The 113,866-nt window shown below is 49.9% G+C and carries 105 protein-coding genes, 1 tRNA gene, 1 other RNA gene and 5 pseudogenes (2 of these 112 running past the window's edge); 72 read left to right on the top strand and 40 right to left on the bottom strand.

From position 1 onward, the window contains the following. Both xseA and MPB2EB_RS07695 read left to right on the top strand, forming a co-directional pair. On the top strand, positions 1–1,239 hold the 3' portion of the coding sequence (xseA, locus tag MPB2EB_RS07700) for an exodeoxyribonuclease VII large subunit (protein ID WP_185181741.1). 6 nt of this gene lie to the left of the window's left edge; the window shows 1,239 of its 1,245 coding nt (coding positions 7–1,245); the start codon falls outside the window, past its left edge; the stop codon is at positions 1,237–1,239. Positions 1,240–1,364: 125 nt separating this feature from the next. Then, positions 1,365–1,946, top strand: a complete 582-nt coding sequence (locus tag MPB2EB_RS07695; RefSeq protein ID WP_185181740.1) for a superoxide dismutase — start codon at positions 1,365–1,367, stop codon at positions 1,944–1,946. A 45-nt stretch (positions 1,947–1,991) separates the two neighbouring features. On the opposite strand, the gene MPB2EB_RS07690 is transcribed toward MPB2EB_RS07695, so the two are convergent. Together MPB2EB_RS07690 and MPB2EB_RS07685 are read right to left on the bottom strand one after the other, a co-directional pair. Further along, complete coding sequence (locus MPB2EB_RS07690) at positions 1,992–2,504, bottom strand: DUF192 domain-containing protein (protein ID WP_232534433.1); 513 nt, start codon at positions 2,502–2,504, stop codon at positions 1,992–1,994. Between the two features lie 194 nt (positions 2,505–2,698). Then, on the bottom strand, positions 2,699–2,932 hold the full coding sequence (locus tag MPB2EB_RS07685) for a hypothetical protein (RefSeq protein WP_185181738.1): 234 nt from the start codon (positions 2,930–2,932) through the stop codon (positions 2,699–2,701). A 454-nt stretch (positions 2,933–3,386) separates the two neighbouring features. On the opposite strand from MPB2EB_RS07685, the gene icd reads away from it, so the two are divergent. Further along, the gene (icd, locus tag MPB2EB_RS07680) at positions 3,387–4,646 is read left to right on the top strand and encodes an NADP-dependent isocitrate dehydrogenase (RefSeq protein ID WP_185181737.1); all 1,260 of its coding nucleotides are present in this window, start codon (positions 3,387–3,389) and stop codon (positions 4,644–4,646) included. 72 nt (positions 4,647–4,718) lie between these two features. Here the strand turns inward: icd and MPB2EB_RS07675 are convergent, their stop codons facing one another. The 4 genes from MPB2EB_RS07675 to gpmA form a co-directional block, all read right to left on the bottom strand. Then, positions 4,719–4,946, bottom strand: a complete 228-nt coding sequence (locus tag MPB2EB_RS07675) for a cold-shock protein (RefSeq protein ID WP_185181736.1) — start codon at positions 4,944–4,946, stop codon at positions 4,719–4,721. Positions 4,947–5,133: 187 nt separating this feature from the next. Further along, positions 5,134–5,886: a HesA/MoeB/ThiF family protein gene (locus MPB2EB_RS07670; protein WP_185181735.1), complete on the bottom strand. Its 753-nt coding sequence runs from the start codon at positions 5,884–5,886 to the stop codon at positions 5,134–5,136. Positions 5,887–5,910: 24 nt separating this feature from the next. Continuing rightward, positions 5,911–7,416, bottom strand: coding sequence for a S41 family peptidase (locus MPB2EB_RS07665; RefSeq protein ID WP_185181734.1), 1,506 nt, complete (start codon positions 7,414–7,416; stop codon positions 5,911–5,913). Between the two features lie 80 nt (positions 7,417–7,496). Further along, on the bottom strand, positions 7,497–8,243 hold the full coding sequence (gene gpmA, locus MPB2EB_RS07660) for a 2,3-diphosphoglycerate-dependent phosphoglycerate mutase (protein ID WP_185181733.1): 747 nt from the start codon (positions 8,241–8,243) through the stop codon (positions 7,497–7,499). A gap of 148 nt (positions 8,244–8,391) precedes the next feature. Here gpmA and MPB2EB_RS07655 point away from each other — a divergent pair, with 148 nt between their 5' ends. From MPB2EB_RS07655 to MPB2EB_RS07640, 4 genes are all read left to right on the top strand, one after another. Beyond that, positions 8,392–8,799, top strand: coding sequence for a rhodanese-like domain-containing protein (locus tag MPB2EB_RS07655; RefSeq protein ID WP_185181732.1), 408 nt, complete (start codon positions 8,392–8,394; stop codon positions 8,797–8,799). A gap of 8 nt (positions 8,800–8,807) precedes the next feature. After that, the gene (gene grxC, locus MPB2EB_RS07650) at positions 8,808–9,071 is read left to right on the top strand and encodes a glutaredoxin 3 (RefSeq protein ID WP_185181731.1); all 264 of its coding nucleotides are present in this window, start codon (positions 8,808–8,810) and stop codon (positions 9,069–9,071) included. 44 nt (positions 9,072–9,115) lie between these two features. Next, positions 9,116–9,673 carry a protein-export chaperone SecB gene (gene secB / locus MPB2EB_RS07645; RefSeq protein WP_185182707.1) on the top strand — a complete coding sequence of 186 codons (558 nt, stop codon included), beginning with the start codon at positions 9,116–9,118 and terminating at the stop codon, positions 9,671–9,673. 94 nt (positions 9,674–9,767) lie between these two features. Next, positions 9,768–10,784 carry an NAD(P)H-dependent glycerol-3-phosphate dehydrogenase gene (locus MPB2EB_RS07640; RefSeq protein WP_185181730.1) on the top strand — a complete coding sequence of 339 codons (1,017 nt, stop codon included), beginning with the start codon at positions 9,768–9,770 and terminating at the stop codon, positions 10,782–10,784. A gap of 49 nt (positions 10,785–10,833) precedes the next feature. Here the strand turns inward: MPB2EB_RS07640 and trmL are convergent, their stop codons facing one another. Both trmL and MPB2EB_RS07630 read right to left on the bottom strand, forming a co-directional pair. After that, complete coding sequence (gene trmL / locus MPB2EB_RS07635) at positions 10,834–11,304, bottom strand: tRNA (uridine(34)/cytosine(34)/5-carboxymethylaminomethyluridine(34)-2'-O)-methyltransferase TrmL (RefSeq protein WP_185181729.1); 471 nt, start codon at positions 11,302–11,304, stop codon at positions 10,834–10,836. A gap of 76 nt (positions 11,305–11,380) precedes the next feature. Next, complete coding sequence (locus MPB2EB_RS07630) at positions 11,381–12,163, bottom strand: ComF family protein (protein ID WP_232534432.1); 783 nt, start codon at positions 12,161–12,163, stop codon at positions 11,381–11,383. 493 nt (positions 12,164–12,656) lie between these two features. Between MPB2EB_RS07630 and MPB2EB_RS07625 the strand changes: the two genes are divergently transcribed. The 4 genes and pseudogenes from MPB2EB_RS07625 to MPB2EB_RS07610 all read left to right on the top strand — a co-directional run bounded on the left by MPB2EB_RS07625 (position 12,657) and on the right by MPB2EB_RS07610 (position 17,618). Continuing rightward, positions 12,657–13,658 (top strand): methyltransferase domain-containing protein, encoded by a 1,002-nt coding sequence (locus MPB2EB_RS07625; RefSeq protein ID WP_185182705.1) that lies wholly within the window; start codon positions 12,657–12,659, stop codon positions 13,656–13,658. A gap of 94 nt (positions 13,659–13,752) precedes the next feature. Then, positions 13,753–14,982: pseudogene (gene coxB, locus MPB2EB_RS07620) on the top strand (cytochrome c oxidase subunit II); the annotation flags it as partial. A gap of 91 nt (positions 14,983–15,073) precedes the next feature. Beyond that, positions 15,074–16,669 carry a cytochrome c oxidase subunit I gene (gene ctaD, locus MPB2EB_RS07615; RefSeq protein ID WP_185181727.1) on the top strand — a complete coding sequence of 532 codons (1,596 nt, stop codon included), beginning with the start codon at positions 15,074–15,076 and terminating at the stop codon, positions 16,667–16,669. Positions 16,670–16,760: 91 nt separating this feature from the next. Then, positions 16,761–17,618, top strand: coding sequence for a cytochrome c oxidase subunit 3 (locus MPB2EB_RS07610; RefSeq protein WP_185181726.1), 858 nt, complete (start codon positions 16,761–16,763; stop codon positions 17,616–17,618). A 63-nt stretch (positions 17,619–17,681) separates the two neighbouring features. On the opposite strand, the gene MPB2EB_RS07605 is transcribed toward MPB2EB_RS07610, so the two are convergent. Next, entirely contained in the window at positions 17,682–17,891 is a 210-nt protein-coding gene (locus MPB2EB_RS07605) for a twin transmembrane helix small protein (RefSeq protein WP_185181725.1), read from the bottom strand. A gap of 92 nt (positions 17,892–17,983) precedes the next feature. Here MPB2EB_RS07605 and MPB2EB_RS07600 point away from each other — a divergent pair, with 92 nt between their 5' ends. The 8 genes from MPB2EB_RS07600 (at position 17,984) to clpA (ending at position 25,822) form a co-directional block, all read left to right on the top strand. Beyond that, entirely contained in the window at positions 17,984–18,694 is a 711-nt protein-coding gene (locus MPB2EB_RS07600; RefSeq protein WP_185181724.1) for an SURF1 family protein, read from the top strand. A gap of 65 nt (positions 18,695–18,759) precedes the next feature. Beyond that, positions 18,760–19,350, top strand: a complete 591-nt coding sequence (locus MPB2EB_RS07595) for a cytochrome C oxidase subunit I (RefSeq protein ID WP_185181723.1) — start codon at positions 18,760–18,762, stop codon at positions 19,348–19,350. A 19-nt stretch (positions 19,351–19,369) separates the two neighbouring features. Then, positions 19,370–20,458: a heme A synthase gene (locus tag MPB2EB_RS07590; protein WP_185181722.1), complete on the top strand. Its 1,089-nt coding sequence runs from the start codon at positions 19,370–19,372 to the stop codon at positions 20,456–20,458. 4 nt (positions 20,459–20,462) lie between these two features. Then, positions 20,463–21,371, top strand: coding sequence for a heme o synthase (gene cyoE / locus MPB2EB_RS07585; protein ID WP_185181721.1), 909 nt, complete (start codon positions 20,463–20,465; stop codon positions 21,369–21,371). Next, entirely contained in the window at positions 21,343–21,969 is a 627-nt protein-coding gene (locus MPB2EB_RS07580; RefSeq protein ID WP_185181720.1) for an SCO family protein, read from the top strand. The genes cyoE and MPB2EB_RS07580 overlap by 29 nt, the downstream gene beginning before the upstream one ends. 17 nt (positions 21,970–21,986) lie before the next feature. After that, positions 21,987–23,105 (top strand): N-acetylglucosamine-6-phosphate deacetylase, encoded by a 1,119-nt coding sequence (gene nagA, locus MPB2EB_RS07575; RefSeq protein WP_185181719.1) that lies wholly within the window; start codon positions 21,987–21,989, stop codon positions 23,103–23,105. A 108-nt stretch (positions 23,106–23,213) separates the two neighbouring features. Continuing rightward, entirely contained in the window at positions 23,214–23,528 is a 315-nt protein-coding gene (gene clpS, locus MPB2EB_RS07570) for an ATP-dependent Clp protease adapter ClpS (RefSeq protein WP_185181718.1), read from the top strand. Continuing rightward, entirely contained in the window at positions 23,525–25,822 is a 2,298-nt protein-coding gene (gene clpA / locus MPB2EB_RS07565; protein WP_185181717.1) for an ATP-dependent Clp protease ATP-binding subunit ClpA, read from the top strand. The genes clpS and clpA overlap by 4 nt, the downstream gene beginning before the upstream one ends. A 285-nt stretch (positions 25,823–26,107) precedes the next feature. Here the strand turns inward: clpA and rpoH are convergent, their stop codons facing one another. Then, the gene (rpoH, locus tag MPB2EB_RS07560) at positions 26,108–27,022 is read right to left on the bottom strand and encodes an RNA polymerase sigma factor RpoH (protein ID WP_185181716.1); all 915 of its coding nucleotides are present in this window, start codon (positions 27,020–27,022) and stop codon (positions 26,108–26,110) included. A 291-nt stretch (positions 27,023–27,313) separates the two neighbouring features. Here rpoH and MPB2EB_RS07555 point away from each other — a divergent pair, with 291 nt between their 5' ends. Continuing rightward, complete coding sequence (locus tag MPB2EB_RS07555) at positions 27,314–28,012, top strand: fumarylacetoacetate hydrolase family protein (protein ID WP_185181715.1); 699 nt, start codon at positions 27,314–27,316, stop codon at positions 28,010–28,012. Between the two features lie 421 nt (positions 28,013–28,433). Continuing rightward, positions 28,434–29,255, top strand: a complete 822-nt coding sequence (gene kdsB, locus MPB2EB_RS07550) for a 3-deoxy-manno-octulosonate cytidylyltransferase (RefSeq protein ID WP_185181714.1) — start codon at positions 28,434–28,436, stop codon at positions 29,253–29,255. A gap of 86 nt (positions 29,256–29,341) precedes the next feature. On the opposite strand, the gene ftsY is transcribed toward kdsB, so the two are convergent. Beyond that, entirely contained in the window at positions 29,342–30,367 is a 1,026-nt protein-coding gene (gene ftsY, locus MPB2EB_RS07545; protein WP_185181713.1) for a signal recognition particle-docking protein FtsY, read from the bottom strand. Between the two features lie 268 nt (positions 30,368–30,635). Between ftsY and MPB2EB_RS07540 the strand changes: the two genes are divergently transcribed. From MPB2EB_RS07540 to MPB2EB_RS07495, 10 genes are all read left to right on the top strand, one after another. Further along, positions 30,636–32,048 (top strand): pitrilysin family protein, encoded by a 1,413-nt coding sequence (locus tag MPB2EB_RS07540; RefSeq protein ID WP_185182704.1) that lies wholly within the window; start codon positions 30,636–30,638, stop codon positions 32,046–32,048. Positions 32,049–32,062: 14 nt separating this feature from the next. Then, positions 32,063–33,406 (top strand): pitrilysin family protein, encoded by a 1,344-nt coding sequence (locus tag MPB2EB_RS07535; RefSeq protein WP_185181712.1) that lies wholly within the window; start codon positions 32,063–32,065, stop codon positions 33,404–33,406. Between the two features lie 20 nt (positions 33,407–33,426). Next, positions 33,427–34,119, top strand: coding sequence for a 16S rRNA (guanine(966)-N(2))-methyltransferase RsmD (gene rsmD, locus MPB2EB_RS07530; RefSeq protein ID WP_185181711.1), 693 nt, complete (start codon positions 33,427–33,429; stop codon positions 34,117–34,119). Then, entirely contained in the window at positions 34,116–34,625 is a 510-nt protein-coding gene (coaD, locus tag MPB2EB_RS07525) for a pantetheine-phosphate adenylyltransferase (RefSeq protein ID WP_185181710.1), read from the top strand. The genes rsmD and coaD overlap by 4 nt, the downstream gene beginning before the upstream one ends. Positions 34,626–34,647: 22 nt before the next feature. Then, entirely contained in the window at positions 34,648–34,905 is a 258-nt protein-coding gene (locus tag MPB2EB_RS07520) for a YfhL family 4Fe-4S dicluster ferredoxin (protein ID WP_185181709.1), read from the top strand. A 264-nt stretch (positions 34,906–35,169) separates the two neighbouring features. Then, positions 35,170–36,363, top strand: coding sequence for a fatty acid desaturase (locus MPB2EB_RS07515; RefSeq protein WP_185181708.1), 1,194 nt, complete (start codon positions 35,170–35,172; stop codon positions 36,361–36,363). Positions 36,364–36,365: 2 nt separating this feature from the next. Beyond that, a complete protein-coding gene (gene nadA, locus MPB2EB_RS07510; RefSeq protein ID WP_185181707.1) occupies positions 36,366–37,514 on the top strand; it encodes a quinolinate synthase NadA in 1,149 nt (382 codons plus the stop codon). Between the two features lie 56 nt (positions 37,515–37,570). Beyond that, positions 37,571–38,440, top strand: a complete 870-nt coding sequence (gene nadC / locus MPB2EB_RS07505) for a carboxylating nicotinate-nucleotide diphosphorylase (RefSeq protein WP_185181706.1) — start codon at positions 37,571–37,573, stop codon at positions 38,438–38,440. 196 nt (positions 38,441–38,636) lie between these two features. After that, positions 38,637–39,104, top strand: a complete 468-nt coding sequence (locus tag MPB2EB_RS07500; RefSeq protein WP_185181705.1) for a hypothetical protein — start codon at positions 38,637–38,639, stop codon at positions 39,102–39,104. Between the two features lie 178 nt (positions 39,105–39,282). Beyond that, on the top strand, positions 39,283–39,741 hold the full coding sequence (locus MPB2EB_RS07495) for a hypothetical protein (RefSeq protein ID WP_185181704.1): 459 nt from the start codon (positions 39,283–39,285) through the stop codon (positions 39,739–39,741). A 47-nt stretch (positions 39,742–39,788) separates the two neighbouring features. Here the strand turns inward: MPB2EB_RS07495 and nadB are convergent, their stop codons facing one another. The 4 genes from nadB to radC form a co-directional block, all read right to left on the bottom strand. After that, the gene (nadB, locus tag MPB2EB_RS07490; RefSeq protein WP_185181703.1) at positions 39,789–41,417 is read right to left on the bottom strand and encodes an L-aspartate oxidase; all 1,629 of its coding nucleotides are present in this window, start codon (positions 41,415–41,417) and stop codon (positions 39,789–39,791) included. Between the two features lie 97 nt (positions 41,418–41,514). Further along, positions 41,515–41,682, bottom strand: coding sequence for a 50S ribosomal protein L33 (gene rpmG / locus MPB2EB_RS07485; protein WP_185181702.1), 168 nt, complete (start codon positions 41,680–41,682; stop codon positions 41,515–41,517). Positions 41,683–41,692: 10 nt separating this feature from the next. Then, positions 41,693–41,926 (bottom strand): 50S ribosomal protein L28, encoded by a 234-nt coding sequence (gene rpmB / locus MPB2EB_RS07480; RefSeq protein ID WP_185181701.1) that lies wholly within the window; start codon positions 41,924–41,926, stop codon positions 41,693–41,695. Between the two features lie 194 nt (positions 41,927–42,120). Next, entirely contained in the window at positions 42,121–42,822 is a 702-nt protein-coding gene (gene radC, locus MPB2EB_RS07475) for a DNA repair protein RadC (RefSeq protein ID WP_185181700.1), read from the bottom strand. 89 nt (positions 42,823–42,911) lie between these two features. On the opposite strand from radC, the gene MPB2EB_RS07470 reads away from it, so the two are divergent. From MPB2EB_RS07470 to rnpB, 8 genes and pseudogenes are all read left to right on the top strand, one after another. Next, positions 42,912–43,367, top strand: coding sequence for a peptidylprolyl isomerase (locus MPB2EB_RS07470; protein WP_185181699.1), 456 nt, complete (start codon positions 42,912–42,914; stop codon positions 43,365–43,367). 9 nt (positions 43,368–43,376) lie between these two features. Then, on the top strand, positions 43,377–44,357 hold the full coding sequence (gene ispH / locus MPB2EB_RS07465; protein WP_185181698.1) for a 4-hydroxy-3-methylbut-2-enyl diphosphate reductase: 981 nt from the start codon (positions 43,377–43,379) through the stop codon (positions 44,355–44,357). Between the two features lie 19 nt (positions 44,358–44,376). Beyond that, on the top strand, positions 44,377–45,327 hold the full coding sequence (locus MPB2EB_RS07460; protein ID WP_185181697.1) for a branched-chain amino acid ABC transporter permease: 951 nt from the start codon (positions 44,377–44,379) through the stop codon (positions 45,325–45,327). A gap of 131 nt (positions 45,328–45,458) precedes the next feature. Then, positions 45,459–46,502 (top strand): annotated as a pseudogene (locus tag MPB2EB_RS07455) (ABC transporter ATP-binding protein); the annotation flags it as partial. 116 nt (positions 46,503–46,618) lie between these two features. Beyond that, positions 46,619–47,398: an ABC transporter ATP-binding protein gene (locus MPB2EB_RS07450; RefSeq protein WP_185182703.1), complete on the top strand. Its 780-nt coding sequence runs from the start codon at positions 46,619–46,621 to the stop codon at positions 47,396–47,398. Next, complete coding sequence (locus MPB2EB_RS07445; protein WP_185181695.1) at positions 47,398–48,111, top strand: ABC transporter ATP-binding protein; 714 nt, start codon at positions 47,398–47,400, stop codon at positions 48,109–48,111. The genes MPB2EB_RS07450 and MPB2EB_RS07445 overlap by 1 nt, the downstream gene beginning before the upstream one ends. 472 nt (positions 48,112–48,583) lie before the next feature. Beyond that, a complete protein-coding gene (pyrC, locus tag MPB2EB_RS07440) occupies positions 48,584–49,672 on the top strand; it encodes a dihydroorotase (RefSeq protein WP_185182702.1) in 1,089 nt (362 codons plus the stop codon). Positions 49,673–49,701: 29 nt separating this feature from the next. Further along, an RNA gene (rnpB, locus tag MPB2EB_RS07435) (RNase P RNA component class A) lies at positions 49,702–50,094 on the top strand. 90 nt (positions 50,095–50,184) lie between these two features. On the opposite strand, the gene MPB2EB_RS08580 is transcribed toward rnpB, so the two are convergent. The 17 genes and pseudogenes from MPB2EB_RS08580 to MPB2EB_RS07355 all read right to left on the bottom strand — a co-directional run bounded on the left by MPB2EB_RS08580 (position 50,185) and on the right by MPB2EB_RS07355 (position 68,250). Further along, complete coding sequence (locus MPB2EB_RS08580; RefSeq protein ID WP_255491206.1) at positions 50,185–50,319, bottom strand: hypothetical protein; 135 nt, start codon at positions 50,317–50,319, stop codon at positions 50,185–50,187. A 294-nt stretch (positions 50,320–50,613) separates the two neighbouring features. Next, positions 50,614–51,657, bottom strand: coding sequence for a P-type DNA transfer ATPase VirB11 (virB11, locus tag MPB2EB_RS07430; RefSeq protein WP_185182701.1), 1,044 nt, complete (start codon positions 51,655–51,657; stop codon positions 50,614–50,616). A gap of 49 nt (positions 51,658–51,706) precedes the next feature. After that, positions 51,707–52,855 carry a type IV secretion system protein VirB10 gene (gene virB10, locus MPB2EB_RS07425; protein ID WP_185181694.1) on the bottom strand — a complete coding sequence of 383 codons (1,149 nt, stop codon included), beginning with the start codon at positions 52,853–52,855 and terminating at the stop codon, positions 51,707–51,709. Then, a complete protein-coding gene (virB9, locus tag MPB2EB_RS07420; protein ID WP_185181693.1) occupies positions 52,855–53,688 on the bottom strand; it encodes a P-type conjugative transfer protein VirB9 in 834 nt (277 codons plus the stop codon). The genes virB10 and virB9 overlap by 1 nt, the downstream gene beginning before the upstream one ends. A gap of 6 nt (positions 53,689–53,694) precedes the next feature. Continuing rightward, the gene (locus tag MPB2EB_RS07415) at positions 53,695–54,387 is read right to left on the bottom strand and encodes a virB8 family protein (protein ID WP_185181692.1); all 693 of its coding nucleotides are present in this window, start codon (positions 54,385–54,387) and stop codon (positions 53,695–53,697) included. 148 nt (positions 54,388–54,535) lie between these two features. Continuing rightward, the gene (locus MPB2EB_RS07410) at positions 54,536–55,393 is read right to left on the bottom strand and encodes a type IV secretion system protein (RefSeq protein ID WP_185181691.1); all 858 of its coding nucleotides are present in this window, start codon (positions 55,391–55,393) and stop codon (positions 54,536–54,538) included. 24 nt (positions 55,394–55,417) lie between these two features. Beyond that, the gene (gene virB5, locus MPB2EB_RS07405) at positions 55,418–56,116 is read right to left on the bottom strand and encodes a P-type DNA transfer protein VirB5 (protein ID WP_232534431.1); all 699 of its coding nucleotides are present in this window, start codon (positions 56,114–56,116) and stop codon (positions 55,418–55,420) included. 3 nt (positions 56,117–56,119) lie between these two features. Further along, complete coding sequence (locus MPB2EB_RS07400; protein ID WP_185181690.1) at positions 56,120–58,549, bottom strand: VirB4 family type IV secretion/conjugal transfer ATPase; 2,430 nt, start codon at positions 58,547–58,549, stop codon at positions 56,120–56,122. Next, positions 58,540–58,857, bottom strand: coding sequence for a type IV secretion system protein VirB3 (locus tag MPB2EB_RS07395; protein ID WP_185181689.1), 318 nt, complete (start codon positions 58,855–58,857; stop codon positions 58,540–58,542). The genes MPB2EB_RS07400 and MPB2EB_RS07395 overlap by 10 nt, the downstream gene beginning before the upstream one ends. A gap of 9 nt (positions 58,858–58,866) precedes the next feature. Continuing rightward, a complete protein-coding gene (locus MPB2EB_RS07390) occupies positions 58,867–59,169 on the bottom strand; it encodes a TrbC/VirB2 family protein (RefSeq protein WP_185181688.1) in 303 nt (100 codons plus the stop codon). A gap of 148 nt (positions 59,170–59,317) precedes the next feature. Next, positions 59,318–59,392 (bottom strand) — tRNA-Val (locus MPB2EB_RS07385). Between the two features lie 277 nt (positions 59,393–59,669). Continuing rightward, positions 59,670–59,765 (bottom strand): annotated as a pseudogene (locus tag MPB2EB_RS07380) (PsiF family protein); the annotation flags it as partial. Between the two features lie 219 nt (positions 59,766–59,984). Further along, positions 59,985–60,515 (bottom strand): hypothetical protein, encoded by a 531-nt coding sequence (locus MPB2EB_RS07375; protein ID WP_185181686.1) that lies wholly within the window; start codon positions 60,513–60,515, stop codon positions 59,985–59,987. Positions 60,516–60,608: 93 nt separating this feature from the next. After that, positions 60,609–63,005: a hypothetical protein gene (locus MPB2EB_RS07370; protein ID WP_185181685.1), complete on the bottom strand. Its 2,397-nt coding sequence runs from the start codon at positions 63,003–63,005 to the stop codon at positions 60,609–60,611. Between the two features lie 206 nt (positions 63,006–63,211). Continuing rightward, positions 63,212–65,641: a hypothetical protein gene (locus MPB2EB_RS07365; protein ID WP_185181684.1), complete on the bottom strand. Its 2,430-nt coding sequence runs from the start codon at positions 65,639–65,641 to the stop codon at positions 63,212–63,214. A gap of 230 nt (positions 65,642–65,871) precedes the next feature. Continuing rightward, positions 65,872–66,591: a DNA polymerase III subunit epsilon gene (gene dnaQ, locus MPB2EB_RS07360; RefSeq protein ID WP_185181683.1), complete on the bottom strand. Its 720-nt coding sequence runs from the start codon at positions 66,589–66,591 to the stop codon at positions 65,872–65,874. 72 nt (positions 66,592–66,663) lie between these two features. After that, entirely contained in the window at positions 66,664–68,250 is a 1,587-nt protein-coding gene (locus tag MPB2EB_RS07355) for a transglycosylase SLT domain-containing protein (RefSeq protein ID WP_185181682.1), read from the bottom strand. 516 nt (positions 68,251–68,766) lie between these two features. Here MPB2EB_RS07355 and MPB2EB_RS07350 point away from each other — a divergent pair. The 5 genes from MPB2EB_RS07350 to greA all read left to right on the top strand — a co-directional run bounded on the left by MPB2EB_RS07350 (position 68,767) and on the right by greA (position 75,166). Further along, positions 68,767–69,537: a class I SAM-dependent methyltransferase gene (locus MPB2EB_RS07350; protein ID WP_185181681.1), complete on the top strand. Its 771-nt coding sequence runs from the start codon at positions 68,767–68,769 to the stop codon at positions 69,535–69,537. After that, positions 69,537–69,998: a ribonuclease HI gene (rnhA, locus tag MPB2EB_RS07345; RefSeq protein WP_185181680.1), complete on the top strand. Its 462-nt coding sequence runs from the start codon at positions 69,537–69,539 to the stop codon at positions 69,996–69,998. The genes MPB2EB_RS07350 and rnhA overlap by 1 nt, the downstream gene beginning before the upstream one ends. A 208-nt stretch (positions 69,999–70,206) precedes the next feature. Further along, entirely contained in the window at positions 70,207–71,358 is a 1,152-nt protein-coding gene (carA, locus tag MPB2EB_RS07340; protein WP_185181679.1) for a glutamine-hydrolyzing carbamoyl-phosphate synthase small subunit, read from the top strand. A gap of 20 nt (positions 71,359–71,378) precedes the next feature. Continuing rightward, the gene (carB, locus tag MPB2EB_RS07335; RefSeq protein ID WP_185181678.1) at positions 71,379–74,654 is read left to right on the top strand and encodes a carbamoyl-phosphate synthase large subunit; all 3,276 of its coding nucleotides are present in this window, start codon (positions 71,379–71,381) and stop codon (positions 74,652–74,654) included. 35 nt (positions 74,655–74,689) lie between these two features. Continuing rightward, entirely contained in the window at positions 74,690–75,166 is a 477-nt protein-coding gene (greA, locus tag MPB2EB_RS07330) for a transcription elongation factor GreA (protein ID WP_185181677.1), read from the top strand. Positions 75,167–75,202: 36 nt separating this feature from the next. On the opposite strand, the gene MPB2EB_RS07325 is transcribed toward greA, so the two are convergent. Then, the gene (locus tag MPB2EB_RS07325) at positions 75,203–75,682 is read right to left on the bottom strand and encodes a YhbY family RNA-binding protein (protein WP_185181676.1); all 480 of its coding nucleotides are present in this window, start codon (positions 75,680–75,682) and stop codon (positions 75,203–75,205) included. 113 nt (positions 75,683–75,795) lie between these two features. Here MPB2EB_RS07325 and MPB2EB_RS07320 point away from each other — a divergent pair, with 113 nt between their 5' ends. The 4 genes from MPB2EB_RS07320 to glmM all read left to right on the top strand — a co-directional run bounded on the left by MPB2EB_RS07320 (position 75,796) and on the right by glmM (position 80,781). Continuing rightward, the gene (locus MPB2EB_RS07320) at positions 75,796–76,449 is read left to right on the top strand and encodes an RlmE family RNA methyltransferase (RefSeq protein ID WP_185181675.1); all 654 of its coding nucleotides are present in this window, start codon (positions 75,796–75,798) and stop codon (positions 76,447–76,449) included. A 120-nt stretch (positions 76,450–76,569) separates the two neighbouring features. Beyond that, complete coding sequence (gene ftsH, locus MPB2EB_RS07315; RefSeq protein ID WP_185181674.1) at positions 76,570–78,477, top strand: ATP-dependent zinc metalloprotease FtsH; 1,908 nt, start codon at positions 76,570–76,572, stop codon at positions 78,475–78,477. Positions 78,478–78,557: 80 nt separating this feature from the next. Then, positions 78,558–79,412, top strand: coding sequence for a dihydropteroate synthase (gene folP, locus MPB2EB_RS07310; protein WP_185181673.1), 855 nt, complete (start codon positions 78,558–78,560; stop codon positions 79,410–79,412). Between the two features lie 13 nt (positions 79,413–79,425). After that, positions 79,426–80,781 (top strand): phosphoglucosamine mutase, encoded by a 1,356-nt coding sequence (gene glmM, locus MPB2EB_RS07305; protein WP_185181672.1) that lies wholly within the window; start codon positions 79,426–79,428, stop codon positions 80,779–80,781. 96 nt (positions 80,782–80,877) lie between these two features. Here glmM and MPB2EB_RS08655 read toward each other — a convergent pair. The 3 genes and pseudogenes from MPB2EB_RS08655 to MPB2EB_RS07290 form a co-directional block, all read right to left on the bottom strand. After that, positions 80,878–81,015: pseudogene (locus tag MPB2EB_RS08655) on the bottom strand (integrase core domain-containing protein); the annotation flags it as partial. An 80-nt stretch (positions 81,016–81,095) separates the two neighbouring features. Next, a complete protein-coding gene (locus MPB2EB_RS07295; protein ID WP_370576637.1) occupies positions 81,096–81,257 on the bottom strand; it encodes a transposase in 162 nt (53 codons plus the stop codon). Positions 81,258–81,462: 205 nt separating this feature from the next. After that, the gene (locus MPB2EB_RS07290; RefSeq protein WP_185181669.1) at positions 81,463–82,116 is read right to left on the bottom strand and encodes an Rpn family recombination-promoting nuclease/putative transposase; all 654 of its coding nucleotides are present in this window, start codon (positions 82,114–82,116) and stop codon (positions 81,463–81,465) included. A gap of 103 nt (positions 82,117–82,219) precedes the next feature. Between MPB2EB_RS07290 and MPB2EB_RS07285 the strand changes: the two genes are divergently transcribed. Further along, the gene (locus tag MPB2EB_RS07285) at positions 82,220–83,668 is read left to right on the top strand and encodes an IS4 family transposase (protein ID WP_185181187.1); all 1,449 of its coding nucleotides are present in this window, start codon (positions 82,220–82,222) and stop codon (positions 83,666–83,668) included. On the opposite strand, the gene MPB2EB_RS07280 is transcribed toward MPB2EB_RS07285, so the two are convergent. After that, entirely contained in the window at positions 83,653–83,982 is a 330-nt protein-coding gene (locus MPB2EB_RS07280; RefSeq protein WP_185181668.1) for an Rpn family recombination-promoting nuclease/putative transposase, read from the bottom strand. The genes MPB2EB_RS07285 and MPB2EB_RS07280 overlap by 16 nt on opposite strands. Before the next feature lie 533 nt (positions 83,983–84,515). On the opposite strand from MPB2EB_RS07280, the gene pstS reads away from it, so the two are divergent. Genes pstS through MPB2EB_RS07250 form a run of 6 tightly spaced genes read left to right on the top strand, consistent with a single transcriptional unit; the run spans position 84,516 to position 90,671 of the window. Beyond that, positions 84,516–85,547 carry a phosphate ABC transporter substrate-binding protein PstS gene (gene pstS, locus MPB2EB_RS07275; RefSeq protein WP_185181667.1) on the top strand — a complete coding sequence of 344 codons (1,032 nt, stop codon included), beginning with the start codon at positions 84,516–84,518 and terminating at the stop codon, positions 85,545–85,547. A 19-nt stretch (positions 85,548–85,566) separates the two neighbouring features. Further along, positions 85,567–86,562: a phosphate ABC transporter permease PstC gene (gene pstC, locus MPB2EB_RS07270; RefSeq protein WP_185181666.1), complete on the top strand. Its 996-nt coding sequence runs from the start codon at positions 85,567–85,569 to the stop codon at positions 86,560–86,562. Next, positions 86,559–87,440, top strand: a complete 882-nt coding sequence (gene pstA / locus MPB2EB_RS07265) for a phosphate ABC transporter permease PstA (protein ID WP_185181665.1) — start codon at positions 86,559–86,561, stop codon at positions 87,438–87,440. The genes pstC and pstA overlap by 4 nt, the downstream gene beginning before the upstream one ends. Next, positions 87,441–88,226 carry a phosphate ABC transporter ATP-binding protein PstB gene (gene pstB / locus MPB2EB_RS07260; protein WP_185181664.1) on the top strand — a complete coding sequence of 262 codons (786 nt, stop codon included), beginning with the start codon at positions 87,441–87,443 and terminating at the stop codon, positions 88,224–88,226. A 10-nt stretch (positions 88,227–88,236) separates the two neighbouring features. Further along, positions 88,237–88,938 (top strand): phosphate signaling complex protein PhoU, encoded by a 702-nt coding sequence (gene phoU / locus MPB2EB_RS07255; protein WP_185181663.1) that lies wholly within the window; start codon positions 88,237–88,239, stop codon positions 88,936–88,938. Positions 88,939–88,988: 50 nt separating this feature from the next. Beyond that, positions 88,989–90,671, top strand: a complete 1,683-nt coding sequence (locus tag MPB2EB_RS07250; protein WP_185181662.1) for a long-chain-fatty-acid--CoA ligase — start codon at positions 88,989–88,991, stop codon at positions 90,669–90,671. 78 nt (positions 90,672–90,749) lie between these two features. Here MPB2EB_RS07250 and MPB2EB_RS07245 read toward each other — a convergent pair whose 3' ends face one another. Continuing rightward, complete coding sequence (locus MPB2EB_RS07245) at positions 90,750–91,958, bottom strand: porin (RefSeq protein ID WP_185181661.1); 1,209 nt, start codon at positions 91,956–91,958, stop codon at positions 90,750–90,752. 363 nt (positions 91,959–92,321) lie between these two features. Between MPB2EB_RS07245 and coq7 the strand changes: the two genes are divergently transcribed. The 17 genes and pseudogenes from coq7 to lpxC all read left to right on the top strand — a co-directional run bounded on the left by coq7 (position 92,322) and on the right by lpxC (position 111,576). Continuing rightward, on the top strand, positions 92,322–92,948 hold the full coding sequence (gene coq7, locus MPB2EB_RS07240; protein WP_185181660.1) for a 2-polyprenyl-3-methyl-6-methoxy-1,4-benzoquinone monooxygenase: 627 nt from the start codon (positions 92,322–92,324) through the stop codon (positions 92,946–92,948). Between the two features lie 383 nt (positions 92,949–93,331). After that, on the top strand, positions 93,332–93,760 hold the full coding sequence (gene mraZ, locus MPB2EB_RS07235; protein ID WP_185181659.1) for a division/cell wall cluster transcriptional repressor MraZ: 429 nt from the start codon (positions 93,332–93,334) through the stop codon (positions 93,758–93,760). A gap of 13 nt (positions 93,761–93,773) precedes the next feature. Further along, positions 93,774–94,700: a 16S rRNA (cytosine(1402)-N(4))-methyltransferase RsmH gene (gene rsmH / locus MPB2EB_RS07230; RefSeq protein WP_185181658.1), complete on the top strand. Its 927-nt coding sequence runs from the start codon at positions 93,774–93,776 to the stop codon at positions 94,698–94,700. Continuing rightward, positions 94,700–95,068, top strand: a complete 369-nt coding sequence (gene ftsL, locus MPB2EB_RS07225) for a cell division protein FtsL (protein WP_185181657.1) — start codon at positions 94,700–94,702, stop codon at positions 95,066–95,068. The genes rsmH and ftsL overlap by 1 nt, the downstream gene beginning before the upstream one ends. Continuing rightward, a complete protein-coding gene (locus tag MPB2EB_RS07220; protein ID WP_185181656.1) occupies positions 95,065–96,849 on the top strand; it encodes a penicillin-binding protein 2 in 1,785 nt (594 codons plus the stop codon). The genes ftsL and MPB2EB_RS07220 overlap by 4 nt, the downstream gene beginning before the upstream one ends. After that, positions 96,846–98,429: a UDP-N-acetylmuramoyl-L-alanyl-D-glutamate--2,6-diaminopimelate ligase gene (locus tag MPB2EB_RS07215; protein ID WP_370576595.1), complete on the top strand. Its 1,584-nt coding sequence runs from the start codon at positions 96,846–96,848 to the stop codon at positions 98,427–98,429. Before MPB2EB_RS07220 ends, MPB2EB_RS07215 begins: the two co-directional genes overlap by 4 nt. Further along, on the top strand, positions 98,426–99,820 hold the full coding sequence (gene murF, locus MPB2EB_RS07210; protein WP_185181655.1) for a UDP-N-acetylmuramoyl-tripeptide--D-alanyl-D-alanine ligase: 1,395 nt from the start codon (positions 98,426–98,428) through the stop codon (positions 99,818–99,820). Before MPB2EB_RS07215 ends, murF begins: the two co-directional genes overlap by 4 nt. 15 nt (positions 99,821–99,835) lie before the next feature. Next, a complete protein-coding gene (gene mraY, locus MPB2EB_RS07205; RefSeq protein ID WP_185181654.1) occupies positions 99,836–101,005 on the top strand; it encodes a phospho-N-acetylmuramoyl-pentapeptide-transferase in 1,170 nt (389 codons plus the stop codon). A 13-nt stretch (positions 101,006–101,018) separates the two neighbouring features. Next, complete coding sequence (gene murD / locus MPB2EB_RS07200) at positions 101,019–102,557, top strand: UDP-N-acetylmuramoyl-L-alanine--D-glutamate ligase (protein WP_185181653.1); 1,539 nt, start codon at positions 101,019–101,021, stop codon at positions 102,555–102,557. A gap of 20 nt (positions 102,558–102,577) precedes the next feature. Further along, a pseudogene (ftsW, locus tag MPB2EB_RS07195) lies at positions 102,578–103,693 on the top strand (putative lipid II flippase FtsW); the annotation flags it as partial. Then, entirely contained in the window at positions 103,690–104,787 is a 1,098-nt protein-coding gene (gene murG, locus MPB2EB_RS07190; RefSeq protein ID WP_185181651.1) for an undecaprenyldiphospho-muramoylpentapeptide beta-N-acetylglucosaminyltransferase, read from the top strand. The pseudogene ftsW and the gene murG, both read left to right, overlap by 4 nt. Continuing rightward, positions 104,784–106,190: a UDP-N-acetylmuramate--L-alanine ligase gene (gene murC / locus MPB2EB_RS07185; protein WP_185181650.1), complete on the top strand. Its 1,407-nt coding sequence runs from the start codon at positions 104,784–104,786 to the stop codon at positions 106,188–106,190. Before murG ends, murC begins: the two co-directional genes overlap by 4 nt. Positions 106,191–106,197: 7 nt before the next feature. Beyond that, the gene (locus tag MPB2EB_RS07180; RefSeq protein ID WP_185181649.1) at positions 106,198–107,127 is read left to right on the top strand and encodes a D-alanine--D-alanine ligase; all 930 of its coding nucleotides are present in this window, start codon (positions 106,198–106,200) and stop codon (positions 107,125–107,127) included. Between the two features lie 15 nt (positions 107,128–107,142). After that, positions 107,143–107,892, top strand: coding sequence for a cell division protein FtsQ/DivIB (locus tag MPB2EB_RS07175; protein ID WP_185181648.1), 750 nt, complete (start codon positions 107,143–107,145; stop codon positions 107,890–107,892). Between the two features lie 56 nt (positions 107,893–107,948). Further along, positions 107,949–109,178 carry a cell division protein FtsA gene (gene ftsA / locus MPB2EB_RS07170; protein ID WP_185181647.1) on the top strand — a complete coding sequence of 410 codons (1,230 nt, stop codon included), beginning with the start codon at positions 107,949–107,951 and terminating at the stop codon, positions 109,176–109,178. A gap of 127 nt (positions 109,179–109,305) precedes the next feature. Further along, the gene (gene ftsZ, locus MPB2EB_RS07165; RefSeq protein ID WP_185181646.1) at positions 109,306–110,487 is read left to right on the top strand and encodes a cell division protein FtsZ; all 1,182 of its coding nucleotides are present in this window, start codon (positions 109,306–109,308) and stop codon (positions 110,485–110,487) included. Between the two features lie 171 nt (positions 110,488–110,658). Then, positions 110,659–111,576, top strand: a complete 918-nt coding sequence (lpxC, locus tag MPB2EB_RS07160) for a UDP-3-O-acyl-N-acetylglucosamine deacetylase (RefSeq protein ID WP_185181645.1) — start codon at positions 110,659–110,661, stop codon at positions 111,574–111,576. A gap of 38 nt (positions 111,577–111,614) precedes the next feature. Here the strand turns inward: lpxC and MPB2EB_RS07155 are convergent, their stop codons facing one another. Both MPB2EB_RS07155 and MPB2EB_RS07150 read right to left on the bottom strand, forming a co-directional pair. Continuing rightward, positions 111,615–113,588, bottom strand: coding sequence for an ankyrin repeat domain-containing protein (locus MPB2EB_RS07155; protein ID WP_185181644.1), 1,974 nt, complete (start codon positions 113,586–113,588; stop codon positions 111,615–111,617). A 181-nt stretch (positions 113,589–113,769) separates the two neighbouring features. Then, positions 113,770–113,866, bottom strand: partial view of a DUF167 domain-containing protein gene (locus MPB2EB_RS07150; RefSeq protein ID WP_232534430.1) — the 3' portion only. 260 nt of this gene lie beyond the right edge of the window; only the last 97 of its 357 coding nucleotides appear in the window; its start codon lies beyond the right edge, outside the window — the gene reads right to left on this strand; it ends in the stop codon at positions 113,770–113,772.

Raw genomic sequence — 113,866 nt, 5'->3', positions numbered from 1 at the left:
ATAAAAGCTAATTGGCCCATAGCGAGTAACAGCGAGACGGTTGTTTCAGTGTCAGCTTTAAATTACGCGATCAGTACAACCCTTGAGCGGACTTTCCCGCTCATCTGGGTTGCCGGTGAGGTATCGAACTTTACTTGCGCCGCAAGCGGTCATTGGTATTTCTCTTTGAAAGATAGCACTGCCCAGATACGTTGTGTGATGTTTCGCACGCGCGCGCAGGCCATGCAGTTTGTGCCGGCGAATGGCGATCGAATTGACGTGCGCGCGGTGGTCACAATCTATGAGCCAAGAGGTGAAGTTCAATTAAAGCTTGAATATATTCGCCGTACGGGACAAGGGCAGCTGTATGAAGCTTTTTTGCGGCTTAAGCAAAAGCTCGAAAGCGAAGGGTTATTTGCGCCAGCAAGAAAACGTGCATTGCCGGCTTACCCGCGTGTTGTCGGTATCGTGACCTCGCTGCAAGCGGTGGCGTTGCAAGATGTTTTAACCACGCTCAGGCGCCGCGCACCCCATCTCTCCGTGGTTGTATATCCAGCACCCGTGCAGGGTGTCGAGGCAGCGGGCAAGCTGGCGGAAATGATCGAATGCGCGAATCGGCGCGCTGAGGTTGAGCTTCTGATCATTTGCCGCGGTGGCGGTTCGTTGGAAGATCTGTGGGCCTTTAATGAAGAAAAATTAGCGCGCGCGGTAGCGGCTAGCCACTTGCCGGTGGTCAGCGGAGTGGGGCATGAAACGGATTTCACGATGGTCGATTTTGTAGCGGATTTACGCGCGCCGACGCCAACTGGGGCGGCTGAGTTAGTGAGTCCGGCTTATGAAATGTTGGTGCGCGCGCTTGAGCAATCTCAGCAACAACTTAGACGAGCGTGTACGCGTTTAATGGAGCGTCATGCACAGCAGCTAGACGGGTTGGCACGCGGCTTATTAAGCCCCGCCGAGCGCTTAATGCGACAGAAAATTCAATTACAGCAACACGCTACAAGCCTAACTACGGTATTTACACGGTTATATGAACGCCGCGGTGCAACGCTACGTGAAGCGGCAGCCAAGCTTGATCTGTTAAGCCCGCAGCGCACGCTTGAGCGGGGTTATGCGGCGGTATTGAACCCCGTCAATCAGCAAGCGCTACGCTCACCGGCTGTGTTAGCGGTAACGCCTCGAATTGTGGTTCATTTGGCGCAGGGGAGCGCGGAGGTCGAGCTGGCTCAGGTGCAGGTGCGCTCACAGACGGAGTTCTGATAATCCGCATGGCTCGATGGCGGCCATTGCTAGCGTATGCCAAGTCGCCTAAAATGAATGGCTCAGCCTTCAAATTGACTTAATCCTGCTGAGTCAGTACTTGATACAAAAAAAGGAATTTACACATGGAACACACTCTTCCTGCTCTGCCCTATGCAAGAAATGCCCTGGTACCGCATATGTCAGAAGAAACGCTTGAATTTCACTATGGCAAGCACCATCAAACTTATGTTACGAACCTCAATAACTTGATTAAGGGCACAGAATTTGAAAACCTGTCGCTTGAAGAGATTATCAAAAAGTCTTCTGGCCCGATTTTTAATAATGCTGCGCAAATCTGGAATCATACGTTTTTCTGGCACAGTTTATCGCCACAAGGAGGCGGGCAGCCAGCAGGGGCGCTGGCTGAAGCGATTGATCGCCAATGGGGTAGCTATGCGCAATTTAAAGAAGCTTTCACCAAGGTTGCAATCGGCACTTTTGGTTCTGGTTGGGCCTGGCTGGTTAAAAAGGCGGATGGTGCGCTCGATATCGTCTCCACGAGTAATGCCGTGACACCGTTGACAACAGGCGCAAAGCCGCTGTTGACACTGGATGTTTGGGAGCATGCCTATTACATCGACTATCGCAATGCGCGGCCAAAATTTATAGATGCATTTTGGCAAATCGTGAATTGGAATTTTGCGGCGAACAACTTCGCGGCTTAATTGGGCTCTATCTGACTGGCAAGAAGCGGATGCGGGCGTTAAGCCTTAGCGAGAAGTTTCTTGCCATAATGGCAAGCCACCCATAGCCATGCCAGGCTTGATTCCTTTTGCGGCAAACCATCCCTGATTCATCTCAAGGGCATAGCGGCCAGCGTGTTGCGGGCAGTGGTTTTGTGTGGTTTCTGGCTTCATTTCAGTAATATCCGTGATGATGCCAGACTCATTAATAAAGGCAATCGAGAGAGCGAGCGGGGTATTTTTCATCCAGAAGCAATGCTGCGCGTTTTCATCAAAGATAAAGAGCATCCCATCATTAGGCCCAAGGCTTGTGCGATGCATTAAACCTTGTTGGCGGTCAGCCTCTCGACTCGCAACCTCAGCCTGCACCGAATATAAGCCGATTGTGAGTGTTGTGATGGGGAGTTTACCGTGCTGTTTGAGTGCGCTGAGCTGAGCGTGCGCGAGCCTAGGAAACAGCGCCAGGCCGCTGATACTTACGAGAGCGAGCGCCAGTGTAGTGAGCGCAGCCAGAAATAAAGGGCGTGACAAAAAGTGCACGAGAGAACTCCTTAGACAAAACCATGGTCGCATCAGTATAAAGAAAAAACCGAGCAGCATAAATAAAAGGCAGATCATACAATGATGATCTGCCTTAAAGGCGGTTAATTAGGAGTGGTTTAGCTTTTTGGGAGCCGCCCAAAGGTCCCGCCGGACGAGGCTCTATGGTATGTTTGCCAAATTTGAGCGTTCTCTTACTCGGTCTTGGTGCCGCTAGTGCTTGCCTCGCTTTTTACTTTTTTGCCAGCATGTTTGCCAGCATGGGTTACTTTTTTGCTGGTTGTTGGTGTAGCAGGAGCAACGACAGCAGTTGATGCTGTCGGGGTAGCAGCATCCGCTGCTGGGGCGGTAGCTGAATATTCGCCAGCGGCGAAAGCAGTTGAGCTCATCAAGAAGCCGGCAGCCAAAACAGTGATCAGTTTGCTCATTTTTATCCTCGTAAGGTTGGGTACTCGTCAAAGACTCGATCTTGAGTCATGTATATAAACGAGTGATGAAGTATTCGGTTGACAGCAATTCGTCCCAAATTTAGGGAAAATTAAATATTGGGGTTCCAAGCCCAAACCGGAGCGAGTTGTGCCGGTCAGTGGCAGATAAATATCCCGCCTCGATGTCGTCAGGGCCCCGCTTGATAATTTCGCATAAGTAGTAGGCTTTAGTGCGCCTGCATGCAAAACAGGAAAATTAAGCCGTTTTTCTGTTTCTTGGGTACTTTGAGCTTAGCGCTCTTTTTTTGACAGCAGCAGGAAAATTCCGCATGTTTGAGCTTACAAGCCCATACTGGAAAATAATCGAGTATAATTCTTATGTCTTATATAAGAGTTGACGAAGTTTCTTGGGTCTCTTACGGCTATCCAGCCGAGCCTTCTATTGGAGTCAGTTATGCCATACCAACATATCAACGTTCCATCTGGCGACAAAATTATCGTCAATGCGGATTTCTCAATTCATGTTCCTGATCAACCGATCATTCCTTACATTGAAGGGGATGGGATTGGCGCCGACATTACGCCGGTTATGATCGAAGTGGTTGATGCAGCAGTTCGTAAAGCTTATGGCAGTAAAAGAAAGATTAATTGGATGGAAGTCTTTGCAGGTGAAAAATCAACCAAAATCTATGGGGCGGATGTTTGGCTGCCGACAGAGACATTGGCCGCCATAAAAGAATATAGTGTTTCGATCAAAGGGCCGTTGACGACGCCGATCGGAGGCGGTATCCGTTCTCTGAATGTGGCGCTACGTCAGGAGCTTGATTTGTACGTTTGTTTGCGTCCGGTGCGCTATTTTAACGGAGTGCCTTCACCGTTGCGCGAACCAGAAAAGACCAATATGGTGATTTTTCGAGAAAATTCAGAAGATATTTATGCGGGCATTGAATGGGCTGCGGATTCTGAGCAAGCGAAAAAGGTCATTCGGTTTTTACAAGAGGAAATGGGTGTAACGAAAATTCGCTTTCCACATACCTCCGGAATTGGCATCAAGCCAGTGTCCCGCGAGGGGACTGAGCGGCTGGTGCGTAAAGCGATCCAATATGCAATCGATAACGATCGTCAATCAGTAACATTGGTGCATAAAGGCAATATCATGAAATATACCGAAGGGGCATTTCGTGACTGGGGTTATGCGTTGGCGCAGAAAGAATTTGGCGCGCAGTTGATTGATGGTGGTCCCTGGGCCAGCTTAAAAAATCCTAAAACAGGTCGTGACATCCTTCTTAAAGATGTGATTGCGGATGCATTTTTACAACAAATTTTGTTGCGCCCGGCTGAATATGATGTGATTGCGACGCTGAATCTGAATGGAGATTATGTTTCGGATGCACTGGCTGCCCAAGTGGGCGGAATTGGCATTGCGCCTGGCGCGAACTTATCCGATTCGGTGGCTATGTTTGAGGCTACGCATGGCACCGCACCTAAATATGCGGGTAAAGACTATGTGAATCCAGGCTCAGAGATTCTTTCCGCTGAGATGATGCTGCGCCACCTTGGCTGGTTTGAGGCCGCTGATATTATTATTTCAGCAATGGAAAAGTCGATTCTGCAAAAGCGTGTCACGTATGATTTTGCGCGCTTGCTTGAAGGGGCGACGCAAGTTTCTTGCTCAGGTTTTGGTCGAGTTTTAATTGAGAATATGGGACAGTAGGTCAGGTGCAAAAGAAACGGCCGCATTTAAAATGCGGCCGCTCTTTAATGCAAGGATCTACTTAAACAGGCTTTATACTTTTTGGATATTTGAAGCCTGTTTTCCCTTAGGTCCGTCTACGATGTTAAAGCTAACTCTATCACCTTCAGCTAATGATTTAAAACCATTAGATTGAATTGCTGAAAAATGGGCGAAAAGATCTTCCCCACCTGTGTCAGACGTGATAAAGCCGAAGCCTTTACCGTCGTTAAACCACTTGACGGTGCCTAGGCAGCGATCTGCGTTCTGATCAATTGACATATACAACTTTCCTTCTACTCTTGTTACTTCAACCACGAGCGCGGTTCGAAAAGCTAGACGGCTTACGCCGCTCCCTCCTCACTTAAGCTCACCTCGGCGCTTCTTTTATAAAAAACGCGCCACCCTGATTGTTGGCGCTCTTGCTGCATATGTCAAGCTTTATTTTGAGGGCGGCACAGTTTTAATCCTAAATAACGGTGCCGCATGCGGCGCAATCAGGCTGCCGAGTGATGTGTAATAGACGCCAATTCATGTGTAACGCATCTAGCAATAACAGCCGGCCGCTCAGAGGAGCGCCTGCGTGTGCGATAAGCCGTAGAGCCTCCGCGGCTTGCATAGAGCCAATCATGCCGACCAGCGGTGCAAATACCCCAGCTCTAGAGCAGCCCATTTCTTCTGGCATCGGTTCTGCTGGGAACAAGCATGCATAACAAGGGGAATCTGCTGTACGTAGATTAAAGGTACTAATTTGTCCATCAAAGCGCAATGCGGCACCCGATACGAGCGGTTTACGATGCGTAATGCAGGCTTGATTAATACTATGTCGAGTCGCGAAATCATCCGTGCAATCAAGCACAACGCTGGCGCGGGCAACCCATTCGTCAAGCAGGGCTGCATCGGCGTGTACGGCTAGCGCATTGACGCGGATTTCTGGATTAAGGCGCAATAGTGCGGCGCGCGCAGCAGATACTTTGGCTTGGCCTACGGTTTCCGTGGCGTAAATAATTTGCCGTTGTAAGTTGGTAAGATCAACCGTATCGGCATCAACCAGTGTCAACGTACCAATGCCTGCGGCGGCAAGGTAAAGCGCTGCTGGCGCGCCAAGCCCGCCAGCGCCAATCATTAAGATGTGAGCATCCAGGAAAAGCTGCTGCGCTTCAATCCCCAGCTCATCTAGAAAAATATGCCGGGAGTAGCGTAATAGTTGCTTGTCGTTCATTGCCGCTCCCGGCGGGCTGCTGGATTAGTTGGCTGGCGTCGCTGCTGGGCGAGCAGGCTGGTTGACCGCCATGGTGCGCTCGAGTTTAGATTTAGATCGCTGTACCGGCTCGCCTTTTAGTTGATGCAAAGCTTGTTGCAACATAAAGTCTTCTGCGCTGCCAAAAGTAGGCGGTATGCGCTCTCGATCTTTTTCACGTTGCTCAGGCGTTTTTTTCGCATTGTCTTTTTCAAGCTCTCGTAATTGTTCGATACGTTGCTGCTCGCGGAGCTCTTGCTCTTTTTTCTCGTTCGGGTCCTGTACGTTGGCGAGGTGGTTTGAATAATCCACTTCACGTGTGACGAAGACATCGTTGGGATCGCCTTCGGCGTATTGGTCAAGCGGGATGTCAGGCACAATGCCTTTGTTTTGAATGGACCGGCCGTTTGGCGTGTAATAGTAGGCCGTGGTTAAGCGTAAGGCGGTATCCGTCGTGAGGGGGCGCACGGTTTGCACCGAGCCTTTGCCAAATGTTGCTTGGCCCATAATCAATGCGCGTTGATGGCTTTGTAACGCGCCCGCGACAATTTCAGAGGCTGAGGCCGAATAAGCATTGGTTAAGACGACCATTGGCAGCGTTTTGAAAATGGGCGGCAAATTCTTTAATGGGTCGGAGTTGAATGAAGGCAGACGATAGTTCTCAAACGCGCCGCGGTAAGTTTCTTTGGTATGAACTTCTTGGCCATTGGTTGAAACGATCGTAGCGTTGGGCGGCAAGAAAGCGCTGGAGATGCCTACCGCGCTTTGCAATAAGCCGCCGCCATTATTACGCAAATCCAAAACTAGACCTTTTAGGGGTTGCTTGGAGGGCTGTTTTTTGACAAGTTCTTCAAGTTTGGTTGCAAGATCAGCGACCGTGCGTTCCTGAAAACTGGTGATGCGGACCCACGCATAGCCGGGCTCGACGATCTTTGTCTTGACGCTTTGGACATGGATTTCGGCGCGGGTGATGGTCATCGGATACATCCGATTGGTGCTTTTGCGATAAATCGTCAGCGTCACAGAGGTGCCGGCTTTACCTCGCATCAGCTTAACTGCTTGATCAAGCGTCATGCCGCGCACGGGTTTGTCATCAATGCGCGTGATGAGGTCGCCAGGTTGGATGCCAGCCCGAAATGCGGGGGTATCTTCAATCGGCGAAATAATCTTGATTAGCCCGTCTTCTTGAGAAATCTCGATGCCTAGGCCGGCGAAGCGTCCCCGCGTTTGTTCTTGGAGCTCTTTATATTCTTTTTGATCAAGATAGGATGAATGCGGATCCAAGCTTGAGACCATGCCTTTAATTGCAGCGGTGATTAGCTTTTTGTCCTCAACGGTCTCGACATAGTCATGTTTGACTTGCCCAAACACTTCAGCTAAAAGCCGTAACTGATCTAATGGCAGTGGTCCAATTGGATTATTTTGCGCTGCCGCGGAAAACTGCAGTGTAGCCAGTACTCCCGTGATCAAACCAAGGGCAATGAGACTGATATATTTGAAATGTTTACGCATGAAAAATAGGGCTAAGATCTATCAAAATGGGTTTAATTGTGGCACATTTTTTAATCCAAATGCCAATTGGCCAGGATTAATTAGCTTACACTGCGCGTCCCATGACTGACTGTGGCTTGGCCTGCTGGTTGCAGGTCTGTGCCTAGATAACCACGCGCGATTGGCTTGAGCTGTGCATCCAGTTCATAAATCAGCGGCACGCCATTTGGAATGTTGACGCCAACAATATCTTGATCAGAAATACCTTCAAGATATTTGATAAGGGCTCGCAAAGAGTTGCCATGCGCGGCAAGAATAATGCGTTGCCCGGTTTTGATGGCGGGTGCAATCGATTCGTTCCACAAAGGCAAAACCCGTGCCACCGTGTCTTTCAAGCATTCGGCAAGCGGTAACTCACTCGGCGGGACCTGTGCGTAACGCGGATCATGATGGGGGGCGCGTGGATCCGCAGGGGCCAGCGCCGGTGGCGGTGTCTCATAGCTACGCCGCCATTGCAAGACTTGTTCTGCGCCATATTGCGCGATCGTCTCGGCTTTGTTTAAACCCGTGAGTGCGCCGTAGTGACGCTCATTAAGACGCCATGAGTGAGTCACGGGTAGATAGAGCAGATCCATTTCGTCTTGAATATGCCACAGCGTGCGGATTGCGCGCTTTAAAACTGAAGTGTAAGCAATATCGAAGGTGTAGCCTGCATCTCGTAGCTGCTGTCCAGCTTGACGCGCTTCGTTTATTCCCTGCTCAGTGAGGTCGACATCCATCCAACCTGTGAAACGATTCTCTTTATTCCACGTCGATTCGCCGTGGCGGATGAGGGCAAGTTTATACATGTAAAATAAGGGCCGTAAGAAAGTACAGAAACCAACGCAAACAGACAGCTTACATCAAGGTTTTGAATAATCGAGCCAGATTCAGTAACCGTCAAGCGTTTATTTTATATAATGTGAAGGTCATTTTTTTAAAATTGAAGAAATTCTCGTGAAATTTTTTGCTGATTACACCAATCTTGGGTTCATGTTGGCCGCTCTGATTTCGAGCGGGTTGTTGCTCTGGCCGAATTTGATGCGGCGCGGCCGCGACTTATCCACGCAACAGGCGACACAATTGATTAACCACCGTAATGCTACGGTGATCGACCTCAGAAGCGCCGAGGAGTATGGTCGAGGTCGTTTGCCGCAAGCGCGTCATTTGGCCTTCGATGCGCTGCCCGCAAAAGTCATGCAGGTGGCGAAAAACAAAGCGCATCCCATCCTGTTAATTTGCCAGACGGGTCGGCGCGCGCATAAAGCGCAAGTTATTTTGCGTCAAGCAGGCTATACCGAAGTGTTTGTTTTACAAGGTGGTTTAACCGCGTGGCAACAGGCTGGGATGCCCGTCACACAATAAAGGTCGTCATGAAAAAAGTGCTCATGTATAGTAAACAGATATGTCCGTATTGCGACATGGCTGAGCGTTTGCTAAAGGCGCGCGGCATCGAACATATAGAAAAAATCACGATCGATAGTGACCCAGCTAAGCGGGATGAAATGATTCAGCGTACCGGTTTACGCACGGTGCCGCAGATTTTTATCGGCGAAACCCATATTGGTGGTTATGATAAATTAGCTGCGCTTGATCGTAATGGCGAACTAACGGCTTTACTTGCGGGAAATGTGTAGGTCGAAGAACGCTTGAAGTTAAACTAAAAATTGTAAGGAATATGATGGCAAACGAAACTACTCAGCAAAATGCGCAGCCTGTTTTTAATATTCAGCGCCTCTATCTCAAAGATTTGTCGCTTGAGCAGCCTAATTCGCCCGCTATCCTAGCTGAACTTGAAAAACAAGCACCGACGATTGAGATAGAAGTGAGTCTCAAAGCGGACAAAGTTTCAGGGGAGATCTATGAGAGCGTTGTTTCGACCGTGGTGACGGCTAAACTTAAAGATAAAGTTGTCCTTTTAATCGAAGCGAAACAGGCGGGTCTATTCGAGGTACGCAATATCAAAGAAGAACAGATGGAGCCGTTGCTCAATATTGCCTGTCCTTCAATCGTTTTCCCTTATTTGCGGGCAAATTTGGCCGATGCGGTCACGCGCGCGGGTTTTCCGCCGATTCATCTCGCTGAAATTAATTTTCAGTCGCTCTATGAGCACCGCTTGGCGCAGCAGGCGCAAGCTAAAAAGGAAGCGCCAGTGCAAAACCCCAAAGCCATGGAAGGCAATGGCGCGAGTTCCGCTTTCGTGAATAATCTGAAGCGGCCACCCCTACCTCGCGCATGATCGACTTAGTATTGCATGACGCAAAAATTCTCTTCAGACTGACGCATATTGGCCGTTTTGAAGAGATCAAGGCCCTCTCTCGGCCCTTGATCTGATGAATATTACGGTTCTAGGCGCGGGGGCTTGGGGGACTGCGCTGGCCCATCATCTGGCCAGCCGCCACTCTACTTTGCTCTGGGCGCGTGCTCCGGCACTCGTTGAGCAATTAACGCGTGAACAGCACAATAAGGTTTATTTGCCGGGCGTGCGCCTGGCGAGTGATTTACGTTATGAAGCGGATCTGGCGGCGGGCTTAAAGCATGCGGTTGCGGACGATGCATTATGCATTATTGCGACCCCCGTTGCTGGCCTGCGCGCGGTATGTAAAACCATGCGCGAGCTTAACTGCATTCCTGCTCGCCTCATCTGGTTATGTAAAGGATTTGAGGCGGCTACACGCTGTCTGCCGCATCAAGTGGTGGCAGCTGAGTTAGGCGAGCATCGCAGCTGCGGAGCTTTATCTGGCCCGAGCTTTGCGCGTGAGGTGGCGCAAGGATTGCCGGTGGCATTAACGATTGCTAGCCAATCTGCGGCTTGTCGTGATGCGGCAGTGCGCGCGTTCCACCATGCCGCAATGCGGATCTATACGGCGGATGATGTGACCGGTGTCGAAATTGGCGGAGCAGTTAAAAATGTCTTGGCGATTGCGGCTGGCATTGCTGATGGGCTTGCGTTTGGCTTCAATGCACGGGCTGCATTAATCACGCGTGGTCTGGCTGAAATGACGCGGTTAGGCGTGGCTCTAGGTGCTCGGGCGGAGACCTTTATGGGGCTGACGGGCCTTGGCGATTTAATTCTAACGGCAACCGGTGATTTATCTCGTAACCGCACAGTGGGCTTACAGTTGGCGCAAGGGCGCTCATTGGCTCAAATTCTAGCGTCGCTGGGCCATGTTGCAGAAGGCGTGCGTTGCGCGCCAGAGGTATTGGCATTGGCACAAGCGCAGGCGGTTGAAATGCCGGTAACGCAAGCGGTATGCTCGGTGTTATTTGCCGGCTGCGCGCCGCGCGAGGCGGCTGAGGCGCTGTTACAGAGGGCCGCCAAAGTAGAAGCGAGCTTGGCTAGCGCGTAATTCTCACATCTACCTTTGATTGAACTTTCTTGGCGCGGGTATGGATGCCTTACAAGCCACCTGCGAAGTCTTGTTGCCGCCAGCCTTCGAAGACCGTAATCGCCACTGCATTTGACAAATTAAGGCTTCGATTGCCAGGTCTCATCGGTAGCCGTACGCGTTGCTCCGGTTGGAATTGCGCGAGGAGCTCGGCGCTGAGTCCCCGCGTTTCCGGACCGAAGATAAACCAGTCATCTTGGGCGAAAGCGTGGTGGTGTAAGTGGCTTGCGCCCCGCGTAGTGAAGGCGAACATGCGCGTGGCGGGAGGGGTCTCATGGGCGATAAAATCGTCCCAACTGCGATGCACCCGCAGCGAAACAAATTCATGATAATCAAGCCCAGCGCGGCGCATTTTGGCATCATTGAGCTTAAAGCCAAGCGGCTCAATCAGATGCAGTTGAGCGCCAGCATTCGCGCATAAGCGAATGATATTGCCTGTATTAGATGGGATTTCGGGTTCGACCAGAACAACGTTAAACATAAAAAAGACGGCTCAGCGGTGTATAGCGCGCAGATTATAGCCTGACCGAGCGCATTAACCCCACTCAGTGGCAAATTTATGGCGTGCGGAGTGCAACCCAATTGGTAATGCGTGCTGCGCCAGCGTTTTTTAAGACACGAGCGACGGCTGCAAGCGTTGCGCCAGAAGTCATGACATCATCCACCAATGCAATATGTTGGCCGCGCACGCTGGCTAATTGTGGTGTGGCTATGAATGCGCCACGCATATTGCGTCGTCTTTCCTGGAGTTGGCTGAGCTGGGTTTGTGGTGGCGTATCAAGCACTCGCTTAACCCATCTAGCTTGCGCCGGAATCTGGAGCATCCGAGCCAAGGGGCGGGCAATTTCCCAGGCTTGATTATAGCCACGCGTTGCAAGCCGAGCTGCAGAAAGCGGTACGGGCATAATCAGACTGGGCCAACTCAGTTTGTCATGAGCATAGGTTTGCTCTACTAAGTGCGCGAGACGTTCAGCAAAGGTTGCGGCGACGGTGAGTTGCGCATTAAATTTTAATGCAAGTGCAAGCTGATCAATAGGGGCGGCGTAGTGAGCCAGTGTGAGCGTTGCATCAAAGGCCGGCGGCGTGGCAATACAGTGGTCGCAGAGCCGAGAGGGTGGATGATTGGGGTCCGTGTGGTGAGGGTTTAACGGCAATGCACAACGCGGGCAGCGGTCATCATGGGTTTGCCAATAAGCGCTGTCACAGCCGTTGCAGATAGCGTGCGGCGACAAACTGCCGCAGATTGCGCAACGGCACGGTAGCGCGAGCTGCATCAAGGCCTTGCATCGTTTGAATGTATGCTGGGCAAATGCGGTAACCGTCAAAAATGAATGCGCCATAGGCAAGATGTAAGGAAAATTTACCTTAATTTTTTGAATCTTTAAGCCTTGTTCCTTCAGTAGGCAAGTGTACTCATAATTTCTATATGTTGCTACTCACGTCCTCAATCTTGTAAAAAAAGAGATGTTTGTTTAATTACAGTTGTGAACACATCGCGCCGCTATAATATGTTCAAGGAGATCAGCTTCATTTTTAAATAGGGGGGCCGCAGAATTTGGGCAGAAACACACATTAGCTCCTATATTTCGCTCCTCCCCCCGCTTCAAAAACAGAATTGTAAGTTATCGATAAAGGACTTATTTATTGTGTTCTTTGAGGGTTATACAGCTAGCGAGCCACTTATTCACTCCCAAAAGTTTGATTTTCAGGCTTGTTGTTCCTTGCTATTTTTCAGCGAGAAATCCAACTCATTGATATATAAGGATTATTTTATCCTCTAAAAAATCAGTATAGGGAGCGGAATGTAGGATAATTCCTACTTTACTCACAGTCATATTTGCTGCATCCGTGGACTCTTCTCAGCCTACCGTCAATCTTCAGCGATTACAACAAATTTTCGATCGGCGCGCAGATGCTTTTGCTGCGGTGAATTTCTTGCCACGCGAGGTTGCGCAACGTATGCATGAGCGCCTCAAGTGCGTGAAACTGACGCCGCAGCGCATCTTAGACGCGGGCTGCGGGGGGGGCGATGATTTGCTGGCGCTGCAAGCGCGGTTTGAGTCTGCGCAAATATATGGACTGGACGTTTCTCATCAGATGTTGGTGCGGGCCTTGGCCGCCACTGGCGTGCCACGGCTCGGTTGGCGTGGGTATGTAACGGATGCTTTATATCGGAAACGGCGTTTTAACCTTCCTTTTGTCAGCAAATTAAGAAAGCTTTTTCAGCCCCGCCCGCGGCAGACTGTGCAAGCCGATTTTGCAAGCCTTCCTTTTGCCGCAAGTACTTTTGATTTATTTTGGTCAAATCTGGCATTGCATTGGCATACTCGGCCCGATCAAGTTTTACCGGAATGGCGGCGTGTCTTAAAAACCGGTGGTCTTTTAATGTTTAGTTTGCTCGGGCCTGATTCATTATGTGAGTTGCGCGCCGCTTGGCGCCATGCAGATGCGCAAACGCCGCATGCGCGCGTGCTGGACTTTACGGATATGCATGACTTTGGCGATATGCTGGCGGCGAGCGGTTTTGAGATACCTGTGATGGAGATGGAAAAACTCACGATTACTTATCCTTCGCCGGCAGCTTTATTAAATGATGTGCGGCGCTGGGGGGCTTATCCGTTCACTGAGGGGCGACGTCCGCCAGGACTGACGAGCCGTCGCTTGCAACAAGCGCTGATAAGGGGGCTAGAGGCGCAGCGGCGCGCTGATGGCGCAATTCCCCTCACCTTTGAAATTATTTATGGCCATGCCTGGAAAGCGGCTGAGAGAACCACTGCAGAAGGCTATGCGATTGTGCGTCCTGATGAAATTACTAAAGCGGCAAAGCAAAAGTAGGAAAACGGAATTATAATGCTCCGTTTGATTCGATTTTAAAATGAAAAAGGCGTATTGCGCCTGATTCGTAGATAGCACTCAGATAAAAACGCCGATGAAAACGATTAAGCGAATCCTAATAGGGGCGCTAGCAGGTAGGGGATTATTGCTAGCGGACGTGGCCCATGCGGTGAATGACATGCCTGGCGGCCCAATCGTCAATGGGCATAACTTTCAAACGCCGGTGACCAAGATAGCTGAGGGGCTATATGGGTTGCATACGATGATGCTGATTATCTGTCTAGTGATCCTAGTCGGTGTCTTTGGGGTGATGTTTTATTCGATCTTTGCCCACCGTAAGTCTAAAGGGCATCAGCCGGCGCATTTTCATGAAAGCACCACGGTGGAAGTGATTTGGACCGTCGTGCCATTTTTGATCGTAATCTTAATGGCTTGGCCTGCGACCAAGATGGTGATTGCGATGAAAGACACCAGCAATGCCGATGTCACGGTAAAAGTTACGGGCTATCAATGGAAGTGGGGTTACGACTATATTAATGGCCCAGGCGCGGGAATTGGTTTCTTATCCACGATTACCACGCCGCGCGATCAAATCAATGGGCGCGAGCCGATTTCCGATACGTATTTGCAGGAAGTTGACCACCCGCTGGTGGTGCCGGTGAATAAAAAGATTCGCATTATTACTACTGCAAATGATGTGGTGCACTCATGGTCCGTGCCCGCTTTTGGCGTAAAACAGGATGCGATTCCTGGTTTTGTGCGTGATACTTGGTTCAAAGCCGAAAAAGTAGGGACTTATCGTGGTTTTTGCACTGAGTTATGCGGCAAAGATCATGCCTATATGCCAGTGGTGGTTAAAGTTCTGTCCGAGCCGGATTACGCGCAATGGGTGGCCGAGCGGGTAAAAAACACGCCAATGGGCGCTGCGCTGGATAAAACTTGGACCATGAGCGAACTTAAAGTGCATGGGGAGCAAATTTATGCCGCCCATTGCGCTGTTTGCCATAATACCAACGGCAAAGGCATTGGCCCATTTCCCGCACTGGATGGCGGTCCGGTGACCAATGGTCCATTAGCCAGTCATCTGAATCTTGTGCTGCACGGCAAAGCACAAATGCCGCCGTGGGCGACCACGCTAAATGACATTGATCTTGCCGCGGTTGTGACTTACCAACGTAATGCGTGGGGCAACCGCACGGGGGACTTAGTCCAACCGCGCCAAGTGGCCGTTGCGCGCGCCGATCAAGCGTTACGCAACGCCGCTCACCAAGCGCAAGTCGCGCCTGTTGAAAAATCTCAGGCAGCTCGCAAAGCTGCCGCGGCAGTAGATAAAACGCCAAAATTGAGTCAAATGCTCACCGCAGATTCAGCCGCATAATCTGTCCCGTCAAACCAAACAAATAAGGAAAGTTTTTATGACCACGATCGGACACGGCCAGGTAGCGCAGCACGATCATACGCATGAACGTCCATCTGGATGGCGGCGCTGGTTACTCGCGACAAACCATAAAGATATTGGTACTTTGTATTTGCTGTTTTCGTTCATTATGTTTTTGTCTGGTGGTGTGCTGGCGCTGTTGATCCGGGCGGAGCTATTTGAGCCTGGCTTGCAAATTATGCGCCCTGAATTTTTCAATCAGCTCACTACGATGCACGGCATCGTCATGGTGTTTGGCGCAATCATGCCGGCGTTTGTGGGGTTTGCTAATTGGATGTTGCCTTTGCAAATTGGGGCATCGGATATGGCATTCGCGCGCATGAATAACTTTAGTTTCTGGTTGTTGCCCCCAGCTGCGTTGCTCTTGACCGCATCATTTTTTGTGCCAGGGGGCGCTACGGCCGCAGGCTGGACACTCTATGCACCGCTGTCAGTGCAAATGGGGCCTGGCATGGATTTGGCTATTTTTGCGGTGCATATTATGGGCGCCTCTTCAATTATGGGCGCTATTAATATTGTGGTTACCATTTTGAATATGCGCGCTCCTGGCATGACGCTGATGAAAATGCCAATGTTTGCGTGGACTTGGCTGATCACGGCTTATTTGCTGATTGCCGTCATGCCGGTGTTGGCCGGTGCTGTGACGATGCTGCTTTTCGATCGCCATTTTGGTACCTCGTTTTTTAATGCAGCGGGCGGCGGAGACCCCGTTCTATATCAACATATTTTTTGGTTCTTCGGCCATCCAGAAGTTTACATCATGATTTTGCCGGCTTTTGGCATGATCTCGCAGGTGATTCCGGCTTTCTCGCGCAAGCCCTTGTTTGGTTATCATTCGATGGTTTATGCCACGGCATCCATTGCTATCTTGTCTTTCATGGTATGGGCGCATCATATGTTTGTCACGGGCATGGTGGTGAGCGGCCAGCTTTTTTTCATGTATGCAACGATGCTGATTGCTGTGCCAACCGGGGTTAAAGTATTCAATTGGGTTGCGACGATGTGGCGCGGCGCGCTCACGTTCGAGACGCCAATGTTATTCGCCATAGGCTTTTTGCTGGTCTTTACAATCGGCGGCTTTTCCGGCTTGATCTTGGCGATGGCGCCGCTGAATGTGGCGGCACACGGAACGTATTATGTGGTTGCGCATTTCCATTATGTGTTGGTTGCGGGCTCGCTATTTTCGCTGTATGCAGGTTGGTATTATTGGGCGCCCAAATGGACCGGCTATATGTATAACGAGGCCCGGGGCCGGATTCATTTTTGGGGGTCTTTGATCTCGTTTAATATCACTTTCTTCCCAATGCACTTTCTGGGCTTATCTGGAATGCCGCGGCGCGTGGTGGATTACTCAGCGCAATTTACTGACTATAACCAGCTCGCGACGATTGGTGCATTTGGTTTTGGTTTAATGCAGGTGTACTTTTTGTTTTGGGTTGCTTTGCCGACGTATTTTGGCAAACGCTGCGCACCCGCTCCGGCTAAACCTTGGGAAGGCGCTCAAGGGCTTGAATGGACGATTCCTAGCCCAGCTCCTTTTCATACTTTTGAAACCCCTCCTGTGGTTGAATAATGGCATGACTCATCCATTAAATGGATGCGTTTTGTCCTATAACAAAAACCACGGAAATAGCGAAATAGACGTTTGAAATGGAACTACAACGATGAGTAGTCAAGATCAAAAACCTTATTATTTTGTGCCGAGTCCATCGCAGCACCCCATTTTGGCGGCATTAGGTTTGCTCGGCATAATGCTTTCGCTCACGGCCTGGCTGAATGATCAAAGCTGGGGGCCTTTGGCCTTTGCTGTCAGTTTAGCCTGGTTGTTATTTGTATTGTGGCGTTGGTTTGGCGAGTCAATTGCTGAATCTGAAGGGGGAAAGTACGGTAAGCGCGTCGATACATCGTATCGCTGGAGCATGAGTTGGTTCATTTTTTCCGAAGTCATGTTTTTTGCCGCGTTCTTCGGGGCGCTATTTTATGCTCGCTCATTTGCTAGCCCGCTGCTTGGCGATCTCAATCATAGGGTGTTGTGGCCGGATTTCATGGCGGCTTGGCCGAATGTTGGGCCGGCCGACTTAGTGCCACATTTTAAAGCCATGACGGCGTGGCCAATCCCTACCATCAACACGGCTTTGCTGTTGACTTCAGGCGCTACGTTAACTGTTGCGCACCATGCTTTACGGGATAATCACCGCAAACCAGCGATGATTTGGCTGGCTGCAACCGTGTTGCTTGGCGCAGTGTTTCTATTTATGCAAGGCTATGAGTATATCCACGCTTACCGTGAGCTTAACCTTAAGCTGACTTCCGGCATGTACGGCTCGACCTTTTTCCTGCTCACAGGTTTTCATGGCTTCCATGTGATGATGGGAACACTCATGCTGAGTGTCGTGCTGGCGCGCCTAATGCGTGGGCATTTTAGCGCAGATCATCATTTTGCTTTTGAAGGGGCAGCTTGGTATTGGCATTTTGTGGATGTGGTCTGGCTTGGTTTATACGTTGTGGTGTATTGGCTTTAGTCGTTTGGGTGGTTTCGCAGCGCTTAGAAGACTGAGAGAATTCTAGGCGCTGCGTGATTTTCTTTAATTGCTATAAGGAATGCCGGTACTTTGAATCCATCCCATCCAATAGGCAAATAAGATAAACAAGAAAAGCCCGATTGAAAGCCCAACGCGGGCCATGAGTGAATAGACCATTCGCTTCGTTGTGCCTCGGTCGTGCATCATAAAATACAAGGCACAGACTAGGCTTGCGCCAATTAGGAGAAAAGCAAAGGCAATAAAAACAGACATATGGGTAGAAATAAATCAGCAAAATTTCAAAAAAGCGGCGTAAGCCCGGCTATTATCGCATTAACAATTCTCTCCTGCGCGGTCAAATAGCGATGCTCAAAATTCGTTTCTGGCCGTTATTAGCGATACTCATTGCGGCCGCGTTAGCGGTACGCTTAGGTTTTTGGCAGCGCGACCGCGCACACCAAAAAGAAGCGCTTGCTGCCCAACTGATACGCTATCAGAATAGTACGCCAATCCCGCTCGGTTCGTCATGGTTGCCGCTCAAAGAGGCCGAGTATCATCGAGTACAGGCGCGTGGGCGTTTTATGCCAGAGCGTGTGGTGTATCTTGATAACCGCCCTTACGACGCCCGACCTGGCTTTCATGTGCTCATGCCGTTAGCGCTGGAAGAGGGGACGTATGTCCTAATCAATCGGGGTTGGATACCCTGTAATATGCAAGATCGCACGGTGCTTGCGCCTTATTCCACACCGACGGATAGCGTTGTCATAGAGGGCATTGCCCGCGCTGATCCGGGGCAGGCATTTGAACTGGGTGCAGGCGGTTCAGCCGCGCATTTGCGGGTGCGGCAGAATTTGGATCTGGCGGCGTACCAGTTAGAGACAGGGTTGCCTTTGCAGCCATTCGTTATCTGGCAGACAAACCAGATCAATGACCAACTGGTGCGTGCCTGGCCGAACATTTTAACTGGGGTAGAGCGTAACTATGGTTACATGCTGCAATGGTGGGGGATCGCTGCCGCTATATTACTATCAGGCTTATATGCGGCCCGCCGCGCTGCGCTAAATGCGGTTAAATAGCATTTATTTTAGAGCCGCAATTAAAAGCCATCAAATTAGGAACAAAGGCGCGAGCCGTATTTAATATGCATGCAAGTCACAAAAATTCGAATCGGAAAACGTTGTTGTTAGTGGTGCTGGTGTGTTTGGCGCCCGTCATTGCATCTTACCTCTCCTATTATGTTTTCAAACCGGCTGGTGGGGTGGTGAATTACGGTAAATTAATCGAGCCAGCGCAGCCTATTCCGCCTAGTTTAGGGGTGCAAGCAGAAAATGGGGAGGTAATCCCCTTCCAAACTTTAAAAGGCAAATGGTTATTGCTTGCAGTCGATGCGAGCACATGCTCTGAGAACTGTGTAAAGAAGCTCTATTTTATGAGGCAAGTACGGGTGGCGCAGGGCATTGAGCGGGAGCGTGTGGCAACCGTCTGGCTGCGCACGGATAACGCTCCAGTGTCGCCTGTAGTGCAGCAAGCGTATCCCGAGATGCGTTTCTTAAGTGCCAATGCTACGGCTCTTGCCAAATGGTTGCCGGTTGAGGGTGGGATGCAGCTCGCAGACTATATTTATTTAGTGGATCCAAGCGGTAATCTCATCATGCGTTTCCCCCCTGCTCCGGACCCTGGCAAAATCAAAAAGGACCTCAGCAAATTGTTGAAATGGTCGAGCATTGGCTAAACTCTTTTAGGGCATCTCAGTGTTTATTTTGCAGCTTAGCTTGATTGGCATTTGCATCGCGCTCATCCCGCTGGGTTGGGTGTGGCTGCGCAGTGGTGCGGATCGATTTGGTCAATTGGTCTGGGTCACGACGATACTCACCTTTGATCTAGTGTTATTTGGCAGCTTTACGCGTCTCACAGATTCGGGCCTAGGCTGCCCTGATTGGCCCGGCTGTTATGGTGCCGCCTCGCCCTTTATTGCACATGAAGCGATTCAAGCGGCACAAGCTGCATTACCCAGTGGCCCTGTCACTATGGTCAAGGCTTGGATTGAAATGATGCATCGCTATCTGGCCTTGGCGCTGGGCGTGTTGATGATTGCGCAGGTGGTGGTGGCGTGGCGTAGCCGTAAAGTGTTACCAGTGTCGCCCTGGTGGCCGGTTGCATTACTTATATTAATTTGCGTGCAGGGCGCGTTTGGCGCTTGGACCGTCACTCTAAAATTACAGCCGATCATCGTTACGATCCACTTACTGCTGGGGTTGACGTTACTGGGTGCATTGGCTTGGTTGGCGATGCGTTGCACGCCTTCGGTTGCCCCTGAGCCTGCGGCGACTCGTTGGCGGTGGGCAGTATGGATTGGGCTGGCGCTACTTGTCGTACAAATCGCCCTAGGGGGGTGGGTGAGCGCGAATTACGCGGTGTTAGCCTGTACCGATTTTCCGACATGCCATGGTGCTTGGTTGCCGCCGATGGATTTTGCGCAAGGCTTTCAACTGTGGCGTGCGCTAGGTCAAACTAAAGCCGGAGACTTTATTACCCAAGATGCGCTGGTGGCAATCCATTGGACGCATCGCAATTTTGCCTGGCTTGTTAGTGTCTGGTTGCTTGGGCTGGGCTTACGCTTGCGCCAATTTAACGCGTTGCGCCCTTTAGCGAATGGCTTAATGGCGTTGGTCGCATTGCAGGGTTTAACTGGCATAGCCAATATTCTATTGCAGTGGCCTTTGCTGATTGCGCTAGTGCACAATGGCGGCGCGGCATTACTCTTGTTGTTGCTCATCATGCTAAACTACCGTATCGCAATTAACAGACAAAGTGTGCGGCGCACCGCAACTAAGGTCTGAATTCATGGAAAGCACCGCTTTTTGCCCCTCTATTAGCAGCCGCATCTCCCAATACTGGGCACTGACTAAACCTCGTGTTACGCAGCTCGCAGTGTTTTGCGCGATGATCGGCATGCTCTTGTCAACTCCTGGCAGTGTCCCCTGGTCGATTGTGCTGGGTGGCGCAGCAGGAATCTGGTTATTAGCCAGCGCCGCTTTTGCGATCAATTGTTTGTTTGAGCGCAAAATAGATACATTAATGCGTCGCACGGCATGGCGGCCATCCGCTCGCGGTGATTTAACCTCCCTCCAGATTCTTTTATTTTCAGCGCTACTAGGTGGGCTTGGGATGTGGATGCTCTGCGCCTTCACCAATGCATTAGCAATGTGGCTCACGCTGGCCACTTTCATTGGCTATGCAATTATTTATACGCTGATCTTAAAGCCGCGGACGCCGCAAAATATCGTGATTGGCGGTGCCGCTGGGGCGATGCCGCCGGCGCTTGGGTGGGCCGCGGCAACTGGAGCGGTGCCGGCTGATGCGTGGCTGCTTGTCTTGATTATTTTTGTATGGACGCCGCCGCATTTTTGGGCGCTTGCGCTATACCGTCGACAAGATTATGCGCAAGCGGGTTTGCCGATGTTGCCAATTACACATGGTGAGCAATTTACACGCTTACAGATTTTGCTTTATACCATCGTTCTATTTGGCGTATCGTTGTTGCCATTTGCTTCGCGCATGAGTGGGATAGTCTATCTAGCCGCGGCGATTGTGCTGGGCATCATTTTTCTGGCTTATGCTTGGCGTATCTGGCGCGCTTATTCGGATACGCTAGCGCGCGGGCTGTTTCGATATTCAATTATTTATCTGTCGTTGCTGTTTGCAGCATTACTGGCTGACCATTATGTACAAATTTACCGCAGCAGCGTCTAAATTTACAGCCTGCTTATTGTGCCTACTGATAGGGGTGGCAGGTTGCACGCGCACGCCGGCGTTCAAAAATACCGATTTGACTGGCAATCCAAGTTTTGGCACGGATTTTACACTGCCGGACACCGCGGGTCAGATGCGTACTTTGGCTGACTTTAAAGGCAAAGTGGTGGTGCTGTTGTTCGGCTATACGCATTGTCCTGACATTTGTCCCATGACGCTTGCAACGCTTGCGCAAGCCCTAAAACAATTGGGGAACAAGGCAAAGCGGGTGCAGGTATTATTTGTTACTGTCGATCCAGCGCGGGATACGCTGTCTTCGCTGGCGCGCTATGTCCCGGCTTTTGATCCCAGCTTTATCGGTTTGCGGCCAGCGAATGAAGCGCAGCTTAAAAAGGTGACGCAAGATTTTCGAGTGTTTTTTGCGCGAGAGTCCGCAAGCGTAGACGAAATGGCCAAAACTCCCACCGCCGACGCCTATACTATGGATCATACAGCGGCGGGCTATGTATTTGATGCCAGCGGCACACTGCGCCTTTTTGCGCGTGATGGGCAAGGGCCTGAGCCGTGGGTGCATGATTTAAAGATATTGCTGAATTAAGCGCTCAAGAGTAGCCCATGAAGAGCCTAAAGTTGTGCGGAAATATTTTAACCCCCGAAGGCTGGCGACTGGGTCATATAACGTTTGAGGGGGGGCGGATTGTGGCGCTCAATGGCGCACCCAGCGAACCGGCGACAAACCACGAACCTTACCTCTTGCCCGGTTTTATTGACCTGCATGTGCATGGCGGCGGCGGGGCGGATGTGATGGAAGGCGGTGCTGCGGCTCAAACCATGGCCCGTATGCATGCGCGTTATGGCACCACAAGCCTATTGGCCACCACCATGACGGCGCCGCGTGATGAGCTGGCCGCAGTGCTAATGGCGCTTGCGCCTGAGGTGCGGCAGCGCGCACCGGGTTGCGCCCGCATCCTCGGCGTGCACCTTGAAGGGCCGTATATTAATCCTGGCAAACTGGGTGCGCAACCTTCTGCAACCGCGCTCGTGGCACTGGATGAAGTGCTCTATTATTCGGAGCTTGCTCCGCTGCGGGTGGTGACGCTGGCGCCGGAGCTGGCTGGCCATTTAACGGTCATAGCCGATCTCGCTGCGCGCGGGATACGCGTACAGCTTGGCCATACGTTAGGCAGTTATGAGGAGGGGGTGGACGCGCTTAAGCAGGGGGCCACAGGTTTTACCCATCTATTTAACGCTATGACGGGCTTGCACCATCGTGCGCCAGGCATGGTGGGCGCGGCGCTTGCACATGCTGAGTATGCGGAACTCATCCCAGATTTATTGCACGTGCATCCAGGGGCGATTTATACGGCACTGCGCGCGATTCCTAGGCTCTACTGCGTGACTGATAGCACGGCGGCAGCGGGGATGCCAGATGGCGCTTATCCGTTGGGGAGTCAGACGGTGATTAAATGCGTGAATGGCGTGCGCTTGGCGGATGGCACGTTGGCCGGGAGCACCTTGACGATGGATCAAGCGCTGCGTAATTTAGTTGCGCTAGGTTTGCCGTTAGCTGAAGTTTCCCATCGCTTGTCACGCTATGCGGCGGATTATCTGGGTTTAGTACAACGGGGTCGACTTGTAGTGGGTGCTTGGGCAGATTTAGTGGTGCTGGATCGCCAACTGAGGGTGCAGACAACCTATGTCGAAGGCGAAAAAATTGAGGTTCGATCAAGCTGATGGTCGTTCCATGGCGCTCTCGCCAAGCAAGCTTCACGAGGTGAGGGTCTTGCTTCTAATCCGCCCAACCGCAATGCAAGTGCAGGCAACTTGTTTAAAATAAAGAGTATGGCTATTTCCTTGAGTCTCGAAGATAACGTTGTGGTTGAGCGGCAAAAGCAAACAATAAAACCGCCACCCATGTATCAAGTCGTGTTGCTCAATGATGACTTTACGCCGATGGGGTTTGTCGTCATGATTCTTCAAAAATACTTTAGAAAAGACCAAAAGGCCTCAATTGAGATTATGCTGAAGGTACATTGCGAAGGTAGAGCAATTTGTGGGGTTTATACGCGTGATGTGGCAATGACCAAAGTGAAGCAGGTAACCACCCATGCAAAGCAAGCCGGTCATCCGCTGCAGTGCGTTATGGAGAGAACATGATCGCTCAAGAACTAGAGGTTAGCTTGCATATGGCGTTTATGGAAGCGCGCCAAGCCCGGCATGAATTTATTACGGTAGAGCATCTGCTGCTAGCGTTGTTAGATAATCCGACGGCGGTTGAGGTGTTGCGTGCTTGCGCGGCCAACATTGATGACTTGCGACATAATCTGCACCATTTTATTCACGATAACACCCCGGTCGTACCGGGTTCGATAGACGCTGATACGCAGCCTACATTAGGCTTTCAGCGGGTGATTCAGCGTGCGATTATGCATGTCCAATCGGCTTCAAATGGCAAGAAAGAAGTGACCGGTGCAAATGTACTGGTGGCGATTTTTGGAGAAAAAGAGTCGCACGCGGTTTATTGCTTGCAGCAACAAGGGATTGCGCGTTTAGATGTGGTCAATTTTATTGCGCACGGAATCGCTAAAACCGGCGAGAGTGAATCCACCAAATCGGCTGATGCAAGCGCAGATCAGGACGGAGCGGCAGGGCAAAAAGAAACGCCGCTGGCGCAATTTACGCAGAACTTGAATCAACTCGCTAAAGAAGGGCGGATTGATCCATTGATTGGGCGGGAGCTCGAAGTTGAACGCGTGGTGCAAATTTTGTGTCGGCGCCGGAAAAACAATCCGCTCTTAGTCGGGGAAGCGGGCGTCGGTAAAACGGCTATCGCGGAAGGGCTTGCCTGGCGGCTCACGCGTGGCGAAGTGCCGGATATATTGGCGAATTCAGTGGTTTATTCGCTGGATATGGGCGCTTTGCTGGCCGGTACTAAATACCGTGGCGATTTTGAACAACGTTTAAAAATCGTGCTTAAAGAATTAAAAGAGCGCCCTCATGCGATACTTTTTATCGATGAAATTCATACCTTGATTGGTGCAGGCGCTGCCTCAGGCGGGACGCTGGACGCCTCAAACTTATTAAAACCAGCGCTTTCGTCTGGACAAATAAAATGCATTGGAGCGACTACTTTTACCGAATATCGTGGGATTTTTGATAAAGATGCCGCGCTGTCGCGGCGCTTCCAAAAAATCGATGTTTCTGAGCCAACGGTAGCCCAAACCATTGCGATTTTGCGTGGGCTGAAGTCGCGCCTTGAGGAACACCACAGTCTTAAATATTCTGGTGCCGCGTTATCTGCGGCAGCTGAATTATCGGCTCGTTTTATTACGGATCGGCATTTGCCGGATAAAGCGATTGATGTGCTGGATGAAGCGGGTGCAGCGCAACGCGTATTACCTAAATCGAAACAAAAAAAGATCGTCGGTAAAGCAGAGATCGAGGAAATTATTGCAAAAATCGCTCGTGTGCCAGCACAAAGCGTTTCACTCGACGATCGCAGCAAATTGCAGACCCTTGAGCGCGACCTCAAAAGCGTGGTCTTTGGACAAGACCCCGCGATTGAAGCCTTGGCCTCTGCAATCAAAATGGCGCGTGCCGGATTGGGTCAAATTGGTAAACCCATTGGCGCGTTTCTATTCTCAGGCCCAACCGGCGTTGGTAAAACTGAAGTCGCCCGTCAACTTGCTTTCACCTTGGGCATCGAGCTGACGCGTTTTGATATGTCTGAATATATGGAGCGTCATGCGGTCAGCCGTTTAATCGGTGCGCCGCCGGGTTATGTTGGTTTTGATCAAGGTGGCCTCTTGACCGAGGCGATCACGAAAAAGCCGCATTGCGTGTTGCTACTGGATGAAATCGAAAAAGCGCATCCAGATATTTATAATATTTTGCTGCAAGTCATGGATCATGGCACATTGACGGATAACAATGGCCGTAAAGCCGATTTTCGTAATGTGATTCTCATTATGACCACCAACGCGGGCGCTGAAGCACTGCAAAAAACCAAGATTGGCTTTACTACACGTAACGAAGCGGGGGATGAAATGGCCGAAATTAAAAAGACCTTCACCCCTGAGTTTCGTAATCGGTTAGACGCAACCATTAACTTCCACTCACTCAACGCAGAAATTATTCTGCGTGTGGTTGATAAGTTCTTAATCCAGCTGGAAGATCAACTCCACGAAAAGAAGGTGGAGGTTATCTTTACGGATAAGCTGCGCAAATACCTTGCGAGCAGCGGTTTCGATCCACTCATGGGCGCGCGGCCGATGCAACGCTTGATTCAAAACGCTATCCGGCGTGCCTTGGCGGATGAGTTGCTATTTGGTAAGTTGTCAAATGGGGGGCGCGTTAAGGTTGATGTGGACGAGCAGAACAAAGTGCAACTTATTTTTGATGAAAATGGCGAGTCACATAATACGAACCCTGAAACGGCGGAGATTGACTGATGGTTTAAGGGGGGGATTCGCATGCATTGGAAGCTGTGGCTTAACGGCTTTCATAATTCTCAAAGAGGGAGGGGGCTGGCATTTAGGCGTTTAAAATAGGGACAGCCTCAACGATCAGGCATCCGATTGGGAGTCGTTGATGGCTGTGCGTTATGAAGCAGCACAGAGAGCCTGTCTCGTCTCTCTGTGCTGCCCAATCTGCTCATATCAGATAGATTAGAATAGATTAATATAATTTAGAGCGATTTTGATCAAGCGGCCAAGGCCCTTTTTAGGCCAAGGACGTCAAGCTGCATAAGCAGTTAATGCACTGCGCATCTTTTTCATAGCACTGACTTCAATTTGGCGAATACGCTCGGCCGAGACACCGAATTCCGCTGCCAGATGATGCAGCGTTGCACCGCCAGAACCATTTTCGTCAACATCTAACCAGCGCGCCTCAACAATCCGGCGGCTACGTGCATCAAGCGTATCCAGCGCACTGGCTAAGCCATCGCTTTGTAAACGGTCAAACTGGCGATTCGCCAGCACCTCGGTTGGCTCATGTTGAGTGTCGGTGAGATAGGCAATCGGCGCAAAGGATTCTTCGCCATCTTCAATTTGTCCTTCTAGCGCGACATCTCCGCCCGTCATACGGGTTTCCATCTCCGCTACGTCAGTGTGCTTGACGTTCAGCGCTTTAGCTAAAGCGTCAATTTCACTCGAGGTCAGCGTTTGCGCGCTTCGTTTACGGCTGCGTAAATTGAAAAAAAGTTTGCGCTGAGCTTTGGTGGTGGCAACTTTTACAATCCGCCAGTTGCGCAGGATATATTCATGAATCTCGGCTTTAATCCAGTGAATGGCATAGGAGACGAGCCGTACATTTTGCTGCGGATCAAAGCGTTTTACGGCTTTCATTAGACCAATATTGCCTTCTTGAATCAGGTCGGCATGTGGCAATCCATAGCCTAAGTAGCCGCGGGCGATTGAGACAACCAAGCGCAGATGGGATAAAACCAGCTTGCGAGCTGATTCAAGCGTACCATGCTCACGATAATCGGTAGCGAGCTGTTGCTCTTCCTCCACGTGCAGCATTGGAATACGGCTAACCGCTTGGATATAGGCATTAAGATCACCTAGCTGGCCAAGTACTGGCATCGTCGGAGCAAGAGTCAGCGCCCCGCCTACTTCGGATCTTTTTAATTCAGATTTTGTATTCATTTACGCTCCTTAAGAGAGGTATTTTTTATAATATTAGCACTCTTCTGCATAGAGTGCTAATTTGCCCCAGAGAAGTCTTTCTATGAGCGGGCGTTTTTATTCGCGAAATTTTTTTCTGCAAGGTCGGGTTTGGATTTTTAGGGGCGCTAGATCTAGCCAGAAGTTTTATGCTGCCTGAGTGATTCAGGCAAGGCCTAAGTCTATTGAGATAGGGGGGTGAATTATAATGCCGAGAGACCTATAATATGCCGAGGTCGAGCCAACCAATCCGTATAAGGCTGAGAAATTATAATGAGTGAAATATTTGCAGCAGCACCGCTAATCACTGTGCCGATTGCGCATTCAAATGACTCTTTCGCGGTGCGCCGCATTTACTGCATTGGCCGCAATTATCTAGAGCACGCGCGTGAGATGGGGCATGTGTCGCCGTCTTCATCTTTAGTATTTTTTCATAAACCGGCTGACGCTATCTTGTATGTGGCGCCAGGCAAAGTCGGGCAATTTCCTTATCCGCCGGGTTCAAATAACGTGCATCATGAAGTGGAGCTGGTGGTCGCGCTGGGTAAGCGTGGCCGCGATATTCCGGTTGAGCGCGCGCTTGATTATGTGTTTGGCTATGCAGTGGGTCTGGATATGACGCGCCGCGATCTGCAAGCAGAAATGAAACGGCAAGGCTATCCATGGGAAAGCGCCAAAGCTTTTGATGCTTCAGCGCCGCTGGGCCCGATCCATCGCGTAGAGGAGGTTGGCCATTGTCAGCAGGGCGCAATTTGGCTCAAAGTGAATGGGGTTGAGCGGCAACGTGCTGATGTGGCGCAGCTTATTTGGTCGATTGCATATGTTATATCTTATCTGTCAACCTTATCTGAGCTCGCGCCAGGAGACTTGGTTTATACCGGGACGCCCGGCGGCGTAGGGTCGATCGTGAGGGGGGACCTGATGACGGCAGGTATTGACGGTTTAGGCGAATTGGCGGTTAAGGTGACTTAGATGCTTTTATGGAAAGAATATAAAGATGGGAAGTAAACTAGTTTTGGGGAGGCGGCAGCCGCGTGCTGGTTGGGTTTTTATCGAATTCATACCCTGATTTACTTCCTATGCTGCTGCCGTCCTTCAGGGCAATCTGCAAGGAGCGCAGTGCTCTACTAAACACTATTTTATCTTCGCTGACGTTGGAGCGCTGTTTGACAGCTGGGGACATGATATTTAACCGTTGGAGAGTCGAGGGCGGAGAGGGAAGCATGGAGAGGCAATTTATCGAATTGGCCTGCCGATGGTAAGGGTCTTATAAAAGATGTGAAATGAAATTAGTCCTTAAAGCGCAACAATTCGGTACCCTGAATAGGCAAAAGTTGCATGGGATCATGTTTAATCTACTATTATCAAGCTCTTCTGGTGCAGGAATTATTATATGAATACTATAAATTTTGATGTAGCAATCCCCGCTCGTCTTCAGTCTACTCGACTGCCTGAAAAAGCGTTAGCCCAAATTGACGATAAGCCCATGGTTATACATGTGGCGTTGCGCGCTCAGAAATCTGGCGCGCAACGTACAATAATTGCGACGGATTCTCCACGTATTGTCGAGTGCGCCGGTCAATATAATATAGAGGTTATGTTGACGGCAGAGAGTCATGCCTGTGGGACCGACCGGCTGGCCGAGCTTGCGACCCAGCTGGACTGGGCAGATGACCAGATCATAGTAAATGTGCAAGGCGATGAACCGTTAATCGATCCTACATTGATTCAAGCAATGGCAGCCCATTTGGCGACACACCCTAGCTGCGCATTAGCGAGCGCTGCGCACCCCATTAAGAGCATCGAAGAAATTTTTAATCCCAATGTGGTTAAAGTGGTACTCGACGCCCGAGGATATGCATTGTACTTCTCCCGCGCACCTATTCCTTGGGCGCGTGATGTGTGGCAGGGTGTGATGGGAGAAAATGGTTTTTCTATTAGCCAAGCAGCTAGTACTAATAGCACACTTGACCAAAGCAAGCAGCCGGTGTACCGCCACATTGGCATATATGCGTATCGAGCTTCTTTTTTGCGCCGCTTCGCCACTTTAACGCCGTCCCCTTTGGAAGGCGTGGAAGCACTCGAGCAATTGCGCGCTCTGTGGCATGGCGAATCTATTGCTATGTATGTAACGGACAAAGCGCCTATCGCAGGCGTAGATACTGCTGCTGATTTAGAACGTGTACGTGCTTTTTTAAGCACAGAGGAACTCTAGCTTGACACAAGCGTCCACCGGGTTCTGGCCTCTGGAGAGTAATGAAACCGTTATGGGGAAGCTTCCTATAATGAATCAGTTGGACCTTAGTTCAGCAGCGCGTTGGCAAACTCTTCGGCGCAAAATGGCTGTAAATCATCAATGTGTTCCCCTACGCCGATGAAGTACACGGGGATCGGCCGCTGTCGCGCAATGGCGGCAAGGATGCCGCCTTTCGCAGTGCCATCGAGCTTGGTTACAATCAATCCGGTTAGGCCAAGCGCATCATCAAAAGCCTTGACTTGCGCCAAGGCATTCTGCCCAGTGTTTGCGTCAATCACTAGCAGTACCTCATGCGGAGCATCAGCCATGGCTTTAGCAATCACGCGTTTGATTTTTTTCAACTCCTCCATCAAATGCAATTGCGTTGGCAGGCGCCCGGCGGTGTCCGCCATCAGGATGTCTAGCTTACGTGCGCGTGCCGCGTTGAGGGCGTCGAAAATGACTGCGGCGGGGTCTCCGCTTTGCTGTGAGATGACATTAATCTGATTACGTTCCCCCCATAGCGCAAGCTGTTCGTGCGCGGCGGCGCGAAAAGTGTCGCCCGCGGCAAGCAATACAGATTGTCCATGCCGTTGTAAATGTTGGGCGAGTTTGCCAATGCTAGTGGTTTTGCCGGCGCCGTTCACGCCGGTGATCATCATCACTAAGGGTTGCGCACGGTCAAGCACTAATGTGTGTTCAAGAGGTTTTAATAAATCCGCTAATAAGGAGCGCAGTGCTGCTTTAACGGCTTCACCGTCATTAAGCCGTTCCGCAAGGACTTTTTGGCGCAGAGCATTCAGCAAGAATTGGCTTGCCTCAAGCCCCGTGTCGGCCATTAAAAGCGCAGCTTCCAGTTCTTCAAAAAAGTCCTCATCGATCTTGACGTTGGTAAAAAGGTTTGTAAAGTTGTTGCGGGTTTTCGCCAAACCAGATTTTAGCCGGTTGACCCAGGAGGTTGGACGATCTGGAGTCAGCGCTGGAGCGGAAGGATTTTTATCCTGAGTGTCGTTTTTTGTTTTATGCTCTGCCTCAGCAGGTTCGGGGGCTGATGTTGAGCTCTTATGAAGCTTTTTGAAGAAGCTAAACATGGTTTATAGTTTGAAGGATGTGACTTGGAAAAAGCTGAGAGTGGATGTAAACGAAAGGGGGTATTTTAGCAGATGGAAGGGAAAGCGCCCTCCGTCTGGGGCCGGTATTAACCACTGTTTGGGGCATTCGCACAATGTGTCGGGCCGTCCGTTGCTGCACTGTTGCTGAATCAACGTTGAATTAAATGAATCTATGTCTCTGAAAAAGAATACCTTGAAAAGCGTATTGAAAATCGTTAGGCCATTATGCTTGAGGGCGCTCTCTTCTATGCGCGCTTATGGCTTACCGAGCGGCATCGGTATTGCGACGTTAGTATGCGTCGCTAGCGTATCTGCTGCTGACTTGAAAGCTGAAGCTGCAGCCGAGGTCCGATACACGTTGCCTACGACGGAATTTGCTTTAGCTAACGGGTTAAGAGTTATTGTGCGGGAAGATCACCGCGCCCCAACGGTAATGCAGATGCTTTTTTATAAAGCCGGTTCGCTCGATGAGCTGAGTGGCACCACTGGGGTTGCGCATGTCCTTGAGCATATGATGTTTCGTGGGACCCAGCAGGTTGGGCCAGGTGAATTTTCGCGGCGCGTAGCGGCTCTTGGTGGTAGTGAGAATGCGTTTACAATGCAAGACTGTACCGCGTATTTCACGCGCATAGAAAAATCGCACCTGCCTGACATTATGGAGCTCGAAGCAGATCGAATGCACAATCTCGCTCTTACCAGAGAAACCTTTGATCGCGAAATTCGGGTAGTGATGGAAGAGCGGCGTTTATCCGTGGAGGATAAACCCGAAGCGTTGCTGGCTGAAGCCTTGCGGGCAACCGCATATAGTGCGTCGCCGGCGCGTTGGCCAGTGATTGGCTGGCAGGATGATTTACATCATATGACCTGGCTGGATGCTCGTGCCTGGTATGAGCGCTGGTACGCGCCGAACAATGCCTTGTTGGTGGTGGCAGGAGATGTCGATCCGGCTTCCGTTCGCGCGCAAGCTGAGCGTTGGTTTGGGGCGATTCCGGCGCGGCCATTACCTCTGCGCAAACCGCAGAATGAACCGCCACAGCATGGCTTAAAGCGGATCGTGCTTAAGGCTTCAGTCAGTGTGCCGCGTGTCACCTTGGCATTTAAGACCGTCCCATTAGAAGAAAATCCTACGGCCAAGCACGATGCTTACGCTCTTAGTGTGTTAGCCGCAGTGCTTGACGGCTATCCGAATGCGCGGCTTGAAAAACATCTGGTGCGCGAACAACGTCTGGCTGATGGGGTCGATGCCTCTTACAGCATGGTAGCGCGTGGGCCACAATTATTTACCCTCAGCGCGCTGCCAGCGCAGGGTAAATCGGTCAAAGAATTAGAGGCGGCTTTGCGTAGTGAGTTAAAGAAGATTGCCCAAAATGGCGTTGGTGCGGAGGAATTGCAACGTGTCAAAACGCAATTGTATGCGGCGCGTGTATACGAGCGAGATTCCGTATTTAGCCAAGTCATGGAGATGGGTTTAACGGAAATGGCCGGGCATTCATGGCGCACCATCGAGCACATGGACGAAGCCTTAAATGCGGTGACGGCGCAGGAGGTGCAAGCCGTCGCGGCGCGCTATTTCACAGATGACCAGTTGACGGTGGCGACGCTTGTGCCGCAACCAGTGCGCTCTGTCACGCACCTGAAAAACCTGACGCAGAAAAACTAATGGAGTGAATCAGGATGCGGATCAGAACTCAATTCTTATATTTAGCTTTTGCGACCTTTTTGGCCGCCATTATGCTGGGGCGACCTTCCGCGGTGTTGGCTGAGCCATTGATTCAACAATGGCGCACCACGTCAGGAGCGAAAGTGCTGCTGGTTGAAGATCATGCGATCCCAATGCTGGATATTCAAGTCAATTTTGATGCGGGCAGCCGTTATGATCCGCCTAGTCGTAGCGGTCTAGCTGCAATGACGGCGCGCATCTTGCGTACGGGTACGCGCGCGACGCAAGGGTGCTTAGGCTTAACGGAAGCTCAGATTGAAAATCATTTTGCCGATCTAGGTGGCGTGGTCTCGGATACAGTAGATGAAGATAGCGCGGCTTTGCGTCTGCGCACGTTATCGATTGCACCCAAGCGCGATGCTGCGCTAGCGACTTTTGCGGCACTCTTGCAATGTCCGTCTTTTCCGGAAAAAAAACTGGCGCGTGAAAAGCAGCGGATTATTACGGTTCTTAAGGAACGGTCAAGTCGCCCGCAAGTGCAAGCTGAAAAAACCTTCAGCGCAGCAGTATTTGGGGCGCACCCATATGGCGCATCGCCTGATCCCAAAGGTATCTCAACCCTAACGCCGGCAGCTTTGTCCGCGTTTTATCGAACGCATTATGACGCTCAGCATGCAGTCTTAAGCATTGTGGGCGACTGTGACCGGTTACAAGCTGAGCGCATCGCGGAGCAACTGATGCGCGCGTTACCGCCTGGCGCGCCAAGAGCAGTGCTGCCCCCAGTGGTTCCGTTGGCGAGCCCGCGCGAAATTAAAGTGCCGAATTCAGCCTTGCAAGCGCATATTTTGCTTGGAGCGCCAGCTATAGCGCGGGGCGACCCAGATTATTTTGCGCTGCTCGTGGCGAACCAAGTGTTGGGTGGCGGTACCTTAATCTCTCGACTTGGGCATGAAGTGCGCGAGCAGCGTGGTTTATCCTATGGCGTATATAGTACTTTTGTGCCAGCAGCGCAGCCTGGCCGCTTCCAGATTAGCTTGCAAACGCAGAAAGATCAGGTGCCTGAGGCGCTGGCAGTGGTGCGTGCAACACTCGCAAAATTTATTGCCCAAGGGCCTACGCAAGCAGAATTAGAGGCCGCCAAAAATTACTTGGTCAACAGCTTCCCACTGCAACTTGACAGTAATGGAAAACGCTTGGGAATTGTGGCGACCATAGGTTTTTATGGGTTGCCGCTGGATTATTTGAACACCTGGACCGCGCGTGTGAACGCGGTGACGCGTGAGGAAGCACAAGCCGTATTCGCCAAACATGTCAATTTAGACAAGATGGTGACAGTATTAGTAGGCGCACCAGAGTAGTGCGCTAAAATTGAGCTAGCATGGTTATTTCATCTGAATTTTCTAGTGGGGCTGCGCGCCCCGCAGCGCATTCGGTGCGCATCATTGGCGGGGCTTGGAAGCGCACGCATTTGCCGGTGCTGGATCTGAACGAATTACGGCCAACCCCCGACCGGGTGCGGGAAACGTTATTCAATTGGCTGGGCCAGGCGTTGGATGGGTTGGTGTGTTTGGATTTATTCGCGGGTAGCGGCGCATTAGGTTTTGAGGCGGCTTCGCGCGGCGCAGCGCGCGTGCTGATGATCGAGCGGCAACGGCGGATTGTGCAGCAACTACGGCGCAATCAAGAGAAACTGGCGGCTCATACCGTGGAAATTGTACATGCTGACGCGCTTAAATTTGCGCGCGGACTTGCTGCAGGTAGTTTTGATCTAATTTTCCTTGATCCTCCGTTCGCCACGAATTTACTTGAGCCCGCATTAAATGTGTGTTTGCCGCTGGTGCGGCAAGGGGGCGCAATCTATATTGAATCTTCTAAGCCGTTAGCCCAGGGTAAACAATTGATATTGCAAACGGAAGCTAAAGCGGCAGGTAACCTACCTGCGTCAGAGCCCGTGCAGCGCGGGTGGAGTGTTGTGCGACGCGGTAGGGCAGGGGCTGTGCATTATCATTTATTGCGTTATCTGGCTAGCCAGGCCGGGGATATTTTGCCTTTTGAGGGGGGCGCGGCATGATCGTTGCAGTTTATCCGGGGACTTTTGACCCGTTCACGCGCGGCCACGAGGATATTGTGCGTCGTGCCTCTAGTATTTTTGATAAACTCATTATCGGAGTTGCCGATAGCCGCAATAAACAGCCTTTTTTCACGCTAGAAGAGCGCTTAGCGATTGCGCATGAAGTGTTGGGGCATTACTCTAATGTGCAGGTCAAAAGCTTTAAGGGCTTACTCAAAGATTTTGTGCGCAGTCACGGAGCGCGTGTGATTGTGCGCGGCTTGCGGGCGGTGTCAGATTTTGAGTATGAGTTTCAAATGGCGGGCATGAATCGATACTTAATGCCTGATATTGAGATGATGTTTATGACGCCAGCCGATCAATATCAGTTTATTTCCGGCACGATTGTGCGTGAAATAGCGCAATTGGGTGGTGATATTAGCAAATTTGTTTTTCCATCTGTTGAAAAATGGATCAAAGACAAGGTGGCTAGGCTGGCGACCGAGGTGGATTGCAATAGCCAGTAGCAACTGGCGCGTGGATAAGTTTATGGCGTTAAAGATTACTGAAGAATGTATTAATTGCGATGTTTGCGAGCCAGAATGTCCAAATAATGCGATTTCAATGGGAACCGAGATCTACGTGATCGACCCGAACAAATGCACTGAATGCGTCGGACACTTTGACGAACCGCAGTGTCAACAAGTATGCCCGGTGGAATGTATTCCACTGAACCCTGAATATACTGAAACGCGCGCACAGTTACTTGAGAAATATCATAAATTGGTGGCGCAAAAAGGGGCGTAATCAAGAACGGCTGGCTGAGTTTCTCCTCTAATCATTCGGAAGCGGGAGTTCAGACGAAGTTCTACGCAGCGATCTTCATAGACTGAGGATATGCTACTGATATAGGACCTCAGCTTACATCTAGGCGTGTCTAGCTTAGGTGAACGGCACACCTGCCAGATAGGATAGAATACGCCGGTCGCGCCGCTTTAGCGGGGTTTTAGCCGTTGAATTTTGGGTAGCGCTGAGCGAGTGTTTTTTATTTTTTAATGGGAGGCGGCCATTTTGTTGCACGCTTTGCTTGATTTTTTCTCTCACGGTCTATTGCGTTGGTCGTATTGGCAGATTGCTGCTTATGCATTGGTTGTCACGCATATAACCATTATCGGGGTGACAGTTTACCTGCACCGTTGCCAAGCCCACCGCGCGCTTGACCTACACCCAATCGTGAGCCATTTTTTCCGTTGCTGGTTATGGCTCACGACAGGTATGGTGACCGGCCAATGGGCCGCGATTCACCGTAAACATCATGCCAAATGTGAAACCGATGAAGATCCGCACAGCCCGCAACGGCGCGGTATCTGGAAAGTGTTGCTAGAAGGCGCTGAGTTGTACCGAGCGGAAGCAAAAAATCAAGAAACGGTGAGCAAATATAGCCATGGCACGCCAAATGATTGGCTCGAGCGCAATATCTATGCAAAGCATTCAGTGCTGGGCGTTTCATTGATGATGATGATCAATATTGCGCTTTTTGGCGTGGTGGGTGTGTCGGTGTGGGCGGTGCAGATGATTTGGGTGCCGTTTTGGGCCGCGGGCGTGGTCAATGGACTGGCTCACTATTGGGGCTATCGTAATTTCGATTGCGCTGATGCAAGCACCAATATCTTCCCATTAGGGATCATTATTGGCGGTGAAGAATTGCATAACAATCATCATACTTTTGCTACCTCGGCTAAACTCTCTAATAAATGGTATGAGTTTGACATTGGCTGGATGTATATTCGTATCCTGTCTGCGTTGCGGTTAGCTAAAGTCAAAAAAGTGGCGCCTGTTCCTAAACTTAAACGGGGCAAACCAGCGCTGGACCTTGAAACTTTGCATGCCGTCTTGGCCAATCGCTATGACGTGATGGCGCGTTACGCCCAGGTGATAAAGCGCGCTTACCGGCATGAATTGGCGTACCTTAAAGAGTTTGGCGCTAAAGAAAAATACTTATTGGTTAAAAGTGCGCGTAAATGGTTTCATGATGAGGGTGCGCGCCTTGAAAAACTTCAAAAAGAGTTGCCGCAAATTTTGGCGCATAGCAATGCCTTGCGTACATTTCATGAATTGCAAAGCGAGCTGGCGGCGATTTGGGAGCGCTCCAATGCTTCCCGCGAGCAACTTTTACAGCAGCTACAAACTTGGTGTCGCCGGGCTGAAGGAAGCGGCATTCAAGCTTTACACGATTTTTCGCTACGCCTACGCAGTTATTCATAGAAATGCACTCTTCATCACCGCAAGCCATTAAGGCCGTTGATTTTGATCACCCACACATGCAAGGCGCCGTTTGTGGCACAGGGCAAGCGTGGGCGCGCTTGCCTGCCACGCCTACCCCGGCTGAGCAACGCGCGTTAAAAGAGCGGATCCGTGCCTTACTGGTGCGCGAGCAAGCGGTGTTGGTTGCGCATTATTATGTGGATGCTCAATTGCAGGAGTTGGCTGACGAAACCGGTGGCTGTGTGGCGGATTCACTGGAAATGGCTCGTTTTGGCCGCGACCATCCGGCGCGTACTTTAGTCGTAGCTGGGGTACGTTTTATGGGTGAAACGGCTAAGATCTTAAGCCCAGACAAGCGCGTACTGATGCCTGATCTGGATGCAACCTGTTCGCTAGATTTGGGTTGCCCAGCAGATGAATTCTCAGCTTTTTGCGCAACTCACCCAGAGCGCACAGTAGTGGTGTACGCTAATACGAGCGCTGCGGTTAAAGCGCGCGCGGATTGGATGGTGACCTCATCCATTGGCTTAGACATCGTCGCTGAGTTGCATCGTCAAGGAGAAAAAATTCTGTGGGCGCCGGATCGCCATCTGGGTCAATATATCCAGCAAAAAACCGGCGCTGATATGTTGCTTTGGCAAGGCTCATGCGTGGTGCATGACGAATTTAAAGGCGTTGAGTTAGAACTGCTACGCGCTGAATACCCGCAGGCTAAAGTCCTCGTGCATCCAGAGTCGCCCGCGGCAGTCGTGGCGCAGGCTGATGTGGTCGGCTCGACAACGCAATTAATTGCTGCGGCTCAAAAGCTTGATGCAACTGAATTTATCGTGGCTACTGATTTAGGCATTTTGCATAAAATGCGCGCAGCAGCCCCTATGAAGCATTTTATTGCGGCGCCTACAGCGGGCCATAGTGCAACCTGCAAAAGTTGTGCCCATTGCCCGTGGATGGCAATGAATGGGCTTGCCAATTTGGCCGATGTGCTTGAGCATGGACATAACGAAATTCATGTTGAAGTCGAGATTGCTGCGCGCGCGCGCTTGCCAATTGATCGTATGCTTGATTTTGCCGCGCGCCGCCAGAGCACCGTGCGCGCTAGCGGCGATCTCGCGCGTGATGGTGAGTTATTCGCTCAGGTTGGGCCGGCCTAAGTCATCTGCTACAAAAATCCTCTTTTAGGCGCAATGCCCCCCTTTTCCTTTGCAACATGACGCCAGACGCAATCCGTACCGAATATGGTGAATTATTTGAGCAGGCGTTGGTACACAATGTGGCCAATGCGTTGCAAGAGGACATTGGCCCTCAAGATCAAACCGGCCTTTTACTTGATGCTCAGCAGCTTGGCGTAGCGCGCATTATTGTGCGTGAAGCCGCGGTACTGTGCGGTACTCCCTGGTTTGTAGAAGTGATGCGCCAGCTTGATCCAAATATCAAGCTCGAATGGCGTTATCAGGAAGGTGAACTGATGCGGGCTAATGATGAGGTTTGCATAGTACGCGGACCGCTGCGCGCATTACTCACGGGCGAACGAGCTGCGCTCAATTTTTTGCAGTTGCTCTCAGGCGTTGCCAGCGCGACACGGCAGTATGTTAACGCTATTGTCGGTACGCGAGCACGTATTTTTGATACGCGTAAAACGCTACCAGGCCTACGGCTTGCGCAAAAATATGCAGTCCGGGTTGGCGGGGGCGAGAACCAGCGGCTGGCATTATATGACGGTATCCTAATTAAAGAAAATCATATTGCCGCAGCAGGCGGCATCACCCAGGCGCTTGCTGCCGCCCGTGCGTTGCAGCTGCCCGTGCCGGTTCAAATTGAAGTTGAAACATTGGCGCAACTGGCAGAGGCACTGGGCGCACAAGCGCGGTTAATTTTGTTGGATAACTTTACCCTCGATGAACTGCATGAAGCCGTGCTCGTCAATGCTGGCCGTGCTGTGCTAGAGGTATCGGGCGGGGTGGATTTAGATACCGTGCGCGCGATTGCGGAAATAGGGGTTGATCGCATTTCAATCGGTGCATTGACAAAGCATTTGCAGGCAACGGACTACTCTTTACGGGTTATTGGCGCTGTGTAAATCTAGTGAGGTATAAGGGTACTTTCGCTGCGTAAACATGCCTCTCTCAAGCAACAATATGATTAAAAACAGAGAGTGGGATTGAGTAGGAAGATAATTTCGGAAAATATACGCGGATTTCGTGTTCATACCTGCTCATCAAATTTTCCGTGTAAAAATGACGAATAGTTATTTAACTTAATCTAGGCGATCATTTATGGCTACTCGTACAGAAAATAATTTGCGTTGCGAAATTCCCAATCCCAGTATTGTTAATACTGGAGAAGTAAATCAACGACATATTGCCAATGTGAGCGGTACTCCTGAGGAAACAGGGGTTGGAGCTTTGGCAGGTCTTAAAGAATTATTAAGAAATCGTATCGAACATCTTAGTAATGAAATAAAAGAAACTAGAAAAGTCTTGAGAGCAGATTTATTAAATATGGAGACTTCAAAAGAGGATTCTTATGAAGTCTCCAGTAAATTACCAAAGTTATTTGGTGGGAATGAATTGCGAAAATACGTTCTTTCAAAGAGCTATTTGAGTAATCTGAACGAGGAGGTTAGTGCTTATTCGAACGAGATTAGAGATATGCGGCAAACGATTAAACAGAATGTGGAGGAAAGGAATCAATTAAAACAACAATATATACGGCTATCAGCAGGTAGCATGAAGAGTGGCTAGTAGGCGCTCTTCCATCTAGCTGCAACAGCGCAAGCGACATGATGTAAAAATAAAAATGGGCTTGAGTCAGAAGATGGCTACGGAAAATATAGGCGAATTTCGCTTCAATACCTTCTAATCAAATCGAACATGTAAAAATCATGAATCATTAACTTAACTTTAATTTGGGTGGCTATTTATGACTATTCGTGGAGTAGGCTTACGCGGCGAAATATCTTCTTCCAATATCGTTAATGCTGGAGAAATAAATCAACGGCATAACCTTCATGGGGGGAGAGTTTCTCAGAAAGCAAATGCCGGAATCTTGGAAAATCTTAAAAAAATAGAAAAGGATATAAGAGGTCTTGACAGTAAGATAAGAAAAGATAAGGCTGCCTTGAAAAAGCATTCATCTAGGATGGTCTGGGGGGAGAGGAAGCTTGATGCAGTCGTCGGTAGCCTACCCAAATTATTTGGTGAGAATAAATTGCTAAAATACGTCCATGCAAAGAATTATATGAATGATCTGAATAGAGGTATTGATCTTCATGCAAGCAAGATTAAAGAAAGGGAAAGTATAATCAAAAAGGATGTTGAGGAAATTAATCAATTAGAACGGCAATATATGAGGTTATCAGCTAGCGCGGGGAATGGCTAGCGGAATGCCACATATTTTATTTAATTAAAACACAAATTTATATTGTGTCAACGCTGCCGCACTAATGTCGTTGGTAGTGCTTCAGCTAACTGCTCAGGCCAATCGCGGCTAAAATGTAGGCCGCGGCTTTCGCGCCGCAAGCACGCACTTTCTACAATCAGCGCAGCGACCTCGACGAGGTTGCGTAATTCGAGCAAGTCCCGGCTAATGCGGAAATTAGCATAGTATTCATCAATTTCACTGCGCAATAGCGCAATTCTATGCTTGGCGCGCGATAAACGTTTATCTGTGCGGACGATCCCAACATAGTTCCACATCAGTCGGCGTAATTCGTCCCAGTTATGGGTAATCACCACTTCTTCATCTGGATCTGTCACGCGGCTTTCATCCCAGGTCGGTAAGGGAGTATTGGGATGGTATGCATGGTCAACAAAATCCGCTTGAATTGCAGATGCGCTGGAGTGAGCCATGACGACGCATTCCAGTAGAGAGTTGCTCGCTAGCCGGTTAGCGCCATGTAAACCCGTGTAAGCGGTTTCTCCCACGGCAAAAAGCCCAGCAATATCGGTGCGTCCAAAGGCATCCGTAACGACGCCGCCACATGTGTAATGCGCCGCCGGCACCACTGGAATGGGTTGATGTGTAATGTCGATGCCAAATTCTAGGCAGCGCGAGAGAATGGTTGGAAAATGCGCGCGTAAAAATTCGGGGGGCTGGTGGCTAATATCGAGATGAACATAGTCGATGCCGTGTTTTTTAATTTCAAAATCAATGGCGCGTGCCACAATATCGCGTGGCGCAAGTTCTGCGCGCGCATCGTGCTTGGGCATAAAGCGTAGACCGTTGCCGTCATGGGCGGGGAGTTTAAGCACCCCCCCTTCGCCGCGCACGGCCTCGCTAATTAAAAATGACTTTGCATAGGGGTGATACAAGCAGGTGGGATGGAACTGGATAAATTCCATATTGGCAACCCGGCAGCCTGCCCGCCAGGCGATGGCGATGCCGTCGCCGGTTGCTGTGTCAGGGTTGGTGGTATAAAGATAGACTTTGCCTGCGCCACCCGTGGCGAGCACGGTATGCCGCGCTTGTAGGGTGAGCGTGTGTCCATTGCGTATATCGAGTACGTATAGGCCATCACAACGCCGCCCAGGTGCGCCAAACGGGGCGGAAGTAATGATGTCAATCGCAAAATGTTCTTCAAGTAGCGTTATATTAGGATGTGTCCGTACCCGCTGAGCCAGAGTGGACACGACCGCATGGCCGGTTGCATCTGCGGCGTGCATAATTCTTCGGTGGCTATGGCCGCCTTCGCGCGTTAAGTGAAAGCCCAGCTCGCTGGTCACATCGCGTGTAAAAGGCACGCCTTGTTCGAGCAGCCATTTGATGGCTAATTCGCCCCGTTCGAGGATAAAGCGGGTAAGGTTTTCATTACATAGGCCACCGCCGGCAATCAGCGTGTCTTGTACGTGGTTTTCGATACTATCCGCGGAATCCAGCGCAGCGGCAATCCCGCCTTGCGCCCAGTCGCTCGCGCTATCGTGTAGCGAGCGTTTAGCGATGACCGCAACACGCAAAGTATCGGCGAGCTTCAGGGCTGCACTTAAGCCAGCCAAGCCGCTGCCTACGATGACAACATCGAAATTTAATGGGTTGGAAGATTTTTCGCGGTTTGACATCTGCCAGCCACTTGCAGCAAAAACCCCGCACAGCCACTACAAAAGAATCTAAGCAGCGCTGGGCGGGGTTTGGGTATATCAGGTCGTCTGAAACCGTCTATTTCAGCTTAGTTTCTGTATAAGAAACATGCTTGCGCACGACAGGATCGAATTTCATGAGTTCGATCTTTCCTGGTTTTGTGCGTTTGTTCTTTGTCGTGGTATAAAAATGACCTGTGCCGGCCGATGATGCCAGCTTAATCTTTTCGCGTCCGCCTTTAGCCATGATTTATCCTTTAAATTTCGCCACGTGCGCGTAAATCAGCGAGCACGACATCAATTCCTTTCTTGTCGATCAGGCGTAATGCGGCATTCGAGATGCGCAGTCGCACTTCGCGATTCTCGCTTTCTACCCAGATGCGGCGATACTGCAAATTCGGTAAATAGCGGCGTTTTGTTCTATTATTGGCATGGGAAACGTTGTTGCCAACCATTGGCCCTTTCCCAGTTACCTTACATTTTCGTGCCATTGAGCACTCCTGGTACGCTAGATTCTACGCGGTAACAATCGCTACAGCGTGTTGCAAAATAAAAATCGAAAGGCCGGATTCTAGCATACAAAATCTGAATTTTGCGGTTACGAGTTTGGATTTTGCTACTACAGGTTGAGATTTTGGGCTGCAAGAGCTGGATCTTGCTAGTCATTACATGGAAAAAGAGAGAGTCATATCCAGCCTTTTTCAGAAAACGATAAAATCGCATTAGAGGCGACGATAAAGTGATCCAGCAATTTTATATCAAATAGCGCCAACACGGTTTGTAGTTGTTGAGTCAAGTGCTGGTCGGCCGGGCTTGCGGCTACAGTGCCTGATGGGTGGTTATGCGCTACGATCAACGACGCTGCGTTTAATAGCAATGCTTGTTTGGCGATTTCACGTGGATAGACAACGGTCTGGGTTAACGTGCCGCGGGCGGATTCTTCCGCCCGAATCAGCCGATGGCGTGCATCAAGATATAAGCAAACAAAAACTTCATAAGGACGTGCGCCGATCAGCAATTTTAAATAATTTCGTACGGCCGTAGGCGACTCAAGATAGGTGTTATTTCGTAATTGCTCGGCTAACGCGCGTTGGATGAGCTCGCTGATGGCATGAAGTTGAGCAATTTTGGCGGGACCCATTCCGTGCACGGCTTCAAGATCTGTGCGTGAAGCGTTTAATAAAGCGCGTAGCGAACCAAAATGACGAATTAATGTGTGGCCAAGGTCAACCGCACTTTGTCCGGTGACTCCAACGCGTAAAAAAATGGCGAGCAGCTCGGCATCAGACAAAGCGGCGGGACCGGCGTGAGCGAGTTTTTCGCGCGGACGCTCGCTATTGGGCCAAGTGCGGATGGCGTGCCCCCTTTGGGAGGTTAACTGTCTCATCTGAGCTAAGTCGCTTACAATACCGTTTTTTTGTGTTTTACGGCGCTGTTTTTGGGCCGCCGGTTTGATAAATATTGATTTAGCATCGCATGACCCTAATTAATCTTTCTGAAGTGAAGCAAGGCTCGCACGTTACGTTGCATTATCGCCTCTCGTTAGCGGATGGTGCGGATATCGTGAATACTTTCGGTGATCGGCCGGCTACTTTATTATTAGGAGCTGGTCAGATCGCACCACCGCTTGAGGCTATTTTGCTTAGAATGAAGGCAGGAAGCCACTCTACCTTTCGGCTAATGCCGGAGCAGGCTTTTGGGGTGCGCAATCCGGAGCTGATTCAAAAAGTAACGTTGGCCGCTTTGCGTGACCATGGCGTGAGTAGCGATGAGTTTGTGCCGGGAGATTTGATTGAATTCAATGCCCCCAGCGGTGGGCGTTATGCGGGTGTCTTAAAAGAAATTGACGCCAGCGGAGCGCTCTTTGATTTTAATCACCCGTTAGCGGGGCAGGCACTTTCTTTTGAGGTGCAGATTATTGGTATTTTATAGAGACGGATCATGGCGCACGCTGCTTTAACTGAGAATGAAGCTGAGATTTTACTCGCCCAGCCGCGTGGATTTTGCGCTGGAGTCGATCGCGCGATTGAAATTGTCGAGCGCGCTTTGGCACGTTTTGGCGCACCGGTTTATGTGCGCCATGAAATTGTTCATAATGCTTATGTGGTGCGCGATTTGCGCCAAAAAGGTGCGGTTTTTGTCGAATCGCTTGAGCAAGTGCCAGCCGGCAGTACCGTGATCTTTAGTGCGCATGGGGTGGCCAAAGAAGTGCACCAACAAGCTCAGCAGCTGGGTTTGCACATTTTCGATGCAACCTGCCCGTTAGTGACAAAAGTGCATGTCGAAGTGGCTAAAATGTGGGCCAGTGGATATGAAATCGTGATGATTGGGCACATAGGTCATCCCGAAGTTGAAGGTACCATGGGACAAGTGCCCGATAGAATGCACTTAGTAGAAACGGTGTCTGATGTTGAGCAGTTACACGTGGCTGATCCGCAAAAACTGGCTTATGTGACGCAAACAACTTTGTCAGTTGACGATGCCGCACAAGTGATTGAGGCTTTAAAGAAGCGTTTCCCGACGATTCTAGGACCCAAGAAACAAGATATTTGTTATGCCACGCAAAACCGGCAAGATGCGGTCAAATTAATGGCGCCGCAATGCGACCTGGTAATTGTCGTGGGAAGCCCGAATAGTTCAAATTCGAATCGTCTGCGTGAGGTTGCGCAAAAGCTGGGTATTTCAGCTTATATGGTGGATGAGCCAGCGCAGATTGATCCGGCTTGGCTGGTGGGTAAGCGCCGGATTGGCGTTACCGCTGGCGCATCGGCGCCGGAAGCCTTGGCGCAATCGGTGATTGACCGCTTGCGCGAGCTTGGGGTAGCGAAGGTGCGCACCTTAGAGGGGGTAGATGAAAACGTGTCTTTCCCACTGCCGCGAGAGCTCAGCGCATTAGTCGGTAAGCCCAAAAAATTAAAGTAAGCTAAATTGAGGGGGGCAAATGGATATTTTTATCCAGCAAATTCTGAATGGTTTGGTGCTGGGTAGTGTTTATGCGCTGATCGCACTAGGCTACACGATGGTGTATGGCATTCTAGGCATTATCAATTTTGCGCATGGTGATGTGTTAATGGTAGGCGCGCTGATTGCGCTTTCCGTGATTAAGCTGATCCAAACCTATTTCCCGCAGTTAGACCCGATACTGACGCTATTTATTGCGTTGATGGCGGCCGCCTGCGCTTGTGCTTTGCTTGCCTACTTGATTGAGCGGGTGGCATACCGGCCGTTACGTAATGCGCCGCGGCTGGCGCCCCTGATCACGGCAATTGGCGTCTCGATTCTACTGCAAACGCTCGCCATGATGATCTTTTCGCGCGCGCCATTGATGTTTCCACAATTGTTGCCAACCGATCCAATCAACGTTATTGCGCCTCAAGGAGATCACCCCGGCGCGGTGATTTCGATGACTGAAATTATTATCGTGGTGGTCGCGTTTGTCACCATGGGGGGGCTATTGTGGCTCGTGCATAAGACGCGGCTTGGTCGCGCGATGCGCGCCACAGCAGAAAACCGAGCGCTAGCGAGCTTAATGGGAGTGAATCCCAATTTTGTGATTTGCGCTACGTTTATGATTGGCGCCGCGTTAGCTGCGCTGGCGGGGGTGATGATTGCCTCTGAATATGGCAATGCGCGTTTCGATATGGGCTTTATTCCAGGCATTAAAGCATTTACTGCGGCGGTGTTAGGTGGGATTGGCAATTTAGGTGGCGCGATGGTAGGCGGCATCTTGCTGGGGATTATCGAGCAACTGGGTGCAGGCTATATTGGTGATTTAACGGGCGGGGTATTCGGTAGTAATTACCAAGATGTATTTGCTTTTATCGTACTCATTGTCGTCTTGGTGCTGCGGCCTTCTGGCTTGTTAGGCGAGCGGGTTAGCGATCGCGCATAAAGACCTAAGGCGAACGCACTTTACTCCAACTACTGTATAAGGTTTTGCTTAAATACATGATAGTGTTTACTACGAAAAAATCAGTGACAGCCTATGCAGGTATGGCACTGCTCGCGCTAACCCTACTTTTAGCTCCGCTGGTGATCGGGGCGGTGGGTGGAAATTATTGGGTGCGGGTGCTGGATTTCGCCATGCTCTATGTAATGTTGGCATTGGGGTTGAATATAGTTGTTGGTTTTGCGGGTTTGCTTGATCTGGGCTATATCGCCTTTTATGCAGTAGGCGCATATATCGCGGCGCTTTTGTCTTCCCCTCATCTAGCGCAGCAATTTGACTGGATTGCTCAATTACTGCCGGCCGGGCCACACCTCACGATTTGGTTAATCTTGCCGATTGCGCTGGCCATGGCGGCGCTGTTTGGTGTCTTGTTGGGTGCGCCCACGCTGCGTTTGCGCGGTGATTATTTGGCTATCGTGACGCTGGGTTTTGGTGAGATTGTGCGGATTTTCATGAACAATCTTGACCGGCCGCTTAATCTGACTAACGGCCCACAAGGGATTGCGAATATTGCGCCAGTCACTTTATTTGGCTTTGATTTATCGAAAACACATCGCTTGTTCGGAATAGATTTCCCCTCTGTCTATTTATATTACTATCTATTCGCGGCGCTTGCGTTAGGTGTGATCTTTATTTGCATCCGACTGCAACATTCGCGTATTGGTCGGGCTTGGGCTGCCATCCGCGAAGATGAAACGGCGGCTAAAGCAATGGGTATCAATACGCGTAATATGAAGTTGCTCGCATTTGCGATGGGGGCTTCGTTTGGCGGTGTGTCAGGGGCGATGTTTGCGGCTTTTCAAGGTTTTGTTTCACCTGAGTCATTCACCTTTTCAGAATCTATTGTGGTGCTAGCGTGCGTTGTACTGGGTGGCATGGGACATATTCCCGGGGTGATTTTGGGCGCGCTGCTGCTCTTGATCTTTCCTGAGTTCTTGCGCTCAACTATGGGACCATTGCAGGATGCATTATTCGGCCGTGAGATTTTCGCTGTAGAAGCCATTCGTCAACTATTTTATGGTTTGACCATGATTATTATTATGCTCTACCGGCCAGCTGGCTTATGGCCCGCGGCTAAGCATGAAGATCGAATGGCTAAAAAAACTAAGCGCAATTAATTCAGCGTATAAGAACTGCGTCGTCTTGCTAGCCAGCAAGTCGGATATTGTTTACTTCAGCCCGAGGCTCAATCCATAAAAGACCACGGGCTGTCAGATGAAAGAGGCCGTGATTGATAGCACAAACTCAACCTATTCTTTTGTCGGTCAAAGGCGTCAATAAAAGTTTTGGCGGCTTGCAGGCACTCCATGATGTGAGTTTAGACATTGCCCGTGGCCATATTTATGGCTTGATTGGCCCTAACGGGGCAGGCAAAACGACTTTTTTTAATGTAATAACGGGTTTATATGAGCCGGATGCCGGTACTTTTATACTGGATGGCCAATCGTATGAGCCAACCGCCGTGCATGAAGTGGCGCGTACCGGCATCGCGCGCACTTTCCAAAATATTCGTTTATTTGGTGGTATGACCGCACTTGAAAATGTCATGGTCGGGCGTCATGTGCGCACCCGCCAAGGATTATTAGGCGCGGTCTTACGCACGCCGGCGGAACGGCGTGAAGAAAAAGAAATTGTAGAGCATGCCCGCGCCTTACTTGATTATGTGGAGATCGGACAATATGCGGGTTACACGGCGCGCAATTTGTCGTACGGTCACCAACGTCGGCTTGAGATTGCGCGCGCATTGGCGACAGAGCCGAAGCTACTGGCCCTCGATGAGCCTGCCGCTGGCATGAATGCAACTGAAAAAATAGATTTGCGCCAGTTACTCGAAAAAATTCGCAACGATGGCAAAACCATCTTATTGATCGAACACGATGTAAAACTTGTGATGGGTCTATGTGACCGGATGACGGTGCTCGATTATGGCAAAGTGATTGCTGTGGGCTTGCCGCAGGAGGTTCAGAAGAACCCTAAAGTTATTGAAGCCTATTTGGGCGCAGGAGGCAGCTAATGTCAGCACTCTTAAAAATCAGAGGATTGCAACTTGCTTATGGCGGCATTCAAGCCGTTAAAGGAATTGATTTAGACATTTTTGAAGGCGAGTTGGTTACGTTAATTGGGGCGAATGGCGCTGGCAAAACAACCACCATGAAGTCAATTTGCGGTTTAAAAGCTTGCGCTGCCGGTTTGATTGAGTATCAGGGCGAATTGCTCAGAAACGTTCCGCCGCATGAATTACTTAAACGCGGGCTCGCTATGGTTCCGGAAGGGCGCGGTATTTTTGCACGCATGACGATTCTTGAAAACCTGCGCATGGGCGCTTATTTGCGTCATGACGTAAATGGCATTAAGCAAGATATTGAGCGGATGTTTGCTTATTTTCCGCGTTTGCAGGAACGCGCCGCGCAGCTTGCCGGCACGCTCTCGGGTGGGGAGCAGCAGATGTTGGCGATGGCGCGCGCGTTACTGGGGCGGCCTAAATTACTGCTACTGGATGAGCCTTCAATGGGCCTTTCGCCGTTGATGGTGGAGCGCATTTTTGAAGTCGTGCGTGAAATTTCGGCACAGGGGTTGACGATCTTGTTGGTTGAGCAAAATGCACGGCTGGCGCTGCAAGCGGCGCATCGGGCCTATGTGATGGAGTCGGGTTTGATCTCTATGTCTGGGGAGGCAAAACAGTTGCTGGGAGATCCGAAGGTGAGGGCGGCTTATTTGGGGGAGTGATGAGCCTATCCGAATTTTTGAGTGTAGCCTCCGCGTACGCAAAAAATAATGACAGGCTCCTATAACGCAGCATTTGCCAACGAACACCTGCCGGATCTGCCGCCGAATTTGACCCGAGACCCGTCGGCATTTTTTCATTATGCGAACCCGCCGTTGGAATATTAATCAAACCATAGTTGATTTGCATGACAGACCTTGCGGCCTTATTAATCCGCTTAGAGGATTATACAAATTTGATCTTGCCCCCGTGTCAGTTTAAAGTAGATGCGAAAATTGGTCGGATGGGCTCAGCAATTCCTACATCAGTGTTAAGAGCTACTTTTTAATAAGGTGGCTTGGGAGTGAGTTGAGCGTTGATAGCGTTTAGATTGCTGAAGTATATTTTGCCTCATTCAATTATTGGTTGGCGCAAGAGGGCCAACACCAGCTTATAATGAATCCAGTAAAACTGACTTATAAGTTGCTCAAATTCATGGAAAAGCATTTTCAGCAAGCCCACATTAAACCCCAAGCCGCACCAATCGATTCTCTAACGATTACGCGTCCCGATGATCTGCATCTGCATCTGCGTGATGGCGCGATGTTAGCCGCGGTGCTGCCGCATACTGCGCGCCAGTTCGGACGCGCGATTGTGATGCCTAATCTGAAGCCGCCCGTAACCACTACGGCTCAAGCGCTGGCTTATCGCCAACGCATTATGGCTGCCTTGCCAGAGGGCGCAGAGTTTGAGCCGTTAATGACGCTTTATTTGACTGACAACACACCTGCAGATGAGATTCGCCGTGCGCACGAGTCAGGTAGAGTGCAGGCGGTTAAGCTTTATCCGGCAGGGGCAACCACGCATTCAGATGCGGGTGTGACGGATCTTAGGCATTGTGCAAAAGCGTTAGAAGTGATGCAAGAAGTGGGGTTGCCGCTGCTGGTGCATGGCGAAGTCACGGATGCGTCGGTGGATATATTCGACCGTGAAAAAATCTTTATTGATCAAGTGCTGGAGCCTGTGCGACGCGCGTTTCCCGCTTTAAAGGTGGTTTTTGAGCATATTACGACGCAAGAGGCGGCTGACTATGTGCGCGACGCAGAGGCGGCGCCCGGCAGGTTGGGGGCAACGATTACTGCGCATCATCTATTGTATAACCGCAATGCGCTTTTTCAAAAAGGACTGCGGCCACATTATTATTGCTTACCAGTCTTAAAGCGCGAGCAGCATCGGTTGGCGTTAGTGAAAGCCGCTACTTCCGGTAACCCCCGCTTTTTCTTGGGGACGGATAGTGCGCCGCACCCCAAGGGGGCGAAAGAACATGATTGTGGTTGCGCAGGGTGTTATACGGCACTCCATGCGCTTGAACTCTATGCGCAGGTTTTCGATAGGGCGGGTGCGTTAGCGCAGTTGGAGGGCTTTGCGAGCGCTCATGGCGCTGCGTTTTATGGGCTGGAGCGCAATTTGGGAACCGTGACGCTGCGGCGCGAGCCATGGGCGTTGCCATCTGAGTTGGCGGCCGGCGAACACATATTGGTGCCGCTCGGTGCGGGTGAAACCATTGAGTGGCGACTGTCTTAATTGAATAAGCATGTTACACTCAAGTGAGCAAAGTGGACTAGACTGCCGCCGCCTTCGTTAGAAGGGGGAGGAAAGTCCGGACTCCAAAGGGCAGGGTGATGGCTAACGGCCATCCGTGGCGACACGCGGAACAGGGCAACAGAAAGTAAACCGCCGATGGCCTTAAGCTTTAAGCTTATGGCTCAGGTAAGGGTGAAACGGTGCGGTAAGAGCGCACCGCAGTTGCGGTGACGTAACTGGCACGGTAACCTCCACCCGGAGCAATTCCAAGTAGCGGGCAGGCATCTTAGGATGCAAGCAGGCCCCTTGCTGGTCCGTGGGTAGGAAGCTTGAGCGTGTTAGTAATAACGCGCCTAGAGGAATGGCCGTCACGCGCAGCTCCGGTTGCGCGCACAGAATCCGGCTTACGGTCCACTTTGCGTTTTCATTATAGTTAGGCCCCGTTATGTGCTGGGGTTAAAACCTTTTCAGTCTTTCTTTTCTTCTATACGTTTTCCAATTAAGCGCTTGCATCACAGCTCGATGCACAGGTGACGGGCGGTCACCTGCACCTCCGCACGGATCAATTGTTCAAAACTATTTGTGCTGCGCAGCAAATCGATTTTGATGCGAAATTGCCTGAAGTAACAACCAAATAGTTTCCTCATTTTTGCTAAAATAGTGTTATCAATTTCGAGTAAAAACTCTAACTTATTGAAAAATAAGTATTTTAAAAATGAGTAGGAACCTCACTAATTTTTCATAATGTAAAAAATAATTTTATATTATAAATTCCATTGCATTGCACAAGAGTTTTCGCTATAATCCTTTTCATCGGTTGTTGATGAAGACAGCCAAACAGTGTCTCCTCCACCCTCCTCCTTTGGTGGATTCAGCCCAAACTTAGGTTTGGGCTTTTTTTTATCTTTACGACCTCCCCAGATGCAAGCAAGAGCGGCCGTTTAAACCCTTTTCGTCTTAGCAAAAATTGGATCGTAGAAAATTTCAGTGAGCTTGCGATCTTTTAAAAAAAGCACAATATCGATCGTGGTATAAAGGACTTGCTTGATCATTTCCATGCCAATAGATTGGCCGGCGCGGGATTTTTTAATTAAAGTTGCAATGCGCTCAAAGGTTTGGAGTGCGCCGTTGGCGTGGGTCGTGGTAATTGCGCCTGGGTGGCCGGTGTTAAGCGACATGAGATATTCCCATGCTTCATCGCCACGCAACTCGGCTAAAAAGATTCGATCTGGAGTCGCTCGCATACAAGCGGCAATACATTCATCAGCCGAGACGCGTCCTGTGCCTTGACCGTAAAGTAACGCAATGACATTTGGATGATGAGGCAAAAACAGCTCATGCACATCTTCAATCGTGGCAATGCGTTCGCTAGTGGGCACTTTCTCGATGAGGGAGCGCGCAAAGGTGGTTTTCCCTGAGCCCGTTTTGCCGGCGATGATAATGTTGCGCTGGTATTGAACGCTTACTTCGAGAAATTTGCGGATTGTGTTGTTGCGTTTGAGTTCTAGCAACTCTACTTCAAACGGTTCAAGCCGATTGAAGTCAGGCGCGGTTAATTGCTCTGTGCAAGTTGCTGAGTTGGGTTGATGGAAACTCACATCGATGGCCTGGTCGAATGTCCCTTCGGCTTCGAGTTCAATCAGAGTCTTGACGGTAGGGGTATGTTTGCGGATCAGAAACATCAATGAATGATCAATGACGGCAGGCGGTAAGCCAATCGTCACGCGCTGTCCGCCGGGCAAAATCGCATACATTAGGCTTTTCATAGGCAGGCCGTTATAGACCACAATTGCGGTAATCAGGGCTTGCATATAACTCGCTGTAAGCTCTGGCATCGGGTGTGCAAGCCAGCCTATGCGGGTGCGGGTTAGCACTTCAAGCGCGCGGTTCATGGCGAGCTCGCTTACAGTTGGATCGTCAAGAAAACGCTTAAAGGGTCGCAATAGCTGCAAAAGCGCTGAGTCTTTTGCAGCAGGTTGGGGCATGGCGTTTAAGTCGGGCGTTTGTAGCAAAGCGATAGGTGCCGAAATAACTTCATTGTGCAGGGTGCTGGAGCCCATAAACGCTACTAAAATCTAAATCGCGCGCGACTAGGATTGAAATGCGTTCGCCTTGGTTTTTGTAGAGCGTTGGCGCAATATTGATGGAGTTGCGTAATGCTTCAGTGGCGGCTTGTTCTAGCCCTTGGAGAGAGTTGCCGAACTGAATGGAGTTGGTTTTTTCACGCCGGCTTTGGGCCTGCGCCCATTCTCCTAAATCGCCAATTAAACTCAACATAATGGTGCCGCCGAAGCGCTCCCCAAAATGCTGATCAACCCAGCCGCTTAAACCCGCTTCGCCAAGCGGGCCAGCTCCAGGCGAGGCCAGGTTGATGATCACCCCTTGGGGTGTTTCCACGCGAGACCACTGTACAAAAATACGTGCCTGTCCTTGGGCGATGCCGCTTTGATAAAAGCCGACCACCTTTGAACCGCGATCAAGTAATACCACTTGGCCATTAGCCGAATAGATATCTTGAGTTAAGTTGCAAACCGTCATGCCTGGCTGACTACTAATAATCTTAGTGGTCAGCACACAGTTAATAATCGTGCCTTGGGTCAGCAGAAAATTGAGATCGCTAAAACGGCCAGCGGTGGCTGGACTGAGCATTACGGGTTCTAATTTACTGGACAACTCGTTTGAGTTGCCTGTCTTAAGATGAGCCGGGTCGGTTAGCTGGTCTGGTTTGTCCGACGGTGGCGCAGGTTGGGGCATATCTGTTAAGCCCGCGCGTAAACGTCGCTCACGCAGTTGCATTTGAGGAGGGGGCTGGGCCGAGGGCGATTCATTGTCAAGCGTAGGCGAAACCTGCGGAAGAGGAGGCAGTGGCGGTTCTAGAGGCGTTTCCTTTTGTGTTGGAAGCGCTTTTGATTGCAACGGGGGTAACGGATTTTGCAACGATACGGTTTGTTGCATGGGTTGCTTGGAGGGGGGGCTGCGTAGCTGCGAGGCTTGGCGCATGAAGAGTAAGCCAATCGTGGTGGCACAAATAATAATGATAATGAATAAGAGGCGCGCACCAGGAAGCGATAGAGGGCGTTGGGTATCTAACTCGGCGCTGCCTCGCTCGCCACTAATTTGTGCGGGTTGAAAACTTTCTACGGCATGTGCATCCTGTTTGGTTTTATCTACCGCATTGAACATTAGCGTGGCTCCTTAATAATCCGCCGCACAGCCGGGGAGGCGGTGCCAGTTTGGTTGGCAATGCCGCTCGGATTGAACGCTTCGTTATAGATGGCGAGGGTTTGTTCACCCAGTCGGAGGATCCATTTAGGGTTGACGGTTTCAACCACGATAAGATGGTTGGCAGAACCTTTTATATGGCGATTGACAATGCTTTCATCGGCTTGCGTATCTACTTTATAAATCGCTGGAAGATCTCGATTACCGGGAAATTTAAAATAAGTAAAGCGGCCGTTATCCCATACGTTGATCGGTGCGATTTCCAGATCGCCGCTCATCTCATAAGCTAAGTTATAGCCGCCTGGCGGAACTTTAAAGCTTTGTGCTAGCGCTAACGTTTCTTGTTGCGCTTGTAGCTTAAGCGTAGCGGTATCTGGATAACGAAAAACGAGCTGATAAACCGCTGCGGCTGAGCGTGAAGGTTGATAACTTAGGCGAAAATTATAACTGCGTCGGTTGGTGATCAGAATCAGATTCGTATCTGCATTTTCTGCTTTGGGTTTAATGAAAATATGGTTTTTTTCAGCCACAAAAGACCAAGCACTTGCATCGCCAAAAGCATGTGTGAGATAGGTTTCACCTTCTTCTAGCATGATATGGGTGGCAATTCCAATGACGCTATCAATTTGCACCACATCGGCGGGGTTGTAGTTGGTGTAACGAATCCGGTGATCGTAACTGGAGCGTTCGGGGGCACTGAGGGCGTATATAGATTGGTTTGACAGTAAGGCTAAGGCCAAGTAAAAAGTCAGTCGTAAGACCTTATGTAACAGGGTGAGGTGAGTGAGCGCCATGGGAGGTTATTCAGCGAGAGTTTCTGGGTCTATCCGATAGCTGCTGACTTGAAAACCCAGCAGGTTGATGCGCCGTGCTTCAGATTTCATGGCGGCTTTACGTAAATAATGGTAGCGCACGGTAGCAATCCAATTGCGCGAGGCTTTTTTTGTTCCATTCGAATTAATCTGTTGTGTCGTAAAGCGCACGCTGCCAATACCCATCTCAACATCAGGCACGATCGAGCGGACGGTGACAGCAATGCGCGCATATTTGCCTAATACTTGGTCGCGGGCGTTGGGGCCGCGAAATAAAGCTTGGTATTGGTGTGCTACTTCTGGTGTACTCATTAAGCCGGTTGCTTCGTATGATTTTTGAATCGTGTTGTAATCGTAACTTTCACGATTTAAGACATATTGATTCAGCCAATATTGATCGGTTATTTCACCGTAAGTCGCTTCTTTTTCGGCCATGGTTTGCACCCCATCCACCGCACCTGTGGCGTTGTCGACCCGCAGCACAACCGGAGGCGGCACTTCGCGCTGAATCCCCATGATGCCGGCGCTTAAGCCTAATAAAGCCAGTACGCCAAAGATGCCGGCGATCATCCAGGCCCATTTGCGCGAATTTAAAATTTCGCCAATATAGTCGCGTTCTAGGCCTCGGCTTTCCGCCAAATAGTGCGCGATTTTTTGGCTCTCAATGGGTCTGTAGTCCATTATTTAATCCCACTTTTAATTTCTTCTGGGATCGTTTGATTGATGCGAACTCGGTTGCTTTCGTCGGCGGACTTAGGCTTTTTGGGAATGGATGAGCAAGCGAATAAAATGCTCAACAAGCCTAGAGAGAGAATCTGTTTTAAATGCATTATGAGCGCCTATTGGTTTGCAATTTCCAGATCCATGCAAGGCTAACGCCTTGTGCAAGCATACGGGCGAGCGTCGGTAGTTGCTGAAAAATAATTATTGAGAAGACGGCTAAAATGACTGCGCCACCCAATCCATAACTGGCGTTCTGGATACCATCGAACTGTAAGTCGGCCATGTAGTTACTGTAGAGAGAAATAATTAGGCCAAAGAGCGCGGAAAGAAAAACCAATAGCAAGGCGTAGCTAAGAATTTGCTTAATCCAGGCTTCAAAAAAGCGTGAGGTGGATTGCCAGAGTAAAGCAACAATGAATAATGGCCCGAGACCTGCCAACAGGGCCAGGCCCAGTTTGATGAGCACCATATAAGCACCGCCAATGGCGGTCATAATGCCGGTCGCCAGCAAGAGTGTTATGCCAAAAAGTCCGTAGACAATTTCTTGCGTTTCGAAATGCCCCGCTTTTTCAAAGGCTTGGCTGGCTTTGTCAAAGCCATTGCCGGCAGCAAGATCCAGCAAGTTAGCTGGGTTTTCAATCTGGGGCGACCCTGGAACCAGCGCGTAGGCAAGCTCATCCGAGCCGTGCATAACCAGTTGGGCAATTTGCGCTTGATAAAGCCCCCCGGTTAAAGCGAGCGAGACAATCACGGCGATACGAAATGAACGTGCAATGAAGTCGTGCACCGGCATTTCGATGGATCCTTGAATCACCAGCAGGCCGTACGCTATGAAAGCTAAGGTTAAGCCAATCGATACGACTGGCGTAATCGCTAAAATTGTATTGGCGCAAATCTCTGTCACAAAAGTTGTAGTGACTTGATCGATTTTTTGGAATAGCGGCGCAAACAGTTGAAATGGCATACGAGCAGAAAAAATTGAATACTTTTATTCCCTCAAAGTCGGCATGGCCTGATTTTGACTATTGAGAATACGTTGGCTGAGAGCGCGTTTTTGTTCCGCGATGAGCTGTTGTTCGGATTTTTGCAACTGGCTAATCATAGCGAGTTTGACGGTTTCATTCTGGATCGCAGCTTGTTCGATATTAATGCGGGCTTGTAGTTCATCTAAGGCTTTGAGATCCTCGGTTGTGCTGATTTTCTTCATTAACGCTTCAATTTGAGCTAAGCGTTGTTGCGCGCCTTCGTAAGCTTTAAGGCCGATCGCCTTATTGGTTGCGGCAATTTGGCGACGACGCTGCTCCAGATCGCGTTGCGCGGTTTGGATTGAACTATGAGTTTGTTCTTGTTTAAAAATTTCTTGAATCGAGCCCGAGATGCCATAGTTACCGTTTTTTGCCGCATCGTACACCGTGCGCCAGTCGGGCGGTAAAGTGCGACCTAAATCGTCTCGATAGAAAATCGAGCCCAAACCGCGCTGACCCGTTATGGCTTCATATTGTTGCCGGGCCTGTTGCAGCTGATCATGAGTTGCCTTGATTTGTTCTGCCATGCGGCTGATTTGTTCGATCGCATGGGCCGCCGCTACAACATCGATCACCGGCATGCCATTGGCTAGTGCTGACGTGGGTTGAATCATCTGAATTGCGAGAGCGGCGGCATAGTTGAACGTGAGTTTTTTGCCCATGTTTTAATCCTTTTGCGCCCGCACGCGCGCAAGATAGAGTGGCAACCAGATTTTAGGGTCGGCGCTGGTTTTTGCAATAATCTGCTCAGCTAAAATGGCGTGGTCGGGCGTGCCAGATAAGACCAAGAGTTCATCTTCAAACTCGCTCAGGTCTAATTCAGCCAGCACCGAGTTACCCCCTTGTTTGATCAAGAAACGCCGACTAAATTCCCCTAAGCCTTTGATCAGTTCAAATTCAGCATCAGTCAACTTAAAGCCTTGCGTGTAATCCTCATAATCTGCTTTGGGATTAGGTAAAAAAATGTAGGTCGCGCATTGTTGGATCAGGGTTTTGGCGATTGGGCTAGCGAGTGCATCGCTAGGGTCTTGAGTTGCAAACACAAAAATGCCATTTTGCTTCCGAATGGTTTTCTGTTTATTTTTTGCCAGATCTGCAAAATATTCGTCTTGCAAAGGTTTCCAAAATTCATCGAAGATATACATAAACCGGCGACCGTCGAGCATATTTTCGGTGCGGTATAACAGATACATCATCAGTGGTGTACGGATCTCAGGATGCTCAAGAAAATCGGTGACATCAAATCCGTAGAGCCGGTTCTGGCTTAAATCAAGCGCGTCATTGGAATTGTCAAACAGCCAGCCGTATGGGCCGCTCTGACACCATTTTAATAAGCGCGCATGAACGCTTGCCCGTGGCTTGGCACTGTCTTGAGCTTGGCTTGGGTTGGGTAACCCCTGCACCAGCATGGATAAACGCCGCAGCGGTGGGTCTAAGTGAAACATCAGGGTATTTAACGCCTGATCAATTTCCTGTTCTTCCTGGTGCGTGAGTGCGCCATCAATAGCCGCCAATTTTTTAACAAATTCCTTGAGAAATAGCAGATTGGCGGGCGTAGGCTCAAGTTGAAATGGATTAAAACCAGAGGGTTGGCCTAGATTAAGCGGCAAATAACAGCCACCCATCGCTAAAATCGCCACTTCCATGCCACGATCTTTGTCAAACACAATCGCCGTAGGGTTCAATTTTTGCGCTTGAGCTAATAAAAAGCCAAGTGCCACGGTTTTGCCGGAGCTGGATTGCCCAATCATCATCGTGTTGCCCAGCAGTCGCTGGCCAGTTGCGTCTTCTTCTAATTTCGACGCATGAAAATTGAAATAAAGTGGAGTGCCGCTGACCGTTTTTAAAATAGTGACAGCCGGCCCCCAAGGATTGCCCGTGGGTTTGCCGCTCATGAAATTATGAAACGGTGAAAATGAAAGAAAATTTAATGAGGTCATGGCGGCTGGCCTAGGTCGGTAGCTCCAGTTAGCGGGTAACTGTGCCCAAAAGCCGGCTTCTAGCGCTAGATCCACAATTTTAGGCACTAGGCCTGCATCTAACAAGGCTGAGCTAGCGTGCGCTAGAGCATTGCGTACTTGGGTGGCATCCTCACCCAGTACGAGCAGGCTCATATGATGCTCTCCCATGATAAAGTGACCGGATACTAACTGATCCAGCGCGGTGCCGATCGCGTCGATTTGTCCTTGCGCGACGTCACGCGCATCGACCAAATGGCGCTGGTGGCGTTGCAAGAAATCCTTGGCGGCATGGCGCGAAAGGGTTGAAAAGCTTTGCGTTAGAACAAATTCAAACTGGCTTTCAAGCAACATATTAAGCTGCCCTGGCACAGTCGTGTCATCATATTCTCGGATTTCCACCATACCAAACCGGCGCAAACAGGTGGCCGTGCGAATTTCACCGATTTCCCCCCAGGTACTGAAAAACGGTCGGTTTAAGCACATGTAATCGGCGAAACGATCACGGCAGACCGGCATGGGCTTGGGCTCGCTATTAATCAGCTGTGCTAGAAATTCCAACGCCAATGAATAGGTGTGGCCATTTTTTTGATAAAGTCCAAGCAACTCCGCGTCGTAGCGTTTGAAAGCGCGCTTAAGGGTTTGATTAATATCGTTGAGTTGCTTAATCGCAGCATCTTGCCGTTGCGTTTTTTGCGCAAGCGTTTCACGTGCGCGCCGGGCAAAGAACGACAGCACAGGATCCGCTACGGGCCGAAAAATAACCGTCAAATACAGATCATTGACCATGAGTTTATGGTGATCAAAGTTGGCTTGGTATTTCTGGTTAAGCTGTTGGCAAAATAAATTATCGAATGCGCTACTCGGATACTCATTGACTCTGCGGCGAATAATATGTGTCCATACGCAAATATGGGCGGAGGCGAGCCCGCGCAGCGTGTTGTTGAGTTCTCGTGTCCAGCCTAAAATCTCTTCATTTGAAGCGCTCTGATGCGAGCGCCCGCCGATTTTCCAAACAGATAAATACTCTGCATTCTTGGTCGAAATGATGGTCTCAGTGACGTGGTGAGAGTAGGGAATGTATTGCGTCACAGAGGCTTCGCTGGCCAAAATTTGGCGCGATCGCATTAATCCCATGGCATTGACTTCCTGTTTCGATAGTCGGCCGGGTTATAGCTAGAGGCCCCCCAAAATCGTTGATTACGGTTGCGTAATGTAGTGTCAATCCAAAGCCACCAAATCCGAAAGGCGCGGTCATCATGGCGGGTAATTTGAGCCATCAAACCCCAAGCCAGCGGAGCGCAGAGCCACCACCACAGACTGAAGTACATCGCAAACATGGCGCTTCCCATCAGCATGATAATGAAAGGGGTCATCGGCACGCCTGCAATGGTAGGTACGCGCGTGGCGCCCTTGAACAGCGGGAAAGATTTAGGCTCAGCCATTGCCGTTGCTTAGGTAAAAAGCATGGTGGTAATTTGGACCGCGGAACCCGCTATGATGATACCGATCACCCAACGTACTGCCGCTTCTTTTTCTAGGAAGCGGCCTGCATAGGCCAGCCCAATAAATAAAAGCAAGATTGTGGCGCAGATGGGGATGATAGAAGTGAGTTCAGTTTGCAGCGTCTGTAGGACTCCTGTGGCTTTCGACAGCCCTTGTGCAAGCGCCGCATTGGCTATGGTTAGGGTCGCTGCGCCCAGCACGCTATTTGCGCTGACACGGTTTAATAAATCGCGATAACGAGAAAGGAGCATAGTGGCCTTTGCAGATAACGTAACACTCTAGAATGAGCCTGGTTTGACTCGTAAAGCGAAGTTAAGTGCCGTAAATGGCCGAATTTTTTGAGAAATGCGCAGGGTTTGAGGGCAGGGCGGACGGCCTATCTCGCTGGCGGGAAGGATTTGGTGGGCGATAGTGGGATCGAACCACTGGCTTCCACCGTGTGAAGGTGGCACTCTACCGCTGAGTTAATCGCCCTAATTGATTATTGCAGATATCGCTACGCATGCACGCGCAGCAGAAACGGCAAGCTTATCAGATAAATAGTATGGAATGCTACCTTTTGTTGTTCTGGGAGAGCCTCGTGCTTTTTTAGTGTGTGCCGAGACAAAAATATAGCTATCTCTAGCTGAGAATAACCTCAGCGAGCTGCTTAATAGCGGTAAATCCAGTTGTATGACTCCCCTTTGGTCTTTTGCAATCTGCGTAGCCGCAGGGGCCGGTGAGTGATGAGCGTTAAATCTTTGGGTGAGGTTTAAGAAGGGTGTGCGCTTAGGCATTCTTTCATATACGCACGTCGCTCCTGGCCTTTCTTATGGTCGGCCTGTTTATTGCACAGCTTCATTTTTTCTTGTTGGGTTTGGTGGTGTGATGATAAACACGGTTAAATTTATTATTGTGCGCAACTAGGTGTTGCATAGATCACTATTTGAAACGGAACTAGGATCTTTAAAAAGCCAAACGATTATCGGATACGGGGTTGTTATGCGTAGGCAAGAGCGATGCGTTCAGCGTTACAGGAGAAGCGCTCGCCTAATCTATTCAAGCGAGCCGCGGTTATTGTCTAAGCTCAGTTTTTTCTTTCATCGTTAAAGACAATAGAGGTGAGTGCATCAATGGCATTTGCTTTATAAACAAAATGAACCTCTCCCCAAGGATAGCGTTGTGTATGACTGAAAGGATCTGCGTTGGTTCTCAAGCGAGGAGGGCGCGTTAAAAGGTTATCAAATTGCCCTTCTAGATCTTGTCTGGTAATAAAAATAGGGTTGGGCACCTCAAGCATCAACAAAGCGATGTGTTTAGATTCATTCGTGCAGCGCTCTCTTACCTCAACGCTAAAGTTGTAAGGGAAATTTTGGTATTGGTAATTAGGATCGCTATAAATATGAGTCCATTGCGATGAGCTCATATTTGAGGCGGATGAGTTTTGTGCGTTGCCGGTTAGCTGAAGTCTAGGCATCAAATTACATAGATCTACACGCTGCAAAGGTCCTGTTGCATATTGATTACATAGTCTTGTAATGAAAGCCAAGAAATGTTCTTGGTCGGCCTGATTGAGGGAGATTCCGGGTATTCCAAAGCGGTAAGAAATAGAAGGCATACAATACTCTAAAGTGAAAAAATGTGGATGTATTTTATTAAATTTAGAAACACCATGCCATTGTATTTAAATGCACTCTTGTCCTGATTTTAATTAGTCATTGAGGGTGAATTCAAAGGGTTCAGATTCATTCACTGTCCAATCATAAACATAACCTGCCTCATCAAAATTTAATTGAATATGATAATCAATACCATGTTGATTGAATTGTAAGTGAGCCATGGTGTTTCCAACTCTGCCATCAGACTCGAGAGTGATATTGCCATAATACAGGCCCGTCTTGATGAGCTCGAATGAAGCGCGTGATGGATCGACTCCATCTTCCTGTGGCGTAGGGAGAAATTCATGCTTGTCAAAAAAGATAATTTTTCCTTTATCTTCCGCTGTTTGCTTGGGCAAGCGAGCGATAATCGATACATTTTGACTCGAAACCGGCTGCCATGCGCGTGCAGTTTTATTCCAAATTTTTGGAGGGAGATCTTTTTGTAGCAGCTCGGCGAGAAGGTTGCTAGGGTTTTGGGAGCCATCTGATTGCGAGGTTTCGTATCCAACTTGCCAGAGTTTTTCATAGGTTAGGCCCGTCGGAAAACCACTAGGTTGATATTGAGCGAATAAATTTCCGAAAGCTTCTTTGGCGATTTGGTCAGCTTGGTCTAATTTATTTGTTTTATCATTTCTCCATTTTTCGTAGATTTGATATTGCTGGTTAAATTTGTAATCCTGATCTATGCTCAGTGCATCCATAATGCTATTTTTTATATCCTCGTCTGCGGCTTGTTCGAGTAACATATATTCTGAGAATAATGAATTGCCTTCATTTAATGCATATTCACTTGAATATTCTTCTTGAGAAAATATTGGTTTTGTTTCGTATTCTGCATGAGCCATTTCATGGACTAATGCAATTAATATTATTTCTGGAGAATTGATGGAGTATTGCCTCCAATCATCATCTGCAATGCAAATTTCTTTTTTATATAGATCGCAAGAAGAACCTGAGCCTGGCTGTAGTTTTATATTCCAACCATCGGCCTCTAATCGGGCATAAGTTTTTTCTATTTCGGGAAAATGTCTCAATAAATGATCTAGCGCATTTACGCCTGCAACATCGACAATTTTTTGATCCTCGATTTTGGCGCTAAGCGCGATGGGAATATCTCCGAAGATTTTTCTATAAATATAAGTATCTTTTTGCGTGAGGCTTTTGCGGAGGTAATGTTGAGGTTGGATGATCTCGGTTAGGAGTGCCTCGGGCCTCATGTCAATATCTGCTGCTATAGTTTGAAGGCCGGTATCATCTTTATCGGTTATAGCTTTTGATAGGGCGGGATGAATGGTATTGTTTAAAGATCGTTCTGGTATCTCGATCTGCAGAATCTCGCCTGATTCCTGAGCACATTTCACGTATAGTTTTAAAACAACGCCTTTATAATTAAAACTGTATTGACTCCAACGATTGTCCCGACCTAGGATGTTTTCCTTTTTACCATGTTTGAGTGCCGCGCTGATTACTTTACAGAATTCACTGACAGGGTCGATGCCTATACTCTTGAGTTTATCTTTTTGCTGATTGGCGATGACATCCGCGGTCTCTGTCCTCAACCATTTAAAATGCTGGTCTGAGTCAAATGTGTAAAGTTTTAGCTCCTGTGGCGATAAGAAGCGCCTCGTTGCATGAAAATATATTTCTACATAATGAATAATGTCTGGGTTTGCAGCAACAAATTCAGGCGAAATTCCAAAATTGTCATATTTTTGGCCGTGCCACTCGGCATATGTCGTGTCGCTGGATCTTTTTAATTGAGCAATTTTTTTTGCCAAATTATGAGTGAGTAATTCAGCTGGATTCGAATAATTGCAGTGATATTGGTCGTATAGTTCTTTAATTTCGGGTGAGTGAAATCGTGCTGCAAATTCTTTTCCTGGATCGTTGTGATTCGTTCGCGTGAGGATGTCATAGCGTATTTCAAATTCATTTTGAAGGCCTTTTGCTTGATGGCGTAGTATGCTGTCAATGTATTCGTCGCGACTTTTAAAGGAAATAGGCTGATTATCACTTTTCTGCCCTACTAAATGAGCAAGTTTAAATAAATAATCATAGGGATCTTTAGAAATAGCCAAAGCTTTTTCAGATAAAGATGCGCTGATTGGCTTGCCTTGAGAGGCTTCTCTCATAGTTTGATCTAAACTCGCCAGCTGCTGATCTAAAAGAGGGCTATGGCGTTTTACGAAATTTAGATCTGCTTTGGGTAAAGTGGCTGGAGCGCTTGATTTTAATGGCCCGCTGATGCGGGTCGAAATGTGTTGAAATGTGCCCTTAATACTCCTTTTGAGAGGGGTCAATTTAGCGGTTAAATTTTCTTTTTGGCGAATAAACAATTGCGTTGGAGAGCGCCCTTGCAGGGGCGACGCATTGTTTTGGGGCGAGCTGCTGGTTTCTTCCCGATTTGAAGCAGAAGGCTGGCGCAGCCATCCTGAGAACTTGTTCATGGCAGATTGATTGAAATGGAAAACGTCAGGGTCCCGTCATGGTGTGACAGAGATTTTCCAATTCAGTGTATAGGCTAGGCCGCTATTTTGGAGAAGGGGCCTGCAGTTAAGTTCAGCGTAGCGAATTTCTAGTCGTCGTAATCGATTTCTGCTGTCGCCAGATCGTTGGTGAGTTAATGAAACCCCATATGAAGACTGCAGATGTATTAAGAATGGCCAGGTTTCGCTGGCGGCATTGAGCCGAAGTTAAGGACTTCAGACTCATTCACTGTCCAATCAGAAACATAGCCTGCCTCATCAAAATTTAATTGAATATGATAATCAATACCATGTTGATTGAATTGTAAGTGAGCTATGGTGTTTTTAGAGTCACCGTCAGACTCGAAAGTGATATTGCCGTGATAAAGGCCTGTTTTGACGAGCTCGAATGAGGCGCGTGAAGGATCGATTTCATCGTCCTGTGGAATCGAAAGAAATGCATTCTTATCAAAAAAGATAATTTTTCCTTTATCTTCCGCTGTTTGCTTGGGCAAGCGAGCGATAATCGATACATTTTGACTCGCAACCGGCTGCCACGCGCGTGCAGTTTTATTCCAAACTCTTGGAGTGGGATTCTTTTGTAGCAGCTCGGCGATAAGGCTGTTTGGGTTTTGGGAACCATCTGGTTGTGATTTTTCGTACCAATTGTTCCAAATTCTCTCATAGGTCACGCCAGTCGGGGAGCCAGCGTATTGATATTGACCGTATAAATTTCCGAAAGCTTCTTTGGCGATTTGGTCAGCCTGGTTTAATTTATTTGTTTTATCATTTTTCCATTTTTCGTAGACTTGATATTGCTCCTCAAAATATTGGCCGCGATGACTTTTCAGTGAGTTAATGATCCGATTTTTTATGCTCGGGTCTTCGATTTGTTCAAGCAGAATATATTCTGAGAATAATGAATTTCCCTCATCTAGTGATTTTTCGCTTAAATTTTCTTCCCGAGAAAATATGGGTTTTATTTTATATTCTGCATGGGCCATTTCATGGGCTAAGGTGGTTAAGAGGGTCTCGGGAGAGTTAAAGTAATGTTGCCTCCAATACTCATCTGCGATACAAATCTCTTTTTTATATTGATCGCAAAAATTAACTGCGCCTGGATACAATGTGATCTTCCAACCTGTATCCTCTAATCTAGCATACGCCTCTTCTATCTTAGGGAAATGTATCAATAAATTATTAAATATATTTCTCCCGTGGAAACCGACAATCTCTTGGTTTTTGATTTGGGCGACAAGCGTGATGGTAATATTTTTCGCTTTATCTATATTGAATTTTTTTCTATAAATATAAGTATCCTTTTGCTCGAGGCTTTTGCGGACGTAATTTCTGGGTTGGGTGACCTCGGTTAGGAGTGCGTGGGGCTCCATGCCCATCTGTGCGGCCAAATGCTGAAAGTCGGTATAGTTTTCACCGGTTATAGCTTTTGATAGGTCGGGATGAATGGTATTGTTTGAAGATTGTTCTGGTATCTCAACATTCAGAATCTCGCCTAATTGACTGCCACATTGCACGTATAGCCTTGAAGCAACGCCTTTATAATTAAAATTGTATTCACTCCAACTATTGTCGCGGCCTGAGATTTCCTTCACTGCGCCAGATTGGAGCGCCACGCTGATTACTTTGCAGAATTCATCGGCATGCTCGATGCCTATACTCTTGAGTTTATCTTTTTGCTGATCGGCTATTGCATCAGCGGTATTTGTCGTCAACCATCTAAAAGATCTGTTTGAGTCGAATGCGTAAAGTTTTAGCTCCTGTGACGGCAAGATGTGATTCGTTATATTGTAATAGTCTTCTACGTAATCTATAACTTTCGGATTTGCAGCAGCAAACTCAGGCGAAATTCCAAAATCGTCATATCCTTGGCCATACTGCTCGGCGTATGTGGTGCCGCCGGTTATTTTTAGCTCACCTATTCTTCTTGCTAACTCATGAGTGGATAATTGGGCTGTAGGCGGAGGATTAAAACTATACAGTTGGTCGTATAGTTTTTTAACCCCAGGTGAGAAAAATTGTGCCGCAAACTTTTTTCCTGGATCGTCCTTATCCGTTCGCGCGAGGATGTCATGGCGTATTTTAAATTCATTTTGAAAGCCCTTTGCTTGACGGCGGAGGCAGCTGTCTATGTATTCGTCTCGACTTTTGATGGAAATAGGATGAGTATCACTGTTTAGTCCTACCAAATGAGCGAGTTGAAATAAATAATAATAGGGCTCTTTAGAAGTATCTAAAGCTTTTTCAGATAGAAAGGCGCTGATTGGCCCGTATTGAGAGGCGCCGCTCATAGTTTGATCTAAACTCGCCAGCTGCTGATCTAAAAGAGGGCTATGGCGTTTTACAAAATTGAGGTCTGCTTTGGGTAAAGTGGCTGGAGTGTTTGATTTTAAGGGTGCGACGATGCGTTGAAATTGACCCCCAACCCTCTTTTTGAGTGTTTTGAGTGGATTCAATTTGGCGTTGGAATTTTCTTTTTGGCGAGTCAATAATTGGATTGAAGAGCGCCCTTGCAAGCGCGACGCAGGGTTCTGAGACGACCCGCTTGCTTCCTGATTCGCAGTAGAGGGCTGGCGCAGCCATCCTGAAAACTTGTTCATGGCAGGTTGATTGAAATGGAAAACGTCAGGGCCCCGTCATGGTGTGACAGAGATTTTCCCATTCAATGTATACGTTAGGTTTCTATTTTGGAGGGGGCCTCTGCAGTTAAGTTTAGCGTAGCGAATGGCTCATTCTTAAATCACTTTTTATGTGTGCGCCGGTAAACCGCAGATGCATAGGCCATTCATATATTTGCTGGTTCTCTATCTAGGAAAGTACGAGATACAACCTAAGCTTGATGCAAGGCTGCGGCACGCCACACGCTTTGGACTTTTGAGGTTGTTTCTAACTCATCCAAGAGCGCTGTATGGACTGAGATTTCATCCGGTGTCGCGCTGAGTACGGGCAATCTAAGTTGATCAAGTGCAATCGAGGTGGACTGATGAGTATCGGTGCAGGACTCGTTAAGCGCATCAAGTAATAAATTTTCCTGGCCACGGGTCATGGCTAGATAGACTAAAGCGAGTAGCTCAGCATCGAGGAGTGCGCCATGTAAGGTCCGGTGCGCGTTATTGATGCTAAAGCGTTCGCATAGCGCATCGAGCGAATTGCGTTTGCCAGGAAAAATTTGCCTTGCTTGAACGAGTGTATCGATCACTTCGGTGCCGCACTGCTGATTAAAGGGGGCCAGGCCAAGTAAGGCTAATTCGGCATCCAGAAATCCGATGTCAAACGGCGCATTATGAATAATAATTTGTGTATCTTTAACAAAATTGCACAGTTCGTCAGCGATTTGGGCGAACTTGGGTTTGTCGCTTAAGAATTCGGTGGTTAGCCCATGCACGGCCAGTGCACCTGGGGCGCTATCACGCTCTGGGTTAATATAAAAATGTAGATGGTTGCCGGTGAGCTGTCGGTTGAAAAGCTCAACACAGCCAATTTCAATAATACGGTCGCCGCCACGGGCGTTAAGGCCGGTGGTTTCAGTATCGACTACAAGTTGGCGCATAGATTTTCTGCTAAGACTAAGAATAGGGTTTGTCTCGCTTCGGTTGGCTGGTTAATGAGCGGACCGAACGACTTAATTTGAGGCTATTTTGCGCGCCGGCAGTGAACGGTTGGCGAGCGCTTTAATTGGCTTGACTTGGGTTTTGTGTTTGATGGTAGGGGTTTGCACTTTGAGCTTAACTGTCCGCGCAGTCAGCTTGTGCGCTGCGGGCAATGGCCGCGCGCGTAACTTAGCTGTAACGATGGTGGCTTTCTTGCTGATGGGCAGATGTAACATCACAATCTGCCCAGGCGTGAGCCTGGCCCGCTTGGTATGGTTCCACGCTTGAACTTGCGTAACCGAGACCCGATAACGTTTGGCGAAGGCGGCCATGGTTTCATGTCGGCGCACGCGAATTAACATTTTGCGCGTGTCAGGTCCGTCGGGCTCAAGCGCGAAGACGGCATTTTCAGCGATATGGGCGCTGATATCTTCGTCTTCGTCTTCAGCTTTGGGGATCAGGACCGTAGAGCCTGGCTTGAGGCGCATTCCGGCTGGAATTTGATTGACCGCGACTAAAGTGGCGGGATCGACGCCGATTTTTGTCGCGAGCGCTGCAGTGCGCTCGCGTTTGGTGACGGTATAGGTCGTCCAGCTCGAAAGCAGGCCCTGATAGGTCTTGAGACCTTGTTCGAACATTTGTGCGTTTTCAAACGGCAGTAGAATCTGGGGTTGCGTGGCGCCTAAAATAACGGGTTTTGAGAACGACGGATTGAGTGCGCGAAAGGCATCTACCGATAAACCGGCAAGCCGCGCCGCTACGGCAACATCAATATCGCGCGTGGTTGTGACCGTAACAAAGTACGGGTGATCTGGAATCGATGGGAGCGTCAGGCCATATTTTTCGGGGTGCGCGATAATATCTTTTACCGCTTGTAATTTAGGCACATAGTTGCGGGTTTCGGTGGGTATTTTTAGGCTCAGATAATCCGTTGGCCGACCCGCTTTCCGATTGCGTGCAATGGCGCGCAAGACATTGCCTTCCCCCCAATTATAGGCAGCCAGAGCAAGGCGCCAATCGCCGAACATATCATGTAGTTTGGTCAAATAGTCCAGGGCGGCATTGGTTGAAGCCAGTACATCTCGGCGTTCGTCTAGAAAGATATTTTGTTTCAGATTGTAACTGCGCCCTGTGCCTGGAATAAATTGCCACATGCCGGCGGCTTGCGCAATGGATAAAGCTTGTGGATTATAGGCAGACTCAATGAAAGGCAACAGCGCCAGCTCGGTTGGCATATTGCGTGCTTCGAGCGCTTCCACAATATGATAGAGATAGAGCTTAGAGCGCTCAGTCATACGCTGCACATATTCAGGGCGAGCGAGGTACCACGAGAGTTGAGCTTGAGCTAAATTAGTTCTCAGCTCTGGAATTTGAAAGCCGCGCCGGATCCGGTTCCATAGATCGGCCTCTTTGCCGCTATGGGCATCCACCGAATCATGATCGAGATCAATGGTTTGATCGACGTCGGCGGTTTTAAAACGAGCTGTGAGAGAAGAGAGAAAAGAAGGACGCGCATCTGCAGGAGACAAAGTGCTGTCAATATTAGCTGGCGGCGTACTGGCGCAAGAGGCTAATAATACGGCCGATACGGCGCATAGCACACTAAAGATAAATCGCATTAGGGCAGAAATTCCAGGTAAAACCGTGAAAAGTCTTAGCATAGCAGGGAAGTTACACTCGTTTTTCAACTGAGTTTTAACTAAAGTGATCTTTTTATTCCCGCCGTGCGATAAAGGGCGCGAGCTGGTCGCCTTGAGGTGCGCCAGTGCAAAACGGATACTTGCTATGATGATTCCTGTCTGCGGTGGACGCGCATAGTGCTGGGGCGCGTGGCAAATGATCTTGCCTCAATTTAGCGTACCGAGAGCGTTTTATCGGTAGCTACAGAATACACACAAAGAGATGGCATAGCCTCTTCTAACTTACATTCATTTTATGAAGCAAAAAAAATCTCAATTATGCTAGGCCCGAACATGGTATTTTTCATGGTATTTATCGCCATGTATCAATCTGAACCCGCGTGATTACTGGCGTTGCGCCACCTGGGGCGACTACACATGCCGCTGGGTTATCTGAGACGCGTCCAAGAGTACGTATTCAAGTTATTTGCAAGCAGAAAATTTCATTGGAATACCATGCCTAATCAATCCATTATAGACTGGTCCGCTTGGGCTGCTTCGGCTCCTGGGCGCTATGTATTGGCCTGGGAGCAGGCGCAACTCGATCGCTTAGTGAGCGATATTTTCGGTTATTATGCGCTGCAGCTTGGCTTGCCTCAACTGGATGCCTTGCGTGAAAACCGGATGCCGTCCCGCGCCGTGGTGCTGAATGCGGAGCTGGATTTAAATCTGGCCGCCGAGTTTGCCGAATATAACTGCGTTTGGTGTGAGCTGCCTGAGTTACCTTTTGCATCCCAAAGCATCGACTTGTTGATTTTGCCGCATACGCTTGAATTGACGTGCGACCCGCATCGGCTATTGCGAGAAGCTGAACGCGTTTTATTGCCTGAAGGGCAATTAGTGATTCTTGGCTTTAATACAATGAGTTTATGGGGTGCGCGGCAAGCGCTTGGGCGCTTAATGCGGCGCTCTTTTGTGCCTGCTGAGCGTAAATTGATTGCGTTTTCGCGGCTTAAAGATTGGCTTAAATTGCTTGGATTTGAATTAAATCGTGGGCGTTTTGGCTGCTATCAACCGCCATTTGGTAGCGAGCAGTGGCTGACGCGATTCACGTGCATAGAGCAAGCGGGGGATCGCTGGTGGCCGGTTCTAGGCGCGGTGTATATGATTACGGCGATTAAGCGCGTGCGCGGCATGCGTTTAATCGGAGCTGCGCCGCGCACTTCTCCCGCCCTCGCGCCGGCTCTGCCGCCGGTCGCTACTTCGCAAACCCAACGGCGCAAATAATGAGTTCAGAAATTATCGAAATTTACACAGATGGAGCGTGCAAGGGTAACCCGGGCCCGGGCGGCTGGGGGGCGCTATTGCGCTATCGTATGCAAGAAAAGGAGTTGTCAGGGGGGGAGGCGGCCACCACCAATAACCGCATGGAGTTGATGGCCGTGATTGCGGCGCTTGAAGCACTCAAACGCAGTGCCAAAATTGCGATTTACACAGATTCAAAGTATGTGCAATTAGGCATTAGTCAGTGGATGCTGGGTTGGAAGCAAAAAAACTGGATGACCTCAGCGAAAAAGCCGGTGAAAAATATCGACTTGTGGCAGCGCTTAGATAAACTGGCGAATCAGCATGAAATTCAATGGTGTTGGGTCAAGGGCCATGCGGGTCATCCGGAGAATGAGCGCGCAGATGCGTTGGCGAATCAGGGGCTGGTTGCGGCGCAGAGAAATCAAAAAAATCATGGCTAAGCAAATAGAGTTAAAGTTTTTTCCGAAAGAATTGATAAAAATCAAAGCGCTTTCAAGTTATAATCAAAAGGTTTGTCTTAATTAAATTCACATTAGCGCTTACCTTTACTCTTCCATGCCGGTCCCGCGTAGCGCGCGCATAGACGAATCATAGTTACGGGTGGCAGGTTGAAACAGTAGGTAGGCGTGCTGTCTTTAGGAGTTAGCCGTGTTGCCGTCTTTCCAACCCGCGTTGCTTGCGCTTGCTGACGGCACGATTTTTCGTGGCGTTTCGATTGGCGCTGTTGGCCATACAGTGGGCGAGGTGGTGTTTAATACCGCGATGACGGGCTATCAGGAAATTCTGACGGACCCGAGTTACGCGCACCAACTGTTGACCTTTACTTATCCTCATATTGGCAATACGGGCGTGAATCAAGAAGATGTTGATGCGGCGAAGGTGCAGGCCGCTGGCTTGATTATTCGCGATCTTCCTGTATTGCATTCTAATTTCCGTCAACAGCAATCGCTTTCTGATTATTTGCGCGAACAACGCGTGATGGCGATTGCGGGCATTGATACGCGGCGTTTGACTCGAATTTTGCGCGAACGCGGTGCGCAAAGTGGTTGCATTCTGACGGGTACGGATGCTGAGCAAGCGCTTGCGCTGGCAAGAGCGTTTACGGGGTTGGCCGGCAAGGATTTGGCCCAAGTTGTGTCGACCCCGAAACCCTATGAGTGGACGCAAACCGAATGGCAGCTTGGTGCAGGTTATGGCGTGTTGACACAGCCACGTTACCACGTTGTGGCCTTTGACTACGGGATTAAATTTAATATTTTACGTATGTTAGCGCAGCGTGGCTGTCGCATTACTGTGCTGCCGGCGCAGGCGAGCGCGAGCGATGCGCTGGCGCTCAAACCCGATGGGATTTTCTTGTCAAATGGTCCAGGTGATCCACAGCCGTGCGATTATGCAATCCGCGCGGTACGTGAATTGCTCAAGCATAAATTGCCCACTTTCGGGATTTGCCTGGGGCATCAGATTATGGCGCTTGCGCTTGGAGCGCAAACTGTGAAAATGAAGACGGGGCATCATGGCGCCAATCATCCGGTCAAAGATCTGGATGATGGTCGTGTGGTGATCACCTCGCAAAATCATGGTTTTGCCGTGGATGCGCAGACTTTGCCTGCGCATGCTCGGATTACGCATGTTTCGCTATTTGACGGTACATTGCAAGGTTTTGCATTAACCGACGCGCCAGCATTTTGTTTTCAAGGTCACCCAGAAGCATCGCCGGGGCCACATGATCTGGCCTACCTATTCGATCGCTTTATCACCCTGATGGCAGATGAGCGTGTCGGCAGCCAGATTGTCGTATAAAAAGCTATTTAGAGAACTTTATGCCTAAGCGCACAGATATTAACAAGATTCTGATTATTGGGGCGGGCCCGATTATCATCGGCCAAGCATGTGAGTTTGACTACTCCGGCGCGCAGGCGTGCAAGGCGCTGCGGGACGAAGGTTATACGGTCATTTTAGTGAATAGTAATCCGGCCACGATTATGACGGACCCAGAAATGGCGGACGTAACCTATATTGAGCCAATTACTTGGGAAGTGCTTGAGCGGATTATCGTCAAAGAGCGTCCTGACGCTATCTTGCCAACCATGGGGGGGCAGACGGCGCTGAATTGCGCGCTTGATTTACATCGGCATGGCGTACTTGCCCAATACAACGTAGAGTTGATCGGCGCTTCACCCGCAGCCATAGATAAGGCAGAAGATCGGCAAAAATTTAAACAAGCCATGACCAAAATTGGTCTGGCTTCAGCCAAATCAGGCATTGCACACTCGCTTGAAGAAGCGCTAAAAGTACAGGCTGAGATCGCATTGCAAACCGGTGGAGTGGGTTATCCCGTGATTATCCGGCCTTCTTTTACGATGGGCGGCTCCGGTGGCGGCATTGCTTATAACCGTGAAGAGTTTGAAGAAATTTGTAAGCGTGGCCTCGATCTCTCGCCGAGTCATGAGTTATTGATTGAAGAGTCGCTCTTAGGCTGGAAAGAGTTTGAGATGGAAGTGGTGCGCGACCGGCGGGATAATTGCATCATTGTGTGCTCAATTGAAAACCTCGATCCAATGGGGATTCATACCGGAGATTCGATTACCGTAGCGCCGGCGCAAACCCTCACGGATAAAGAGTATCAGATTCTGCGCAACGCCTCGTTGGCAGTATTGCGCGAGATTGGCGTAGATACGGGGGGCTCGAATGTGCAGTTTGCGATTAATCCGGTCAATGGCCGCATGGTCGTCATAGAGATGAACCCACGCGTATCGCGTTCATCGGCGTTAGCCTCAAAGGCGACGGGTTTTCCAATTGCGAAGATTGCCGCCAAGCTTGCTGTAGGGTATACCCTCGATGAATTAAAAAACGAGATCACCAGCGATGGAGCGAGTCACGGTACGCCGGCTTCGTTTGAGCCTACGATTGACTATGTCGTGACCAAGATTCCGCGGTTTGCTTTTGAGAAATTCCCCGAAGCTGATCCGCATTTGACGACCCAAATGAAATCGGTTGGCGAGGTTATGGCAATTGGCCGCACTTTCCAGGAGTCTTTTCAGAAAGCGTTGCGCGGGCTTGAAGTGGGGGTGGATGGATTGGATGAAAAAACCACTGATCAAGACGAGATTGGCAAAGAAATGAGCAAGCCTGGAGCGGAGCGTATTTGGTATGTGGCGGATGCGTTTCGCAGTGGTTTAAGTTTGTTAGAAATTCATCAAGAAACGTATATCGACCCTTGGTTTTTAGCGCAGATTGAGCAAATTGTGCTTAAAGAGCAAGCATTAAAAATACGCTCATTAGAAAGTTTGTCAGTCGATGAGCTGCGTGAATTAAAGCGCAGCGGGTTTTCTGATCGACGCTTGGCTAAGCTGCTGGGGGTAGACCCTACCGCAGTGCGCGAGCGCCGTTGGGCGCTTGATGTGCGCCCAGTGTATAAACGTGTGGACACGTGCGCGGCTGAATTCGCCACAAACACCGCTTATTTGTATTCAACCTATGAAGAAGAATGCGAGGCTCAGCCGACCCAGCGCAAAAAAATTATTGTATTAGGCGGTGGTCCGAATCGGATTGGGCAAGGGATTGAGTTTGATTATTGCTGCGTGCATGCGGCGCTTGCGCTGCGTGAAGATGGCTATGAGACGATCATGGTCAATTGTAATCCAGAAACGGTATCAACCGATTATGATACTTCCGACCGGCTCTATTTTGAGCCTCTTACGTTAGAAGATGTGCTAGAAATTGTTGCTAAAGAGCAGCCCTTGGGCGTGATTGTGCAATACGGCGGACAGACTCCGCTCAAATTGGCGCTTGATCTTGAGGCGAATGGTGTACCTATCGTTGGCACGGTGCCAGACATGATCGATATGGCCGAGGACCGCGAGCGCTTTCAGCAGTTATTAGCGCAGCTTGGCTTACGCCAGCCGCCTAATCGTACGGCCCGTACAGAAGAAAAAGCGCTGGCGCTGGCGGCGGAAATTGGTTATCCGTTGGTGGTGCGGCCTTCTTATGTATTAGGGGGCCGAGCGATGGAAATCGTACATGAACCGCACGAGCTTGAGCGGTATATGCGGGAGGCGGTTAAAGTTTCCAACGACTCGCCGGTTTTGCTTGACCGTTTTCTGAATGACGCTATCGAATGTGATGTGGATTGCATTTCAGATGGGCAACGGGTTTTCATTGGCGGGGTGATGGAGCATATTGAGCAAGCGGGTGTGCATTCCGGCGACTCGGCATGTTCGTTGCCGCCTTATTCGCTCTCGGCGGCTACTATTGCCGAGCTTAAGCGGCAAACTGCGGCCATGGCGCGGGCTTTAAAAGTGGTTGGCCTGATGAATGTTCAGTTTGCGATTCAGCGCCAAGTTAAGGGCGCGGGCCAAGCGGCAGAGGTTGAAGATATTGTTTTTGTGCTTGAGGTTAATCCTCGTGCTTCCCGCACCGTTCCATATATTTCTAAGGCAACCGGCATGCAACTTGCCAAAATTGCAGCGCGTTGCATGGTTGGACAAAGTCTTGATGCGCAGGGTATCGGCAACGAGGTAGAGCCGCCTTGGTTCAGTGTTAAAGAAGCCGTATTCCCATTCGCTAAATTTCCCAGTGTTGACCCTGTGCTGGGCCCTGAAATGCGTTCAACCGGCGAGGTCATGGGCGTTGGCCGCACTTTTGGCGAAGCATTATTTAAATCGCAGCTTGCAGCCGGTTCGCGCTTGCCCGTTTCTGGCACAGTTTTGATGACCGTAAAAGACAGCGATAAACCCACTGCGGTTGAGCTTGCGCGCTTACTGCATGAATTGGGCTATCTGCTGGTGGCGACTAAAGGGACTGCCATGGCGATCAGCGCGGCTGGCGTGCCGGTTAAGGTGGTCAATAAAGTGAAAGATGGTCGTCCGCATATTGTGGACATGCTTAAAAATGGCGAGATTGCGTTGGTTTTTACAACGGTTGATGAAACGCGGGCGGCGATTGCGGATTCTCGTTCAATTCGGACCAGTGCTCTGGCGAATAAAGTCACGTATTACACAACCATGTCAGGCGCGTGTGCCGCGGTTGAGGGACTGCGTTATCTGAGAAATCTTGAGGTATATGATATACAAGGGTTACACGCTAGTCTAAACTAGGGTTCTAAATTATTTAAGTACAGTACGTTTTTGCTATGACTTCCACTCCCTTAACTATACGCGGCGCGAGCCTACTAAAAGATGAGCTGCACCGGCTGAAAACCGTTGAGCGGCCAGCGGTGATTCATGCAATCTCAGAGGCCCGCGCGCAAGGCGATCTTTCAGAAAACGCCGAATATGAAGCGGCAAAAGAGAAACAATCTTTTATCGAAGGCCGAATCTTAGAGTTAGAAGCGAAATTATCTACTGCGCAAATTATTGATCCGACGTTGGTTGATGCGGATGGTCGCGCAGTATTTGGCGCGACAGTTGACCTTGAGGATTTGGCGTCCGGCGAGAGAGTGACCTACCAGATCGTTGGCGATGATGAGGCCAACCTCGACCAGGGCCTGATTTCAATTAGCTCGCCCGTAGCGCGTGCGCTGATTGGCAAATATGAAAGCGATGTTGCAATGGTGCATGCGCCAAGCGGTGTACGCGAATATGAAATTATCGCGGTTCGTTATATTTAATCCCCTTAGCAGGGGGATTCGACTCTAGCGGGCGGACTATTTGTTAGACTGATGTTGACGTTTCGTGCTGGTTTGCCGTTTTTTTGCCTTTTTGATTAAGCCACCTGTGGTGACGCGTTCGTTTCCTCGCACTAGGATATCTTTGGATTGTGGGCGTCGGCTTGGATTTGCACTTGGCTTGATAATGGTGACCAGGCGTGGAGTGGCTCCTTTGGGCGTTTTTTCCATTTTAGGTTGCGGGGCGGGTGCGCGCCAAATGAGTAATAATTTGCCAATATGTTGAATGGGCGCTGCGTTAAGTTGTGCGCAAATATCTTGATAGATTGCAATCCGTGTGTCACGATCATCGCCTAGTACACGAATTTTGATCAATTCATGGGCACTCAGGTTTTTTTCAATTTCCGCCAAAACGGCTTCGGTTAAGCCATCGGCGCCAATCATAACAACTGGCTTGAGGGCATGGGCTTGTGTGCGTAAAGTCGCCCGTTTAGCGGGCGTAAGAGATAAAGCAGGCATGATTTAAAATGGTCTTTGGTAGGCAGACGTTAGGTGAAAATTCAGCTACCGTAAATATAAACCCGTATTATCCGCTAAAATGTTAGCAAAAATATAGATATAATTTTTATTAGATGGCGAAAAATCGGTTTAACCACTCTTGGTTGCATGACCATATCAATGATCCTTATGTAAAACTGGCTCAACGTGAAGGGTATCGGGCGCGTGCGGCTTTCAAATTGAAAGAAATTGATGAGCAAGATAAACTGATTCGCCCAGGCCAAGTGATTGTTGACTTAGGGGCGGCGCCTGGCAGCTGGAGTCAATATGTTCGTCAAAAACTTGCACAAAATTCACGCTCTGAGATAAATAATCTCCCAGGCATGATCATTGCGCTTGATATACTACCTATGGAGCCTATTGCGGATGTCCATTTTATTCAAGGCGATTTTCGTGAGGAAGCTGTGTTGGCACAGTTAAATGCAGTGACGGGAGCGCGTAAAGTAGATCTGGTGCTTTCAGATATGGCGCCCAATTTATCTGGGGTTGCGGTCGCTGATGCAGCGCGCATTCAAGATATCTGCGAGTTAGCGTTAGAATTTGCGCAGCAGAGTTTGCACAAAGAGGGGGCATTGCTTGTTAAATGTTTTCATGGCAGTGGCTATAGCCAAATTATTGAGCAGTTTAAGCGGCGCTTCAAAACGGTCGCAGTGCGCAAGCCTAAAGCTTCGCGCGATAAATCTGCCGAGATTTTTATTTTAGGAAAATGCTTAAAAAGCGCGCACTAAATTGTAAATCATTGCAACAATGTTCATGAGCGGCATAAATTTTTGCTATGAAGGTGGCATGCAGACTGAATTAATATTAATGCATCGTGAATTCCATACGATGGATCAAGGAGTAGGGCTTTGAATAACAATATGCTTTCGAAGACATTAGTCTGGTTGGCCATTGCGCTGGTGCTATTTACTGTATTCAAACAGTTTGATAAGCCGCAGCCGTCGGAGAATATCATTTCGTACACTCAATTTATGGACGATGCAAAGCACGGCAAAATCAAGAGTGTTCTAATCGACGGTCGGCAAGGCCGTAATTTAACGATTACGCCAGTCGAGGGGAATAAATATCAAATTGGCGCGCCTAACGATGCTTGGATGGTGAGCGATTTATTGAAGTATAACGTGCAAGTGAGTGGCAAGCTTGACGAAGAAACCAGCCGCTTTGTTTCCATTTTGTATTATCTTGGCCCCACGATTTTGATCATCGGCTTCTGGTTTTATATGATGCGGCAAATGCAAGGGGGCGGCAAAGGCGGCGCTTTCTCATTTGGTAAATCGCGTGCGCGCTTGATTGACGAAAATAACAATGTGGTTAATTTTAATGATGTTGCGGGTTGCGATGAAGCTAAAGAGGAAGTGCTAGAACTGGTTGAATTTTTGCGCGATCCGCAAAAATTCCAAAAGCTTGGAGGCCGTATTCCGCGCGGCGTGCTGTTAGTTGGGCAGCCTGGAACCGGTAAAACTTTGCTGGCGCGCGCGATTGCGGGCGAGGCAAAAGTCCCATTTTTTAGTATCTCTGGCTCGGATTTTGTGGAGATGTTTGTTGGGGTGGGCGCATCGCGTGTGCGTGATATGTTCGAGCAAGCGAAGAAACATTCGCCGTGCATTGTCTTTATTGATGAAATTGATGCCGTTGGGCGCCACCGTGGCGCAGGTATGGGGGGGGGCAATGATGAACGGGAGCAAACCCTAAATCAACTGCTGGTTGAAATGGACGGGTTTGAGGCCAACTCCGGAATCATTGTGGTAGCGGCGACCAATCGCGCAGATGTATTGGATAGAGCATTGTTGCGCCCAGGCCGTTTTGATCGCCAAGTCTACGTGGGCTTGCCTGATGTTCGTGGCCGCGAGCACATTCTGAAAGTCCATTTACGTAAAGTACCCATTTCAAATGATGTCGATGCGTCGATTATCGCGCGTGGCACGCCGGGGTTTTCTGGGGCTGATCTCGCTAATCTGGTCAACGAAGCGGCATTATTTGCTGCGCGGCGCAACAAACGTATCGTTGAAATGAAAGACTTTGAGGACGCGAAAGACAAAATCTTCATGGGGCCAGAACGTAAATCGGCCGTCATGCGTGAAGAGGAACGTCGCACTACGGCCTATCATGAATCCGGTCATGCGGTGGTGGCTAAACTTTTGCCGCACGCGGATCCAGTACATAAAGTTACTATTATGCCGCGCGGAAGGGCACTTGGTCTCACTTGGCAATTGCCGGAGCATGACCCGGTTAATTTATATCGTGACAAGATGTTGGAGGAAATCGCCATTCTTTTCGGTGGTCGGATCGCCGAGGAGGTGTTTCTCAATTCAATGTCTACCGGAGCTTCAAATGATTTTGAGCGTGCCACCAAAATGGCTCGTGATATGGTTACGCGCTATGGCATGTCAGATGTGCTAGGGACCATGGTGTACGTAGATACCGAGCAAGAATCCATGTTCGGTAGAGTATCCTCAAAATCAGTATCTGAAGCCACACAACAAAAAGTGGATGCAGAAATTCGCCGTATTCTTGATCAAGAATATCAGCGGGCGCGCCATTTACTTGAGAATAACCGCGATAAAGTTGAAGTGATGGCTAAGGCTTTGCTTGAATGGGAAACAATTGATGCCGATCAAGTCAGCGACATTATGGCCGGCAATCCTCCACGCCCACCTAAGAGCGACTCATCAGATGAAAGCTCGGCGGCTGGGGGCGGCAATGGTTATGCTGAAGTTAAAACGTCAAATACGGCTCAGCCTGCTGAAGCGCGTTAATTGAGCGCAATAAAAATGAGCTGGCGCAATTGGGCCAGCTCATTGTATTTTGGCTTTATTTAAATTCTACTGGGCAACGCATGCATCCCCCTGGTCTGAGTGAATTCCAATGTGGGCGTTTTCGTCTTGCGCTGACGCGCCCGCTGGTGATGGGGATTCTTAATATCACCCCTGATTCATTTTATGATGGTTCGCGTTTCCTTGGGCGTGAGGCGGCACTGGCGCGTGCGCACCAAATGGTTGACGAGGGCGTGGATCTGATTGATATTGGGGGCGAATCGACGCGCCCAGGCGCGTCGGCCGTACTCCCTAACGAAGAGCTCGGCCGGGTGCTGCCTATGATCAAAGCGTTGCGTGAAATAGGTGTACCGCTTTCGATTGATACCCATAAACCGGAGGTGATGCGTGCCGCCCTGGCTGAGGGCGTGGATTTAATCAACGATATTTGGGGTTTTCGGCAGCCCGGCGCGCTTGAGCAAATCAAGCAAAGTGGTTGTGGCTTATGTGTGATGCATATGAGCGGCGCTCCACAGACCATGCAACACGCTCCCTCATATCAAGAGGTGGTGAGCGAGGTCGCGGCTTTTTTGCAAGCGCGTATCGCAGCGCTTGAAGCCGCTGGGATCGAGCGCGCGCGCATTAGCGTAGACCCTGGTTTTGGGTTTGGCAAAACACTTGAGCATAATTACACTTTGCTGGCGCGCCTGGCGCAGTTAGCGCCTGCCGACGTGCCATTACTCGTTGGCATATCGCGTAAATCGATGCTGGGCGCGGTCACGGGCCGGCCGGCTAACGAGCGGGCCGCAGCAAGTATTGCTGCCGCAATTTGCGCTGCAGAACGGGGGGCGCGCATGATTCGCGTGCACGATGTGGCGCCCACGGTTGATGCTCTAAAAGTGTGGCATGCGGTACGCACTGCTGACACCCGTCAATAAAGGAAAATGAACCATGAAGCGCCATTATTTTGGTACCGATGGTATTCGCGGTAAAGTGGGTGAGTTGCCGATTACCCCAGATTTTGTATTACGCCTTGGTTATGTTGCAGGTAAAGTATTGGCCGGAGCAGATCATCGGCTGGCGACAGGTAATCGGCCAACGGTATTAATCGGAAAAGATACGCGCGTATCTGGCTATATGCTTGAAGCTGCGTTAGAAGCGGGGCTCTCCGCGGCTGGGATCGATGTGATGTTAGCGGGCCCGATGCCCACGCCAGGCGTGGCCTATCTGACCCGAGCTTTGCGCTTAGCCGCGGGCGTGGTGATTAGTGCTTCGCATAATCCTTATTATGATAATGGGATTAAGTTTTTTTCAGCCGATGGCAACAAACTGCCAGATGAGATCGAACGCGAAATTGAAGCGAACCTTGAGCGGGCTCTAGTCTGCGCTCCCTCCGAAAAACTGGGTAAGGCACGTCGGCTAGATGATGCGGCCGGACGCTATATTGAGTTTTGCAAGAGCACTTTCCCGGCCCAATTTGATCTGCGCGGGATGAAATTGGTCGTCGATTGCGCGCATGGCGCGGCTTATGATATTGCGCCCCATGTATTTCATGAATTAGGCGCCGACGTGATCGCGCTCGGCACTCAGCCCAATGGTTTCAATATTAATCAAGAGTGTGGCGCAACTGCGCCCAATGCATTGATAGAAGCCGTGCGCGCAAACCATGCAGACTTGGGGATTGCCCTGGATGGGGATGCCGATCGACTGCAAATTGTGGATGCTGCTGGGCGCTTATATAACGGCGATGAGCTGCTTTATGTGCTGACCGTTGACCGCATTGCGACGGAGGGCAAAGTGGCTGGCGTGGTAGGCACGCAAATGACTAATTTAGCAGTAGAAATTGCATTGCAGCGGTTAGGGGTTGCTTTTGAGCGCGCTGCTGTGGGCGATCGCTATATACTTGAACGCTTACGGGAGCGTGGCTGGCAGCTCGGTGCGGAAGGCTCTGGCCACATTTTATCGCTTGATCGGCATACAACTGGCGATGGCATTGTTTCGGCGTTATTGGTGCTGGCTGCGTTAAAACGTAGCGGCGAGACGCTCGCTACGCTATTACGCGAAGTGCAACTCTTCCCGCAAAAACTCATTAACGTTCAATTGCGCCCAGATAGCGTCTGGCATACTAATCATGAAGTTAAGGCTGCGATTACGGATGCTGAGCGCGCACTTGGCGATACTGGCCGGGTTTTAATTAGGGCTTCTGGCACTGAACCTGTGTTACGTGTGATGGTTGAGGCAGCGGAAGTAGCGGCTGCAGCGCACTATGCAAAAGTTATTGCTGAAACAGTGTGCAATGCAGCCTAAGCGCTATCAGGAAGTGAATTGCTGTGATTCATTCTATTTAATGTTGTAGCGCGATTTCTCTAATATGGATTTGCCCCCCTATAACCGGACACTAGATCATATCTGGGTTACTAAATTTATCTGCTTCCTAAACTCACGCGGGGAGCGGTATTGCAATGCGCTATGAGGGTGTTGCTCATTGTAATGCTCAAATGCAATGGCTAGGTTGTTCGCTGCGGTTACGGCATCCGGTTTTTCGACAACCAAACCACGATCGTCCGTTTGCCTGGCACGGCGCTTATCCTGCCAATGCTCACAGCGATTGACTTTGACTATTAGATTGCCGAAGCCGCTACCACTTCCTCTCCAGACCTCAACGCACATAAGCTTCCATTCTGGTATTGCTTGCGCCACTCGTACAGCTGATTCGGATTTGCTCCATGCGCCCGCGCCACCTGCGATACGGATTTCCCAAACTCTAGGCTCTCTCGCACCATACTCAGTTTTTCGCTCAACGGCCACTGGCGACGACCTCGATTATTTTGCTTCCCTATCTCTTCTTCTTTCATTTCCGTCATTAACACTGTCATATTTACCTCTATTTTAAAGGTGTGACTATGTCCGGTTATTTAAGGGGCCAATCCAACTATTGACGACCCACCTCATTCAGGCCGTACTCTTACAGATGAATTTTGGTCGAAGCTAGAAAGGATTTTGCTTGATGAACCCTACATTCATGTACTGGATCACTTGCGGCGTGATTTTTTTAATGTCTTCATCAGAAAGGCCGGTTACTTTCTTGACGACGGAATATTCGAGTCCCTCGGCCAGCATTTCTTTAGCGATGGCGAGCGCTTTTAGGTGCTCACCTTCTTGTAGGCCCTCTTGCCGCAATTTTTCGTTAAAATTCATAATGATCTCCCGCTTCTCAGGTACTGCTGCGTAATATAGCTTAAGTAATTTCTCCGCTGCTCCAGGTCGCCCGGTTTGTTCGTTTGAATTTATATACTCTATCGTAGTAGTAAGGTACGAATCTGTTGTACAAGATAGTGTTATATTGAAGAGACCTAGCCCTACAAGTTCCCGAATGGTGCCGATAAAATCATCGTTCCGAAAGTGCTTGAAGAGTAGTTCCATCAATGCGGCTGCGCCATGTTGCTGCAAAGTATTAACCGGCTGCGTTGTCAAATCAATCAACTGAAAGGGTTTAAAAACCAGAGCCTTGGCCATTTCAACATCATCAAAATTGTCAAAAATATCGGTTGAGTATGGATAAGGTGAGGTGATGCCATGATAGAGACATACAGGTAAAACTAATGGCAGTGAGTCATGTCCCGCTTTCAAATGATCGTCCATCAAATTGACTTTCAATTACCCACAGATTTAACGCGTTTAAAGCCTGTTAACAATGATCGAGTTCTGTTAACGTCATTGCTCGTACAGATGATGAGACCTATGGATGTTAAAAAGAAAGCGTGGCAAAGATAGCAGGGTAGGAAAGAGTGAAGATCAGAAATGGTTTGAAGAGGAGATAGGACAGAATAAGTTCCGCGATGAACGCCTTACGAAGAGATTTAGGCTGGTCCTAGAGCGTTTGTGGTCTTACGTTGGTCAGAGTATTCCGATGGCCTTTCAGGACTGGAGTAACACGAAAGCAGCCTACCGGTTTTTTTCGAATGCTAAAGTGAGCGAACAGGAAATCCTAAGTGGGCATTACGAAGCAACTCAAAAGCGGTTTGAAGCCTCAAGAGGCCCCATATTAGTATTGCAGGATACGACCGAATTCTCATATAAACGAGAGCATCCGGAGTGGATAGGCGCGACGCGTGAAGTTGCAGGTCGCAAAGACCAGATGGGGAAGAACATCAAATATACGGTGTGTGGGATTTTGATGCATTCGAGTCTGCTGGTTACCACACAAGGTGTTCCACTGGGGTTGGCAGCAATCAAATTCTGGACGCGCAAGAAGTTCAAGGGGACCAGGGCCCTCAAGTGTAAAATTAATCCAACACGCATTCCGATCGAAGAGAAGGAAAGTTATCGGTGGCTCGAGAATTTGCGGCAATCCACCGCATTGCTTAGCGATCCCCAGCGGTGTGTCCATGTAGGTGATCGCGAAAGCGACATTTACGAACTCTTCTGTTTAGCGCAAGAGCTCCAAACAAATTTCTTGGTTCGGACCTGTGTGGATCGGCTCGCAACAGATGGGAAGCATACGATCTCGCAAGAAATGGAAGAGGTTCGCGTTAATGGAATACATCGAATTACGGTTCGAGACTCTAAGGGTAAGGAGCATCGAGCTGTGCTGGAGCTTCGATATCATCGCATAAAGGTGTTGCCTCCCATCGGCAAACAGCGTCGTTACCCGCCTTTGCATCTGACGGTGATTCATGCATTTGAACGGGACGCACCTGCAAGCAGAGAGCCTATTGAATGGAAGTTGATCACCAATTTATCCGTGACTTCTCGCAAGCAAGCTATTGAAAAATTGGACTGGTATGCACTACGCTGGAAAATAGAGGTATTCCACAAAGTCCTCAAATCAGGCTGTAAGGCTGAAGAGTCCAAGCTGCGTACAGCTGAGCGGCTAGTCAATCTCATTTCTATATTCTGTGTCGTGAGTTGGCGTATCTTCTGGATGACTATGCTACATCGAGCTGCGCCAGATATATCGGCTGAAATCGCGCTGACGCCTTCTGAAATGCAGCGGCTTGATCAATTGGTCAAAGATAAGCCGAAAAATGTAAATGCCAATCCTCTTACACGGTACATCATTAAGCTAGCTCAACTAGGGGGCTATCTAGCTCGAACCGGTGATCCTCCTCCTGGTAACACCGTTATCTGGCGTGGGTTACGAAAACTTATTGATATACAGATCGGTTTTGAACTCGCTCATAATTGTGGGTAATTGCAAGTCAAATTGAGCGTGTACTGGAACAATCTAAAAGCCATGTGTTTATCGGCAGTCGACTGGTGTTCAAGCAGAAGCAAGAGTGGGATGTAGCCGTCTTTGCCATTGATTTGGCAAGCATAGACTATATCGCTATGGATTTCACGGAGTTCGTCCGTGATATAACTTTTATCGACCGTTCGTAAGGTATTGAGGTCAAGCTTTTGATAAACGTTTGCCGGTAGATGGGCCTTTAGAAAATCGAGCGCGACGGGTTTTTCTTTGAGGCTTCCTTTAAAGAATTTGTCATGTGGCTGAAGAATGTGGGACATGGGAGTCCTAGGAAAAAAGAATTGAAAGAATAAAAAGAAATATCTTACTATTTAAACTTGTGTAAAGTAAATCCGATGAACGAATTTTTTGCTAGTTTATTTTGCGTATTGTGTGAGGCTAAGGAAACAAAAAGTGGCCAATTGATCATGAGCAAGGCACATGATTGTCAGGGCCACAATACAGATGGCCCAATCTTGGATAGATGGCGGATTTAAAAAAATCAGATGAAGCATCGCGGCCCAGAAATTCATTGGCCACTAAAACACGATGCAAATTTTGTGCTCGTTTCAAGTTGCACAGCAAAAAACCTCGTTACAATACTTCGGCTTAATTTCGTCTACGGTAACGCTAATGCGTGTAGTAGGGCTCGCCAAATTCAGCCCCTATGTTATGTTCCATTTGCTAAACTATGGAGCGATTCCTAGCGTTCTAGTTTTTCGCTTAGATCAGCGACGGCGATTATTAAAAGGCTAAGCTTTGCGACTTTTTCAGTTTGTTGTTTGTCCAACTTGTTAAATCTGTGGGAGTTCCAATGAGTCTGATTAAAACCGTGTTTGTGGGCGTAGCTGCAATCACATTTGCCGCAGCTAGCCAGGCGGCCGATATTACTGGCGCGGGCAGCACTTTTGCTGCTCCTATTTATATGAAATGGGCTGATGCCTATCAGAAAGCAGGGGGCGGCAAGGTTAACTATCAAGGCATTGGATCATCGGGTGGGATTAAGCAAATTAATGCAAAAACCGTCGATTTTGCTGGCTCCGATATGCCCTTGAAAGAGGACGAACTCAACCGCGCAGGGTTATTCCAATTTCCAACCGTGGTGGGGGGCGTGGTGCCGGTGGTGAACGTGCCTAATGTGAAACGGGATGAATTGGTCCTCTCAGGCCCAGTGTTGGGGGATATTTTTCTTGGAAAAATAAAAAAATGGAATGACCCTGCGCTTGCCGCATTGAACCCAACGCTCAAATTGCCTGATCTCGATATTGCCGTGGTGCATCGCGCAGATGGCTCAGGCACGAGTTTTATCTGGACGAATTATCTGTCTAAAGTGAACCCTCAATGGCAAAAGAGTGTAGGTGAGGGCGCTACGGTAAGTTGGCCGGCTGGCACGGGGGGCAAAGGCAATGATGGCGTGGCTGCTTTTGTGCAACGTTTGCCGGGCGCAATTGGCTACGTTGAATGGGCCTATGCGAAATCGAGCAAGCTGCAATATGCACGGTTAAAAAATGCAGCAGGCGCTATTGTCGAGCCGAAAACTGAGACCTTTAAAGCGGCTGCGGCGGCCGCGGATTGGTCAAAATCTTTCTATCAAATTCTGACTCATCAACCCGATAAGAATGCTTGGCCGATTGTTGGCGCTACTTTTGTCTTACTGCATACAAAGCAAGATAAACCTGCGCAAGGCCAGGAAATCGTGAAATTTTTCGATTGGGCGTTTGACGCTGGCCAACCCGCCGCGGCTGAGCTGGATTATGTGACCTTGCCTAAGCAAGTGACGGATCATATTCGCGCGCAGTGGCAGCGTAATTTAAGAGATGCGACTGGTCAGCCACTAAGCCGCTAAAATAAAATTGCCGCTGCCTATGAATCGGTCTGGCGAAGTTGTCTTGCCTAAGCCGCGCCTGGTCCGGCGTAAAGCGCTGAGCCGGCTGTCCCGGCTCGGCGATAAAGGCTTTGCCATCCTCACGCGTGGCGCGGCACTCGTGAGCTTACTGATCTTCGTTGGCATCATCCTCTCCTTAGTGGTCGCCGCCTGGCCTGCAATGCAAAAATTTGGCTTGGGCTTTCTTTGGCAGTCGCGTTGGGATCCTCCGTCCGATGTATTCGGTGCCTTAGCACCGATCTACGGCACTTTAGTCACCTCCTCGATTGCTTTGCTGATTGCCGTGCCAGTCAGCTTTGGCATAGCGTTTTTCTTGACTGAATTAGCGCCAGCCTGGTTGCGCCAACCGCTGGGGATGGCCATTGAATTGTTAGCAGCAATTCCATCGATTGTTTATGGCATGTGGGGCCTACTGGTTTTTTCTCCGATCTTTGCTGACTTTTTTGAAAAACCGATAGGCGCATTGCTCGGCCCATTGCCCGGGTTGGGTGCGTTGTTCCGCGGGCCACCCATTGGTACGGGTCTGCTATGCGCAGGGGTGATTCTGGCGATGATGATTGTGCCGTATATTGCGGCGGTCATGCGTGAAGTGTTTGAACTCACCCCAGTATTATTGAAGGAGTCAGCCTATGGCATGGGCTGTACGCGTTGGGAAGTGATGCGCCATATTGTTTTGCCTTATACCAAAACGGGCGTGGTCAGCGGCATTATGCTTGGGCTTGGCCGCGCGTTGGGTGAAACCATGGCGGTGACTTTTGTGATTGGCAATACCAATTTATTGCGTGATGTATCGCTTTTTTCAGCAGGCAATAGCATTACCTCAGCGCTCGCCAATGAATTTGCTGAAGCCGACGCCGGCTTGCATAGTGCGGCGTTGATGGAGTTGGGTCTCATTTTGTTTTTGATTACGTTTGTGGTCTTGGCTTTGTCTAAATGGATGTTGCTTAGACTTGAGCAAAAAGAGGGGGGCCGATGAGCTTACATTCAGCTTCGCCCTCGCGTCGCCTGAACTTAGCCTTTGTTCAATTGCAGGCGCGCCGTCGACGCCACAATCTGCTTGCCTTGACGCTTGCGTTGGCAGCCATGGCGTTTGGTTTGTTATGGCTCCTGTGGATTTTGTGGACGACTTTCAGACTTGGCCTAGGCGGTTTATCACTGCATCTTTTTACTGAGATGACGCCGCCGCCCAATACCGCAGGGGGCGGCCTCGCAAATGCGCTGGTTGGCAGTATGCTTTTGGTCGGGCTGGCTACCGTGATTGGCGCGCCGCTGGGCGTGCTGGCGGGTATTTATTTGGCTGAATACGGACAACGAAGCTGGCTCGCGCCCACGGTGCGCTTTCTCAATGATATTTTGCTGTCCGCCCCTTCGATTGTGATTGGTCTTTTTGTTTACGCGTTGGTGGTCACGCGTAGCGGGCATTTCAGCGGCTGGGCTGGCGTGTTGGCGCTGGCCATCATCCAAATTCCAATCGTGCTGCGCACCACTGAAAACATGCTGAAATTGGTGCCGAGCGCATTACGCGAAGCCGCTTTTGCCTTAGGCGCGCCAAAATGGAAAATGATTGGCGCGATTACGCTAAGAGCGGCTGCGGGTGGGATTGTCACGGGTATTCTCTTGGCAGTAGCACGCATTGCTGGCGAAACCGCGCCGCTTCTCTTTACGGCTTTATCCAATCGTTTCTTTAGCGTTGATCTGAATCAACCTCTAGCGAGTTTGCCGGTTACGATCTTCCAGTTTGCGATGAGTCCTTATGCAGAATGGCAGCAGCTGGCGTGGGCGGGGGTTTTTTTAATTACGCTAGGCGTCTTGGGACTTAACCTTTTAGCTCGTCTAGCGCTTAGGAAAAAGTAAATGGTGCATATTCCAGGCAAGGCTTTGTCTACTCCCGCTAAGCTCCAGATCAAACAGCTGAATTTTTTCTATGGCCAATATCGCGCGCTAAAAAACATTGAACTGCCGATACCAGAGCGCAAGGTCACTGCGTTTATTGGACCTTCTGGCTGCGGTAAATCCACTCTTTTACGCACCTTCAATAAAATGTATGCTCTCTATCCAGAGCAGCGTGCTGAGGGCGAAATCTGGATGGATGGAGAAAACCTGCTGAGCCCGAAGCAAGATATCGCATTATTGCGCGCGCGAATTGGCATGGTATTCCAAAAGCCGACGCCTTTTCCAATGTCGATTTATAACAATATTGCATTCGGCGTGCGTATGTTTGAAGCACTCTCGCGCACTGAAATGGACGAACGAGTTGAATGGGCTTTGACGAAGGCGGCTTTATGGAGCGAAGTAAAGGATAAATTACACGCCAGCGGCCATGGCCTCTCAGGCGGACAGCAACAGCGCTTATGCATTGCGCGGGGGATCGCGATTCGTCCAGAAGTTCTATTGCTAGATGAGCCGTGTTCTGCACTCGATCCTATTTCGAGCGGGCGGATTGAAGAGTTGATTGCAGAATTGAAAAGTGATTACACGGTTGTGATTGTCACGCATAATATGCAGCAAGCTGCGCGTTGCTCGGATTACACGGCGTATATGTATTTGGGCGAGTTGATTGAATTTGGTGAAACCAGCCAAATTTTTGTGAAGCCCGCCCGTAAAGAAACGGAAGATTACATTACGGGCCGTTTTGGCTAAGGAGAAATCCATGTCCGACAAACATCTGTCGAGCCAGTTTGATGCTGACTTGAACCTTCTGTGCGCAAAAGTGCTTGAAATGGGGCATTTTGTTGAAATGCAAATCGTGACCGCTATGCGTTCACTCAACGATCTCAATCCTGAGGCGGCGGCGCAAGTGATCAGAAATGAGCAGCAGCTCAACGCGATGGAGATCGAAATTGATCAAGCGTGTTGCTATACGATTGCCCGGCGTCAGCCTGCGGCGCGAGATTTACGGCTCTTAATGGCGATCTCTAAGATGATTCCAAATCTTGAGCGCGCGGGCGATGAAGCGGAAAAAATCGCTACCCGCACCCAGCGTATTATCGCCAATGGCGCGCGCATGATTAATTATTCCGAAATCAAACTCGCGGGTGAGATGGCGGTTACGATTTTGCGGCGTGCGTTAGAGGCGTTTGCCCAGTTTGACGCGTTTGCCGCCGCGCAGATCGTCCGTGATGACCGCGCGCTGGACGAGGAGTTCCGGGCTTTTGTGCGCAAGTTGATTACCTATATGATGGAAGACCCGCGCACCATTTCGGTGGGTTTGGATTACCTGTCGATTGCCAAAGCGATCGAGCGCATTGGAGACCACGCGACTAATTTAGCCGAATTTATTATCTATATCGTTAAAGGTACGGATGTACGCCATGTACCGCCTGACCAGCTTGAGCGTGAAGTGTTAACTTAGAAAAATGCTTCATTTTTTGAAAAAAATAAAAGTCGAGGGGAGTATTAAAAATGGGAAAAATCTGGCTGAAATCCTATCCATCCGGGGTTCCTGCTGAAATTGATCTATCTGCTTATACATCGTTGGTTGAATTATTTGAAGAAAGCTTAAGCCAATACGCAGAACGAGAAGCCTTTGTTTGTCTGGGAAAAAGCCTGACCTATGCCGAGCTGGGGCGTCTCTCACGCCAGATGGCCGCTTGGTTGCAAGCACAAAATTTACAGCCAGGCGCGCGCGTGGCGCTGATGATGCCAAACCTTTTGCAGTATCCCGTGGCGATGATGGCGGTGTTGCGGGCGGGTTATGTGGTGGTCAACGTGAATCCACTCTATACGGAAAATGAACTTGAGCATCAATTAAACGACAGCGGCGCTGAGGTGATCGTGGTCTTAGAAAATTTCGCCGCGACCTTAGCTAAGGTGATTGCACGCACGGCCATTAAGCAGGTGATTGTGGCTTCAATCGGCGATTTAATGGGGATTAAAGGCCCCTTCATTAATGCTGCAGCGCGCTATTTGAAGAAAATGGTGCCGCCTTGGCGGCTGACAAATTATGTCCGTTTTAATGAGATGTTAGCGCGTGGTGCGCGCCTACCTTTTGCTTTCACTCGGCCAAGTGCGGATGATATGGCTTTTTTGCAATATACCGGCGGTACCACCGGACGGGCTAAAGGCGCTGTTTTATTGCATCGCAATATTTTGGCGAATGTTTTGCAATCAGAAGCTTGGCTTGCGCCCGCACATCGCCATCATTCAGAAATTAAGCAATTGATTACGGTCGTTGCGCTGCCGCTGTATCATGTATATGCACTGACGGTTTGTGCGCTGCTCAGCATTCGCACAGGTGGATTGGGGATTTTAATCCCTAATCCACGCGATATTGATGGTTTGATTAAAACCTTAAAACCCTATCCATTTAATACGTTTCCTGCGGTTAATACCCTCTATAACGCGTTACTCAATCATCCCCGTTTTGGGCAACTCAATTTTTCAAAGTTATTAGTGGCCAATAGCGGCGGGATGGCGGTGCAAGAAGCCGTAGCGCGGCGCTGGTTCGATCTTACCTGCGCGCCGATTGTTGAGGGGTATGGACTGTCGGAGACTTCGCCTTGTGCGACCTGCAACTCGGTGGTTGCCACGACTTATTCGGGCACGATTGGCGTGCCGCTCCCTTCAACTGAGGTATCGATTCGAGATGAAGAGGGCGTAGAAGTCCCGCCAGGTCAAAAAGGCGAAATTTGCATCCGTGGGCCGCAATTGATGGCGGGATATTGGCAGCGGCCGGATGAAACGGCTAAGGCCATGACGGCGGATGGTTTTTTTAAATCCGGCGATATTGGCATGATGGATGAAAGTGGTTGCATCAAAGTGGTCGATCGCAAGAAAGATATGATTATTGTGTCTGGATTTAATGTTTACCCGAATGAAATTGAAGATGTGCTTGCGCAGCACCCAGGCATTTTTGAAGCAGCGGCGATTGGCGTGCCTGATGAGCATTCCGGGGAGGTCGTAAAGATCTTTGTGGTTAAAAAAGATCCGGCTTTGAGGGAGGCAGATGTGATGACTTTTTGCAAAGCGCGCTTAACTGGGTATAAGCGTCCGAAGCTGATTGAGTTTCGCGCTGAATTGCCTAAGACGAATGTGGGGAAGATTTTGCGTCGGGCTTTGCGGGAACCGGAAGTGAAGGCTGGATAATATTAATTGAGATATAAAAAAAGGCGCCCGAAGGCGCCTTTTTAATTACAGCTTAATTCAGTTCTTTATTTCTTTCGATTAGAACTTGTGACGCAGGCCTACGCGTACTGCAGCTTGGCGATCGTTTCTGGATTCTTCCAGATTAGCGATTTGTGCATTTACACCGCCTTGGCCTGTTACATCTGATTTATTGCCGCTAGCCTTTTGGTAAGCGCCAACTACGTAAACATCAGTGCGTTTTGACAGGGAATAGTCAGCACCGAGGTTAACTTGATGGTATTTCGCTTTCGAAAATGTTTCGTTTGTGACCTCGTTTATGACACTGTTGCCTTGGGTGTAGGAGTAAGCGCCACCAACTTTCAGAGCAGGTGTTAACTGATACGCGAGGTTAACTTCACCGTTGTTGAATTTTGGCGAGCCACTGAAACCGGCTCCTTTTCCGTTTGAGCGGTCATCATTTAGGTCTTTAAACTTCACATTGCTGTAAGTCAAGCCAAGTGTAGCTGGGCCAAACGTATAAGAACCGCCTACACCAATGACTTCTAAAGTGCTAGCTGTCGAGAAATTGCCGATAATGGAATTTCCAAAACCACCTCTAGCCAACGGAGTATTAGCATCTGCATCTGTATTACCGTAGAACGAAAGGTTAGGATTTTTCGCGTTCAAGTAAGCTGCACCAAAAGCCAACGGGCCATTTGCATAGCCTGCACCTACCGACCAAACACGGTTTTTCTGGAATTCACCAGCGAAGCCACCCAAGCTATACAATGCGCTATAGGTGAATCCAGCGTTATTAGGGCTGGTGTATTTGATCGAGTTGTTGATGCGAGCGCTATTGTTGAAGTTGTCGAAGTCACCTGGGTGAGCAGCATATGAACCCCATTGGTTGCCGGCAGAGAAGCCAGAAACAAAATCAACCACGGAGTCATATTGACGACCAACGGTCACTGTACCAAAATCGCCAGACAAGCCAACAAACGCTTGACGACCGAATTCAGAACCGCCTTGGGCCAATTTACCGTTAGCCAAGTTGAAACCATTTTCCAATGTGAAAATAGCTTTCAAGCCACCACCTAGGTTTTCCGTACCACGGACGCCCCAGCGGCTGCCTTGCATAACGCCACTAGTCAGGGCAATTTGTTTGCCGCCAGTAGTGGCGTTTTGTTGTGCGCTACTAACATAATCAACACCTGCGTCGATTACGCCGTACAGTGTCACGCTGCTTTGGGCATGAGCCGCACCAGCGAATGCACCCAGTGCCGCGAGAGCAAGAAGTGACTTTTTCATTGATAATCTCCAAAAAGATTGGGAATGGATTTGGTAATTTATATGATCTAACCCTTGCGCAGCACGCAACTTAAGGCCCAAATAACCTGTAAGAAGCAGAAGCTGCACTTTAGCCGCCAACCTATGAATTTAGGTGGACTTGCCTGTACATAGGGTTAAATACTAACTTTACTGCTACAACTTCACTAGAAGTTAATATACTGTAACAAATTCATTCGCGAGGTAAAAGGAAAAGCTCTTTTACCTGTGGTGTATTCTTAATTTTTGTCACATTTACACAACAGCGGCCATATGCTTATATGGATCACGGCAAACTGCTGCAGCAGGGTGGTGTATGTGTTCTTAACGATGGGGGAAAGGCGGATGTTGGATCGTTTAATTGGCGAATTTGATCGAAGTCTGCGTGCGTTAACGGGCGTTGTGCGGGCTACGCGGTCCGTACCTCAAGGATTGGAGGAGGCCGCCGCGGCAGAATTATCCGCTGCGGAGAGAAAGCAGGCGGGGGCATTGATGCGGGTGAATCATACTGGAGAGATTTGCGCGCAAGCACTGTATCAAGCGCAAAAGCTGACGACTCAGTCGGCTCGACTTAAGGGCCATTTCGAGCGCGCTGCGCGTGAAGAAGAAGATCATCTTAGTTGGTTGGCGGAGCGCTTAGATGCCTTAGACGCGCGTCCGAGTTTGTTGAATCCGTTATGGTATGCCGGTGCTTTTGCAATCGGGTTGATCGCCGGTAAAATGGGGGATCGCATCAGCCTGGGTTTTATGGCGGAGACAGAGCGGCAAGTGGAGCAGCACCTGGAGCGTCATTTAGAGAAGTTGCCGCTTCATGATTATGCCTCGCGTGCGGTGGTTGAACAAATGCGGGTTGATGAGATTGCACACGGGCAAGCGGCAACCGAGGCCGGTGGCCAAGAGCTGCCGTTGTCGGTACGCCGTTTAATGAGAATGAGTTCACGCGTGATGACCTCTACCGCCTACTATATATAGCACGCTGCAAAGCGGTAAGCCTCGCTGCCGCTGATGTGCGCGCTAAATTTCTGCGCTGAGCCAGGGGGGGGGGCTTAAATAGGTTTTTTTTCGCTTTTGGCTCTCTCCACTCTTAATAAATTACTTTCACAAATCCTCGTATTTCTCTTATTTCAAAAGAGATTCTCTGTTTTGCTCTGAGTCGATTCCGCTAAGCTGTTGTTTTTTCTAATAAAAATCAAATAAAAAGCAGATGTCCTGCTTGACCATTGCGCAACCTTACTCTAAAGTGGGACAAAGTGTGAAAAAGTGCGCTTTTGTGTGATTTTTTCGCCAAAGGTTGCGTCAATGGGTGTAGTTAAGTAGTAGGAGCGCGGTGCCGCGCTCCAGGTTAGGAGAGGCGAGTGTTCCAAGGAGCGTCAGCGCTGACGCTCGATGCGAAAGGGCGGATGTCGATTCCGTCTCGTTATCGAGAGGCGTTGCAAGGACAAGCGGCAGGCCGGGTGACGGTGACCAAGCACCCGGACGGATGTTTGCTGCTTTTCACATTCGCTGAATGGGAGAGTTTTCGCGCCAAAATCGTCGCTCTACCTATGGATGCTCATTGGTGGCGTCGAATTTTCTTAGGGAATGCTTCTGAGGTCGAATTGGATGGCACAAACCGTGTGTTGCTGGCTCCTGAGTTGCGTAAAGCCGCAGCGCTGGATAAAGAGGTGATGTTGTTGGGCATGGGCGCTTGTTTTGAGATCTGGGATGCGCAGACTTATGCGGCGAAAGAACAGGCGGCGATGACGCAAGAAATGCCTGCTGCATTGAAGAACTTTACGTTCTGAAGCGATATTTTTTATGCAGGATTTGCAACATTGTACGGTGCTGCGCGAAGAGGCGGTGGATGCCTTGCTGTGGCGGCCCGATGGAATTTATATCGATGGCACTTTTGGGCGGGGTGGTCACAGCCAATTGTTGCTGAGGCGGCTTGGCGCGGCGGCGCGTTTGGTGGCTTTTGATAAAGATCCGCAAGCGTTGGCGGCGGCGCAGCAGATTACAGATCCGCGTTTTGAGATTGTGCATAGTAGTTTTGCTAGGTTGCGCGAAGAAATGGCGCAGCGTGGCATCCAGCAGGTCGCTGGGGTTTTATTAGATTTGGGCGTTTCTTCGCCGCAACTGGATGATGCTGAACGCGGTTTTAGTTTTCAAGCGGATGGGCCACTGGATATGCGGATGGATCCAAGCCGTGGCGAGTCGGCGGCACAGTGGTTAGCGCGTGTATCACAACCGCAACTAACGGAGGTCATACGGGATTATGGGGAAGAGCGGTTTGCTCAGCAGATTGCAAAAGCGATTATTGCGCGCCGTGAGCGGTTGGGACCGCTCACGCGTACCCGTGAGCTGGCCGAGGTCGTGGCCAGCGCCGTTAAAACTCGTGAACCGGGGAAAAACCCGGCTACGCGCACCTTTCAAGCTATACGGATTTACCTTAATCAAGAACTTGAAGAATTGGAAGTAGCGCTGGCAGCAGCTTTAACTTTATTAGAAGCAGGAGGGCGCTTGGTGGTGATCAGCTTTCATTCGCTTGAAGATAGGAAAGTTAAGCAATTTTTAAAAAAGCATGCACAAGCGCCGCGACTTGACCGTCGCTTGCCGCTGCGGGCGGCGGAGCTTCCAGCGCCATTACTTAAACTCCATGCACGCGTGCGCGCAAGTGCGGCTGAGATTGCTGAGAATCCTCGGGCCCGCTCAGCCTTGATGCGTTCTGCTGAAAGGATGGCGTGATGAGCCGCGTGCATTTACTGTTGCTCGGCGCACTGCTGATCTGCGCGTTATCGGTGATCAATGCAACCGATCAGCAGCGCCGTATCTTTATCGAACTCGATCTGGCCCAGGCGCAAGAGCGTCAGTTGCGCCAGGATTGGTCGCAATTGCAATATCAGCAAGGCGCTTTATCAAAAATTTCGCGCATCGAGAGCGTAGCGCAGCGCGCACTCAAAATGAGGCCGGTGACGTCCAGTTTGACGCATTATTTAACCCCTCAGGTCATCAATTTGGATGAGATTGAAGCCTTAAGTGGATCTAGGTTGCCCCAAAACGCTGTAAAACGCGCATCTCAATCCCCCGCTTCTTTTGAGAGGGGTGGCAGATGAGGCAGGTTTCGCCTAAAGCCATGCCGTTCTCGGCAAGTCCAGTGTTATTGCTGCGCTTGCCGGTATGGCGTTCAAAATTCGTCGTCTTTTTATTATTTCTTGGCTTTGCCGTGTTAGCTGTGAGAGCTTGGTGGATCCAGGGGTTGGGCAATGATTTTTATCAAAAACAAGGCGAGAGCCGCTATCAGCGCACATTGGCGTTACCGGCCACGCGTGGCAAGATTTTTGATCGCAATGGCGTGGTGTTGGCGACGAGCTTGCCGGTTCGGGCCATCTGGGCGATTCCAGAAGATGTGCCGGCTGAGCTGGCGGCTCCTAAGCTTGAGGCATTGAGTAAATTGTTGGGTTTGAGTCAGCCCGCGCTACGGCGCAAATTGGCCGAGGACAGAAGTTTTGTGTATCTCAAACGTCAAGTGCCGCTTGACGTGGCAGCGCAGGTGGCGGCGTTGGATGTGCCCGGGATCTATCAGCGTAAAGAATACCAACGGTTTTATCCAGAAGGAGAAATCACGGCGCATCTGGTTGGCTTTACCAATATTGAAGATGAAGGCCAGGAAGGGATTGAGCTCAGCATGCAAAAGCAGCTCATCGGCATGCCCGGGAGTCGCCGCGTGATTAAAGATCGCATGGGGCGCGTGGTGGAGGATGTGGATGAACTGGTGTCGCCGCGTGATGGACGTGATTTAACTTTATCAATTGATAGTAAATTGCAATATATCGCCTACAACGATTTGAAAGAGGCGGTGCAGCGTCACAAAGCTAAAGCGGGAGCCGCCGTGGTCCTGGATGCACGGACTGGCGAGGTGCTGGCATTGGTCAATTATCCGGCTTATAACCCGAATCGTCGGACCCAATTAACGGGCGCGCAGTTACGCAATCGCGTGTTGACCGATACCTTTGAACCGGGCTCGATTATGAAGCCGCTGACGCTGGCGCGCGCGCTTGACTTAAAGCGTGTAACGCCAACTACGCTGATTGACACAGCGCCTGGCCGTTATAAATTAGACCATGCAACGATCAGCGATAGCCGTGATTTTGGTCAATTGACGGTGGCCAAAGTATTACAAAAATCAAGCAATATTGGCACGACTAAAATCGCCTTGCAGCTCAAGCCGGAGGAGATGTGGGAAATGTTTACTAGTGTTGGTTTTGGACAGGCGCCGGAGATTAGTTTCCCGGGAGCGGTCGCTGGCCGCTTGCGGCCTTGGCAGCACTGGCGGCGGATTGAACAAGCAACCATGGCTTATGGGTATGGTATCTCAGTATCGTTGTTTCAAATAGCGCGTGCGTATACGGTATTAGCCCATGATGGGCAGTTATTGCCGCTCACGCTGTTTAAAAATTCTGAGGTTGGCGCTGGCGGGCATGAACCCATCGCCGGCGTGCAGGTTATTGCGCCGCAGACTGCGCGCCAAGTGCGTCAGATGCTTGAGGCGGTGATTGGGCCTGGCGGTACGGCACCGGATGCGCTGCTGGCTGACTACCGAGCGGGTGGCAAGTCGGGCACCGCGTATAAACATATTAAAGGCCAATACGATAAATCAAAATATCGTGCTTCGTTTGTTGGGATTGCGCCCATCTCGGCGCCGCGCATTATTGTGGCGATTTCGATCGATGAACCCCGTGCAGGCAAGCATTTTGGTGGCCAGGTCGCGGGACCGGTGTTCGCGGAGATTGCGAATGACACATTGCGCGCATTAAATGTGACCCCAGATAAACCGATTCCATTAATGGTGGCAGCACAGCATACCCAGCCGCAGCGCTTAGGAGTTAACCCATGAGCGGCACACACGGTTTATGCGTGGATCACCAAGTCGTGAGTACGCTGGAATATGTAATGAACTGGCTGCGTGCGCGGGTTCCGGCTGGCGCTCATTTATGCGCTGATAGCCGAGTGGTGCAGTCAGGCGATGTGTATTTAAGTTATGCCGTCATTGAAGCTGAACAGCGTCGTTATTTTAGCGAAGCAATCCAACAAGGAGCCAGCGCAATTCTGTGGCAGCCTGGCCAGTCGGAGGCAGCGCCGATCGGTTTGGTAGAGGCGGAAAATTTTGACGTGCCAACCTTAGCCATACCGAAGCTGACTGAATTGGCGGGCCCGATCGCGAGTGAATGGTATGGCGCGCCCAGTGAAACTCTATTTATTACGGGTGTGACCGGCACCAACGGCAAAACTTCTTGTAGCTATTGGATTGCGCAAGCCTTATCCGCGCTGGGGCGGCCATGTGCGCTGATGGGTACGTTAGGGAACGGCTTGGCGGATAAATTGGTGGCGACTGGCTTTACGACTCCCGATGCGCCTCAATTACAGCGTAGTTTAGCGCAGATGCGTAGCGCAGGTGCGCAAGCGGTTGCGATGGAAGTGTCATCGCACGGCTTGCACCAAGGACGAGTCAATGGGATTGCTTTTGATACAGCGATTTTCACCAATCTGTCGCATGATCACCTGGATTATCATCACACCTTAGAAAATTATGAAAACACGAAGGCGCGCCTATTCGATTGGCCGACCTTGCGCTGCGCCATTATTAACAGTGATGATCTAGCTGGAGTGCGTTTGCTGGCGCGGGTGCAAGGCAAGGTCCGCACGATTGCTTATAGTGTGGATGGAGGGACCACGACGCCTCAGCCATTCAAAGCAGATGGCGTACTGCGCGCGCAAGAGGTGCGTGCGCTGGCTGCTGGCACCGCCTTCAAAGTGGTTTCTAGTTGGGGGCAGGGTGAAGTGAGCGTGCCTATGCTAGGTACTTTCAATGTCAGTAATTTGCTGGCAGTGCTAGGCGCATTATTAGCAGCAGATGTGCCATTTGAGGTCGCGCTCGCTCAACTTGCGCATTTGGAGCCAGTCATTGGCCGGATGCAGCGCCTAGGCGGCAATCTAACCTTGAATGAACCGCTCGTGGTGGTTGATTATGCGCACACCCCGGATGCTTTAACCCAGGTTTTGGTTGCGTTGCGCCCAATCGTGAGCGCCCGTGGCGGAAGGTTGATCTGTGTTTTTGGCTGTGGCGGTAATCGAGATACAAGTAAACGCGCCTTGATGGGGGGCTGTGCCGAACGGCTGGCTGACGTAGTGGTGCTCACCAGCGATAATCCTCGTGATGAATCGCCGGCAGCGATCCTACAAGATATTTTACGGGGCATGTCTGATCCGGCACGCATTGAATGTACGGAAGATCGCGCGCGTGCTATTTTGCGCGTGATCCGCGCGGCGGCATCCAAAGATGTGATTTTGCTCGCCGGCAAAGGCCATGAGACAACTCAAGAAATACAAGGCCATAAATATCAATTTTCTGATCAAGATCACGTACGGCTGGCATTGGCGGCACGTGCGACGCAGCCGATGGGGAATCATCTATGAATCCATTGTCATTGCGTGAGGCGGCTCGGTTGATTGCGGGCGCGCAGATTTTGGGTGAGCCAGACGCGTATTTTGAGCGGGTTTGTACGGACAGCCGCAGCGCAGGACCCGGTGATCTTTTCGTTGCTCTGAAGGGCGAGCGTTTTGACGGACACGATTTTTTAGCGGAGGTGGCCGCGCGTGGAGTGGCTGCACTCCTGGTCTCGCGCCCGACCGGTCAGATCTCTTTACCCACTTTACAGGTGCCTGATACGCATGGCGCGCTTGGCGCGCTTGCGCATGGCTGGCGTCGCAAATTTGAGTTGCCATTAGTCGCTGTGACAGGCAGCAATGGTAAAACCACCGTTAAAGAAATGATCGCTTCAATTTTTGCCGAAGCGGTGGGGGAAGAAGGGCGGCTTGCGACACGTGGCAACTTCAATAATGACATAGGGTTACCGCTTACTTTATTGCGTTTAAATGCGGCGCATCAACTCGCCGTGGTGGAGCTTGGTGTGAACCACCCGGGTGAAACGGCGCATCTCGCTGCTCTCACCGAACCGACCATCGCGTTGATTAACAATGCGCAACGCGAGCATCAAGAATTTATGGTCAGTGTGGAGGCGGTTGCACGCGAGCATATGAGTGTATTGCAGGCCTTGCCAGCGCATGGGGCGGCGGTATTTCCGGCAGACGATGTCTATGCACCGCTTTGGCGCGCTGCCGCGCAAGGACGGCAGATCATTGATTTTGCCCTGACGAGTGAGGCTGCAGTCAGTGGCGTACTGCGCGCCGAGAGCCCACTTCAAGTGCGGACAAGCCAAGGCCAATTCGAACTTACTTTACCGGTGTTGGGTGTCCATAATGCACGCAATGCATTGGCTGCTACTGCTGCCGCGCTGGCAGCTGGAGTTGGGCTGGAAGTGATTCGGTGCGGTCTGGAAAAATTCCGGCCAGTGAGTGGCAGGTTGGTGGCTAAGGTGGCGCGGGTTGCGCCATTAGCGGGAGCCATCATCATCGATGATAGTTACAACGCTAATCCGGATTCAATGCGGGCTGCCATTGATGTGCTCGCAACGCGCGCAGCGCCACGCATATTGGTGATGGGGGCAATGGGCGAAGTCGGGCAGCACAGCGTAGTTTTTCACCATGAAGTGGGCATTTATGCGCGTGAGTGCGGGATTGATGTGCTCTATGCATTAGGCGATGCTACGCGCCCGGCCTGTCACGCATTTGGTGCGCAGGCTAAGCATTTCAGCAGCGCTGAAGAATTAATCGAACACCTTTTATCGGCGGGGTTTGGCGCCCATGCTACCGTGCTTGTTAAAGGTTCGCGTTTTATGAAAATGGAACGCATTGTGGCAGCGTTAAGCGCTGAGTCGACTGAGGGCCAAACGCCCGTTTTACATTAAGAGGACATTAAGACGATGCTACTTTGGCTCGCGCATTGGCTACAAAACGACGCAAGCTTTTTGCGCGTAATCAATTACCTGACTTTGCGCGCGGTCATGGCCGCTATTACCGCTTTGGTAATCGGTTTAGTGTGCGGTCCGTGGGTGATTCGCAAGTTAACGCGACTCAAAATAGGCCAAGCGGTACGCCAAGATGGGCCGAGCACGCATTTGGTCAAAGCGGGTACGCCCACGATGGGTGGCGTGTTGATTTTGCTGGCGATTGCGATTTCGACCTTATTATGGGCTGATTTAACCAATCGTTTTGTTTGGATTGTCATGCTCGTTACGTTTGGCTTTGGCTTGATTGGCTGGGTCGACGATTATCGTAAAGTGGTGCATAAAGACCCGCGCGGCATGTCGTCGCGAGAGAAATATGGCTGGCAATCGTTGATTGGCCTTTTTGCTGCGGTATATCTTGCTTGTAGCGTATCAGAAGCCAGTAATGTGCCGGTTTTTGATTTTTTTATGGCGTGGGTGCGCAGTGGTCTATCGGTTGATCTGCCGGCGCGTGCTGACTTGCTGCTGCCGTTTGTTAAATCGATCAGTTATCCATTAGGTTTATATGGCTTCATTACGCTCACTTACTTTGTGATTGTGGGGGCTAGCAATGCCGTAAATTTAACCGATGGCTTAGATGGTCTAGTCATTATGCCGGTGGTGTTAGTGGGTGGGGCATTAGGTATTTTTGCGTATGTGATGGGGAGTGCGGTCTATTCAAAATATTTGTTGTTTCCTCATATTCCGGGCGCTGGGGAGTTATTGATTTTTTGCGCGGCGATGGGGGGCGCGGGCTTGGCTTTCCTTTGGTATAACACGTATCCCGCCCAGGTTTTTATGGGCGATGTGGGTGCGCTGGCGCTAGGTGGCGCTTTAGGCACGGTGGCGGTGATTGTACGCCAGGAAATCGTACTTTTTATCATGGGCGGTATCTTTGTTGCCGAAACTTTGTCCGTGATCTTGCAAGTCACCTGGTTTAAATACACCAAACGGCGCTACGGCGCGGGGCAGCGTTTACTCAAGATGGCGCCACTCCATCATCATTTTGAATTGTCTGGTTGGCGCGAAACTCAGGTCGTAGTGCGTTTTTGGATTATTACGTTGATGCTGGTTTTAATCGGTCTCTCTACGCTTAAATTGCGGTAAAGAAAGGGTGACAATGTTTGGCGATTTTCGACAACCTGCTGTATTAGTGCTAGGTCTGGGCGCTTCGGGCCTGGCCTTGGCGCGTTGGTGCGCGCGCTATGGTTGCCGGGTGCGGGTCGCTGATACGCGGGCCGCGCCGCCTCAACTCGCGGCGTTCAAAGAAGAGCGGATCGAGGCGGAGTTGATCTGCGGCGAGGTCACTCCGGCCTTACTCGATGGCATTGAATTAATTGCGCTTAGCCCAGGCATTTCACCCAGGCATACGGAGTTTGCCGCGCTCCTTGAAGAGGCGCATGTGCGTGGCCTACCGCTGTGGGGCGAGCTCGAATTTTTTGCGCAAGCGCTGCGCGCACTGACAACAGAGGCTTATCGGCCGAAACTCATCGCCATTACCGGCACCAATGGCAAAACCACAACGACGGCGCTTACGGGTTTGTTGTGCGAACGGGCCGGCCATCGCGTGAGCCTGGCTGGCAATATTGGCCCACCGTTGCTTGAGCGCTTAGCGGCTGCTCTTAGCGCGGATCTATTACCGGAAATTTGGGTGCTGGAACTCTCCAGTTTTCAGTTAACCAGTGCTTATACATTTGCACCGGATGCCGCGGCGATACTCAATATCACACAAGATCATTTGGATTGGCATCCGAGCTTTGAGCACTATGCCGCCGCTAAAGGCCGTATCTTTGGGGCTCATACAGTGCGTATTTTGAATCGTGACGATGCGAACACGATGGCGCTGGCGCAAAGTTCTGGCTGGATCAGCGAAGAGACTGAAAAAAATCTGCCTAGCGTAACGCCTAAAACCGCTGGCGTGATGACTTTTGGACTCGATGCGCCGCGCCGCAGTGGTGATTACGGCCTACTGCACGAGAATGGCATGACTTGGCTAGCGGTGGCTGAGTCGGTGGTGGAGCGTAGCGCGCCGACATCCGCGCGCGCACGAGCGGGTATCGAAAATGAGATTGTGGTCAAAAGATTAATGCCGGTTGAAGCACTGCGTATTCGCGGTTTGCATAATGCGGCGAATGCATTGGCTGCGTTGGCATTATGTCGCGCGCTTGAGCTTCCTCTCGCAAGCCTGATGCACGGCCTGCGTGAATATCGCGGCGAGCCGCATCGGGTTGAGACGATTTGTGCTTTAAACGGGGTTGAGTTTATTGACGACAGTAAAGGAACGAATGTCGGCGCAACCGTGGCCGCGCTCAATGGCTTAGCGCGCCGGATTGTATTAATTGTAGGCGGGGATGGCAAAGGGCAAGATTTTACTCCGCTGGCGACGCCGGTTGCCCGTTGGTGCCGCGCCGTGATGTTGATCGGTCGCGATGCTCCGCGTTTGCGCCAGGCTTTGGCTGGGACGGGTGTACCGCTGACCGAATGCGCAACGCTAAGCGAGGCAACGCACGCAGCCGCTCGTATGGCTCAAACGGGTGAAATCGTCCTATTGTCGCCTGCTTGCGCCAGTTTTGACATGTTTCGAGATTACCGCCATCGGGCGCAGGTATTTCGGCAGGCCGTTGAAGAGTTAGCCAGCGCTTGCGGAGTCGCTCTATGAAGATGCTTGAATATGATGCGCCGTTAATGTGGGTCGTAATTGCGCTGCTGGGGCTGGGGTTAGTTATGGTGTACTCAGCGTCGATTGTGATGCCGGATGCACCAAAATACGCATCCTATCAGGCGAATCATTTTTTATTGCGGCACGTTATATCGTTGTTATTGGGCGGGTTTGCTGCATTTTGCGTATTTTGGGCGCCGCTTAAACTTTGGGATCGGTTTGCCTCTAAGTTTTTCTTGTTCGCGTTGGCGTTGCTCGTGATTGTGTTGATTCCCCCGTTTGGCAAGGGCGTGAACGGTGCCCATCGCTGGCTTGCGCTGGGGCCACTCAATCTCCAACCGTCCGAGATTATGAAACTCGCGGTGACGGTCTATGCGGCGAATTACACCGTGCGTAAACAAGCGTTAATGCATAGTTTCGGCCAAGGGTTTTTGCCCATGGCGTTGGCGGTGAGCTGTATCGGAGCGTTGTTATTGCTTGAGCCTGATATGGGGGCTTTTATGGTCATCGCGGTGATTGCGATGGGCGTGCTGTTTCTGGGCGGGGTGGATGGTAAATGGTTTGGTGGGATTGCGTTAACCGTGGTGGGGACTTTTACGCTGTTGATTTGGCTATCGCCCTGGCGGCGTGAACGCATTTTTGCCTACCTGAATCCGTGGGATGACCGTTATGTGCAGGGTAAAGCTTACCAATTGACGCATTCGTTGATTGCTTTCGGTCGTGGTGAATGGTTCGGCGTCGGGTTAGGGGGCAGTGTTGAAAAGCTCAATTACTTACCCGAAGCCCATACGGACTTCATCCTTGCGGTGATTGGCGAGGAATTTGGCTTTCTAGGCGTATTAATCGTGATTGCGCTGTTTTATTGGATGGTGCGGCGCGCTTTTGAAATCGGCCGTCAAGCGCTGGTGCTAGATCGCGTATTTGCAGGGCTAACCGCCAAAGGCATTGGTTTATGGCTAGGGGCCCAGGCTTTTATCAATATGGGGGTGAATCTTGGTTTGCTGCCGACTAAAGGCTTAACCCTGCCACTGGTGAGCTATGGCGGCTCAGGTATTTTGCTTAATTGTATTGCGCTGGCGTTATTGATGCGGGTTGACTATGAAAATCGTTTCTTGATGCGCGGAGGAAAAATATGAGTAATACGCGCACCTTGTTAATTGTGGCGGGAGGTACCGGGGGGCATGTGTTTCCAGGGCTAGCTGTGGCTCATCGGATGCGCCGTCATGGTTGGCATGTCATCTGGCTTGGCAGTCCAGTGGGGATGGAGGCCGCACTGGTACCTAAACACGGTATCCCAATTGAGTTCGTGCATTTTAGCGGGTTGCGCGGCAAGGGCTTGCTCACCAAACTTATGCTGCCTTTTAATTTGCTGTGCGCGGCTTGGCAAAGTTGGCGTGTGTTAGCCAAAGTGAAACCGGCAGTAGTGCTCGGGATGGGCGGTTACATTAGTTTTCCAGCGGGCGTGATGGCTGTGCTGAGTGGCTGTCCGTTTATTTTGCATGAGCAAAACTCAATTCCTGGCTTGGCTAATCGTGTACTCGCCAAGATTGCGCGGCGTGTGTTGGTGGCGTTCCCAGAGGTCTTGCCGCGCGCTGAATGGACTGGCAATCCGTTGCGTGATGCGCTCATTGGCTTGCCTGAGCCAGCGCAACGTTATGCGCAGCGCAGCGGGCCTTTACGTTTGCTCGTGGTAGGTGGCAGCTTAGGCGCGGCGGCGTTGAATGAAGTTGTACCACGTGCCTTAAGCACTTTAGCGCCACACGAGCGGCCGCATGTGGTGCATCAAGCTGGTGTGCGGCAGATTGACGCTTTGCGTGCTAATTATGCCGCTGCAGGCTTGCATGATCAGGTGCAAATCGAGTTAACGCCATTTATTGAGGATATGGCACAAGCCTATGCCCAGGCCGATTTAGTCATTTGTCGCGCGGGTGCGATGACGATTGCTGAAATTGCGGCGGTAGGGGTCGCTGCGCTGTTGGTGCCGTTTCCACATGCAGTTGATGATCATCAAACAACGAATGCGGCTTTCTTAGCTACCCGTGAGGCGGCCCTGATGATCCAGCAACGCGATTTATCGGCCGCCAAGCTGGCGCTTTGGCTTAAGGCCCAAACCCGTGAAGCGCTGAGCCAAATGGCAGGGCGTGCGCGTCTGCTGGCTAAGTCAGATGCAGCTGAGCAAGTGAGCAAAATTTGTTTAGCGGTGGCTGACCGCAAGCGGGGGCAGCCATGAAGCATGCTGTCAAAAACCTGCATTTTATTGGCATTGGCGGTTCGGGCATGAGCGGCATTGCCGAAGTGCTCTTAAACCTGGGATATGGTGTTAGCGGTTCAGATTTAAACCGAACTGCAGTCACGGATCGGTTAATGGCTTTGGGTGCGCACATCGTCTTTGGCCATCGGGAGGCCCATATTGGAAACGCTAACGCGGTGGTGGTGTCGAGCGCAGTGCGAGCGGATAACCCGGAAGTACGGGCCGCCCGTCAACGGGGCATTCCACTGGTGCCACGTGCCGCGATGCTCGCCGAATTGATGCGCTTAAAGCAAGGGATTGCGATCGCTGGCACGCATGGCAAAACCACCACCACGAGTTTAGTAGCAAGTGTCTTGGCGCGGGGTGGGCTTGATCCAACCTTTGTGATTGGCGGGCGTTTAAATAGTGCGGGGGCGAACGCGCGGCTTGGGAGCGGAGATTTTATTGTGGCTGAGGCGGATGAATCAGACGCTTCTTTTTTGAATCTGTTTCCGGTGATTGAAGTCATCACCAATATTGATGCAGACCATATGGAAACATATGGGCATGATTTTGTGAAACTGAAGCAGGCTTTTATCGAATTTACGCAGCGTTTGCCATTTTATGGGATTGCGGTGCTCTGTATTGACGATCCGCATGTGCGTGAGATTCTGCCGGCAGTGACTAAGCCCATCGTGCGTTATGGGCTGTCAGAGCAAGCGCAGATCCGGGCGGTGGATATTTGTGCCGATGCGGGCCGCATGCGCTTTACCGTGTTGCGCGAAGATGCCGCGCCCTTGGCGATCGAGTTGAATTTGCCGGGTACGCATAATGTGCGTAACGCTTTAGCGGCGATTGCAATTGCTACGGAATTAGAGGTTGCCGATGAGGCGATTTGCCAAGCGTTGGCGCAGTTTTCTGGCGTAGACCGCCGCTTTCAGCGCTACGGAGAAATACCGCTAAGCGGCGGCGGCAGTTATACCTTGATTGACGATTATGGTCACCATCCAGTCGAAATGGCGGCCACGCTTGAGGCAGCGCGTAACGCTTTTGTTGGGCGGCGGCTCGTGCTGGCCTTTCAGCCGCATCGTTTTACACGTACCCGTGATTGCTTTGATGATTTTGTGCGAGTGCTGTCTAGCGTGGATGCGCTCATTCTGAGTGAAGTTTATCCAGCAGGTGAAGTGCCTATTGCTGCTGCCAATGGGCAGGCGCTGGTGCGCGCTATTCGTGCGCTAGGCAGGATGGAACCTGTATTTACCGAGGTTATCGAAGCGTTGCCCGAGGCGATTACTCGCCTGGCGCAAAACGGCGATGTCGTGATTACGATGGGTGCTGGCTCAATGGGCTGCGTTCCGGTGTGGCTGACGCAGCCGCGTACTGAAATTGAAGGTATGAGATAGGGTAACCATGGATCCGAAAGTATTTGGCAAAGTAGCCGTGTTATATGGTGGCGCATCCGCAGAACGTGACGTGTCGCTGAATTCTGGTCAGGCCGTATTAGCGGCGCTGCGCGCGCGCAGCGTCGATGCGTGGCCCTTCGATCCTTGCGCACGGTCGCTTTTTGCGCTCAAAGAAGAGGGCTTTACGCGCGTGGTTAACATGCTGCATGGGGGCGAGGGCGAGAATGGCGCGCTGCAAGGTGCACTGCAATATCTTGGCATTCCATATACCGGTTCCGGAGTGCTGGGTTGCGCTTTGGCCATGGATAAAGTGCGCAGTAAATCGATCTGGCGGGATAACGGCATTCCCACGCCCCCGTTTGCAGTTGTGCTGCGCGGCGAAAACTATGCAGTGCGAGCGCAAGAAATGATCACCCAACTGGGGTTGCCGATTTTCGTGAAAGCAGCTCATGAAGGCTCAAGCATTTCCATTATTAAAGTCAAAACAGCGGATCGCTTGGCGGCGGCCTTGGAAGAAGTTGCGCGCCATGAGCCTGTTGTATTGGCTGAAAAAGGCATCGACGGAGGTGGGGAATATACGATATCCATTGTCGAAGGTCTTGATTTGCCGATCATAAAAATCATCCCCGCTGGGGAATTTTATGATTACCACGCCAAATATATTGCTGAAGACACCCAATATATTATTCCTTGCGGACTCGCCGGCGCGGAGGAAAAACGTTTGCAAAAACTTGCCCTACAGGCTTTCAAAGTGCTCGGTTGCAACGGTTGGGGACGGCTGGATTTAATGCTTGATGCCAACGGCCAAGCCTGGTTTTTAGAGGTGAATACGGCCCCAGGCATGACGAGCCATTCGCTGGTGCCCAAAGCGGCTGCTGCGCTCGGGCTCAGTTATGAAGACCTGGTGTGGCAAATCCTGTCTTTGACTTTGGTTTAAAGAGATCAGATCCGTATGTGGCGCAACTTTCGTCAACTTAACTTACTGGCTAACTTGCTTGGCGCATGTGGGGTGTTGATATTGTTGATGAGTTTAGCGTCTTGGTTAAATCGGCAGCCGATTTTTGCGCTGCGCGCGTTGCGGATTGAGGGTGCAACTAGCCATCTTAGTCTGCAAGGTGCGCGAGCCATCATCAGTCAATTACGCGGCAATTTTTTTACGTTGGATTTGGATGCTGCGCGCGCCGCTTTTGAATCTATGCCGTGGGTGCGCCACGCGAGCGTGCGGCGGATTTGGCCAAATCGGCTCACGGTCACGCTCGATGAATATACGCCACTTGGCACTTGGGGCAATGATTGGCTGGTTAGTACTCAAGGTGAGCGTTTCAGCGCCAATCTGGCAGAAGCCGGCGACGATTTACCGGTTTTTAATGGGCCGCCGGGTAGCGAGCAGCAGGTGGTTGCGCGCTATCACGATTTTAAGCGTTGGCTTGTGCCGCTGGGTTCGCGCGTGCAAGAGGTCACTTTGTCGCCCCGCTACGCTTGGAGCGTTGAACTGGCGAACGGCATGAGCATTGAATTGGGGCGTGAGCCAAGTGGAGATTTGAATGAGGACACGCTTGCTCAACGTTGCAGCCGTTTGGTGGCTGCCTGGCAATACTTAATCCAACAATGGGGAACCCAGATCGAATATGTCGACTTGCGCTATCCAAATGGCTTTGCGGTGCGTGTGGCGGGGATGCAATTTGCGCCTCCTGGGGAATAACGGTACCGTGCTTAAAGCGGCTGGACCTTTAATTATTACTGCTTTAATTTGACTTTATGAAAGATTATCAAGACCTATTAGTTGCACTCGATATTGGCACTTCGAAGGTGGTCGCCGTAGTGGCTGAGCAAAAGAGCGAGGGTCGCTACGAAGTGATTGGTCTTGGCCAAAGTGAATCGAAAGGGCTTAAAAAAGGCGTGGTAGTCAATATTGAAGCCACCGTGCAGTCCATTCAGCGCGCCCTAGAAGAAGCCGAGCTCATGGCTGATTGCAAAATCACGAATGTGTTCACGGGCATTGCCGGTAGCCATATCCGCAGTTTTAATTCAAGCGGAATGGTGGCGATTAAAGATAAGGAAGTGACACCGGCCGATGTTTCACGCGTGATCGAAACTGCAAAAGCCATCAATATTCCGACCGATCAGCAAGTCCTGCATATCCTCACGCAGGAATTCATTATCGATGGGCAAGAAGATGTGCGGGAACCGATTGGCATGAGCGGAATTCGGCTAGAGGTCAAAGTGCATATCGTGACAGGTGCAGTCTCAGCGGCGCAAAACATCGTCAAATGCGTGCGCCGGTGCGGGCTCGAAGTGAATGACTTGGTTTTACAGCCTTTAGCATCAAGCCTTGCGGTGCTGACCGAAGATGAGAAAGAGCTCGGCGTAGCCTTAGTGGATATTGGCGGCGGTACGACGGATATCGCTATTTTTGCGGAAGGCGCAATCCGGCACACGGCGGTTATTCCGATTGCGGGTGACCAAATCACCAGCGATATTGCGATGGCTTTACGCACGCCTACGCCAGATGCAGAAGATATTAAAGTGCGCCACGGCATTGCGAAGCAAGTACTGGCTGATCCAAATGAAATGATTGAAGTGCCTGGGCTGGGCGAACGCGGTCCGCGCATGTTATCGCGGCAGGCGTTAGCGGCCGTCATCGAGCCGCGCATTGAAGAGCTTTTTTCACTCGTACAGCAGGTGTTGCGCGAATCGGGTTATGAAGAATTATTGTCTTCCGGCGTGGTGTTAACGGGTGGCGCAGCGTTGATGCCTGGCATGATCGAATTAGGCGAAGATATTTTTTTGAAACCGGTAAGAGTTGGCGTTCCGCACTATATAGGCGGGTTAGCCGATGTCGTGCGCAGCCCACGTTACGCAACTGCGATGGGGCTTTTGCTTGAAGGCCAGGCACAGCGGAGTAGGGGTCGTAAAGTTGCCGTACGCGCGGGCTCGGCGGCACAAATTTGGGCGCGCATGAAAGAATGGTTTTTACGCAGTTTCTAAAAAAAATGAACAGGGAAGAGTGGGGTTGTAGATGCAGCAGCAAAGCGGTGGCTTGAACGACTTTTAAGCATTGAGAAGCCAGTAGGAATTTAAGGTTTAAATTAATTTATTTTGTTGGAGAGTTACCATGGAATTTGAAATGCTGGAAACAGAAACCAGTGGCACCATCATTAAGGTGGTAGGCGTTGGCGGGGCTGGCGGCAATGCGGTACAGCACATGATTAATCGCGGTGTGCAAGGAGTCGATTTTTTGTGCATGAATACAGACGCGCAAGCGCTGATGCGTTCACAAGCCGCGCATGTGATTCAACTTGGTAAAACCGGCTTAGGCGCTGGGGCTAAACCTGAGGTGGGGCAAGCTTCCGCCGAAGAAGCGCGTGAGCGCATCATGGATTGTTTGCGTGGCGCCCATATGGTTTTTATTACCGCTGGTATGGGCGGGGGTACGGGCACGGGCGCTGCGCCCGTAGTGGCGAAAATTGCTAAGGAAATGGGGATTTTGACCGTCGGCGTAGTCTCGAAGCCCTTTGAGTTTGAAGGGGGCAAACGGATGCGCATTGCTGAGGCAGGTTCGCAAGCGCTTGAAGCTGAAGTGGATTCATTAATTGTTGTGCTCAATGACAAATTGTTTGAAGTCATGGGCGATGATGCTGAAATGGATAAATGTTTTCAGTGCGCGGATGACGTGCTCCATAACGCTGTCGCGGGCATTGCGGAAATCATCAATGTCGAAGGTTTAGTCAACGTTGACTTTGAAGATGTGAAAACCGTTATGGGCGAACAAGGTAAGGCGATGATGGGCACCGCTACGGTAACCGGGATTGATCGTGCCCGTGTAGCGGCAGAACAGGCGGTGGCGAGTCCATTGCTAGAAGGGGTGGATTTGTCAGGTGCGCGCGGTGTGCTCGTGAATATCACGGCGAGCCGCTCATTACGCTTGTCTGAAACGCGCGAAGTCATGAATACCATCAAAAGCTACGCGGCTGAAGATGCGACGGTTATTTTTGGCACGGTTTATGATGATGCAATGGGCGAGGCGCTGCGCGTAACCGTAGTCGCGACGGGTTTAGGTCGGGCGCACAAAAAAGTGCAAGCGGTGCCCATGACGCTATTAAAAACTGGAACGGATAATGTGCCGGTTAATTTGGTTCATACCCCATTGTCGAACACCACTGATTATGGTGCATTTGAGACCCCTGCCGTTTGGCGCAGCTCGCGTGAAACAGCATCCGCTCATGTTAGCGCGCTAGAGAAAAAAGGCGTGGATCGATATGATATTCCAGCTTTTTTGCGTAACCAGGCGGATTGACGCGCAGCGCCGACGCGTGCTTTGCCCTAAGCGCCACTATGACGAAGAGCAAACGGGTGTCTACCCTAGTTTGCTCTTCGTAACAGGGCCCAACAGTTTGATCAAAGTAAATAGGATGAATTGAGTATAATTCAACTATTAGTTCAATGTTTTCGATTATAAATATTAAATATGCTAAAGCAGCGCACCATCAAATCAATTGTCAAAACCATTGGCATCGGATTGCATTCTGGTCGGAAGGTCGAGCTTACGCTCCGTCCTGCTGCAGCGCATACGGGTATCGTGTTCACGCGCATTGATCTGATGCCGCCAGTTGGAATCCAAGCTTTGGCAACCAGCATCGGCGATACTCGGCTCGCTTCGGTGCTGCAAAAAGAAGGGGTGCGCATCTCGACCATTGAACATCTTATGTCTGCTTGTGCCGGGCTCGGGATTGATAATCTTTACGTAGACGTGACCGCTGAAGAAATTCCAATTATGGATGGCAGTGCCGCTTCGTTTATCTTTTTATTGCAGTCCGCTGGCATTGAAGAGCAAAACGCGGCTAAGAAATTCATCAAAATTAAACGGCGCGTTGAGGTACGCGAGGGTGATAAATTTGCCTGCTTTGAGCCATACTCTGGCTTTAAGCTCAAATTTACGATTGACTTCCACCATCCTGCGGTTGACAAAACCGGTCAAGAACTCGTGGTTGATTTTGCTGACACCTCCTATGTGCGGGAGATAGCGCGCGCGCGAACATTTGGCTTTGCGCATGAAGTTGAAGCGATGCGCGAATTGGGTTTAGCGCGAGGCGGCAGTATGGATAACGCAATTGTGCTGGATGAATACCGCATCTTAAACAACGATGGATTACGTTATGAAGATGAATTCGTAAAGCACAAAATGCTGGATGCGATTGGAGATCTATACGTGGCGGGCCACCCGTTGTTGGCTTCTTATGCGGCGTATAAATCCGGGCATAAGCTTAACAATGCATTATTACGCGAGCTCTTTGCGCATGAAGATGCGTATGAGATTGTGACCTTTGAGGATTCTCGCAAAGCGCCGCGTGGCTTTGCTTTTGATGTGCAGACGGCTTTTGCGTGATTTCTTGTAGCGCATAAGCTCTGACACAACGCTTGCAGTTAAAGCGGGCTTCTCTTGGGCGGGTTGGCGGCCAATAGAGAATCGAATATTTCACCTCGATTTATCTGCTGCGCAAGGTCGCGTGCAGTTAAACCTTGCGCATCTTTAATAGTTGGGTCCGCGCCCGTTGCAAACAGTAGTTGAATAACCTCCAGCTTCATATGTTCTGCACTTATTGCTGCGTGTAGAGGGGTTCTTCCCTGATGATCCTTTGCGTTTATATTTGCCCCAGCATTGATGAATACCTGAGTTACATTGAGGCTATTTGCCGCCGCGCTATGCAAAGGGGTTTTTCCTTGATTGTCCCGCGCGTCTAATTTCGCATGGTACTGGAGTAAAAGTAGGGCGGAATCAACACGATTTCCTTCGGCAGCCAGATGCAATGCACTTTCACCCTCTTGATTAAATGCATTTGGATTGAAGTGTTCCTGCAAAAGCTCGTGCAGGAAACGCGGGTCATGGCCTATGCAAGAGGCCCAAATAATGGGGTGCGATACCTCATCTTCATCTTCATCGCTATGATATATATCATCATGGATGAATCCCCTACTTTCAAGCATCGCCTTAAAATCAAAGAGTCTTGAAGGATCTGAGCGAAGCAGCGCATCATAAGTCCAAAGAACTCCATCTCGCATGCTTTCAGGAGAAATTTGCAGAAACTTTTCTCCATCGAATTTGGGTTTTTGGCTAAGAAGTAAAAGCAAATGTTTAAAAACATGAGAGCTCTGCTCAGGCGCTAATGGTTGAGCGGAGAGAGCCCCCCCTTCTGCTCCTGTATCGCTTTTGCACCACTCAAAATCGACCAGATGCTGTCGCGTGATAACTGGATGATCTGGATTGATAGAGCAAAGTAGTGTGACGGCTTTATTAACGTGTTTTTGATCAATGTGTTGCGCAAGAATAGCTTCGATGAGTGGACGCAATGGGGGGCATTGCGTGAAAGCTGCGGCTCCTTCTTCGCTACATAAAAACTCATGTATCGGTTTGTTTGCTAAAGCTTTTTTTGAGAGTATGGCGCTAAAAAGTGAATCTAACAAGGAGTGTGCTGCAAGCGCGTTGAGTCCTTCCTCAGAAAAGTAGAAAGTATAAATTTTTTCACTTATTACATTCGAAGAAACTTGCTGTGCAATAACACTTTTGATTAATTCATTTAACGGGGAATACTGTTTAAGTGCAATGTTTTCTTCTTCATTAAGATCTGCATTTTTTCCGACTTGTTTAAACGCCTTTTCCCTTTCTTGGATCAGTATTTCTTGTCCTGCTGGAGAGCTTAGAAAATGATGTATATGCTCACTACCTGCGTTTGAAAGAATATCCTTTGACAGGATATTTTTGATGAGTGTATTTAAAGATGGACTTTTATCAAGGGCGGTTTTTCCTTCTTCAGAACAGAGCAGAGAATATATGCGCTCGCCATTTTCCTTTGAGAAAGACCATTTTAAAATAGTGTTTTTGATCAGATCATTGAGTGACGGATATTCTTCAAAAACCTTTCTCCCTTCCTTAGAACACAATAAATCGTGTAGTTGCTCACTATCCTCTGCAGAGAAAGGGCGCTCTGTAAGCATGTTTTGAACGAGTTTTTTTAAGGCGGGGTAGCGGTCGATAATTTTTACATCATTCTTAGGAAACAAAAGATGATTTATTTGCGGGCTGTCTGAATAAGGTCTTAACAGGGCGAGCTGTGCCTCATCAAATTGTTTTTTGGCCCAACGGTTTGCTTGCCCGAATTTGGCTCTGCCTTCTGGCGATGTTTTTAATAGAATAGGCGTTATAACCTCAGTCGGCAAATTTTCCAATGATGTTTTTGCTGGTTTAGATGACGAATTTTGATTTATTAATGCGGATGCTGGTTCAGTCGCCTGGCTTCTTCTTGATGTTTTTGTTCGTTTAGGCGACGAATCTTGATCGTTTTCCTCCGCTAATCTTTTGCTGTTGCTCGAGATAGGCTTAGTGATTTTATTTCCTAACATATGGAGTCCGCTCTAAAAATGGGCTGCGCATGTAATGTGATGCATGGTTGCATGCAATATATTGCTATAGAGCGTGATTGAATGCTGAATGCTAACGAAGAATTCTCAAGAGAAACGCAGGAAATAGGGGGGGCGTCAATAACGGATTTCCTGAATTGAAGTCGTGCAAATACAGATAAGGTTAATGGCTGGGGGTTAATTCCTGCTGCCTAATGACTGCGGGAAGCCGCTTAGGGGCTTTGATACGCAACTGCTTATTGACACTCATGCGGCCGAAC

Origin of the sequence: Mycoavidus sp. B2-EB (assembly GCF_014218255.1) — a bacterium.
Lineage (GTDB): Bacteria > Pseudomonadota > Gammaproteobacteria > Burkholderiales > Burkholderiaceae > Mycoavidus.
The sequence above is the reverse complement of the archived record's forward strand: the minus strand, read 5'-3'. Positions and strand labels throughout refer to the sequence as shown.

What these genes read in the sequence shown, in the direction of transcription:
- pstA (WP_185181665.1), top strand. Translation starts at nt 86,559, where the DNA reads ATGAGCTTACATTCAGCTTCGCCCTCGCGTCGCCTGAACTTAGCCTTT.
- MPB2EB_RS07250 (WP_185181662.1), top strand. Translation starts at nt 88,989, where the DNA reads ATGGGAAAAATCTGGCTGAAATCCTATCCATCCGGGGTTCCTGCTGAA.
- ctaD (WP_185181727.1), top strand. Translation starts at nt 15,074, where the DNA reads ATGACCACGATCGGACACGGCCAGGTAGCGCAGCACGATCATACGCAT.
- glmM (WP_185181672.1), top strand. Translation starts at nt 79,426, where the DNA reads ATGAAGCGCCATTATTTTGGTACCGATGGTATTCGCGGTAAAGTGGGT.
- murG (WP_185181651.1), top strand. Translation starts at nt 103,690, where the DNA reads ATGAGTAATACGCGCACCTTGTTAATTGTGGCGGGAGGTACCGGGGGG.
- virB5 (WP_232534431.1), bottom strand. Translation starts at nt 56,116, where the DNA reads ATGGGCAAAAAACTCACGTTCAACTATGCCGCCGCTCTCGCAATTCAG.
- nadA (WP_185181707.1), top strand. Translation starts at nt 36,366, where the DNA reads ATGCACTCTTCATCACCGCAAGCCATTAAGGCCGTTGATTTTGATCAC.
- MPB2EB_RS07580 (WP_185181720.1), top strand. Translation starts at nt 21,343, where the DNA reads ATGTACAAATTTACCGCAGCAGCGTCTAAATTTACAGCCTGCTTATTG.
- MPB2EB_RS07220 (WP_185181656.1), top strand. Translation starts at nt 95,065, where the DNA reads ATGAGGCAGGTTTCGCCTAAAGCCATGCCGTTCTCGGCAAGTCCAGTG.
- pyrC (WP_185182702.1), top strand. Translation starts at nt 48,584, where the DNA reads ATGGAAAAGCATTTTCAGCAAGCCCACATTAAACCCCAAGCCGCACCA.
- MPB2EB_RS07610 (WP_185181726.1), top strand. Translation starts at nt 16,761, where the DNA reads ATGAGTAGTCAAGATCAAAAACCTTATTATTTTGTGCCGAGTCCATCG.
- MPB2EB_RS07245 (WP_185181661.1), bottom strand. Translation starts at nt 91,958, where the DNA reads ATGAAAAAGTCACTTCTTGCTCTCGCGGCACTGGGTGCATTCGCTGGT.
- MPB2EB_RS07640 (WP_185181730.1), top strand. Translation starts at nt 9,768, where the DNA reads ATGAATATTACGGTTCTAGGCGCGGGGGCTTGGGGGACTGCGCTGGCC.
- cyoE (WP_185181721.1), top strand. Translation starts at nt 20,463, where the DNA reads ATGGAAAGCACCGCTTTTTGCCCCTCTATTAGCAGCCGCATCTCCCAA.
- ispH (WP_185181698.1), top strand. Translation starts at nt 43,377, where the DNA reads ATGGCGCACGCTGCTTTAACTGAGAATGAAGCTGAGATTTTACTCGCC.
- MPB2EB_RS07355 (WP_185181682.1), bottom strand. Translation starts at nt 68,250, where the DNA reads ATGCGATTTATCTTTAGTGTGCTATGCGCCGTATCGGCCGTATTATTA.
- mraY (WP_185181654.1), top strand. Translation starts at nt 99,836, where the DNA reads ATGCTACTTTGGCTCGCGCATTGGCTACAAAACGACGCAAGCTTTTTG.
- MPB2EB_RS07410 (WP_185181691.1), bottom strand. Translation starts at nt 55,393, where the DNA reads ATGCCATTTCAACTGTTTGCGCCGCTATTCCAAAAAATCGATCAAGTC.
- pstS (WP_185181667.1), top strand. Translation starts at nt 84,516, where the DNA reads ATGAGTCTGATTAAAACCGTGTTTGTGGGCGTAGCTGCAATCACATTT.
- virB11 (WP_185182701.1), bottom strand. Translation starts at nt 51,657, where the DNA reads ATGCCCCAACCTGCTGCAAAAGACTCAGCGCTTTTGCAGCTATTGCGA.
- MPB2EB_RS07685 (WP_185181738.1), bottom strand. Translation starts at nt 2,932, where the DNA reads ATGAGCAAACTGATCACTGTTTTGGCTGCCGGCTTCTTGATGAGCTCA.
- dnaQ (WP_185181683.1), bottom strand. Translation starts at nt 66,591, where the DNA reads ATGCGCCAACTTGTAGTCGATACTGAAACCACCGGCCTTAACGCCCGT.
- coq7 (WP_185181660.1), top strand. Translation starts at nt 92,322, where the DNA reads ATGTTGGATCGTTTAATTGGCGAATTTGATCGAAGTCTGCGTGCGTTA.
- MPB2EB_RS07415 (WP_185181692.1), bottom strand. Translation starts at nt 54,387, where the DNA reads ATGGACTACAGACCCATTGAGAGCCAAAAAATCGCGCACTATTTGGCG.
- greA (WP_185181677.1), top strand. Translation starts at nt 74,690, where the DNA reads ATGACTTCCACTCCCTTAACTATACGCGGCGCGAGCCTACTAAAAGAT.
- radC (WP_185181700.1), bottom strand. Translation starts at nt 42,822, where the DNA reads ATGAGACAGTTAACCTCCCAAAGGGGGCACGCCATCCGCACTTGGCCC.
- MPB2EB_RS07390 (WP_185181688.1), bottom strand. Translation starts at nt 59,169, where the DNA reads ATGCTCCTTTCTCGTTATCGCGATTTATTAAACCGTGTCAGCGCAAAT.
- MPB2EB_RS07630 (WP_232534432.1), bottom strand. Translation starts at nt 12,163, where the DNA reads ATGGCGCATTCATTTTTGACGGTTACCGCATTTGCCCAGCATACATTC.
- MPB2EB_RS07180 (WP_185181649.1), top strand. Translation starts at nt 106,198, where the DNA reads ATGGATCCGAAAGTATTTGGCAAAGTAGCCGTGTTATATGGTGGCGCA.
- MPB2EB_RS07400 (WP_185181690.1), bottom strand. Translation starts at nt 58,549, where the DNA reads ATGGGATTAATGCGATCGCGCCAAATTTTGGCCAGCGAAGCCTCTGTG.
- MPB2EB_RS07555 (WP_185181715.1), top strand. Translation starts at nt 27,314, where the DNA reads ATGAGTGAAATATTTGCAGCAGCACCGCTAATCACTGTGCCGATTGCG.
- gpmA (WP_185181733.1), bottom strand. Translation starts at nt 8,243, where the DNA reads ATGTATAAACTTGCCCTCATCCGCCACGGCGAATCGACGTGGAATAAA.
- pstB (WP_185181664.1), top strand. Translation starts at nt 87,441, where the DNA reads ATGGTGCATATTCCAGGCAAGGCTTTGTCTACTCCCGCTAAGCTCCAG.
- MPB2EB_RS07290 (WP_185181669.1), bottom strand. Translation starts at nt 82,116, where the DNA reads ATGGACGATCATTTGAAAGCGGGACATGACTCACTGCCATTAGTTTTA.
- clpA (WP_185181717.1), top strand. Translation starts at nt 23,525, where the DNA reads ATGATCGCTCAAGAACTAGAGGTTAGCTTGCATATGGCGTTTATGGAA.
- MPB2EB_RS07375 (WP_185181686.1), bottom strand. Translation starts at nt 60,515, where the DNA reads ATGCCTTCTATTTCTTACCGCTTTGGAATACCCGGAATCTCCCTCAAT.
- MPB2EB_RS07675 (WP_185181736.1), bottom strand. Translation starts at nt 4,946, where the DNA reads ATGTCAATTGATCAGAACGCAGATCGCTGCCTAGGCACCGTCAAGTGG.
- kdsB (WP_185181714.1), top strand. Translation starts at nt 28,434, where the DNA reads ATGAATACTATAAATTTTGATGTAGCAATCCCCGCTCGTCTTCAGTCT.
- MPB2EB_RS07285 (WP_185181187.1), top strand. Translation starts at nt 82,220, where the DNA reads ATGTTAAAAAGAAAGCGTGGCAAAGATAGCAGGGTAGGAAAGAGTGAA.
- clpS (WP_185181718.1), top strand. Translation starts at nt 23,214, where the DNA reads ATGGCTATTTCCTTGAGTCTCGAAGATAACGTTGTGGTTGAGCGGCAA.
- MPB2EB_RS07595 (WP_185181723.1), top strand. Translation starts at nt 18,760, where the DNA reads ATGCATGCAAGTCACAAAAATTCGAATCGGAAAACGTTGTTGTTAGTG.
- MPB2EB_RS07605 (WP_185181725.1), bottom strand. Translation starts at nt 17,891, where the DNA reads ATGTCTGTTTTTATTGCCTTTGCTTTTCTCCTAATTGGCGCAAGCCTA.
- MPB2EB_RS07365 (WP_185181684.1), bottom strand. Translation starts at nt 65,641, where the DNA reads ATGAACAAGTTTTCAGGATGGCTGCGCCAGCCCTCTACTGCGAATCAG.
- virB9 (WP_185181693.1), bottom strand. Translation starts at nt 53,688, where the DNA reads ATGGCGCTCACTCACCTCACCCTGTTACATAAGGTCTTACGACTGACT.
- MPB2EB_RS07535 (WP_185181712.1), top strand. Translation starts at nt 32,063, where the DNA reads ATGCGGATCAGAACTCAATTCTTATATTTAGCTTTTGCGACCTTTTTG.
- virB10 (WP_185181694.1), bottom strand. Translation starts at nt 52,855, where the DNA reads ATGTTCAATGCGGTAGATAAAACCAAACAGGATGCACATGCCGTAGAA.
- grxC (WP_185181731.1), top strand. Translation starts at nt 8,808, where the DNA reads ATGAAAAAAGTGCTCATGTATAGTAAACAGATATGTCCGTATTGCGAC.
- MPB2EB_RS07215 (WP_370576595.1), top strand. Translation starts at nt 96,846, where the DNA reads ATGAGCGGCACACACGGTTTATGCGTGGATCACCAAGTCGTGAGTACG.
- murF (WP_185181655.1), top strand. Translation starts at nt 98,426, where the DNA reads ATGAATCCATTGTCATTGCGTGAGGCGGCTCGGTTGATTGCGGGCGCG.
- nagA (WP_185181719.1), top strand. Translation starts at nt 21,987, where the DNA reads ATGAAGAGCCTAAAGTTGTGCGGAAATATTTTAACCCCCGAAGGCTGG.
- MPB2EB_RS07500 (WP_185181705.1), top strand. Translation starts at nt 38,637, where the DNA reads ATGGCTACTCGTACAGAAAATAATTTGCGTTGCGAAATTCCCAATCCC.
- MPB2EB_RS07600 (WP_185181724.1), top strand. Translation starts at nt 17,984, where the DNA reads ATGCTCAAAATTCGTTTCTGGCCGTTATTAGCGATACTCATTGCGGCC.
- rpmB (WP_185181701.1), bottom strand. Translation starts at nt 41,926, where the DNA reads ATGGCACGAAAATGTAAGGTAACTGGGAAAGGGCCAATGGTTGGCAAC.
- MPB2EB_RS07520 (WP_185181709.1), top strand. Translation starts at nt 34,648, where the DNA reads ATGGCGTTAAAGATTACTGAAGAATGTATTAATTGCGATGTTTGCGAG.
- rnhA (WP_185181680.1), top strand. Translation starts at nt 69,537, where the DNA reads ATGAGTTCAGAAATTATCGAAATTTACACAGATGGAGCGTGCAAGGGT.
- MPB2EB_RS07470 (WP_185181699.1), top strand. Translation starts at nt 42,912, where the DNA reads ATGACCCTAATTAATCTTTCTGAAGTGAAGCAAGGCTCGCACGTTACG.
- MPB2EB_RS07445 (WP_185181695.1), top strand. Translation starts at nt 47,398, where the DNA reads ATGTCAGCACTCTTAAAAATCAGAGGATTGCAACTTGCTTATGGCGGC.
- MPB2EB_RS07695 (WP_185181740.1), top strand. Translation starts at nt 1,365, where the DNA reads ATGGAACACACTCTTCCTGCTCTGCCCTATGCAAGAAATGCCCTGGTA.
- lpxC (WP_185181645.1), top strand. Translation starts at nt 110,659, where the DNA reads ATGCTAAAGCAGCGCACCATCAAATCAATTGTCAAAACCATTGGCATC.
- MPB2EB_RS07670 (WP_185181735.1), bottom strand. Translation starts at nt 5,886, where the DNA reads ATGAACGACAAGCAACTATTACGCTACTCCCGGCATATTTTTCTAGAT.
- rsmH (WP_185181658.1), top strand. Translation starts at nt 93,774, where the DNA reads ATGCAGGATTTGCAACATTGTACGGTGCTGCGCGAAGAGGCGGTGGAT.
- nadB (WP_185181703.1), bottom strand. Translation starts at nt 41,417, where the DNA reads ATGTCAAACCGCGAAAAATCTTCCAACCCATTAAATTTCGATGTTGTC.
- rpoH (WP_185181716.1), bottom strand. Translation starts at nt 27,022, where the DNA reads ATGAATACAAAATCTGAATTAAAAAGATCCGAAGTAGGCGGGGCGCTG.
- icd (WP_185181737.1), top strand. Translation starts at nt 3,387, where the DNA reads ATGCCATACCAACATATCAACGTTCCATCTGGCGACAAAATTATCGTC.
- MPB2EB_RS07320 (WP_185181675.1), top strand. Translation starts at nt 75,796, where the DNA reads ATGGCGAAAAATCGGTTTAACCACTCTTGGTTGCATGACCATATCAAT.
- MPB2EB_RS07325 (WP_185181676.1), bottom strand. Translation starts at nt 75,682, where the DNA reads ATGCCTGCTTTATCTCTTACGCCCGCTAAACGGGCGACTTTACGCACA.
- murD (WP_185181653.1), top strand. Translation starts at nt 101,019, where the DNA reads ATGTTTGGCGATTTTCGACAACCTGCTGTATTAGTGCTAGGTCTGGGC.
- MPB2EB_RS07495 (WP_185181704.1), top strand. Translation starts at nt 39,283, where the DNA reads ATGACTATTCGTGGAGTAGGCTTACGCGGCGAAATATCTTCTTCCAAT.
- pstC (WP_185181666.1), top strand. Translation starts at nt 85,567, where the DNA reads ATGAATCGGTCTGGCGAAGTTGTCTTGCCTAAGCCGCGCCTGGTCCGG.
- ftsY (WP_185181713.1), bottom strand. Translation starts at nt 30,367, where the DNA reads ATGTTTAGCTTCTTCAAAAAGCTTCATAAGAGCTCAACATCAGCCCCC.
- MPB2EB_RS07665 (WP_185181734.1), bottom strand. Translation starts at nt 7,416, where the DNA reads ATGCGTAAACATTTCAAATATATCAGTCTCATTGCCCTTGGTTTGATC.
- nadC (WP_185181706.1), top strand. Translation starts at nt 37,571, where the DNA reads ATGACGCCAGACGCAATCCGTACCGAATATGGTGAATTATTTGAGCAG.
- ftsA (WP_185181647.1), top strand. Translation starts at nt 107,949, where the DNA reads ATGAAAGATTATCAAGACCTATTAGTTGCACTCGATATTGGCACTTCG.
- MPB2EB_RS07370 (WP_185181685.1), bottom strand. Translation starts at nt 63,005, where the DNA reads ATGAACAAGTTCTCAGGATGGCTGCGCCAGCCTTCTGCTTCAAATCGG.
- ftsZ (WP_185181646.1), top strand. Translation starts at nt 109,306, where the DNA reads ATGGAATTTGAAATGCTGGAAACAGAAACCAGTGGCACCATCATTAAG.
- folP (WP_185181673.1), top strand. Translation starts at nt 78,558, where the DNA reads ATGCATCCCCCTGGTCTGAGTGAATTCCAATGTGGGCGTTTTCGTCTT.
- carB (WP_185181678.1), top strand. Translation starts at nt 71,379, where the DNA reads ATGCCTAAGCGCACAGATATTAACAAGATTCTGATTATTGGGGCGGGC.
- murC (WP_185181650.1), top strand. Translation starts at nt 104,784, where the DNA reads ATGAAGCATGCTGTCAAAAACCTGCATTTTATTGGCATTGGCGGTTCG.
- MPB2EB_RS07280 (WP_185181668.1), bottom strand. Translation starts at nt 83,982, where the DNA reads ATGTCCCACATTCTTCAGCCACATGACAAATTCTTTAAAGGAAGCCTC.
- rpmG (WP_185181702.1), bottom strand. Translation starts at nt 41,682, where the DNA reads ATGGCTAAAGGCGGACGCGAAAAGATTAAGCTGGCATCATCGGCCGGC.
- MPB2EB_RS07350 (WP_185181681.1), top strand. Translation starts at nt 68,767, where the DNA reads ATGCCTAATCAATCCATTATAGACTGGTCCGCTTGGGCTGCTTCGGCT.
- MPB2EB_RS07295 (WP_370576637.1), bottom strand. Translation starts at nt 81,257, where the DNA reads ATGGTGCGAGAGAGCCTAGAGTTTGGGAAATCCGTATCGCAGGTGGCG.
- MPB2EB_RS07155 (WP_185181644.1), bottom strand. Translation starts at nt 113,588, where the DNA reads ATGTTAGGAAATAAAATCACTAAGCCTATCTCGAGCAACAGCAAAAGA.
- phoU (WP_185181663.1), top strand. Translation starts at nt 88,237, where the DNA reads ATGTCCGACAAACATCTGTCGAGCCAGTTTGATGCTGACTTGAACCTT.
- MPB2EB_RS07540 (WP_185182704.1), top strand. Translation starts at nt 30,636, where the DNA reads ATGCGCGCTTATGGCTTACCGAGCGGCATCGGTATTGCGACGTTAGTA.
- MPB2EB_RS07395 (WP_185181689.1), bottom strand. Translation starts at nt 58,857, where the DNA reads ATGGCTGAGCCTAAATCTTTCCCGCTGTTCAAGGGCGCCACGCGCGTA.
- MPB2EB_RS08580 (WP_255491206.1), bottom strand. Translation starts at nt 50,319, where the DNA reads ATGAGGAAACTATTTGGTTGTTACTTCAGGCAATTTCGCATCAAAATC.
- MPB2EB_RS07175 (WP_185181648.1), top strand. Translation starts at nt 107,143, where the DNA reads ATGTGGCGCAACTTTCGTCAACTTAACTTACTGGCTAACTTGCTTGGC.
- secB (WP_185182707.1), top strand. Translation starts at nt 9,116, where the DNA reads ATGGCAAACGAAACTACTCAGCAAAATGCGCAGCCTGTTTTTAATATT.
- rsmD (WP_185181711.1), top strand. Translation starts at nt 33,427, where the DNA reads ATGGTTATTTCATCTGAATTTTCTAGTGGGGCTGCGCGCCCCGCAGCG.
- coaD (WP_185181710.1), top strand. Translation starts at nt 34,116, where the DNA reads ATGATCGTTGCAGTTTATCCGGGGACTTTTGACCCGTTCACGCGCGGC.
- trmL (WP_185181729.1), bottom strand. Translation starts at nt 11,304, where the DNA reads ATGTTTAACGTTGTTCTGGTCGAACCCGAAATCCCATCTAATACAGGC.
- ftsL (WP_185181657.1), top strand. Translation starts at nt 94,700, where the DNA reads ATGAGCCGCGTGCATTTACTGTTGCTCGGCGCACTGCTGATCTGCGCG.
- MPB2EB_RS07460 (WP_185181697.1), top strand. Translation starts at nt 44,377, where the DNA reads ATGGATATTTTTATCCAGCAAATTCTGAATGGTTTGGTGCTGGGTAGT.